The following is a 115,343-nucleotide window of genomic DNA, read 5'->3' as shown; positions in this document are numbered from 1 at the left end:
CGCTTCCAGCATCCGCTTAACATCAAGCACCACGAGGCTTTCGGCGGCCCGCAGGCTTTGCTCGTTCCGGGAATTGATCAAGCCGGACGTCCAGAATCCGAACTTTTCTGCCGCCTCGGAGGGGTTCACGTCGAGCCGGTTCCCGCAGCCTTGCGGCACCGGAAATAGACTTTCGTGCAGCTTTACAATCAGCACGCTCTCCCCCGGCCCCGTCCGGAAATGATGCTCTTCGGCGGGACGCTGGAGCAGCACTTCCCCTTCCGCCAGGCGGTAGTTTTTGCCCGATTGCGTAAACTCGCAGGCCCCGCGGACAGGAATGGTCACCTGAAACCAGTCGGAGTGACGGTGCGGCTCGTTCACATATGCTTCCTCGTATTTGTACAATTCGAGACGGCCGGTGGTCATTTCCAGCTTCAAAAATCTGCACCTCCCCGCAATAGCGAAAATTGCTTGTTTGGATCAATATTCAGCACAATTGGTATCGACAGCGTCCCCAACTCTCTTTATGATGAATAAAAAGCTTACATGGAAGTCCCTTTCCCCCTAATTTTCATGAAATGGAGACGAAAACGTTGGATAATACAATCATTGAACTTAAAGATGTAACGTGGAAAACAGGAAACAAGGAATTGCTCAAAAGGGTCACCTGGACGGTGCGGCCTAAAGAGCATTGGGCTCTTCTCGGCTTGAACGGCTCCGGCAAAACGACGCTGCTTAATCTCATTAACGGCTATATTTGGCCGAGCCGCGGCTCCGTAACCGTGCTCGGGCACAGGTTCGGTGAAATCGATCTGCGGGAATTGCGGCAGTCGATCGGCTGGGTAAGCTCTTCTCTGCAGGACAAATTATACGGTACAGACAAGGCCCAAATCGTTGTCATCAGCGGCAAGTACGCCACAATCGGCTTGTACGAACGGCTTACGGACGAAGATTTGAACCGGGCCGAAGCCCTTATGCGCACAATGGGCTGTCTGCATCTGTGGGACCGCGAATTCCGGACCTGCTCCCAAGGTGAAAAGCAGAAAGTTCTTATCGCCAGAGCGCTGATGGCCGGGCCGAAGCTGCTGATTCTGGACGAGCCTTGCAACGGGCTCGATTTGTTCTCGCGCGAGAAGCTTCTCGAAAGCATCGGCGAACTGACGCGGCAGGAACAGGCGCCGACCCTGATCTACGTCACCCATCACACTGAAGAAATTCTTCCCGTGTTTGGGCATACGCTTCTGCTCAGGCAGGGAGAAGCCGTGCGTCAGGGAGCGACCGGCGAACTGATGAACTCCGCTGTGCTGAGCGAGTTTTTCGAAGCTCCGGTTCAGGTGGACAATCACGACGAGCGTTTTTACGTGCGCGTGACGTGAACGGGTTTTCCGTATCTGTTAAGCAGACGGCCGCGCTATTTCCGCTTTGCTTGGGCCTACTGCCGGCATGACGGCCTCAACACGCGGTGGTCTCAAAGCCAAGCGGACGAAAATACCGCACGGACGCAAGCGGTCAGTCAAAACCAGATGCGGATGCACCTTCTCCTGCCGTTCGGCAGGGACCGCCCTCTTACCCTTGGCTTTCGTCCGTTCCGCGCCAGTACTGGCGCGTTCCCTCGTCCCGGATCACGACGCCGAGTTTGGCGATTTCGCGCCGCAGATCCGCCGCTTCTTCCTTTTCCTTCTTCTGCAGCGCCCGTTCTCGCGCTTTCAGGAGCGCATTGACAGGCGGGCTGACGCCGGGCATATCGGGCACCCACCTGGCGTACCGGTCCCTGTACGGGTCCCCTTCCCCAGACCAAGGATAGCCGAACGGCTCTAACGCGGCGGAAAGGCTCTCCATCGGAGCCTCGTACGTTTCGCGGGCCAATTCGCGGCCGCCGGCTCCCAGAATAACCATTTGTTTGCCGTCCATAAACACGGTCCGGACCGCCTCATGAGGAATTCTCTGCACCTTGCCGTCCTTTCTCAGCTGAATCTCCTGCTCCGACAGGGTGACAAACATGATTTCCTTAAACGCCTGTCCCGTAAACCATAGCCCCGCTCCAGCGCCAAGCAAAGCGGTGAGGAGCGAAACCCAGGGACCGTGGAACGAAGTAATCACTTCGATGGGGCCCTGAAACGGAATCCAGGGAAGTTTAAGCGCCAGCCTCGCAAGGAGCGGGACAAAATAGCCCAGAATACCTCCGAGAAGGGCAGGACCGGCAAGCAGTATAATCCGCGACGGCTTATCGAGCCCGACCGTTATCTGCTGCTGTCGTGCGGGGAAACTTGTCAAACGCAATCACCTGCTTTCCTCAAAATAAGTTTCAGCGGGTACAGCTTTTCTTGCGGACGCAGCGTTTCAGGCGCGAATCAATACGCCTTTGACAGCTTCGCTCCAGACTTCTCTAACGTCCGGCTTAAAGCCCATGAGCATAAAGTTGCTTAAATTGTCGATGACAAGAGCAAGCACGTAAGCTTTGGCCGAAATTTTATCCGGGGCGACGATGCCGAGTTCCACACCTTTTTCCATCAAGGCCGTGAAGCCAAGCAGAAAATCTTCTTCGATCTCATACAGCCGCTGCTTGTAAACGTCCTGGCGGCTTACGGCCAGCAGAAATTCGTTCAACACACGCAGAATGCTGTATTCTTCTTCTTCGCTCGGAAGCATTTTCAATCCGTTCTCGACAAGCAGGGTCTGAAAGTTTTCTTTTGTAAATTCGTCAAGCTTGAAATAATGCGAAAACGTATAGTCCCGGAACGTTTCCTCGAAAATAAAAGAAATCAGCTCCTCTTTCGAAGAAAAATGATAATAGATGGCGGGTTTTGTGATCCCGACTTCGGCCGCAATCATGGAAAGGCTTGTTTTATCGATGCCGTGCTCCGCGAACAACTTGAAGGCGGCTTCGAGAATCTGTTGATGGGTCTGATTGTTGGACATGATTTTTTTCTCCCTCGCGGCTGTTTATTCAAATTTACTTACCGATAGGTAAAATTATAACATATCGCTTTCGTCACTTAAACCCCTCAAATTACCGTGCTGCATAAAAAACAAAAGCCGCCGGATTTCCGGCAGCTTTTTGTCCTCATTCGGCAAGCATTCCTTCTAACGCAGCAGCTCTGACAGTTCGCGTAAATAGCCGGTGGCTGTCTGCTCGCTATTTTTAATGAGCTCCAACAGGGAGATCGCCTTCGCCGAAGCATCGGAATCGTCAGGATGGCCGCCCTGCGGGAACGGGAATAAATCTTTGAGAACGGAGAAATGCCCGAGCATTTCGTTGTACTCGTAAGCCGCTTTTCGGAATAAGTCCGGAATGTCCGGGGAATTCCCGGCGATATCTCCGTCTGCAGCCAACTGCTCCGCCGCTTCATTCAAAAAACGGACGGCATGATTCCGCGCGTCTCTTACGACCGCGATATTGTAGGCATTTCCATTCGGCTCGATTTCTCCCCCGCGGAAAGCCCCGATCCATGCATCATACGCGGCCAGCCCTTTAACCGAGCCGGTGGAATCCTCTTTTTCTTGTCCGTCGTAATGCTCCAAAATCATGGCCAGCGCCCGGCCGAGCCGCTGCTTGAAGGCCGTCTTCCCCCCGCCCGCCAAAGCCAGCACGAAAATCTCCTCCATGACACCGCGTCCGAGCTTTTCGTATTCCAGCGTTTCTGTCTTCCCGCACTCGCAGGCATGCAGCAAACGCCGTTCGTCGTCGTATCCGTAGATAAGTCCGAATTCGGGGAGAAACAAGTCCCAGGCGAGCACAGGGATCCCCTTGTCGAGAGAGCGATGGATCAAGTCAAGCGCCTCGGGGAGCAGCCGGTTGATGCCGCGTCTGTCCATCGCTTCTCGGCTCAACGATGCCGGATCGAGCAGATTCGCATTCGTGCCGAGCTTTCCGCTCATTCCGTCAACAAAGGCGGATTGATAGCCGAGGTTTTCCAATCCCCTGGACAGGACACCGGCAAAGCTGTAGGCCGTCGGGCCCGCAATATGCACGCTGGACGGCACGATGTTAATCCGGAACGCATGCCCGGTCAGTCCCATCGCCATCGAATGGGTCATCGTCTCGCCCGCGGCTTTCAGCATCGCATAGAGGCCGTCCGCCGCCGTCGTCCAGCTCTGAGCCTCCGTCAATTTTTCATGATTCGCCACAATAACCGTCTTCATCTCTCCCATATCCTTTCTCATTCTTATATAGGAGCCAACCGTTATGCGGGTTCTTTCCTGGATCACTTTTTTTCGGGAACGGCTGATAATCTGGTACACATTGGCGGAGGAAAGCTCGAACAGACCGGCGATTTCCTGCGGAGAAAGCTGCTCAAAGAAATGCGACTCGAAAATGCGCCGTTCCCGCGGTTTTAAACAGCCGATGATCCCGCTCAGTATTTCCAGCGTTTCTTTCTGCGTGTACGCTTCTTCCGGGCTAAGGTACGCTTCCGCTTTGTCGCCTGCCGTACGGCCCAGCCGGTCCAGAATGCGGTCGAGATCGCCCCATTCCCGTGACTCGTCCCCCTTACTGCTCAACATCGGGGCAAGCTGCGAAAAAGCGTGTTCCCGGGCGGACGTTTTTTTCAAGCGGGTAAACGCCTGATTGCGTACGATCCGGTGCACCCAGGGCAGAAACTTATCGGCTTCGACCAGCTTGCCCAGATGCAGAAAAGCTTTTACCAGCGCATCCTGGACAATATCCTCCGCCAGAAAAGGTTCCCGGGTTATCGCCCGCGCATACCCGTACATGCGGGACCGGTGCCTCCGCACAAGCTCCCCGAACGCCTCCCGCTCCCCCTCCTGTGCACGCTGCACCAGGGCGTTGTCATCCATCTGTTCCCAGTTTTTCGGAACGGTTGTAGAGTGATTCAAGATAAGCACCTCGCAAAAAAGTTGACCTGTCATACAGACTCGGGAAAGGCGCTTATTCTGACAAAAATGACGGAAGACCCGATTTTTTTATTCGGTCTGAACCTTATCAAACGATGGACAGGGCCGATCCGGCAAGGATAAACTAGTTCAAAGAGCCGCAGCATTTACTGGTTTTGCGCTTACAGACATTAAAATCCGGGTTAAAAAAGAAAGAGAGGCTGGGCCGGTACGTTTGAACGGTACTTTATATAAAGGAGGGGTCTCGTGAAGAAGAAATCGGCTTTGCCGCTAATGCTTCATCCTCTGCTGACCAGTCTCATTCTGTCTTTGCTTACGGCCGCCATCTCGTTCGGTCTGGACGGATTCGAGCCGACGGTCGAGCCCGGCGGTTCATCCGCCACAATTTTCACGGCGACGGTTCTTTTTGTCACGCTTCTTTTCTTGTTTCCTTTATTTCTTGCCGTTTTCGGTCTGCCTTCTGTCCTGTTTCACCTGTTTTCGGTCAGGCTTCCGATTCGGCTTCTTCTGTATCTGGTCATCGGCGGCTTGTGTATGAGTATGGTTCCTTATTCCGCCCGGTATAACAGTCTTTTTCTTGCGGTCGGATTCCTGTATGCCGTTCTCGATGCCGCCTTTTTCTTCCTTCAAAAAAAGCAGCACAGAAACTGAGTTTCCGGCTGCTTATCCGGGTAGCACAGCTTAAAACTTCCGGTTCGTCAGACGGATAACCTCGGCAAGATCCGCGGGCTGTCCCGACTGTTCCTGATAAAAACCGTTCCGGACAACACGGTCCACAAAAAGGATGCCGTTCAAGTGGTCCATCTCGTGCTGAATGCAGCGCGCCAGGTAGCCTGCCCCTTCCAGCTCACTCGTCTTCCCGCTCCGGTCGAGCGTCGTAATCTTCACATATTCCGCTCTCTTCACGATTCCCGCGTAGCCCGGATAAGACAAACACGCCTCGGGCCCGGTCTGTTCTCCGCTCATGTCCACGATTTCGGGATTAATAAGCTCAATCAGGCCCTCCCCGCAGTCCATCACAATGACACGGCGCAGAATGCCCACCTGAGGAGCGGCCAACCCCGCTCTTCCTTCTTCCGCGTACAGCGTATCCGTCATATCATCCAGCAATTTAATCACTCTCGCGTTAACTTCCGTAACGGGCTTCGCTTCTTTCCTTAGAATGGGATCTCCGAAAGGAAGGATCGTTTTCACGGCCATGGGCTTCATCTCCTTCTGAATACTGCCTGCTTATGCGCCTTTTCTGCCGGACGGCTTGTGGACCCACAAATCTCCCGGCGTACAGTCCAGCGCGGTACATAAAGCGTCAAGCGTGTCCGCTTTCATCTGCTTGGGCGATTCGTTCAGCAGAGCGGAGATTGAAGGAGCCGACAAGTCGTAACCGGCCTTTTCTTTCAGAAGGCGCGCAAGCGCGGCACCGGTCCACAGCCCTCTTTCCGCCATGATTTTCCGTAACATCCAGATCAGCAGAACACTCACCCCCAGCATATATTAGGCAATGCCTTAATTATTTAGGTATTACCTAATATATCATATGCAGATTTTCGTGAGAAGACGACGTTTTTCGTCTTTCCGGCTTATAACTTCTACCATTCCAGAATCCGACTTCCAGACCAACCGGGCTGCGTAATCCTCATGGCTTTCTTCTCTCTCGTTTGTGTATAATGAAGTGCAAAAGGAGAAAAAACGGAACGAGGATCTGTGACGTTTTTCACCTTTGTATAAAAGGAGTTCGCCATGAACATAACCGAGCATTTTCTGCGCTTCTATCCGCTGCTGGCCGAAGCGGAGATGTCCGAAGACGGATCGTTTCCCGTTACCATCGGGCGGCTGGCGGACCTGCTGTGCTGTTCTTCGCGCAATGTGAAATTTATTCTCAGAAAGCTGGAGGACGAGCAGTACATACGCTGGCAGCCCGGGAGGGGACGCGGGAACTCTTCACGCCTGACGCTGCTGAAAGAACCGGAAGACGCTGTCTTCCCCCTATTCCGGGAGCTGATGCACAAAGGCAAGCTGAAAGAAGCGATCGACCTTCTGTCGATGGAAGCGCTGCCTGTTTCTCTGAAACACCGGCTGAGAACGATGCTGGATTCGCACCTCGGCTTTCAGGTCGAAGAAAGCGGCGGGGTCCTTCTCGATGTGCTCAGGGTTACGCATAACAAGCGGTTGGAGACCCACGATCCCGCTTATATTTTCACCGCGTTCGAGTCCTATCTGATCAGTCAGGTATGCAGCCGACTGATTTCGTACGACCCCGCCGAAGGCCGGTTCGTCCCCGGCCTGGCCCATGCCTGGCAGAGCAGCGACGACTGCACGCGCTGGACCTTTTTGCTTCGCAAGGGAGTCCGCTTTCATCACGGCCGCCGCCTGACGGTTCAGGACGTGCTGTTCACCGTGCGGAGACTGAAGCGGCTGCCCCATTCGGCGTGGCTGTGCGAAGATATCGGTGAAATCGAGACGGACGGCGAGTATGCGTTGACCTTTAAGCTGAGCCGAAGCAGCCTTTTCTTCCCCCATATCCTGAGCTCCGTTCAGTTTTCGATTCTACCCGGCGATCTCGATCCCGCCTCTCATAGGCTGACGGGGACGGGTCCGTTCCGGATTGCCGAACAAAGCGAACGGCTGATTGTACTGAGTGCGTTCGACGCTTACTACGGGCACCGTCCTCTTCTGGACCGTGTGGAGCTGCTGCTGCTGCCGGAAGATACGTCCAACGAGCGGCGCTATCAGATCAGCGGGAACGAGAACGATTCCGTGACCGCCCTTGGTGCGGAATCCGGGCAGACCGAGCTCAAAGTCAATGTAATCAATCCGGTAGCCGGTTCCCGCTACCTGCTGTTCAATTTCCGCAAGCCCGGCATCCATCATAACGCCGATTTCCGCAAAGCGATGAGGATGATTCTCGACCGGGCCGCGATGGTGGCGGAGCTGAAGGGCAACCGGATCGCTCCGGCGGACAGTTTCCTCCAAAGCGAGAGCGAGGGAGCCTCCTTCGAGGCTGCGCCAATCCAAGAAGCCGTCCGGTTGCTTCGGAAGTCCGGCTACCGGGGCGAGCCGCTCAAGCTCTTTTTTATGAACAAAAAAGAAGAAGCGGAAGAAGCACGCTGGCTTCGGGACCGCTGCGCGCGGGCCGGGCTCCCGATCACCCTGCAGCCGATGAAAAGTTACGAGCGCAGCAGGGTAGTCGCCGAAGCGGACCTGCTTGCGGCAGAAGAAGTGCTGGAGGACGACCTGGAGTGGGGCTTGATCAGCTACTACAAGAACCGCTCCAACTACCTCCATCACTTGCTCACCGAGGAGCAGATCGGCCTGCTGGACCGGATCCTGGACGGTTTCACCGGATTTCCCGAACCTTCCAGGATGAAGCTGCTCCGGGAAGCCGAGCGAACCTTGATAGACAACGACTGGCTGCTCTTCGGCTGCCATGTGATCAAAAAAGTCCATCTTCACGACTCTTTGCAAGGCAGGCAGATGGATTCGTTCGGGCTTATCGACATCTCGAAGGTGTGGATTCAACCATCACCCTCGCAAACCGGTGTCTGGCCGTTATAAGAGGACTCCTGAAATTCATAGCTCTCGACGCTTTATTTTTGTTCAATATACTTTTAACCGGTACGAGACGATTTGGGCCGCCGCCGGCCATCCCAAGGCGGTTTTTCAGCTAACGGCCGATGACCTGGTTTCTTTTACCCAAGGAGAACTTGTTTCCGTGAAATAGCCGTTAACCCGTTTAGATGAACCTCATAAACAAAAGAGAAACCCGCTGTCTCATCGGACAGCGGGTTCCCAGCATTCGGATGAGCCCCTCAGGGCTCATCTTTTTTACGGCTGCGTGCCGTTCTTGTCCTCTTTGCCGCGCCCCCGGTCGGTCCGGGCATCGATTTCTTTAATCAGCCGGCACAGTTTGTTCAGCGAGCTGTCCAGTTTATCCAGCTTTTCGCCCATCGTCTGCAGCACGTAACGGAGCAGAACGAAACAGAGCGTAACCGGAAAGCCGACATTCGTCACCAGAGACACCAGACTTTCGGCAGTCAGATCCATCCTTTTTTTCCTCCTTTCCGTCTCATTTTGTAGGTAAAAAATGTGTCTTTTTTACAACAAATGAGGTATAATAAAGAGAGGAAAACAGGAACATATGTTCTATTTTCGGTTGTAAAAAGCCGACTGGAATTACCCTATTAGATAAAGACGAAGGGGTGATTTTTTATGTCTCAGCAGTCTACTTTGGTGGAGAAATACAGAAAGGAAGTGTATCGGATCGGGTGGCGCATCCAGTATAAAGCCCGGGTGCTCAGCAACCGCGAATATGCGGTGTCGGACAACGGCTGGGCCTTTACGGCCGGGGGCTTCGCCGAAAGTTCGGACAGCAAGCTGGACACGCTCGCCATGATCCAGTCTCTTCCTTCCCGGACGGGAAGGACCGTACTCCACGAGCTTTATATCCTGGATAAAACGGAAGCACAGGTCGCGAAGGACCTCAATATGTCCCAACAGGCGGTGAATAAATGGAAAAGGAAAATGCTCCGCTTCCTATCTCAGACGAAGAATTTCTCCAACTCGTCCGGCTAAGCAAGGACGGAGACCCCGAAGCCATGCTCCGGCTGCTGCAAGTTTTCGAAGACGATATTCTGAAAATCAGCCGTTACATCCGGATGTCGCGCGAAGACGCCGTCCAAAGCATCGTGACGGACTTTATCGCGCTGGTCAAACAAAGCGAGGATCTTCCTCCTTCACCCCCAAATTCGGACAAGTCCTGATGAAATACCGGCGAATGGCAAAGCCACCTGAAAAGTCTCCTTTCCGAAGGAGATTTTTTTAGTTCCGGTTGTTAAAAGCCCCCCTCTTTTACCTACATAGATGAGAAGGGAAAACGAGGCGGCGGAAACGGAAGCGGAGTCCTTCCTTCCCGCTGCGGCTCCATCGGATTCCCGTCTACATTTCATTAGGAGGCTGATCGTATGAGTTACCATATTATTGCCAATTTCCCTGCCAACCGGGACAAAAAGGGAACCCTGAAAATGTACGACGGAAGCGGAGCGCTCGTCTTCGGTCCGGTCGAAGCACTGGGACGCGGCTCGAACGATCCCGCCAACAACAATAACCACGCCAACTGGAAGATGACGAATGCGGATACGCCTACCGGCGAGTACGCCACTTCCGTCATCGGTGCCGGAACGCCGCAGTCTTCGTACGGCCCGTACAGCCGGGTCAATCTCGATCCGACGAGCGGCAACGCGCTTATCGCGGAGAATAACGGCCGTTTCGGCTTTATGATCCACGGCGGCGACGCATCCACGGACTCTTCCGCTTCGTGGTATCCGCTCAGACCCACTTACGGCTGTATCCGTCTGTCCAACAGCAACCAGAATGCGCTGATCAACAAAATCAAATCCGTCGGCGGCAGCGGCAAGCTGACCGTAAACAATATCTGACGGCCAAAAAAGGCGGGGAGCATCCCCCGCCTTTTTGCCCTGTTTTCGTCATGCGCCGCCGCTGACCGCATGATCCGCCCCGACCGCTTCGGACAGGCTGCCGAACCCGTCCCGCTTCAGCAGGTCCAGCAGCTCGCTGCTGCATGCCCGGTTGATGCCGGGTCCTTTATAAATAAAGGACGTATAGATTTCAACGAGGGAGGCGCCCGCACGGATTTTATCGTACACATCACGGGCCGTGAAGATTCCGCCCGAACCGATGATTTTCAGCGTTCCCCCGCTCTGCTTATAAATACGGCGGATAATCTCCGTCGATTTCAGGTGCAGCGGCTTTCCGCTGAGCCCGCCGGTTTCCTCCCTGTGAGGATGAGTGAGCCCGCTCCGCGTCACGGTCGTATTGGCCGCTATGACGCCAGGTATCCCGTGCTTCATGATTTTGCCGATCATGTTTTCGAGCTCATCCACGTCCATATCCGGCGCAATTTTTACAAATATGGGCTTGTCCCCACGATGACGGGCATTCAGTCGCTCCGCCTCCGCCGTAATGCGGATCAGCAGTTCATCGAGCTCGCTCCCGTGCTGAAGCTTACGGAGATCGGGCGTATTGGGCGAGCTGATATTGATGATAAAAAAGTCCGCGTACGGATACAGGGAACGAAGACACTTCGTATAGTCTTCATGCGCTTTCTCGTTGGGCGTCTGTTTGTTTTTGCCGATGTTGATGCCCAACGGAATTTTAAGAACGTGGCAGCTCTCCAGCCGTTCCTTCATGGCGTGGATACCCCCGTTGTTGAAGCCCATCCGGTTAATCAGAGCCTCGTCGTCGGGCAGACGGAACAGACGCGGGCGGTCGTTGCCCGCTTGACCGACGGGCGTGACGCTGCCTACTTCCATAAACCCGAAGCCCATCGAAGAAAGCGCGGGCACCGCCCGGGCATCTTTGTCCAGACCCGCAGCAAGACCGATCGGACTGGGAAAACGGATTCCCAGCATTTCGCTGGTCAGCCGGGGCTCCTCCCTGACTCCGTACAGCTTTTCAAGCAGATACAGAAGTCCAGGCTGCCGCTGAATTCTCTGCAAATTCCGCAAAACGAAGTCATGAGCTTCCTCAGGCTCCATTCTAAAGAGCATGGGCTTCACCAAGGCTTCATAAATCAACTGATTTCCTCCCCTTTTCAGACGAACCGCGAGGCCGGAGGCGACTGTGCAGGCCGGCTCCGCTAATAACGGTCAGGCGGTACCGTGAAGCTGCAGGTACGTGCCGATCCTGTCGAGCAGATCCTCCCTGTCCCCCTCAGTCCTCATGTATGCCACAATATCCCGGATGCCCGCTACCGAATAGATGTTGACATCGTAGGTCAAGGCGGCTTCCTCAAGCGCAGAGAGGCGCCCCTCCTGCCCCTTTTCCTCCCTATCCAGCGCGACCAGGAAAGCCGAGAGCCGCCCGCCCTGGCTTTCGATCAATTCTTTCGTATCTTTGATCGTTCTGCCCGAGGTCAGCACATCGTCTACCGCCAGCACGTTTTTGCCCGCGATTCCGGACCCGATGATATTTCCGCCTTCCCCGTATGCCTTCGGTTCCTTGCGGTTAAAAGCGAAATTCGCGTTAATTCCGTGTCCGCTGAACAAAGCGAGCGCAGTCGCAAGCGAGATCGGGATCCCTTTGTACGCCGGCCCGAAAATCACGTCATACTCGATTTGTTCCCTTACTATCGTCGAGGCGTAAAACGAACCCAGTGCCGTTAATTTCCTGGAATCGTCGAACGAGCCGAAATTAAAGAAATAAGGGCTGACCCGTTTCGATTTTAAAATAAATTCACCGAACCGGATGATGCCTTCGTCCACAACAAATTTGGAAAACGATTCTCTCGTTTGTTCCACACGTTCTCCCTCCGGTTTCTTATAAAGTTGTGCCTGCAGCCCGTGCCCTTCCATCAACCGCTTCATCAGGTCAAGGTTTCCTGCCGGCTTAAATTCGTAAACGCCTTCTGCTGCAGCCTATCTCCCAGTTCACCTCTGCCGAGCAGCTTGATTTCTTTGGCGATCAGCCACTCGTCGTCATAGAACTGGTCGAGGTAGTTCGTTCCCGCGTCGGGTATGATCGCGACAGCGGAAGAATCTTCGCTGTGCCTGAGCCAGGCCAGCGCGGTGAACACGGTAAGTCCGCCCGAGCCGCCTATCAGAATGCCGTGATCGCGTGCCAGCAGGCGGCAGACGGAGATGGCTTCCTGATCGCTCGACAGGCTTACCGCATCGAGCACGGACGTATCCGTGTTCGCGCTTCTCCAGCTGAGGCCGACTCCGTTGATCAGGTAAGGCGAAAACGGCTGGCCGAACACGGCGGATCCCGTCACGTCGCAGGCAACCACGCGCATATGCGGTTTGTGTTCTTTCACAAATCTTCCGATTCCGCAGAGATGGCCGCCCGTACTGACGGCCCCTACGATCGAATCGACCGGAAGGTCCGCAATCTCCTTCGCCGTCGTCTCCGCATGATAGGCCGGATTGGACGGATTGTCGTACTGGTTCGACCAGAAGGCGCCGGGATACTTGTCCAGCAGCTGCTGAACGCGATTGAGCCGGGCTCTCTGAAATCCGCCTTCCGGAGCGGGTGTCGTGACCATGTCGACCTCGGCTCCGTACGCCTGGTACCATTTCAGCAGGCTGGCGCTCACTTTCGGATCGACGACGATAATGACTTTAAATCCGTAAACCGCCCCCAGCATCGCCAGGGATTTGCCGAGATTGCCGGATGTGGATTCGATCAGGACGGAGCCGGGGCGGATTTTGCCTTCCGCCATGGCCGCTTTGACCAGTCCGAGCGCCGTTCTGTCCTTTATGCTGAAGTTCGGATTGAAATAATCGAGCTTGAGATAAAGCTTTTTGCCGGACGGGACAAGTTTGTCGTCCAGCGAGACGACCGGCGTGTTTCCAATACACTCCGTAATATCGGTATGAATCATCATTTCACCCCACGATTTTGATTTGGCTCGTATCTGCCCTGGTAAGGCGTACGCACTCTTCCCGGGTTACGAGAACCGGATCTTCGACGTGCAGCGCACCCAGGTCGAATTCGTAATACGGCGTTTCTATGGAAAGTACCATCCCCTCTTCGATCACATCCTCGCTGCCCGGAGCCAGGATAGGCAGCTCGTAAGGCTCAAGGCCGATACCATGACCGACGTGGTGCCTTCTGTAAGCGGAAAACCCGGCTTCGTGCACCGCATTCATCGTCAGATGAAAAACGTCGCCGCCCGTCATCCCCGGCCTTACCTGCCGGATGGCTTCCTGCTGCCCGGTGTACAAAGCATCATACTTTGTATACTCGGGTTTAAGCGTCTTGTAGGCGACTACCCTCGCGATATCCGCCCAATAACCGTCGCAGACGATATCGCAGTCGAACCAGAGCAGATCCCCCGGCTGCAGCCGGATATCCCGGCTCGGCCTGCGCTGGCCGCCTACCGCATGCCGGCCCGCTTTGATCATGGGCAGAACGGCAAGTCCGCCCCGGGCGGCGACGGCGGTTGAAAAGACGGCCGCGATCTCATGCTCGGTTATGCCTTCGCGAAGCTCATGAATGACCTGACCGATCGCATAGTCGATGCAGTCGGCCGAATACGCGAGGGCATCGGTTTCCGCCTGCGTCTTCACGGCCCTTACCTGCCGGAGAAGGGCGGCGCCTTCGATGAATTCCCCCTGCGGATGCCTGCCGCGAATCGAGCCGAATAAGGAGGCCGTAATCCCGTCTTCGTCCAGCGCAACCCGATCGGCGGTCAGATTCAGACGGGCGAGCAGAACCGCCAGCGCTTCCTCCGGACCGGCCTGGCTCTTCTGCACGTCCGACAAATATTTCAGCCGCTCTTCTTCTACAGGCAATGATCCCCCGCCCGGATGTTCCCGGTAAAATGTGCCGTACGTCACGACCTGCCCGATGTTCGAGCGGGCATCGAGGATTTGGTCGATTTCGCCCACGGAGTGCACGACATGCACCTCTTCGGGCGAATCCGCCGTTACGACCGCGTAGCACTGCCCACGGTACGGATTCAATGTTTTCACAACCGGCTCGAATCCGGTCAAATACCGGATATTTTCTTTGGTCGTCGCTATGACCGCCGCCAAATTATGTTCCTTCAGCTTCGCTTGAAGCCGCTGCGCATTGTACAGCATGGCTCACCTCGTATCGGTTTCGGATTCGGTTTCGTTCTTGATCGCCCGGACCAGGTCCGCTACGGCGGGAGCCAGCAGTTCATGCCGGTCCATCTCGATCCAGCCCGCTTCGCTGATCTCCGAGCACGGGGCGATTTCCCCGTTCCAGTCCGCTTCGTAGCAGAGAAGTTCGACCTGCGCGTCTTCCTTGTAGGCGGCGCCGATCACCGTTCTCACATACACGATGCTATCTGGAAGAAGGTCTATGTCCAGTTCTTCTTTCAGCTCTCTTCTCAGTGCGGTCTCCGGGTCTTCCCCCGCCTCGATTTTACCGCCGGGCAGGTACCACCGCTCATTGTCTCTGACACGGACAAGCAGCAGCCTGGCTGCATCCCTTTTTACGAGGCACGCGCATCTAATCCGCTTTGTTTGCACGAGCCAGTACCCTGTCTACCATCGACAGCATCCCGCTTTTGTCGTAATGAAGATAGTGGCCGGCCGCAATTCTCATGGGGTCCCCCGCATGGAAAAATTCATACACTAGCTGACGCTGCCCGAAGCCGTCGCCGGAGGCGTCCCAAGCCAGATTCAGAAGCTTCGATCGGGCCGCCGCGTCCGTCTCTCCCGTAGACAGCGAGACGGCCAGCCCGCTCAGCTCCTCGGCCAAAAAGTCCTCGTAATGAGGAGTCGACAGCATAGAGCCAGCTGCCAGGGATTGAATCGTTTTCACCATTTTTTCGTACATTTTGGGAAAATTGTAGCGGATCGCCTGTATGGCGTTAATGCTCGGCGTTTGTACACCCTCGTGACTGACAGTAGAGTCGGCTTCGCTCAACAGAATGCTTGCCCGCAGAAGTTCGACGTAGGAGGTCATCTCTCCCAGCTTCTCCTGGATATTTACGAATCCGTCCAGCTTCAGCATCCCGGCAAGTTTGACGGCGATTCCCGTCAGAAGCTCCGCCTTGGACAAGCCGCGCACGATTCCCTGATGCCCCGTATGATTCCGGGCAAAGGTTTTGTCGTAGAACAGGTTCGATTTCGCCACGTCTTTAAACACAAACACTTTATTCCAGGGGATAAAGACCTCGTCCAGAATCAGATAGGCGTCGATTTCGTCAAAGGAGTTGGCCAGCGGGTGGTCGAAAGCGTGGTAAGATGATTTCACAAGCGGTTTCCGGCAAATGATTTTAACCCCGGGATAGTCGACCGGCAGCGCGAACGATACGGCATAGTCCTCATCCCCCGGCTTTAAACCCGGCATGTTAAAAATAAGCAGCTCGTCCGCGATCGGCGCAAGCGTAACAATCATTTTGGCTCCGGTGACGGTAATTCCCTCTTTATCGTGAGCGACCACCTTAACGCCCGCATAATGGTTCGTTTGGGACCCCAGAGACAGCGAGCGGTCGATTTGCGGATTGATTGCGCCGTGTCCGACGAACAGGTTGTTCGTCTTGACGTGACGGTAATACGCCCTCATATTCGCGGAAAAATCGGTGTACGCATGTTCTCCAAGCAGCTCGCTGTGGGCATAAAGCGTGGCCAGAGCCGCGTTGATGAAATCCGGTGTTCTGCCAAGCATGCCGTATGACAAGTCCGCGACTTCCTTGTAAGACTTCGCTTTCTTCCGCAGATCTTCTTCGGTTGCAGGCACAAGCAGGCTGACGGGGGCATCGTGCCCTTCCTCGTCTTTAAAGCAGTGAACGTCCGGTTTCTCCTCCTGCAAATCGTAATAACGCCCGATGCACGCGATAGCTCCGGTAAAAGCGGGCTCTGTGCGGACATCAACTTTTACGCCGTTTACATACACGGTATTCCGGTCCTTCAGTCTCTCCAGATACTGGCCTTCGGCCGATTTTGCGGTAACTACCATGTGGTATGCCTCACTCCTGTCTGTTTGTCATGAAATTACATTTTTTGTTTACTGAAACATATTTGAATATATTATGACAAATTTTACTATATTTAAGGTTACCATGACGCCTTCTTCTTTTTCAATAGAATTTATGCGATTTTTACCAAAAAGAAAAGAAGATGACTTTTTCCGGCTTGGGGTTCGCATGATTGCTTCATATAGTGTACAATGCAAGAAACACCTGTTATCAAAAGTTTGGGTACCATTAGGAGATGTTTACATGGCAGAAGATGAAGTGATCTTAACCCCCGAAGGACTGGCTCAGCTGGAGCAGGAGCTGGAAGAGCTCAAAACCGTGAAGCGCAAAGAGCTGGCCGACCGCCTCAAGACCGCGATCAGCTACGGGGATCTTAAAGAAAACAGCGAATACCACTCCGCAAAAGACGATCAGGCTTTTATGGAAACCCGGATTATCACGATTGAACGGATGCTGAAAAAAGCCCGTGTATCCGACAATACCGATACGTCTACCGTTAAAGTCGGCTCTATTGTCGTGCTGAACGATATCGAATTTTCCGAAAAGGTCGAGTACCGGATCGTCGGTCCGGCCGAAGCGGATGTAGCGGATAACAAAATTTCTTACGAAAGCCCGCTGGGCGTTTCCCTGATGGGGAAATCGGTCGGCAGTGTTATCAGCGTGGATGCTCCCGTCGGAGTCATCAAGTACGAACTTCTTGAAATCAGAGCGAAATAATCGCCTTACCGGCACAAAGGGGCACTCCGCCCAGTCATTCGGATGACTGGACGGAGTGCCCCTTTAATTGTATTTTCTTGCGGTTTTACCCCGAACGAAATGCACCGATTCAGCTTACCTGAACGGTGCCCTTCCTGCACGAACAAAACCCGCCGATTTCCGTATTTCAGTGTAAGCCTCTTACCTTTCGTCCGTTTCAGGATGAGACAGGATTTTTTCGCAAAGTGACAGCGGCAGTATGCGGCATACTCGCCCAGCGAACGGCTTCCGCCGGTCCGCCGCGAAGGAGGAACGTGCGCGCGAAGTCCGCTATACCTGCCGGTCGGCGGGTTCGGGACGAAGCGCGAACCGGACGGCGCGGCTGATCAGCGGCGGCAGCACGGAGACGTGCCCCTCGCCCTCGAAGTCTTTGTACTCGGCCTCCACGCCGCAGGCGGCTAACGCCGAAAGACGCTCGCAAAGCTCGGACGCATTTTCCCCGCCGCCGGTATGATGCGACTTTTCCAGTTCCCCAATGGCGAGGAAGACTTTTATGTCCACAGGCTTACCCGTCGGCTGCCCGGCGGAGGCGGACAGCTTGGACGCGAAAGCCTGCTCTTCTTCAAGCAGCACCCGCTTGTTCCAGTGGATGGAAGGGCTGCCGGCGACGTAGCATTGGAACGCTTCCGGCCTCGCGAACAGCAGGTGAAGCACAAACAATCCGCCCAGCGAATGGCCGAAGATCGTCTGTCTCCGGCGGTCGATGCAGTACGTCTCTTCGATCGCCGGCTTCAGCTCCTCTTCGATGAACGCCATGAAAGCCTCTGCACCCCCGTGCTCCGGCCGCTCGCCGTCCCTGAGCTTGAAGGGCAGTTCATCCACACGGATGTCACGCGTAAAATCATAATGCCGCGCGGGATGAAACGGTCCGTCCGTCGGGTAACCGATGCCGACCACGATTGCGGGGATCACCCCGGTTCTCTGGGGAGCCCGGGACTGGACGCGGACGGCTTCGACCATCGTGCCGAAGACGGAGTTGGCGTCCAGCACGTAGACAACGGGGAAGCCGGACGCAGGGGGTTCTCCCTCGGGCACGGCAATGAATATCCGGTATTCCCGGTTTTCCGCGCGCGAACGCATCGTACGCTGCTCGGACCGCGGCATAGTCACGCGCTCCAGGACTCCGGCTGCCGCTCCGGACTTGTCATTCTCTCGATTGTCTGTTCTCAATCTACCTCACTCCTTCGCCTACCGTTTCTTTTTGCGGTTCCGTTCCGCCTCCCGGCGATGCCGATGCCGCCGCTTTATTGCGCAGATAGCTTTCATACCCGTAACAGACCGGCGCCCCGTTCTCCGGGTCCAGCATAATCCGGGCATCGATATGGAACACCTGGTTGAGCACTTCTCTGGTAATAATTTCGTGCGGATGCCCGGCCGCGATAATCTGTCCGCCCTTCATAGCGACGATCCGGTGGGAGAACCGCGCCGCATGGTTGATGTCGTGGAGCACCATCACGATCGTCTGCTTCCGCTCCATATTCATTTTCTCTACGATCTGGAGCACTTCCAGCTGGTGGGCCATGTCCAGGAAAGTCGTCGGTTCGTCGAGCAGCAGCACTTCGGTATCCTGAGCGAAAGCCATCGCCAGCCACACCTTCTGCCGCTGCCCGCCCGACAGACTCCCGATTTCCCGGTCCCGGAAAGCAGCCACGTTCGTAACTTCGAGCGCCCACTCGATCACTTCTTTGTCCCGGGGAGACAGTCTGTTCAGGTTTTTACGGTGCGGATAGCGTCCGTACGACACGAGCTCTTCGACTTTAAGCTCCGAAGGAGCGATGGGATTCTGCGGCAGCAGCGCGATATGCTGAGCGATCTTCCGGGTCGGAATCGAACTCAAATTTTGGCCGCGGAAAAAAACAGTCCCGTTCTTCTGCTTCAGAATGCGCCCGATCGTTTTGAGCAGCGTCGATTTCCCGCAGCCGTTAGGCCCGATGATCGTCGTGACCTCCCCTTCCTTCACCTCAAAATTGAGATCACGGAACACGGTGTTTTTCTCATAACACGTTTCCAGATTCTCCACACGTATGATACTCAAGGACGAACACTCCCTCTATGCTTTGGCCTTAAACAGCAGATAAATAAAATACGGAACGCCTATGATCGAAATAACGACCCCAACAGGCAGCTCGACCGGATCAAACACCGTTTTGGCGATGAAATCCGATCCGATCACCAGCAGCATGCCGATAACGGCGCTGACCGGCAGAACGCGGTTATGGTGAACGCCGACCAGACGTTTGGCGATATGCGGCGACATCAGCCCGATAAAGCCGATACCTCCGGAGACGGACACGCACGCGCTGACAAGTCCGATACTGCCGAGCAGAAGAATCCCCTTCTGCCTTTCCACACGGACACCCAGACTTTTCACACTGCTCTCTTCAAGCTGGAAAAGGTCCAGGGTGTACGCGCTTCTCCGTATCAACGGAATCAGGATAATGAGCCACGGCAAAATGGAAACGACATATTTCCAGTTGGCGCTGTAAATGCTGCCCGAAGTCCAGACGGCGGCCATTTCGAAATCTTTGGCATCCATCTTGAGCGTCAGGAACAAAGCCAGCGCGCTGAATCCGGCCCCGATCGCGATCCCCGTCAAAATCAGACGCTGGGAATCGATTCGCCCGTTTTTCCAGGAAAACAGGTAAATGAGAACGGCGGATGCAAGCCCTCCGACCAGTCCGAACAAGGGCATCGTCATAATCCCCCACCAGCCTGTTCCATGCAGCTTGCCCTGAAAGAAAAACATGAAGATAACGATGGCAGCCCCGGCTCCGGCGTTAATACCGAGAATACCCGGATCCGCCAGCCCGTTGCGGGTAATTCCCTGAATGACGGTTCCCGCGATGGCGAGTCCCATGCCGACCAGACCCGCGATAACAATACGCGGCAGCCGGAATTCGAGAATGACGAGATCATTTTCCGGACTCGGATTTATGCGCAAGAGCGTATGCAGCACATCCCGGACCGTAATATCGAACGAGCCGTTCGTCAAGCTTGTGTATGCGGCGATCGCGATGAGTCCTATGCCGACAAGGAGTACCAGCGTATATCGGCTGAACGATTGCTTAGGCATGCTTTTCCCCGCCTCTCGTCCTGGCCAGATACAGGAAAAACGGCACGCCGATAATAGCGGTCACGACTCCGATCGGCATTTCATACGGATAATTCAGGAACCGGCTGAGAATGTCCGCCAGAGCGAGGAATATACCGCCCAGCACACCGGCGCACGGAATGACCCATTTGTAGTCGATGCCGATCAGGAAGCGGGTAATATGGGGAATAATGAGCCCCACAAATCCGATTTTGCCGGCCAGAGCTACGGAAATCCCTGTGAGAATAACGACCGCGCCCATGGCGACGATCTTCACCAGAAGTGTCCTTTGCCCCAGATTTATCGCGACTTCTTCTCCGAGCGAGAGAATCGTGATCGATTTCGCAATCCGGAAGGCGGCGATAAGACCGACAATCGCGAAAGGAATGCAAAGCAGAATCAGCTTGGGGTCAAGTTGATGAAGTCTCGCGTTGTACCAGAAGCTTATGTTCTGCGATTTCTGAAAATACATGGAAAAAGCCGCCGAAACGCTGCTGAGGAACGTACCGATAACTGTGCCGACGATCGCCATCCGCACAGGCGTCAATCCGTTCGGGAGCAGCGAGGCAAGCCCGAAGACGATGCCGACCCCGAGCGCGGAGCCGATCAGGGAATAGAAAATCATATCCAATGAAGACGAATTGGGCAGGAAAATCATGCAGAGCGTAATGACAAACGCCGAGCCGTCGGTCACCCCCATGATGGAAGGGGATGCAAGGTAGTTCCTTGTCATCCCCTGCATGAGCGCGCCCGATATGGCAAGGAACGCTCCGATTAGAAGCGCCCCCACTACTCTGGGCAAACGGGAGGTCCGGATAATCTGATGATCGACGTTACCCGGATCGAAATGGAACAAGGCGTCCATGACCGTTTGCAGATGAATTTGTTTGGCTCCGTAAAGAACGGACAGCACGATGGTGAACGCGATGATCACCGGTGAAACCCATAAGATCCATTGGGGCTTTGCCAGACTTCTTTTCATATCGGATTACTCGCTTTGTGTTTGAAATTTAGTTGGTAAGCTTCGGAAGAGCGGCCTCAAGGAACTTGATCTTGCTGTACGACGTTCCTCCCTGAGCCAGCGGGTCTACGACGTTAACGAACACTTTTTTGTTTTTCACGGCGTTGATACTTTGCCAGATCGGATTTTTCTCCAGATCTTCCAGCGCTTTCGGCTGCTCTTTGTTCTCGTCTTCCGAGAATTGGACGAACATATAGTCCGGATTGATCTCGGACAATTTCTCCAGCGAGATCAGCTGCTGCGCCTTGGCTTCTTTCACTTCGCTCGGAACGGCGAGACCCAGATCGGTATAGAGCGAAGGGTTGAAGAACACGCCGGCCGGATAAATGGCGATGCTGCCCGCACGTACACGGAGCACCAGCACTTTTTTGTCTTTCAGGGAATTGCCGAGCTTTTCTTTCGCGGCGGCGGCGTCTTTCTTGTACTTCTCGATGACTTCTTTAGCTTTATCCTGATGACCGGTCAGTTCCGCCAGCACATTAAGGTTCGCTTCCCAATCGGTCGAAACATGGGAGATCGGGAGCGTAACTTTAACCTTGTTCAGCTTTTCCATCATTTCGGCAGGAAATTTAGTGGAACCGAGAATGACATCGGGCTTCAGCTTCAGAATCGTCTCCACATTCGGCTGTGTCTTCTCGCCGACGGGTTCCGCTTTATCCGTAATGCTCTTGAACATATCGGGGAATTTGCCGCCGACCGAAATCGCGCCGACCGGCTTCACGCCCAGCACGAGAGCGTCTTCCATCGATTCCATGGAGCCCGCGATTACGATGCGCTCCGCTTTGGCGGCAACGGTATATTCTTTGCCGAGGTATGTAATTTTGCGGGGTTCGTTATTGCCTGCCGCCGTAGCCGCCGGACTTTTGGTCGCTTCGGCTCCGCCTGTATTGGCCGCTTCTTTTTGCGCTCCGCATGCGGAAGATAGTAGTGTTACCGCAACCAGACCGGCTGCCACCCATGTTTTTTTCATTTTTCTCTAACCCCTCTCCGTATCCGGAAAAATTGTATTTGTTTTTGTATCTCTACCGAAAATCCATATCAATGCTTCTGGAAACTGTTCCACGAATACGGGAACCTGGTGATGGCCGCCTTCTCCGATAACCAGACGCAGTCTGGCTCCGCCAAAACCGGAGTCCGCAAGTTGCGTGTAGGCCTGCCTAGTTCTGGCCATCATGGCACTCTGAATCGTTTTCTTGCCGACGCCTTCCTGATCCCCCACATACATGTAAAACCTCTGTCCCTTGTCGGCCAGCTTGCGCTCCGCCATGTATTCGGTGAACCCTTCATACCAGAAGGAACCTGAAATGCAGCCGATTTTCCCGAAAACACCGGGATGCTCATAAGCCGCAAACATCGAGATCAAACCGCCGAGCGAAGCTCCTATCATTCCCGTATCGAAAGGTCCCGTTCGCGTCTCGTAACGAGCGTCGATATAAGGCTTAAGCTCGTGAACCACTAGGTCCAGATACTTTTTGCCGAATCCCCCGAAATCCGGGACCGTTTCGACCAGCGCCTTCGCGGGCCAAGGCGTATATTCATCCAGTCGTTCATGCGGCTCCAGCCCGACAAGAATCATTTCCGGCAGCTTCTTCTCCCGGAACAGCTCTTCCATACGGGTCACCGCCTCGTTAGAGGCCGTATCCATATAGTCGGACGGATCATTGACATACATGACCGGATAGCGGTGCTTCGTTAAGCCGTAAGACGGTGGTGTGTAAATGCTCAGCGCCCTGCCCTGAAAAACCTGGTGTTCCAGACTTCCTCTCTCTCTGCCGTGTTCCATGCCATTCCCCCAACGCTATCTTTGTAAAAATGAGAATCATTATCACTTAACAACAAAAAAAGAGGGAGGTTCTTTTTTGTTTATTTGTATTGATAACAATTCTCAATTGATATTGTAACCCACGTTCCTTTGACGGGACATGGACAATAACCGGATTTCATGCTGGACTATTTCCGCAAAAACAGTTTTTCCACTTCATCCAGAATACGTTCGTGGCCGGAAGCCGAGTATTCCCTCCACGGATCCGAAGGGATTTCGTAAACCCGGTTCATCCGCACGGCCTTAAGATCCCGCCAAAGAGCCGTCGCCTGCAGGTCGCGCCACCGCCGGAGCGTCTCCGATTCCTGGCAGACGTTGACGAGGAGATGGTCTGCCGCAAGTTCCGCGAGCTGCTCCGGATGGATCGGCACATTGATCCGGTCCCGCACATACTCGAAGGCCGGCTTCATGCCCAGCTCATGAAAAAACACGTCGCCCATGCTGCGGGTTCCGCAAACCCGGATCTCCTGCTTATGCAGGCTGATCAGCAGAAATGTTTCTTCCCCTGCCCGCTTCCGCAACCTGCTACGGAGTGACTCCACACGGCCGTCGAATTTATCGAGCCACGCCTGCGCTTCGGCCGTGCGGTCCAGATAGGCGGCGATAAGGAGCAGCTGCTCCCGCCAGTCCAGCTGCCGCTCCGGAATGTACAGCACTTTGCCCGCCTGCTCCAGGCGCTCTTTTTCACCGGGATTAAGGGTATCCATCGAAATGATAAGATCCGGGCGTGTTTCGCGGAGCTTCTCGATGTTGTGCTCCCAGTCTTCGCTGTACCGGTAGGCACTCAGATGGACGGGAATATCGGAACGATAGCGCTCGTAATAGTGGCCGGTCCACTTGGGATGCAGAGGGGCCGCATACGGAAGATGATGAATGGCCAGCAGCTGGCCGATCAGGTGGGATTGATGGACCGCGATTTTTTTCCTCCGGTTCTTCATATAAACGGTCGGCGAAACGCCCACTTCCTGTTTGAACTTCCGGCTGAAATAAAACTCGTCCTGATAACCCACGACATGAGCGATATCTTTAAGACGGGATTGGGATAACGCCATCAACTGCTTGGCCCGGTTGACCCGCTGCTCGGTCAAATAATCGATCACGCTCAGCCCGTATGTTTTTTTAAACAAATCCCCGTAATACTTCGGCGATACTTCAGCCATACGCGCTAGTTCATCGATCGTGATGTTCGTCTGGTAGTTATTTTCGATATAGTGGCGGGTCCGTTCGAGAGCGCTCCGGGCATCCTGCCGGGATTCGTCCCGCGTATAAGAGCAGATCGCATGGAACAGGTCAAGAAATCCCGCCTCGGCTTTCAGCCGGTCGAGCGGATCGCTGCCGTGCCAGAAGGTGTGAAGCGCTCCGCTCAGTACGGGGAGCTGCGGCAAAGGCTGAACATTAAGTACCTGAGGGCCCCTCCAGGTTCCTTTTTCGAGGCTTTCTCCCGTTTCATCCTCATAGAAAAGATCGAAGCCGGCGAGAGTAAGCTCCAGCCCGCTTCCTTCCGCCTTCATTCCGATTACCTGGCCGGGCAGGCATATATGTACGTTATTATCACCGAGGCGGCTGAGTGCACCGTCCCGTTTGAGCGTTCCTTCGCCGGCTGTAACCGCGATCAGCATGTGCGTATCGATAAGCCGGTAATCCATTTCCCAGCTCTCCCCGGCTTTGATGATTTCCACCTGACGCAATTTATAGGAAGCATTCGCTGCGGATAATGCTAAATCCGGGCGTATGTTTTCGCCGGTAGTCGGAATGTCACTCAATTCTTTCCCCTCCAATGGTGCTGGCTGTCGTTCCGCTCAGGAGTCCGTCATTTATGATAATGATTCTCAATATCATTTGATTATAGCAGATGTCCGCGACGTTGAGAATCGGTTTCTTTTGCCGAGAAAAGAAATTCATCCTTCTTTCCGAAGCGGAAATAGTGGAAAAGCTCCGGCACACTTCCTCAAAGACAAGTGCGGATACCAGCACCAATCGCCCTCCTTCCAGTACAGATGGCCCGGTCTTCCTCTTTATCCGAACAAAAAAAAGACCGCACATCTTTTGTGCGGTCTTTTTTAGTTCTGGCGGTTCAGGCATCTTCGCCGGGTTCGGTATTTATCACCTTGCAATGCCCAAGACTGCGGTGCTAAACAGCAGCGTATTTTCCCGGCAGTGCAGAGGCATGTGGTTAACCACCGCCATAAGACGCCGATCACCACATGCCGGGAGCTTCGCGCGGTGCGGAAAAGCTCGCCCCCGAACGACTGGGTCGCCGGGCCCCATCCTGACACTCACTGCCGCCCAACTTCTCTCGCGAGATCAGGCCGTTTTTCTGTCCAGTGCGAACACCCAGAGGGCAAGCAGCATCCCGATCAGGGACAAAACCGCTCCCGTCCAAGGCAGCGCCGTTAAACCCGCCTGGTTAATGACCATGCCGCCAAGGAAAGCTCCCCCGGCATTTCCGAGATTCAAGGCCGAATGATTAGACGTCGAAGCAAGAGCGGGAGCGTCTTTGGCCAGCGTCATAATTTTGACCTGAAGGCCCGGCAGCACACCGAAAGCGGCTATGCCCCATATAAAAATCGTGACCACGGCCGCTGCCGGCATTTTAACCGTATAAGCGAAAACGGCCAAGATAAGCGACAATACGGCGAAACTGCTGATCATCACCGGCATCAGCTTCCAGTCCGCCAGCTTTCCGCCCAGAATATTGCCGAATGTGACGCCGAAGCCGAACAAAACCAGAATCCACGTCACACTATGCTCCGCATAGCCGGTAACCTGCTCCAGAAGCGGAGCGATATAAGTGAATACCGTAAACAGACTGCTGCAGCCGATGGCTCCCGTAAGGAGAACAAGGAGCAGTCTCGGCTGCGCCAGCGCCCGAATCTGCCGGACAAGGCTTGATGACTCTTCCCGGGGAATGACCGGGATCAAAGCAATGATTCCGGCGAGCGAGATGACCCCCATAACAGCCACGGCTCCGAACGATGCCCGCCAGCCCATATTCTGGCCGATAAACGTGCCGAACGGAACGCCGATTATGTTGGCGATCGTAAGCCCCGCCATCATAATCGAGACCGCCGCAGCCCTCCGGTTGGGCTTCACCAGATTGGCGGCGATAACCGAACCGACGCCGAAGAAAGTGCCGTGTGCCAGCGCAGTGAGCAGCCTTGCCCCCATCAGCAGGCCGTAATTCGGCGCGATGGCCGCAACCGCGTTGCCGAGGATAAAGAGCACCATCAGCAGGCAGAGCAGCATTTTCTGCGGCAGCCTGTGTGTTGCGACAGCCAGCAAAGGAGCGCCGACGGCTACTCCGAGCGCGTATCCCGTAATCAGCTGGCCCGCATGCGGGATGGTGACGTGAAGGTCGCCCGCCACGTTGGGCAGCAGCCCCATGATGACAAATTCCGTCATCCCGATCGCGAAAGCTCCGCACGTTAAGGAAACGAGTGCCAGCGGGAACCGGTCCTTGGCCGTTTCCGTTGTTCCCGCAAGATGTGCATGATTCATGATGTCCGTTTGATCCCCTTTCCGCTGTTCAGTAACACAACGATCTATGTTAGCACGCTTGTGGAACAAACTCCACCCCGCAGGCCGCCGGTTGTTTATGAACCGGAAAGGGGACAGCAGCAGTCGGCCGGTATCCGGTCGGCCAGCCACACCTCGTTTCCGGCGTAATAAAACCGTATGCCGTCCTGCCGGGCCCTAGCCGTATCTACCTCGAGAATGACGAGTTCTCCTCTCCTTTTTCCCGCTAAAGAGGCGAAATGCAGCCCTTCGGAAAGATGGACATATTGGCGCGACATGGGCAGGATTCCTTGAGACAAGATCTGCGGGACTGCTTGGCGGTTTGTCCCGTGATAGAGTACGGGAGGCGGTTCTGCCGCATCGTATGTGATTCTCTCGTGGCTGTGCCCGTATCTGGCCCGGATATGACCGTCCGCAATCTCGAATCTCTGCTTTTCGGATTCACGAACCACTCTCTGTACATCTTCCGTGAGTATACTTTCGAATCCGGACACACGGTTTAAAACGTTCAAAAAGCTTCCCAGCGGGCAAAAACCTTCCCTGTCGAGGATAAGCCCGAAATCTCCGGGCGTATGCCGCAGCATTTTGCTCATCAGCTTGCTTAAGCGCATATCTTCTTTTGACGCTGCCATTGGTATCAAACTCCTTTTACGACCGCCATCGGCTTGCATTTGGCTACGACGGACGCGAGGCCCGCACCGACGACGCTTTCGATAATCTGATCCACGTCTTTATAAGCCTGAGGCGACTCGTCGAGGATCGTTTCGAGGGATCGCTGGTTCACGACGACCTCGTCCTCCTGGCCTACGCGCATACTGGCGGAAAATTCATCCACCGTGACAAGCCTTTTCGTGGCGCTGCGGGATCGTATGCGTCCCGCTCCGTGACAGATGGAATGATAATTGGCTTTTCCCCCGTCCGCGCCCACCATAATATAAGAAGAAGTTCCCATCGAGCCCGGAATTAAAGCGGGATGACCCGTCGTAGCGTACGGCTCGGGATTATCCGGATGATTTGCGGGAAGCGCTCGTGTGGCACCCTTGCGGTGGACGAACACCCGGCGGCCTTCTTCTTCCCTATCTTCCTCCCACGCATAGTTATGCATCAGATCATAGAGGGTGGCCAGCTCGAATTTGGAACCGAACACGTCTTTACCCGCTTCGCGGATCGCATACGCGATTAGATGACGGTTGACGACCGCGTAGTTCAGCGCCGAATACATCAGATCCGTGTACCGCATGGCTAGCGGATGATCCAAGGAGGCGAACAGCAGATTAGGATCGGCCGTCCCAATACCTTCGGCCCGCATCATTCGTTTGATGTCGCTGCCGCAAATCTGGCTCACCGATCCGCCCCATGCGCGCGAACCGGAATGGATCATGACGATCACCTGACCGTCAAACAACCCCCATGCTTCCGCCGTCGCCCGGTTTTCTTCGGCAATTTCCACCGACTGGATTTCGGCGAAATGATTGCCTCCCCCCAGTGTTCCGAGCTGGCGGTGGGAACGGTGCCAGACGTTTTCCGGCAGCCGGTTCAGCGAGTCCTCGTCAAAAAAGAAGCGGCTTGATTCCACGTGAGTCAGCGATTTGGCTTTACGCGGCGTGTAGCCGTCGGGAATGTACTTTTTCGGAAGGCCGTGAAGCCCTTTTTTCACCACGTTCTCCAAACGAATGTCGGAAAAATGTCCGCGTGTATGGGAATCAACCGGCAAATATTTCTCGATCGTCTGCACCAGCTTCTTCCGCAGCTTTAAATCCTTCAACTCGTCCTTGTGCACATTCGTCAGATGAACCCTCATGCCGCAGCCAATATCGCTCCCCACGATGGATGGAGACACATACCCGTCCTCACGGTTCCATACGGCCGTCGTGCCGATGCATGTTCCGACCCCGACGTGAACGTCCGGTGTATAGCTCATGTAAACCCCGTTCGGGATTTGCAAATTGTTGTTCGCCATTTCGAATACTTTATAGTCCAGCGCCTCATACAAGGACGGTCCGGCATACACGTGAACGGTCCCCGAGGGCAGTTTTACCTGGCGGTAATAGTTTTCTTTCATAGATAGACTTCCTTTCCTGGTTGAAAAACTTCATTTTGAAAAAACAAACGCAAAAAAACCATGGACCCGGCGTCCATGGCTGTCTTCTTCAGCTCTGTCATTCAGGTTCGCAAGCGTTAACGCACGCGCCTGACCAACTTTCACATGATCCCGTCGAGACCGGTGAAATGGACTTCTCTGTTCGTTTGATAAGTGAGCGAGATGATAAATGTCATTGGTTCCGGCCTCCTTTCGAATAATTGTACCTATCATACGATCTGCCCCGGTGAATTGTCAATCCGTTCCACTGGGAAAAAATAATTATAATTTTCCATGAAGTTAAGAAATAAGCGCGTATAAAGATTGAATAACCGGATTATTTTCCATAATATAGGTTGAAAGTCCTAACTGTTTGTGAGACGATTGCCAAAAAGACTTCAACTAGTAAAGGGGAACCTCATTTTGAACCGTAAAACAAAAACCGCACTTTTGTCCGCCCTGCTTGCGGCTTCATTCGCAATGCCCGCCAGCGTTTTTGCCAGTGACCCCGTTAAAGTTTTTATACAAAACGAACGGGTGCATTTCGACGTTGAGCCTGCGATTGAATCCGGGGTAACGCTCGTCCAATTCCGTCCTATTTTTGAAGAACTGGGCCTGACCGTGGAATGGAACTCCAAAACCAACACCGTCACGGGCCGCAAAGACGGACTATCTATCGTCTTGCAAATCAACAACAAACATGCGGTCGTTAATGGCGAAACCAAGATTTTAGAGGCGGCGCCGGCGAATGTGGACGGCAACACAGTCGTTCCCTTGAGATTTATCGGCGAAGCGACAGGCAATAGGGTAATTTGGAACGAATCCGCCCGGCAAATCGTGATCCGCAGCAGCGCGGAACACGGATCAAGCGGCAGCTCTACAGTGAGCGATCCTTATTTAAATTGGACCTGGGGAATGAGTCCCGCCGAGGTCCAGGCTACGCTGAATCAAAAGCCGTACATCCAATATACCGACGACAAAGACGGATACGATTACGCAATCTATCACAACCAGTTCGTCGAGGAAAACGACAGCCAGCTTGCTTTTAAATTTGATTCCACCGGGCTGACTGAGGTTACTTATCTTATTGATCCGAATTCTACGTATGACGAGATTTACGATATGTTCAGCGAAATTTCGGGTACGGTGTCCGCCTTTTACGGGCAGAACGAGGATGATTTCTTTATATGGTCCGATGAGCTTGCGGAAGCTTTTTACAAGCAGCTTTTCGGCGGGGACCGGAAGGGCATGATCGAAATGGCCTTTGCATCGAACAATCTGGCGATTTTTAATCAGTTCGAGACAGCCACCTATAAAGCTGCCCTGCTCTTTACTAACAATGGCACTCTGACGGAGCCGGAATATAAAATGGGGCTGATCTACTCGCGCCTCAAGTAATTCAAAGGCATCCGATAACATTGGCCCATACCTACCTTGTCTATAGTAGACAGAAGCGCTTAACGGCATATCCATTGAGCAGCCCTCCTTATTTTTGCTTAAAACGATCAGGAAATTTATAATAACAGGAGGACTCAGCTACAAGAAGGAGAATGGACAATGAAGATTTACGTGGTTCTCTCGTTTAACGGGGAAAGTACGGAAAATGTGTGCGTAACGCCGGACGAGGAGAAAGCGACGGCGCTTAAACCGGAAGATTTCGAAGATTGCGATGCGCTGTTCCTGGAAATCTGGGAAGACGGCGAGAAAATAGACGATTACCGTCTCGTCTGAAAAAAAGAGAGCCGGCAGGCCGTTCTTTCCGAGGAAAGAATGAGCCGTGCCGGTTCTTTTTTACCTGTACGTGTACCTGTATGTGTACCTGCACCGCTATGCGGGCCGCAGCTCCTTAAAACAGGCCGGACTCCGTTACTGTTTTGTAGAATTCCGCGAATTCCTTGAAATTCAGCTGCTGCGCGGCGTCTGAAAGGGCGGTAGCCGGGTCCGGATGGACTTCGACCATGACGCCGTCCGCGCCTGCGGCCAGCGCCGCTTTCGCACAGGGCGCCAAAATATCTTTGCGTCCCGTAGAGTGCGTGACATCGACAAGCACCGGCAGATGGCTCTCCTGCTTGAGGATCGGCACGGCCGAAATGTCGAGCGTGTTGCGGGTCGCTTTCTCATAGGTGCGGATCCCGCGCTCGATCAGCATAACCTGCGTGTTGCCGCGGGAGACGATATATTCCGCCGCATTCAGGAACTCGTCGAGCGTGGCCGCCAGCCCCCGCTTCAGCAGGACGGGAACACGCACGTCGCCGGCTGCTTTAAGCAGCTCGAAGTTCTGCATGTTGCGCGCGCCGATCTGGATCACATCGATGTATTCGCAGGCGATTTCGATATGGGCCGGGTCGACGATTTCACTTATCGTTTTGAGGCCGAATTCGGAGGCCACTTCTTTAAGAATTTTGAGCCCTTCGATGCCGAGCCCCTGGAAATCGTAAGGGGATGTGCGGGGTTTGAACGCCCCTCCGCGCATGACGGTCACACCGGCTCCTTTCAGCACGGCTGCGACTTGCCGGACCTGTTCGTAGCTTTCTACGGAGCACGGTCCGGCAATCATGACAGGCTTGCCGTTACCGACCGCTATCCCGTCTCCCAGTGTGACGATCGTGTCCTCGCTCTTGTTTTTGCGGCTTACGAGCAGATGCTTCTTCTGGCCCTCCTCCTGCAGGTTAAGCGACGCCTTGAAAATTTGCTTGAACAAGTGCCGGACCGTCTCGTGGCTGAACGGGCCTTTATTGAGCGCCACCAGCTCGTCAAGCATCTTCTTCTCACGGACGGGATCGAATTTCGGAACCCCCTGGCGTTCCTTCTCCAGCCCGATTTCCTGAGCAATTTCAGCCCGCTCCGAGAGCAGCTCCAGCAGTTGTCCGTTGATCGTATCCAGCCGTTCGCGCAATGCGTCCAAATTTCCTTGTGCCATTGTGATCTCTCCTTTGTGATGTTCGGAAAATAAAAAAAAGACCTCTCCTCCGCAAGGGACGAGAAGTCGTGGTACCACCCTTATTCGAGAGAACGGACGCATAAAAAAAGCGGGGTTCTCTCACTTTCGGCCCTGTAACGAAGGGAATACGGGTCACCCTAAAGAATGCCGCTTGCGGCAGTCCATCAGGGACCGGCTCCGGAGTGAACTTCGGCGGGGACATTTTCTCGGACGCTCTCAGTCGGTGGCAGTCCGTTCCTGTCATAAACGTCAATCCGCTTACTCTCTCCTTCTCAGCCTGTTCAACAAGTAATTTTAATCATTCTAACCCAATCGGAAAATTAAAAGCAAGCTGCCGGTTTAATGCGAAGTTGCTTTATTGCGATAAAGCAGTCCGGAAGACCCCGCAATCAGCCGCAGCGGACGAGCACGTGCCACAGCTGCTTCAAATATTGAAGCACCTCGGCAGGGGTCCCGAAGTCTCCCCACGCTTCCGGCTGGCGATGCAGGCTGAGCGCGGCTCTGCCGATTGCGGCCGCATCGATCACGCCCGCGGCATCCGTCTCCGCACCGCGGGACACGGCAGCGACACGCCTCGCAAGCGGGGGCATAACGGGACCGCGAAAATCGTCCGGCACCTGTTCGGCGGCAAGCCGGAAGCCGGGGTGCCAGCAGAGCGGGATGCCGTAAGCCTCGCTGAGCGTGCCAAGCTGCGCGCCGGCGGCCGTGCCCCGGAACGACGGGTCGGCGACGAGCGCTTCTACATCGGATTCCAGGCGGAGCGGGCCGTGCACCTGTGCTTCGATGTAGTCGTCGAGGGCACGCCCGACCCCGGAATGCCGCGGCCCGTGCTCGCCGTCATCTTCCGGTGCGGTCAGGAAGCGGGCCGCAAACTGCCCCGCATCGTCCGCTTCCGAAGCGAGCGCGGAGCCCGTGGACCGCACCTCTTCGAGCAGCGCGGCGAGCACGGGCATAAACCTTTTGCGGGTGCCCGCATGTTCCGGCTGCGCATGACTGTCCCCGTAGGTAAACGTGCACCGGTCCAGGACGCCGGCTTTCAGCCGGAAGTAACAGGAGCCGAAACGCGGCGACGCCCCGTCCGCGTAGCGCATCACGTTCAGCGCGCCGTATTTCGGACGGTCGCAGGGCTGCGCATCCTCCGCCTGATAAGCTCCGGCGAACAGACTCCGCTCCCAGCGGTCGCGGTCTCCGCCGGGATACGCGCTAAGGCCGCCGTTTGAGATGCGCGTTTCAAACTGGCTCCGGTACTCCCCGTCCCGCAGCAGCCCTTCCGCGACGGTAAGACCGCCAGCGATGAGCCGGTCCGGATGAAAATTCAGCGTGACGCGGGAGCGGGACAACACCGCTTCACATAGCTCTTCCGCGGTAAGAGCGTCAAAGGAAGCTTCACGCAAAATCCCGGCCGCCTTCTCTTTCGCATGCGGCCGCGCCGCTTCCGCTTTCGTTGCCACAGCCTCCAGAGCCATCCTCTGGCAGCGATTCAGCTCCGTCATCGCAAAATCCTCCCTTCACAACCGAATCCGCCTCGCATGTTTCTCAAGCTGCTGCGCAATTCGGCTTACAAACGTTTTGGCCAAGAGATCCGCCCCGATTCAAGACACGGCACGGAACGATTTTTTAGAAATTATAAGCCCTGCACGAAAAAAGGCCAAGGTAAAATTCCCCCGGCCTTCGCACGATTTTATAGCTGCTGCAAAAACATAAATTGTTTATCGCTCATACCCGGAAGCCCCTCGTGGGCAAAATCGGGGTAGATCTCCAGCTGTACCGGCGCCTTTAGTTTATTCAGCACCGCATACTGCGTAGAAGGCGGACATACGGTGTCCATCAGGCCGATGCCGAACAAAATATCCGCCTTAATACGGGGAGCCAAATGCTGGATGTCGATATAGCCCAGCTTGTAGAATACTTCCTCTTCCCGCTTGTGCTGGGGATCGAAGAAGCGGAAGTACGTGCGCAGCTCCGCGTAAGCGTCCTTGGCCAGATCCATTTCCCAGACGCGTTTGTAATCGCTCAGAAACGGGAAGTTGGCCGCCGTCCTGGCGATCCGCGGTTCCAGTGCCGCGCAAGCTAGCGCCAGCGCGCCGCCCTGCGATCCGCCCATCGTGGCGACACGGCTGCCGTCCACTTCTTCGAAATCCATCACGATTCGTGCCAGACGGACGGTATCGAGGAATACATGGCGGAAAAGCAGCTCATCCGGATGCTCATCCAGTCCGCGGATAATGTGGCCGTGATGCGTGTTGCCCGCGATACCGCCGATATCCTGGGACTTGCCGCCCTGGCCGCGGACGTCCAGCGCCGCTACCGAATAGCCGAGCGCGGCATACGGAAGCCGCTCCAGCCAGTCTCCGGCATGGCCGGTATAGCCGTGAAACTGAAGAACCGCGGGATGCGGCTTGCCGTCCGTTTTCGGCTTCACGTATTTCGCGTGAATCCGGGCTCCTTTTACCCCCGTAAAATAAAGGTCGAAGCACTCGGCGTAAGTGACTTGAAAGTCCGACGGGACGAGCTCCACCTCAGGGTCTACGGAATCCAGTTCGGCCAGCGCACGCTCCCAATACTCGTCAAAGTCAGACGGACGCGGATTTCTTCCCTGATACTCTTTCAGCTTTTCCAGCGGCAGATCGATTAGTGGCATTTTGGACTTTCCTTCCTTGTCTAATATGTATAAATGGAGGTTTATTCCCAAACTACCTTGATCATATCACCGTGCCAAAGCAAAAAACAACTACAATTTTTGTGCCGTCTAAAGCAGTACGAGGTAGATAACGGCCGCCAGCACAAGCCGGTAAATGGCGAACGGAACGAGCTTTATCCGGTTGATCAGCTTCAGGAAGAAACGGATGGAAATCAGGGCGAACACAAAGGCGCTTACAAAACCGACGGCGAAAAAAGGAATGGCGTCCGAAGGGATCGAATCCCAGCTTTTCAGGAGCTTCAGAAAGCTTGCTCCGGCCATGATGGGAACGGCCATAATGAACGTAAAATCGGCCGCCGCCCTGTGGCTCAGACCCAGAAGCACTCCCCCGGAAATGGTAGAACCCGAACGGGAGAAACCCGGCCACATGGCAAGGCACTGGAACAAGCCCATGCCAAGCGCCTGCCTGTAAGTCAGACGGTCCACCGTGTCCGTCCTGGGGACGGCCGGCTTCCGCCATTCCGCAATCAGCATGAGCACAGCGCCGAGTACGAGTCCGATAACGACGGTACGCGTAGAGAACAGATACTCGTCGATATAATCTTCGAAGAGAACACCGAGTACGCCGAAAGGAATAAGTCCCACGATGACTTGAAGAAGATTGAGGCGCGGACCTCCGTCGTCCTGCCCCGGCAGCTTTTTCAGCCCGAGCAGATTCATAAAACGGTCCCACATCAGGACGACTACGGCGAGTATGGAGCCGAGCTGAATGACAACCTTGAATGTGTTGGCCGCCTGCGGAGTAAACAAATCTTTCGTCTGGAACCAGACATCATCGACGATAATCATATGTCCGGTGGATGAAACCGGAGCGAACTCCGTAAACCCTTCGACCAGTCCGAGTATAAACGCGGCAAAAACTTCCCAAAGATTCATAGCGAGTGCTCCTTTTTAATGAATATCCGATTTGTTAAAATAAATGACTGTTGCCGTCAATCCGGCGATAAAAGCGGCCAGAATGACAAGGACGGAATACAGAACCGGGTATTCGGGCACGTACGCTTTGTTGGCGACGACGTGAACCGCCGACCAGGGAAACAGCGCGCTGTACTTCTTATCTACCAGAGCCACGTTCACCATAGTCGCAATCGCGGTGAAAATAATGGTCGGCACATAATTTTTGAACCAGAAAGTCACGAAAACCGCAGGGGTAGACAGCAGAAAGAGCAGGACTGCCCCGATCAGATACCGGCCGAGCGAATAGAGGATCACGTCGATCGTGAGCCCGTCGAATCCGCCGATCAGCCCGAATATGAACGTCAATCCCCACGACACCAGCGTCAAAGCAAGGATCCAGATCAGCAGCATGAGCAATTTGCTGAAAAGCAGGCTCGTCCGCGATACGGGAATTGTGAGCAGATTTTTCAGCGTGTCCTCGACATATTCCCGGTTGAACAGGTAAGCCGTAATGACGCCGTACAGCAACGTCCCGCTGAGCAGCAGCACATACATATTCGTGTTGTAGAAAGAGATCTCGTACGTGACGGAAGTTTCCGGTTTTTCGCTCTTCATGTTGAGAAATCCGATAAACATAAGGACGGGCGCGGCGGAGGCTCCGATGACGCTGACCAGGAACATTTTCGCGCGTTTTAATTTCAGCAGCTCGGTGTACAGCAGATTAACCAATCGTCCCGCCTCCAATCAGCTTGATAAAATAATCCTCCAGCCTGTCTTCACTGATCGTGAGCCGGGAAACGTTGATGCCGTTCTCCACGAACAACCGGTTCAGACCGGCCTGACGGCCGATATGGGAATAAATGCGGATCGTTCCTTCTCCCCGGACTTCGTAATCGTGAATGCCCAGCTCCTTCTCCAGCAGCATGGCCGCTTTATTATCGTCCGACACTTGAAATTCCAAGTGCTTGCGGTTACGCTTCCGCAGTTCTTCGAAGGAAATTTCCTCCAAAAGACGTCCCTGGTGAACAATCCCGATCTGATCGGCCAACTGTTCGATTTCGGGCAAAATGTGGCTGGAAATGAGAATCGTCATTTTCCTTTCCTCGGCGAGCGATTTAATGAGCCTCCGGATTTCCTTGATCCCGATGGGATCGAGACCGTTGGTCGGCTCGTCCAGAATTAGCAGCTCCGGGTGGTGCAGAACGGCTCTCGCTATGCCGAGACGCTGCTTCATGCCCATCGAATACTGTCCGACGAGTTTTTTCGTTTCCTGATGGAGACTAACGATTTCAAGCGCGTCCTGAATCGCCGTCTTTTTGTGGACCCCCATCAGCCTTGCGTTGATAAGAAGATTTTCGGCTCCGGTCAAATTTTCGTAAAAACCCGAATGCTCGACGATCGAACCGATTCTTCTCAATAAATTCCGTTTCTGCTTGAACAAATTTTCACCGAATAGTTCGATTTGTCCTTCCGTCGGTTTAATCAACCCCAGCAGCATCCGGATCGTAGTCGTTTTCCCCGCCCCGTTACGCCCCAGAAAGCCGTAAATCTGCCCCTGTCCGACGGTAAGCTCCAGACGGTCCACCGCTTTTTGATCCCCGTAGGTTTTGGTCAAACCCGTTGTTTTGATAATGGCGCTCATGGTTCCCTCCTGCTCCACATGTTTCTTTTCTCTGTCTGTATTCAGGATAAGCAGCCGATTTTAAATACCTCTTAACAAGTTCTTAATTGTTTCTTAAACCGTCGCCCGCAGGCCGCAGTCCCTTGCCCGGTTCCGGCAGTGTCAGGTAAAAAGCGGTCCGTACGCCCGGATCGCTGTCCGCTTCCAGCGTCCCTCCGTGCTTTTCGGCAAGAGCTTTCGCAATCGCCAGTCCCAGCCCGCTCCCGCCGCCGGTCCTGCTTCTCGAAGCATCCGTCCTGTACATCCGGTCAAAGACAAGGCCGAGCTCCTCGGCCGGGATACCCGCCCCGTTGTCCCAGATGGTGAGGCGGTACTCTCCGGTTCCACGGGACAAGTCCAAGCCGAGCTTATTCCCGTCCGCACCGTGCTTAACGGCGTTTTGAATCAGATTATTCAGCATCCGCAGAAGACTGACACGGTCCGCGACAACGGGACAAGCCTCTTCGGGAAGCTCCAGAACAAGCTCCAGCTCCGCTTTATGCAATTCCGGCAGAAACTCGATGACTGCTTCGCGTACCGTTTCGGCCAGATCCAGCCTGGCGGGCTCCAACCGGACCTCGTCCGCGTCCAGTTTAGCCAGCAGAAATACTTCGTCGATAAGCTTTTTCAAGGCGGCGGATTTCCGGGCCAGCACGTCCAGATACTGCCCTCTTTGCTCCTCGCTTGCCGCCACTCCGTCTTTGAGAGCGTCAATATAGCCGATGATGGAGGTCAGCGGAGTGCGGATGTCGTGAGAAATATTCGACAGGAACCTTTTGCGGCCCGCCTCGGTTTTGATGGTGTTAATCTGCAGCTTGTCCAGCTCCCCGATTAGTTCATTGACCGAGAAAATGACTTCGTTCAGGGCCGGGTCGTCCTTAGCCAAAATCCGGGTGTTCACGTTCCCTCGGAGCGCCCTTGCCAATTGACGGTTCACGTCCCGGAGTCTGGCGGTATAACGGAACCTGGACGCGAGCAGCCCGGCTGCGGAAGCGAAAAGCGCGGCAAAAAGCACCCCGCCCGCCATACCGTCCGGAGTGCCGGCTGCCGTCATCCAGGCCAAAGCCGCCAGTAAAAGCAAATGAATCATGCCGAGAAGCTTAACGGGATCTCTCTTCATATTTCTCTCCTGCGAATTTGTATCCGATCCCCCACACCGTGACGATTCTTTTTGGATTCGACGGATCTTCCTCGATTTTTTTCCGCAGCTTGCGGATGTGAACCATGACCGTATTGTCGTCTTCCAGATAGTCGCTGTTCCATACTTGGCGGAAAATCTGGGTTTTGGTGAAAACTTGTTCGGGGTGCGTCATAAAAAATTTAAGCAGTTCAAACTCTTTTGCCGTTAACGCGATCTCTTCTCCGTCTCTGGACAGCATGAATTTCTTCGGGTCCAGCTTTAAGTCTCCTGACGTCAGAGCCGTATTCGCTTCGGGACTACTCTCGCTGTTTTCGCTGCCCAGCACTTTGTATCTTCGCAAATGCGCCTTGATCCTGGCGATCACCTCGTGAATACTGAAAGGTTTGGTAATGTAATCGTCGGCTCCGATGCTCAGCCCGACTAATTTATCCACCTCCTGGTCTTTGGCCGTCAGCATCAGAATGGGCACGTTCGACGTCTGGCGAAGCCTTCTGCACACTTCGATTCCGTCTATTTTCGGCATCATCAGGTCCAGCACGATCAGGCTGTAGGAGCGTTCCTGCGCAAGCCGGAGCGCTTCTTCCCCGTTATGAGCCGTGTCCGCCGTGTAGGTTTCTCTCTCCAGATAGGTCTTCAGCAGCTCCCTGATTTCTTTCTCGTCATCAGCTATGAGAATATGGATTTCCGTCATCATGATGCACCCGCTTCGCAACAATTTTGCCCTCTACTTGTACACCCAGTTTACCGAAATCTTTTTCAAAAGCCAATAAACGAGCAGGTACGGAGCTTTTACGCGGCTCTTGTATAAAAGCCGAAAAGTTTTCTCGCCGAAATTACGGGAGGCAAACAGGTCAAAACAGCGCTAAAAAGCCTCTCTTCCGGCCAGCGGCGGAAAAAAGGCTTGAAAGGAAAACGTTTATTACGGCTCGGAATCCAGAGCGTCCCGCAGTCCGTCACCGACGAAGTTTATGCTCAGCACGACGAGCAGAATCATGGCACCCGGCGGAATCCAGAGCCAGGGCTGTTCCGTCAGCACGGTCAGGGACTGGGCATCCGTAAGCATGTTGCCCCAACTTGCGGTCGGCGGTTGGACGCCCATGCCCAGGAAGCTGAGTCCGGCTTCGCTCATAATGGCGGAAGCGACCCCGAATGTAGCCTGGACGATAATGGGACCGGCCGCATTCGGAAGAATATGCCCGAACAAGACTCGGGGCGTGCCGTAGCCCATGGCTATACCCGCCCTCACATAGTCCAGCTGCTTGATCGTCAGAACGCTTCCCCTGACCAGGCGGGCGACACCCGGCCACGAAAACAAGGCCAGAACGAGAATGATCGTGCTCATATCCGAACCCAGTACGGCCACAACGACCAGTATGACCATCAGAAACGGAAACGCCATGAACATGTCCGTTATCCGCATGATCGCCATATCCAGCCAGCCTCCGAAGTAACCTGACACCAGACCGGCCAGCGTCCCGAATGTCACGTACAGCAGCACCGAAGCGAAGCCGACGATCAGCGATACGCGCGTCGCATAAATCAGCCGGCTGAATACATCCCGGCCGACCTGATCCGTCCCCAGCCAATGCTCCGCGGAAGGAGCCGCCGTAAATGAGCCGGTCACTTCCTCCGGATCGTACGGTGCGATAACGGGAGCAAGCAGAGCGGCGGCCAGGAGCAGCAGAGTGACGAGTGCCCCGGCCACGGCGAGTCTATGCCGGCTGAACTTCCGCAGCGCTTGCCGCCACGGTCTCGGCGAATCCGTTTCGGAATCCGTCTCTGCCTCTGCCGTGCCTCTGCGGAAATTCGTTTCTCCCAGCTTCCATTCGGTTAACGCCACGGCTTCCACCTCCTGTTCATCTATGCATGGTAACGAATGCGCGGGTCCGCTGCGGAGTACAGAAGATCGGTCAGCAAATTGGTTGCCAGAACGATACAAGCCGCCGCCAAATTCAGCCCCATCAGAGTGGGATAATCCCTGGATAGGATGGATTGAATAGTCAATTGTCCGATCCCCGGCCACTGGAAAATTTGCTCGATCAGAATGCTTCCCCCGAGCAGGAGAGGAATCTCCATCGCGATCACGGTAATCATCGGGATCAGCGCGTTCCGGAGCGCATGCTTATTGATGACGATAAAAGGATGCAGCCCTTTGGCCCGGGCGGTCCGCAAATAATCCTGTTTCAGCACGTCAAGCATGCTCGCCCTCACGTACCGGACCTTCTTGCCGGCGATAAAGACGCCCAGCACAAAGACCGGTAGAATCATATGCCGGATAAGATCCCAGACGCCCTCACCGGCTCCCAGCGTGTACATTCCTCCCGTCGGCAAAACCTTCAGCCGGACGGCAAAAATATAGATCAGGCTGAGTCCGAAAAAAAACTGCGGGATCGACGTCCCGATAAAGGACAGCCCCGTCATCAGGTAGTCGAATCTTGTATTTTGCCGCACCGCGCTTATAATGCCGACGGGAACGGCGATCAGCAGGCCGAGAGCCAGAGAAGCGGCCGCAAGCCCTAAGGTGGGTCCCAGCCTTTCGCCGATCAAGGTGCTCACGGGGGCATAAGAGCTGAACGAATACCCCAGCTCTCCGCGCAGCAGGCCACCGAGCCACTTTGTATACTGGAGCCATAAAGGATCGTTAAGGCCCAGCAGTTCCTTGCGCGCGTCGAGCAGCTCCTTGGGCATCGTCGGATCGATAAGCATGTCGACCGGATTGCCGGGAGCCATGTTGATCAGGAAGAAATTAATGACCGTGATGCCGAATAAGACGGGAACGGCAATGAGAATCCGCCGGATCGCATACGGAAGCATAAGCGGGAGTTCCTCCTTTCCCTTTCGCCGGTTATTTTCCGTTGTTTCTCGGCTTATTTCAGAACGGGAAGGCCGGACGCTTCGTCCAGCGGAAAATGGCAAGCCGCGGCATGAGCTTCGCTGCCCAGCGGCGGTTCGGCGGTTCTGCACAAATCCCGGACATACGGGCAGCGCGTATGAAACCTGCACCCGGAAGGCGGATGCTCCGGACTGGGCACATCCCCGCGGATCAAGATCCGGCCTGCCGAGCGGGCTGCCGGGTCCGGCGGCGGATAAGCATTCAGCAAAATCCGGGTATACGGATGCTTCGGGTTCCGGAACAGCTCTTCCTTGCTTCCGATCTCGACGATTTTGCCCAAATACATGACCGCGATCCGGGTACTGATGTATTTGACCGCTCCTATTCCGTGAGCGATGAACAAATAGGTCAGCTTCAATTCCTTCTGCAGGTCGCCGAGCAGGTTCAGAATCTGGGCCTGGATCGACACATCGAGCGCAGAAACCGGTTCGTCGCATACGATCAGCTCCGGCTCGAACGAAATCGCCCGGGCGATACCGATTCTTTGCCGCTGTCCGCCCGAAAACTCGTGCGGGAACCGGTTTCCCGAACCGCGGGGAAGCCCCACCAATTCGAGAAGACGGGCGACTCGTGCGGGAATGTCCTTTTTGTCCGCCAGCTTGTGGGCGATGAACGGCTCGGACAGCAGCTCGCTCACCCGTTTACGGGGATTCAGGGAAGAATACGGATCTTGAAAAATCATTTGCAGCCGCGTTCTTACCGGTTTTAACTGCCGACGGGTTTTGTCCGTAATATCCTCGCTGCGGAAAAGAATCCGTCCCCCCACCGGATTTTCCAGCCTTACGATGGAACGGCCGATCGTCGATTTGCCGCAGCCGGATTCTCCCACGAGGCCCAGCGTTTCGCCTTTGCGGATGCTCAGGCTCACATCGTCTACTGCACGGATGTAGCCCGTCGTACGGGAGAAAATGCCGCTTTTGACGGGGTAATACGTTTTGAGATGATCGACTTGAAGGAGAGGCGCCTCGTCCGCCGCAGTAAATTCCGGCATGCCGCTCATAAGGCAGCCTCCTTGCGGACCGGCTTTGCGGGCAAGCTTCCCTCTACCTGGGAGACCCAGCACCGGACCCGCCGGCCTCCGTCCAGTGCGGTCAGTTCCGGCTGCTCTCTTGCGCAGACGGCGGAAGCCCATGCGCACCGGGCATAAAAGCGGCAGCCTTTCGGCATCCGGTTCAGGGAAGGCACCGTCCCCGGGATAGCTTCCAGCGGCGCGTTGTCACCGGAAATTTTGGGCATGGAGTTGAGCAGCCCTCTCGTATACGGATGAAGCGGCTCGCGGAACAGTGAGAAAACATCCGCCTCCTCGACGATTTGCCCCGCATACATCACCACGACCCGGTCCGCCATCTCGGCGATAACACCCAAATCATGGGTAATCAGCATGATGGCGGCCCCGCTCTCTTTGCGAAGCTGCTTCATCAGCTCCAGAATTTGAGCCTGAATGGTCACATCCAGCGCGGTGGTCGGCTCGTCGGCGATCAGCAGCTTCGGGCTGCAGGCGAGCGCCATCGCAATCATGACTCTTTGGCGCATGCCGCCAGACAATGCGTGAGGATACGATTTCATCAGGACTTCGGCGCGGGGAAGTCCCACTTTTCCGAGCATTTCAATGGCATAAGCCCGTGCTTCTTTGCGGGAAAAATCCATATGCCGCCGGATGACCTCCAGAAGCTGGTCCCCGATCGTAAAAACCGGATTGAGCGAACTCATCGGCTCCTGGAAAATCATCGACATGTCCCGGCCCCTCAGCCGTCTCAGCTCCGGGTCGGACGATTGCGCCAGGTTGCTTCCCTCGAAAAGGATATCGCCTTTCTCGATGCGGCCGCTTCTGCCCAAGAGTCTCATGACAGACAGCGCCGTTACGCTTTTGCCGCTGCCGGACTCGCCGACAATTCCGACCGTTTCGCCGGGCAGAAGCTGAAAACTGACTTCATCCACGGCTGTCACTTCTTCGCGTCCCGTCTTGAAAACAGTCTGAAGACGGCGGACTTCCAGCACAGGCAGCATACTTGCACCCCTTTTCCGTTAAAATGGCCGTTCCCGCTGCAGCAGCTTCGGGCGGAACCTGCTGCGCCGCAAAACGGCGGTGATCCTTATGCGGCGGAGAAGCCGCATATGCCCTGGCCTTGCGCACCGGCCTGCGGACGATCGCGGCTCAAACAAGCACCGGCGCCCGAACATCGCCGGGAATGGCGGGTACGTACCGGCGCCCGTTTGTGGCGCGCAGGAACTCCGCTCTGGCTTCGGCCAGCAGCACCCCGCCGTCCGTCAGCAGCTCGTAAGCCGCAAGTGCCAGCAGCCTGGAAGCAAGATGCATGCCTTTGAGGCCGATCGGCGAGCCGAAGGATGCCGTCGCCTGCCACGTATGCACCTGCACGCCAAACGGCGCGCACGTGGTGATGATCTGCCCGACCGGCGTAATCCACGAGACGTCGCCGACGTCCGTCGAGCCACCGCCGTAGGTTTTGGGCGCCGGCTTCACGTTCACGAACCCGGCGGGCAGCAGTTCTCCGGCAGGGATCCCCAGCTCTTCCCCGCGCTTCTGCGCCGACTCCCGCAGATCGGGAGGCAGCGTATCCGCGAGGGCGGCGGCCAGACGAATATCCTCGTCCGTGAACGCAAGCGGGCCCGCCTCATCCTTCTGTCGGTAAAGCAGATCGTTGAGCGTATGGTTGACGTTCAAGTCGTAGGCGCCCGCCTTGATCTCCCACGTCACCTCGGTTTCCGTCATCAGGGCGGCTCCGCGGGCGATGTTCTGCAGCCGCCGGAGCAGCTCATCGACATGATCCCGGCTGGAACCGCGCAGGAAATACCAGACACTCGCGTCTTCCGGCACGATATTCGGCGCCTGTCCGCCGTTCGTGATCGTGTACTGAATCCGGGAGCCGTCCGGTACGTGCTCGCGCAAATAGTTGGCTCCGACGTTCGTCAGCTCCACGGCATCCAGCGCGCTGCGGCCCAGATGCGGGAAACTTCCCGCATGGGACGCCCGCCCTTTGAAAGAAAACTCGACGGACGTCAGAGCCGACGTCGGCACGTTCCACGGCATGTTGGTGCTGCCGGGATGCCACGTTAGCGCCGTATCAACATCATCAAACACGCCTTCCCGGGCCATAAACGTCTTGCCGGAGATAACCTCTTCGGCCGGGCATCCGTAATACCGGATCGTACCCGGGAGCTTCTCTTCGCGGATTCGGCGGCTCAGGGCGACGGCAGCGGCCACACCGGCCGTGCCGAGCAGGTTATGTCCGCACCCGTGGCCGGGTCCGCCCGGAACGAGGGCTTCCCGGTCGGCGCTTACCTTCTGCGACAAGCCCGGCAGCGCGTCGTATTCCCCAAGGATGCCGATGACCGGTTTTCCGCTGCCGAACTCGGCGACGAACGCCGTCGCGGCTCCTCCGATACCCGAGGCGACCGTAAATCCCGCTTCCTGAAGCACGGCGGCTTGCAGCCTGGAGGCATACGCCTCCGTATACGCGACTTCAGGCTGTTCCCAGATCCGGAGCGCAAGCTCTTCGAAAGTTTCCGTATGACCGTCCAGCCATTCCACCAAGTGCCGTTTTCCCATCGCCTTCACCCCTTTCTATTTTTTCAAATCCCACTCGTTCGTATTGTTGTACATCCCGATATCGCGGGGTCTTCCGACCAGAACGTCTTTAGATACGGCAAGCAGACGTTTCTCCGAATAAACCGCGAGCGTAGGCACATCCTCGTGAATGACCGCCTGCAGCTCGTTGTAAATCAGACGCCGCTTCGCCGGATCGGACTCCGTCTCACCCTTCGTGATCAGCTCATCCGCCTTCGGATTTTTGTAGCTGTAATAATTGCTCGGGCTGTCGCTTTTGTATAAAGTGAAATACGAGCTCGGTTCAATGTAGAAGTCCCGGTTGAAAATAGTAAGATCATACTCCTTCTTGCGAACCTTCTGGATCAGCGTGGCAAAATCATACTTCTGAACCTGCACCTTCAATCCGACGGCCTGCAGATTTTGGACAAGAATATCCGCTGCCTGCTCCCGGACCTTATTCCCGACCGGAATCAGGAACCGGATAGGCTTGTTCGTGTCCCATTTCGCCTCTTGAAGCAGCTTTTTCGCTTTCTCCGGATCGTAGGGGTAAGGCTGGATGTCTTTATTGAAATTGGGGTGATAGCTCGGAATGCCGCCGTCAATCACTTCCCCTTGGCCTTTCAGAAGCTGATCGACGATAAGCTTGCGGTTGATCGCATATGCGACGGCCTGACGGACGCGGGCATCGCTTATATTCGCCGTATTGAAAAACAGCTCGGGCGGAATCGACGGATTGCTCGTCGTAAGCTCCACGTTCGGCAGCGCCTTGACTTTCTCGTATTCCGTGATCGGAATGAGACCGACGGGCAGCGAATTCATATGAATCTCGCCCGTTTGAAGCTGGGCCACCAGATTGGCGGCCGGAAGAACCTTAATGAAAATTTTGTCGAGCTTGGCAGGAGACAAATAATAATTCGGGTTTTTGACCACCTCGGCATACTGGCCTTTAACGAAGTTGGCGAATTTGAACGGTCCGACCGTCACTTCAGGCTTTTGAAAGTAGGGATGGGTCGCGATCTGTTCGGGGGGAACGTCTTTCAGGATATGCTTCGGCAGGAAAAACACCTTCGTTCCGAACCGTTCTTTGAAAAGAAGCGGATCGACCGGGGTTTTCGTCCGCACTTCGAACGTACGGTCGTCGACGATTTTGAGGCCGCTGATTTCCGTTTTCCCTTCCACCAGCTTGCCCGCATCGTTCAGCCCTTCGATAAAATTCAGCTTGAAGTATGTTTCCACTTTCGGATGCAGAGCCGTCTGGAGCGTAAAAGCGACATCGGCCGTCGTAAAAGGCTTTCCGTCATTCCATTTCGCGGAAGGATTCAGTTTCACGACGAAGGTCTGATTGTCTTTCGTCTCGACGGATTCCGCGAGCTTCGGGGTAAATTCAAATTTGTCGTTCAGATTCAGCAGCGAGTCGTTGAGGAGCGCGATTACGTTATCCGAGGCGGAGTCGCCCTGGTCGTTAATCTGGCTGAGCGTCATCGGCGCGTTCACAATCCCGATATAAAGGGTCTTTCCGCCGGCTTTCGCTCCCTGGCCGGACTCTCCCCCCTGTTCCGGCGACGAGGCCGGAGAGGCGGCAGGCGTTCCGCAGGCCGATAAGCCGGTTATTAAAGCGGCAAGTACAATCAGCCAAGTAAACCGATCTCTTTTTTTCACGTACAATCCCCCCACTTCAATGTTTGCTTAACTCCCCGGAAAAAGAATGCGGCGCCGCTCCCCGCCGGGCGGAATACCAGCGTCCTCCCGGTCCGTGCCTGACCCTTCGCGGAGATTTTTGATCAGGAAAACCAGCTTGTCGTCGGTTCCGAGATCTCTTTCGTAGAAGGGCTGATAGCCTTTGCGCTCGTAAAAAGGAAGCAGCCACGGATGTTTCCGTGAGGTGGCCAGCGTCGACGCGGGCGACAGCAGCGTATCCCGCACGATTTCTTCTTCCACATACCGCAGAAGACGGCTGCCTATCCCCCGCGACTGCTCCGCCGGATGAACGGCGAGCATAAACAAGAACGGATACACGGACACTTCCTCCATGTATTTCAGCGAAAGAGTGGCAAGGATCCGCCCGTCGTGCTCCATAACGTAGCACGCGTTTTCTTCGCTGTTTGTCCGGACGAAGTCGTAATCCGCCCGGGTCGCCCTGAAATCGATATTCAGGTCCCGGATAGACTGATAAGCCGCTCCGATAAGCGTTAAAAGCTGTCCGGTGTCGCTTTCACCCGCCAGCCGGAAAATTTCTCCCATCGTCGTCACCTCGCCTCAAAGAACCTATAAAAATGTTTTACAGCGGATAATGGCAGGCTGCGGCATGTCCCGGACCGACCTCGATCCATTCGGGCGGAACTTCCCGGCACAGCGCAGTCGCCGCCGGGCAGCGCGTATGAAACCGGCAGCCGGACGGCGGGTTGGCCGGGGAAGGAATTTCGACCGCGGGCCGAATGCTCTCCCGTGAGACTGTGCGGCCGCGCCCGGGGACGGAGGCCAGCAGAGCGGCCGTGTAAGGATGGGCCGGATGGCGGAACAGCTCGTCGCTCGGAGCCGTTTCCACAAGCTTGCCGAGATACATCACACCGATCCGGTCGGACATATGCCGGACCGCCTGGAGGCCATGCCCGATAAAGAGGTACGTTAGATTCTCCTTCTGCCGGAGCTCCTGAAGCAGGTTCAGAATCTGTGCCTGTACCGACACGTCCAGCGCCGACACGGCCTCGTCGGCCAGAATAAATCTGGGGCGCAGCGCCATCGCTCTGGCTATGCCGATCCGCTGACGCTGTCCCCCCGAAAATTCATGGGGATACCGCTTCCCTGCCGATGGCGGCAGCCCGACCGAAGCGAGCAGCTCCGCGACTTTATCGGCGCGTTCCTTCCCCCGGTGGGTCCCGTGTACGGCCAGCGGCTCGCCGATGCTCTGTCCGACCGTCCAGCGCGGATTAAGCGAGCCGTACGGGTCCTGGAAAATGACCTGCATCTGCTTCCTCGCCTTCCGCAGCTCTAAGGGAGACATGGCGGAAAGCTCTCTGCCGGCAAAAAGAACTTCTCCTTCCGTAGGCGGCTCCAAATGAAGCAGCGTCCGGCCGAGCGTCGACTTGCCGCTGCCGGATTCGCCGACCAAACCGAACGTCTCGCCTTCCCGTATCGTGAAGGTGACATCGTCGACGGCATAGATCGTGCCTTTGGACGGGCGGAGAAACCCGCCTCCGAGCCGGTACGTCTTCCGCAGGCCGTGTACGGAAAACAGCGGCGCCCGATCGCGGGAGACTTCGCCTGCGGCGTTTGCCTCACGGGGAGCGGGAACGGCGACGGTCCGGACTACGGCGCGCGGGGACTCCGCACGCTCCCGGAAAACGTCCGGCGGGCCTTCCGCCGCCGCCTGCCCGGGCGCCTGCGCGGCCTCCTTCTGCCGGAGTTCACCGGCAAGCCAGCACGCCGCCTCGCGGCCCGCAATTTCTTCCAGAGGCGGCGCGGACTGTGCGCACCTCTGGACGGCATGCGGGCAGCGCGGGTGAAAGCGGCAGCCGGACGGCAGTTCGGCCAGCGAAGGTATGCTCCCTTCAATAGAAGGAAGCCGGGTCCCCCGGGGAGTCTCCATACCCGCGACGGAGCCGATGAGCCCCTTCGTGTAAGGATGGAGCGGCGACCGGAACAACGTCTCTGCTTCGCCGATCTCGACGATTCCGCCCGCGTATAGAACGGCAACCCGGTCGGCGATCTCGGCCGCCACGCCCAGATCGTGAGTGACGAACAGCATCGACATGCCGTATTCCTTCTGGATTTCCTTCAGAAGGTCCAGGATTTGCGACTGGACGGTTACGTCCAGCGCCGTCGTCGGCTCGTCGGCGATGAGCAGGTCGGGCCCGCAGGAAAGCGCCATCGCAATCATCGCCCTTTGGAGCATCCCTCCCGACAGCTCGCCCGGATACTGCTTCATCCGCAGCCCGGGCTCCGGGATGCCGACTTTGCCGAGCAGCCGGACCGCGTGTTCCCGCGCCTTCTTGTAGGAAGTGCGGTTATGCCGAAGATACGCCTCGGCAATTTGCTTCCCGACGGGGAAAAGCGGATCGAACGCCGCCATCGGCTCCTGGAAAACCATCGCGGCCTTCTTTCCGCGGATGGCGCCCATCTGCTTCTGGGGACGCCGGGTCACGTCTTCCTGTCCCAGCCGGATCGTGCCCTGTGTAATGAGCCCTCCTTCGAACTCCACCAGACGGAGGATCGCTTTGGACAAAATCGTTTTGCCGCTGCCGGATTCCCCGACCAGACAGAGCGTCTCGCCGGGCCTGATGTGCAGGCTGACTTCCGACAAGGCCGTCAGGCTTTCGTTTTCTTTGGTAAACTCCACTCTCAGCCGCTCGATTTCCAAAACCGGCTTTGCCAATTTCGTCCCCCCCTCCGGGCCTCTTAAGGATGAATTTTTTTCATTCGGTGCGGCTTTACTATCGGCATCCTGCTTTTACACCCGCGGTCTTTATGCTCAGGTTTTCCCTAGCGAACCTACCCGATTTTCGGCTTTCATTTTACATGCTGTTTGGGGTCCAGCGCGTCTCTCCACCGGTCTCCCAGCAAATTGACGGCCAGCACGAGAATCGTAATCGCCAGTCCCGGGAAAGTCGCATTCCACCAGGCGACGGTCAGATAGCCTCTGCCCTGCGAAAGCAGCGTTCCCCAGTCCGGAATTTCCTTAAGCACGCCAAGCCCCAGGAAACTAAGCGCGGAGCCCACCAGGATCGAAGACCCTATTCCGATCGTCGCCATGACGAGCAGCGGGGACAGAACGTGAGGAAGCACATGCTTCACGAAAATATGACCGCCGCCCGCACCGATCGACCTGGAAGCGGCGATATAGGGACGGCTCTTGATGCTGATCACCTGGCTGCGGACTACCCGTGCGAATTTGGGTATCAGCGACACGCTGACAGCCAGCACGATATTAAGCAGACTCGGCCCCAAAGCGGCCGCAATAGCCAGGGACAGGAGCAAGCCCGGTATGGTCATAAGCACGTCGATGATCCGCATAAGGATACCGTCCGCCAAACCTCCGATATAACCGGCCAGACTGCCGATCAGCATCCCCGCCGCGCCACCGATGACGACGGAGCCTGCGCCGATCAGAAGAGAATCTCTCGCTCCGTATATAAGAAGGCTGAGTACATCCCTTCCGTAATAATCCGTTCCGAACCAATGGTCGGGACCCGGCTTCCGGAGCAGGGCGTCCGCATTCATTTCCGCTGGCGGATAAGGCGCCAGCCAATGCGGCACGACTGCGCTGAGCACAATCGCCGAGACGATCAGAAGCGCCACATAATACGGAAGACCCCCCAGCCGCAAAAAGCCGGGTATCCTCCGTTTCCGTCCCCCTTCCCGGCCCCGTTCGCGGACGAGCCGTTCCGCCACATAGTTCACTTCGGCTGCCGTTTTCATATCGTCCCTCCCTTTTCACGCGTTTCTTAGTCGGCCGCCTGCTCAGACTGCCCTTCTCACTCTCGGATCGATAAGAGCATAAGACAAATCGACCAGCACATTTACAAGGACATACACGATGGCGGTAAAAAAAACGACGCCTTGTACGACCGGAAGATCTTTGGAAAGGATGGCGCCCGCCAGAAGCCTGCCGATTCCCTGTCTGGAAAACACCGTTTCGATCACGACGGCTCCGGCCATGAGTTCCCCGATCTGAATACCGATCATGGTAAGAGCCGGAATCAGGGCGCTGCGCAGCGCGTGCCGGTACATGACTATTTTTTCGCTAAGTCCTTTGGAACGCAGGGTGGTAATAAAAGGTTCATTCATCACCTCTAGCATGGAGCTTCGTACCATTCGCACGATAAACCCCGATCCCACGAGTCCGAGCGCGGCGGCCGGCAGAACAATCGACTTCCATCCTTCCGAGCCTACGGCCGGAAACCAGTTCAGTTGGACGGAGAAGACGAGGATCAGAAGAATACCCGACCAGAAAGTGGGCATCGAAATTCCGAACAGCGACACGATGCGGGCCAGGAAATCGATGAAGCCGTTGCGGTGCACGGCCGAAAGCACGCCGAGCCAGATTCCCGTCACGACCGCCAGGAAAGTACCCGCTGCGGTAAGCATCGCCGTTGCGGGAAACTGCTCCAAAATTTTGGGAAGCACGGGATCATCGTTAACGAGGGATTTCCCGAAATCTCCCCGCAGCAAATTTTCGGCGTAAATGAGAAATTGCCGGATCACAGGCTGATCCAAGCCAAGCTGGTGCCGCAGATTCGCTGCCGTCTCCGGGGAGGCCGACGTCCCCGCCAGCATCATCAGCACCGGATCGCCCGGAAGCAGGTACAGGATAAAGAAGACAAGAACCGAGGCGCCTCCTATGACAAGCAGCGAAGAGACCAGTCTTCTTGCGATTGCATAAATCAATCGGCTCCCCCTCCCGTTACGGTTTTTTCAGGCTTACGTCATAGAACAACGGGTAACCCAGCGAATCGAATTTAAGTCCGCTCACGTTTTTACCGGCTGCGACGGTATACGGAAATACATACACCGGAAATCCGTAAGCATTTTCAATGAGATACGATTGAACCTGCTTGTAAATCTCCGCCCGCTTCTTGGGGTCCTGCTCTCTAAGCCCTTCTTCCAGCCAGGCGTCTACCTTGGGATCGGATTTATGGGTGTGGTTGTGTCCCCATTTCCCGTCTTTCGGAATGGCATTCGAGTGAAAAAAGCTGCGCAATATGTCCGGATCGCCCGAAACGTTGCTGACGCCGACCAGATCATTCGTCCCCTTGACCATCAGAGCTGTCGTCGTGTCGGCCAAAATTTCGATTTCCACGGCGATTCCGGCTTTTTTCAGCTGCTGCTGGATCATCGCCGCAATGTCGTTGCGTTTCTCCCTGTTCGGCGACGCATCGATATAATGAATCGTCAGCTTTTTGCCGTTTTTCTCACGGATTCCGTCTCCTCCTTTCGTCCAGCCCAGCCCGTCAAGCAGACGGCCGGCTTCTTCGGGATCCGGTTTCAGAGCTCCTTCCAGCGAGGCATTATAGCCGAGCACGGAGGGAGTCAGCGGAGACCAGGCTCTCGTATACGCGCCGAGATACAGCGTTTTGACGATGGCGTCGAAGTCGATCGACAGCTGGACGGCCTTGCGGGCCTGCAGCTCATTCCAGGGCGCATGGTCCTGATTCAGCATCAGCGTGTAAGGGATCCCCGAAGACTCCGCCTGGAACAGCTGAACGTTCGGGTCCTTTTTCAACGCGACGAAATTTTGGGGAGGCACCGTTTCTCCGGCCGAAACCTGCCCGCTTTGCACACTGCCGATCCGGGTCGCCTCTTCGGGAATGATTTTGAACACAAGCTTGTCTATGTAAGGCGCGCCTTTGTTGGCCGCCAGCTCCGGCGCCCATTTGTAGTCGGAATTGCGCTGGAGCGTGACGGCAGAATTTTCAGTCCAGCTTACGAATTTGAACGGTCCGGTTCCGACAGGGTTTTTCGTCAACTGATCCTTATGTTTTTCCGCGGCCGCCGGTGAAACGATTCCGAGAAAAGCCTGGCTCAGCGAACTCAGGAACGCGCTGTAAGGAGATTTGAGACGCACCTTTACGGTGTGTTCGTCAACCGCTTCGGACGATTCATAGGGTCCCAGCAGAGTAACCGCGAACCGGGATTTTGTAGCCGGATTCACGATCCTGTCGAAATTCGCTTTCACGGCAACCGCATTAAAAGGAGTTCCGTCATGAAACTTAACGTCCTTGCGCAGCTTGAACGTATACTCCTTGCCGTCCTGTGAAACCGTCCATTCCTCGGCGAGCCACGGTTTGATCGTCCCATCCGGTAGCTGAACGACAAGACTGTCGTAAATGGAGCGCATAACCCGGTAATCCAGCGCGGCCGGCACCACATTGGGGTCAAGTCCCGACGGCGATCCGGCGAGCGCATACGTAAACGTGCCGCCTGGAGCGGCGGACGGCTGTCCGGTTTTTCCGTTTTCATAGGACGGAGAGTCTGCGCCGCCGGTAGCACCCTTGCTTCCCCCGCAGCCGGACACGATCATTAGAAGAAGTGCGATCAAGATTAAGACTGCCTTGTGAGAATTATGTCTGGATGAAATCATAAGTCCTCTCCATTTCGTTGGTTTTATGTCTACTCAGATCCTTTTTCCGGTGCAGACTTACCCTGTCCCGCAAAAAAAGGAGACACAGCTTTTCCCGGGGGAAAGACCGTATCTCCAGTGACCTGGTCGATATCTGATTAAACCGATAATATTAGTATGTTTTGATTATAGCGACACCTTTTGTTTCTGTCAATCCTTGGTAAAGGAGTCATGGAATCAAAAACGGGACACCCCCTCCCGGAAGCGTCCCATTCCTATCGTCTGTTAACCGGCTGCCTGTTCGGCTTCTTCCGCCGGCTTAAATCGTTCTTTGCCGAAGAACACGTGAAACAGAATACAAATCACCGTATAAACGACAGCCGTGATACTGAAAGCATAGGCGTACCCGTAGTAAGAACCGTACGTCGCCACTAGCCCCATGCTGACCGGAGAGGCCAGAAACCAGCCCAGATTGAACATCGCTTCCCCGGAGCTGGAGGCAAGTCCCCGCATCGAGCGGTGGACATACTTCATTTTGATCGTGCTGTAAAAAGGATTTGCCGCATTCATAAGCGCCTGTCTGAACAAGTATCCTACGCTCGCCAGTGTAAAATTGGACGAGTACGCCGTAATCAGCAGAAAAGGAATCGAACTCAGCTGGAGCAGGACGACCGCTCTCGCTTCGCCTATTTTGCGTGCAATGGCGGGACCAAGCAGGAAAGCAAGCGCAGTGGCCCCTTGGCCCAGCGACACGATGAAACCGATCATCGTTTTGGAAGCATCGAACCTGTCCTCGAAATACACGTTCAAATACGGCACGATCATGCCGCCCGCCGTCGAAGACAGAAGGCTCAAAAACGCAAAAAGCGCGATAATCTGCAGCGAAGACTTATGTTTGGCTGCCGTTTGCCGCCAGCCGGCTTTGGGACCGGCCCTTCTATCCTCACTTTCTTCTTTTTCTCCGGAATATTCCGATGTATACATGAGTACGGGAATGAGTCCGAGTGCCATCGTTCCGACGCCGATCAGCAAAGTCGTTCTCAAGCTGAGCACTTCCGAAAGGCCGAGGGCAAACTGGAACATGTCCGTCAAAACGCCGCCCAGCATATTTCCCGCCACACTTGCGAACATACTTAGCGCCATGTTGAAGCTGAACAAGTGAACCCGCTGCCGGGGCGTCGAATTGTTCGCCATAAAAGGGATGATCGTAGCCGATACGACCGCCTGCGACATTCCACCTAGAAACGAAGTAACGAGCAGGGCGTTTTTAAACTCGAAAAGAGAACGGGCCGTAAGCGCCAGCAGCACAAAAAAGAGACCGGCGGATACGATCCGCTTGGGCCCGAATCTGTCGTTCATTATTCCCGCCGGTATTAATATGATTGCGGATGCTATGGCCGTCATCCCGACCAACTGTCCAACCATCGTCTGATCGTAGCCCAAAGCGCGGACGTACAAATTGTACACGAGCCCGAACATGCCGAGACCCGTATTCCACACGAAAATAAACACGAAAAAAAGACGAATGTTCCGGCTGTATTCGAGCAGTTGGGTTTTCCATTCGTTGAGAAAGTTCGTCATACCCTAAGCATAACTCATTTCGCAGGTAAGCGGTATCTTTTTTCATCCGGTGGTGAATAAAAGGGTTTCTTCCAAAACACGGGCCCGCCCGGTTCCTTTCTCCGCCTTTGGATGCTACAATTTTCACTAAATACCGGACGTAATTCGTCCATGGAGCAAGGAGATAGTGAAGCATATGATCCAATATCGCAGCGGGCAGGTAACGGTCTTTCAAAGCTCGATCTATAAAACAACCTCGACCGTGATCGTGACGGATGACCTCGTCTTGATCGCCGATCCGAACTGGCTGCCTCGGGAAATCGAAGAAATCCGGCAGCATGTCGAAGCCGTGCGGGGCGAACGGCCGGTTTATGTCCTGTTTACCCACGGCGATTTCGACCATATCATCGGGTACCGGGCGTTCCCGGGGGCTGTCACGATCGGAAGCGAAGGGCTGCTGAACCACCCGGATAAAGAAAAAAAGCTGGCTCTCATCACTTCGTTCGATGCCGGCCACTATATCGACAGAGACTATCCCGTGGAATTCCCGCATATCGACATCGCTGCGGCCGGTAACGGCGAGGTGTTTCAGCTCGGAGAAACCCGGCTGACGTTCTATCTCGCTCCCGGTCATACGCCGGACGGGCTGATGACGGTAGTCGAGCCGCTGGGTATACTGATCGCCGGGGACTATTTATCGGATTTCGAGCTTCCTTTCATTTATGACAGCGCCAAAGCATATGAGCGGACATTGGATACTGTCCGGCACATTTACGGCGCCCATGCCTTAAAGCTGCTCGTCCCCGGACATGGGCAGGCGACCGGAGACGCCCGCGAAATGGAGCGCCGGCTGGAGCTCGCGGACCGTTACCTGCGAAGCCTGATCGCGGCCGTTCAGACTGACGACGGCGACGCTCTGCTCGCGCTCCGGGACGCGCACGCTTACCGCTCCGCTTTTACGGACGGCTGCCATGACGAGAACGTCCGGATTGTCCGGCGCGAGTACGCCGGCAGGTAGCGCGGTCGGCTGGCGCGGTCGGCTGGCGCGGTCGGCTGGCGCGGTCGGCTGGCGCGGTCGGCTGGCGCGGTCGGCTGGCGCGGTCGGCAAAAAGACCTTTCATGCCGCCAGGCGGCCGAAAGGTCTTTTTGTATCCGCGACGAAGCCTCCGGCTCAGGACTGGATCTTCTCTTCGCGGCCGGTTTTGGCAAAGCCCCGGCCGCGCGAAACGATCCAGATCTGCCCGAGCAGCGCCGCCGCAATCAGCGCTCCGGCCGCGATCGGCAGCTGCCCCGGAGCCAGCCCCGCGAGCAGAACCGCTCCGCCGAGCGCGGAGCCTACCGCGCTGCCGAGATAATTCGCGGAGCTGTTCAGCGCAACGGCGGCCGGTCCGTGTTCGGGCTGAAGGACAAGCAGCACGTGCTGCTGGGGAGCCTGGGAAGCCCAGCCGGTCGCCCCCCACACGACGAATGCCGCGAAAGCGGCGAGCGTGTAGTGAATCCCGGCCGGAAGAACGAAGACAGCCAGCGCCATCAGCGCCAGAATAACGGTCATCAACAGGCCGGGACGTCCCGTACGGTCAATGAGCGTTCCGATGGAAAAGCTGCCGATGACCCCGCCGATCCCCCACGCCCACAAGTACGGAGTGATCGTCTGGATGTCGCCCAGATCCTGTAGAACGGACGCCACGTACGTGTACAGTCCGAGACTGGCAACGCTCGTAATAAACGTGATGCCGACGGTAGCGGCAACCCGCCCGTTCGTCATCATGGCAAGACGCTGACGCAGGGACGGCGGAGCCGCCGCCGGAAAGTTCGGGAACCACGCGGTAATGCCGATTATCGCGATGACGCCGAGAGCCGTTACGGCCCAGAGTGTTCCCCGCCAGCCAATCTGCTCGGCAATGAGCAGCCCTACGGGGACCCCGATGACCGTCCCCATGCTCATTCCGCCCAGCGTCATGCCCAGCGCTCTCCCCCGTTTCTCGCTGGAAACGAGGGCGGCCGCAGCTGCCGCAGCCAAGGGAGAATACAGGCCCGCTCCAATCCCGGCAAGCGCCCTGGAGAGCAGCAGAAGCGTGTAGGTCGGCGCGACAGCGGTAACCGCATTGGCAAGCGTGAACACGACGAGCGCCAGCAGAAGGATACGCCGGACCGGCTTGCCGGCGAGTATGGTGGCGAATATCGGCGCTGCCAGTGCATAGCAGAGCGTAAACACGCTCACGGCCTGGCCGGACTGCGATGCGCTGATGGCAAAATCCGAGCCGATTGCGGGAAGCAGACCCGCCACCACATAGGCGTCAAAGCCCAATGCGAACATGCCGATGGTAAGCAGTAAAACTTTTTGCATGGAAATCTCCCTCGCTTATCTTGTTCGATGGTAAACCCGGAAGCTCAGCCGAGGCGTTCCCAGTTCGTTTCATCATTAAAGAACTCCCGTTCGGAGCCGACCACATACTGCACGGGGCCGATTGTCCTCGCATCCCCGTCGATCGTATTAAGGAGTTTCTGGAGCTTCAGAGAGCTCGGCAGGTCCGCAAATGGCTGAGAAGGCTCCGTGCCCGATGCGGCAAAGGCCGAAGCGTCGGCAACGAGCCGGATTAATTTGCGTATCGTGTTCAGCTCCGGCCGGCTTTCATCGATTTCGGTCTTGAGATCCACGATGACGCGTTCCCCGGTATTCGTTTTTTCCCAGATCCGCAAATAATCGATATCCCAGACCGGCGTATCGAAGATCATCGTCGCGAAAATCAGCTTGTTCGCCGGCGAGGCGAAGACAAGGTCCACTTCCCGCTTGCGCAAAATGTTGACGAAGCTGCTGTAGCCCGTCACGACGGCTCCCGCCAGGCTTGCGGTGATTGCCGCACTGTCCAGCACGGCCGTTCCGGAAATAGAGAAATCCGAGCGGATGCCCTGCAGATCTTTCAGCTCCAGCTCCGCGTTTTCGCCGCTCACCCACTGCACGAGATCGAGCGGATGGATGATTTCGCTGATCACCCCGCTTGTGGGCCGGTGATCGTTGATGCGGTCTTTTCCCCAGTAAAAATTGGCGCGTACGAGACGCAGGTTATGTTCCTGCACGTACTGCCTCAGCGTGAGCGAAGCATCCGAGTACCTTTCCACCAGATCGAGAGCGAAGCCGGAAATATTTTTCAAGCTACTTTCCACCGTTTCCAGATCGTCCTGTGGGTGCACCAGCGGTTTCTCGCAAATCACGAACCCGCGGTAATCCTTCAGCTGTCTGATTACGTCGATATGATATTCATCGTTTACGCTTACGACTACAATGGCAGGCTCAAACTCCTTAAGCGCCTGCTCTATGCCGGAAAAATACCGGTAGCCGTTCGTTTTCGGGCTGCGGTTCACATACGCGATTTCTACGGGCTCATTGCCCGTCACCGCCGGATCCAGATTGGAAAAGGCTTGCGAGAAGCGGGTTCCCGCATAGCCCAGTCCGATAATCAATACGTTCATGAATGTCCTCCCGGGAATCATCAAAATTCTTTAATCAGAAGATCTTCCCCCGATTCCGAAAAACCCAGATTCTCATACAGCCGCTTGGCTGCGGGAGTCGTCTGGAGCGTCACTTTTCCCACTTCGTTCGCACGGAACCAGGACAACACATAATTCATAATTCCTTCGCCCAATCCCTGGCGCCGCTTGTCCGGATGAACGACCACGGTCTGAATCCAGCCGACTTTGCCGTTCAGGCAGCCTTTCATCGGCGCCCGGTCGTCGATAATTCCGATCGCGCAGGCGCTGAGCTTTTCTTCGTCGTCCAGGCTCGCCGCCGCCACAAGGATGCGGTCGTTTCCCTTCAGATTGGCTCGGAGCCAGTTCCGGTACTCCGTCTGCCAGGCGAGGTCTTCTTCGGCGGAGCGGGAAACATAATGTCCCTCGCCCCGGCTGAGCAAAATTTTTCGAAGCTCCACAAGCTCTCCTATATCTTCAAACGAAGCCCTTCTTATCCGCAGTGTCAGACTTGTATTCATGCTGAATCACTCCCGTTCCATCTCTTGGCAGGCTGACGGAACCGACCTTTCGACCGGAAGATCGGGTCAGGCTTTCAAAGCCAGCGTTTTGATATTGAAATATTCGAACACTTCGGTTAACGCGTTAACCAGTTCGTAGATGTGCTCTTCCGTATGATTCGGAGTCACATTCACCCGGAAACGCTCCGTACCGACCGGCACCGTCGGCGAATTGATCGGCTGCAGGTAAACATGATGCTTCTCCAGCAGTCTGCGGGCCGCCAGCTTGCACTTCTTCGCCTCCCCGATCAGCACGGGAAGAATATGCGTTTCGCTGGCTTCCATCACCGGAATGCCGGCATCGGCCAGCGCATCGCGCAGCAGGGCCGTCTTGGCGTGAAGCGCGTCGCGTTCCGCGTTCGAGCGTTTCAAATGCTCCACGCTGGCGTAGCAGGCCGCCACAACGGCCGGAGGCAGGGACGTTGTGAAAATAAAGCCCGAGGCAAAGGAACGCACACTGTCGATCAGCGGTGCCGAGCCCGTTATGTAGCCGCCGATAATCCCGATGCCCTTGGCCATCGTGCCCTGGATAAAATCGATTGAATCCGCTACGCCGAGCTGGGCCGCGATTCCCGCTCCTCTCGGTCCGTACATCCCGATGGCATGTACCTCGTCCAGGAACGTAAGCGCCTTGTATTTTTTCGCCAATTGGACAATTTCACGGATCGGCGCGATATCCCCGTCCATCGAATATACCGATTCGAATACGATGATTTTGGCCCGGTCGCTCGGCTGGGCCGCCAGCAGCTCTTCCAGATGCTGCACGTCGTTATGACGAAAGACGGCTTTTTCCGTTTTCGAACTGACAATTCCGTTAATGATGGAAGCGTGATTTAAAGCGTCCGAGAAGATGATACTGTCGGGGAAAATGCGGGCCAGGCACTGGAGCGTGGCATCGTTGGAGCCGTAGCCCGTCGGAAACACGAGAGCCGCTTCCTTGCCGTGCCATTCCGCCAGAGAAGCTTCCAGCTGCGCATAATAATGATGGGAGCCGCCGATATTTCTGGAACCGCCGGAGCCGGCTCCGTACAATTCAATCGCTTTGTGCATCGCTTCGATAACGACGGGATGCTGAGACATACCGAGATAATCATTGCTGCACCATACGACCACCGGGTGATCTCCCTGGTTATCGACCAGAGCCATAGGATATTTCGTCCGCAGCCGGTTAATGGTGACAAACTCGCGGTATTGACCGTTCTCCTTCAATTGGTTCAATTTGCTTTCAGCAATTTCCGTGTACATCTTTCATCCCTCCAGTTACTTGTTTTTGTATGTTTTTATAGTATGTGGATCTCCTATCCAATTAATAGTATAGGTTAACTCGGATATAACAATCAAGAGGTTTTTTGTAAATTTGTACAATTCTGTCAATTATATTTTCGGTCCGAATAATGCTTTATCCCCTGGCGCGGGAAAAAGAAAAAACACCGCCGGACGGTGTTTAATAGTTTGAGTCTTTTATTTAGCGGACCCCGTTTGGACAGAGTTCATGCTTTTTTGTGAGGTGAATTCCTGCAGGAGAAAATCGTACAGGTTCTTTCCCGCCTGTTTTAACGGCAAATCAGCCGGTCTGTAAATCAGGCCGCAGGTCATGTCGATTCCTCCCTCCTTCACGTGAAGCGCGTGCGTACCGTCCGGTATGGGATGAAGCACCATGCGGGGAACGAGCGCTGCGCCAAGTCCTTCGGCGACATAATATTTGAGCGCGGACATGCTGCCAATCTCCATCGTATCCGGCGGGAAGCTCCCCTTTTCTCTCAGTGCCGTTTCAAGTTTCCTGCGATAAGGACACGTTCGTGCGGTGATAAGCAGACGCGTTTCGCGAAGTTGGGGCAGCGTCACCGATTCTTCCCGTGACAGAGCGTGACCGGCGGGGACGAGCAGCAGAAACTCCTCCGTAAAAAGAGGCTCAAAATCGAGCCCGGCCGCCGTATCGAGGAACGAACCCAATCCGAAGTCCAGCTCGCCGGCCAGAATCTTGTCCGCCAGAACAGTTGTGCCGGCAATTTCGACGGAGACGCGGATGCTCGGATATAGGTCCGCAAAACGCCGGATCAGCCGTGGAAACTGGTGACTGGCGGTCGGCTCGGTAACACCGACTCTCACATGTCCGGCCTCGCCTGACGCGAGATCGGCCAGCGTTTTTTGCAGCTGCTCCATCTTTTGCAGGATCGGGATGCTTTGCTCGTAAAAGAGGCGGCCCGCCTCGGTTAGCGTGATTTTTTTGCCCCGCTCGAACAGCAGCACACCCAAATCGCTTTCCAGCTTCTGAATCTGCATGGTTATTGTCGAAGGCGAGTAAGTCAATTCCTCGGCTGCGCGGGCAAAGTTTCCGTACTCCACAATTTTCCCGAAAGACTTTAACGTTCTGAAATCCATCCGGTGTTCCTCCTTTCCTGGATTCTATTATTTTGAACGACTCCTTCAAAACATTCAAATATATTAAATGCCTTCCATCCTTTAAACTGAATGACAGAAAGCATGATTTCGATTCCCGTGAAGGAGTGAATGTATATGGATTTGCAAAACAAAGTCGCCTGGGTGACGGGCGGAGGCACCGGTATCGGACGGGCTGCCAGTATTGAACTCGCCAGACGGGGAGCTATCGTAGCAATAAGCTACTCGCAATCCCGGGAAGATGCTGAATCCGCCGTGCGAATAATTAACGGCGAAGGCGGACGGGCAGCCGCTTTCCGGGCGGACGTAACCAGGGAAAACGAAGTTGCCGAGCTTGCCGGGCTGATCAGCGAAATGTTCGGGACAATCGACCTGCTCGTCAACAATGCCAGCGTTACCCGGCATATTCCCATGTGCGATCTGGATTCGGCCACAGAAGACGTATGGGACGAATTGTACGCGGTCAATGTCAAAGGCATGTTTGCCTGCGCCAAAGCCGCCGCTTCCCGGATGAAAAAAAACAAAAACGGCGCCATCGTCAATGTCGGCTCCATAGCCGGGCTTACGGGTCTCGGCTCCTCCATCCCTTACGCCGTATCGAAAGCGGCCGTCCATGGACTGACCAAATCTCTGGCCCAGGCGCTCGCGCCGGAGATCCGGGTGAACTGCGTCGCACCGGGAGCGGTAGCCACACGCTGGTGGAAAGGCCGCGAGGCAGCGATGAACGCGCTCATCGGCAAGCTGCCGCTTCAGCGGATCGCCACTCCCGAGGATATTGCCGGGATTATCTGCTCCCTGCTGGAGCAGGAGGCGGTTACGGGGCAGATCTTGACGGCCGATGCCGGGCAGACCTTATAGTTTTTCTTACGAAATCCGCGAACCGGCCGCCCGTAGTTCCAGTCCCGCTCCGTTACCCGGCCCGTCATCATGGAGTTCGGCACGCTAGAAGCGATTCTAGGCGGTGTCGCCGCCGGTCTCGGCATCTCCCTGCTACCGCGCAGTGTCGTAGGCAAGCTCCAGCGGGAAGGTCTGCTTCGGGTGCATGAAATACCGGAAACGTATCGTTACATGACAACGGATTTTATAACCCGAAGAGACTCTTTTATAAGCAGCGCGCTCGGGGCTTTTATGGAAATGATTGCGCCTGCGGAGCAATCGGCTGGAGAGCGTCCTGCTGCGGATGACGGAGCCGGTGCGGATTGCGTGGAAGGCGGCTCTATGCCATAAGAAAAAGCCGCTTATAAGCGGCTTCATTCTTGTTCGTGCGCTAGGTGCCGGAGGCTCGTTTCCGCTCACACTTCCGCCGGATTCTCCTATCCGAATGCACGAATGCAACCGGCCTTACGCCCCTTCACTGCCCGATTGCTGTCTGATCGGAATCCGTTTCATACGGAATTACAAACCAGACCGCTGCCTGGCTTCATCCGGCTTCCGGCCGTTCATATGTGCGGCAAGACAGCTCACTTCAGCCCTAAGCTGCACCTGAGCTACACTCCAAACTGAGCCTTGTGCAGCCCGCTGTAAATGCCTCCGGCCGCGACAAGCTCACCGTGAGAGCCTTCTTCCGCCACTCCCTGCTCGGTTACGACGATGATGCGGTCGGCGTTCTTGATCGTGGCGAGCCGGTGTGCGATAACCAGAGTCGTCCGCCCTTTCGACAGCTCGGTGAGCGACTGCTGAATCGCCAGCTCCGTGGCCGTATCCAGCGCCGAAGTCGCTTCGTCGAGAATGAGAATCGGCGGATTTTTCAGGAAGATTCTCGCGATTGCGAGACGCTGCTTCTGCCCTCCGGACAGTTTGACGCCTCTTTCGCCGATCATCGTTTCCATCCCGTCCGGCTGCTTCTGGATAAATTCCTCCAGCTGGGCCTGGCGGGCCGCTTCCCAAATTTCTTCCTCGCTTGCCCTCAGCTTGCCGTAGGCGATGTTTTGCCGGATCGTTCCTTCAAACAAGTAGACGTCCTGCTGGACGATTCCGATCTGGCTGCGCAGGGACTCCAGCGTCATATCCCGGACATCGGTTCCGTCAATGCGGATAGCGCCGCTTTTGCAGTCGTAGAACCGGGGCAGCAGGCTGCAGATCGTCGTTTTTCCCGCACCGGACGGGCCTACGAAGGCAATCGTTTCTCCGGCACGAATGTTCAGGTCCAGATCTTCCAGAATGTTCTTCTGATCGCCGTATCCGAACGTAACCGAATCGAAGACGATATCGCCTTTGAGCTTATCCACGCTCACCGCGTTCTTGCGGTCCGCCACATCGGGCTCGGTGTCGATGATCGAGATGTATCTTCTAAACCCGGCAATGCCTTTCGGATAGCTTTCCAGCACGGCATTGATTTTCTCGATCGGGCGGAAAAATACGTTGGACAGAAGCAGAAAAGCGACAAACTGGCCGTACGACAATTCGCCCTGGATGACGAAATAGGTTCCGCACAGCATGACAAAAAGCGAAACGAAGCGCATCATCATATAGCTGATCGACATGCTTTTCGCCATCAGCTTATAGGCCATCAGCTTGGTCTGGCGGTACTGCTGGTTGGTTCCCTTGAACAAATTCTTTTCGTATTCTTCGTTAGCGAACGCCTGAACGACACGGATCCCGCTGATATTGTTTTCCACCCGGCTGTTAAATTCGGCCACATTGCCGAACAGCCTTTCGTACGTGCGGGTCATTTTTTTGGTAAAATAAATAGCAAACCAGGCAAGCAGCGGAATGACAATAAACGTCAGCAGCGCCAGTTTAGTATGAATCGAAAGCATAAGCAGGAAAGCTCCGACCAATGTCATAATGGCAATGAAAACATCCTCCGGTCCATGGTGGGCAATCTCCCCGATTTCGTTCAAATCGTTCGTGATGCGGGTCATAAGATGACCGGTCTTATTGTTGTCGAAAAAACGGAACGAAAGCTTCTGGATATGATCAAACAGCTTCTTCCTCATATCCGTTTCGATATTTACCCCGAGCATATGCCCCCAATAAGTGACGACGTAATTCAGGAACATATTCAGTACGTAAATCGCAAGAAGAGCTATGCACGCCCAGGTAATAAGTGACCAGTCACGGCCCGGAAGAAGCTTGTCCAGAAACAAGTTAACCGCAAGCGGAAAGCCGAGCTCAAGCAAACCCGCTATGACGGCACAGCCGAAATCCAGAATAAACAGTCCTTTGTACGGACGATAATACGCGAAAAAACGTTTAAGCAATCCTATCCCTCTTTCTTTTCTCTATACTTTTTGCCGCAAACACACGTCTATCTGTATTGTAGTTCAAACGTGCCGAACAACAAAGATAAAATTCTCTTTTACCTATTTTCTCTTCCCTTTTGTACCCCGAAACTATGAATAAATTTGTTAAATCTACGAAAATAAGGGTTGTCAAAATTTAGCACAGATTGTATGATACGGGTATAAAGCTGCTTTTCGATTGATCCAGTCGCTCACTCCGAATAGAAATTTCACTCCAATTTGTAAGCGCTTAAACCACCTATTTAAGCCGCCCCTCGATAGTTGTCCAGTCATTTGCTAACCGACCCGGAACGCCGATCAACTCTGCCTGCTCCACTTCGTACATTTCGCACGAACATTTCCCAAGTTCCCGGTTTATGCAGTTTCTCTATGTATATAAGCTCCCCGGAGTTTATATAAATCCATCTGTTTTAAGGAGGGATAACCGCAAGCGCTGCCCCGCGAATCTTCCATTCTGCACATTGCGCAAGCTCAGAAAGGAGATGATCCAGGACTACCGCTGCAAGGATAATGACTTTTAAGCCGTTTTCTTCGCATTCCCCATTAAAAGGAGGCCTATTTTATGTCAACTGTTCGTTTGTCCCGCTCTGTCACGACCCGGATTTTGTTCGCAGCCGGATTGTCCCTGATCCTTGCTTTCTGTATGCTTTTACTCGCTCAAAAAGCGTCCGCCCACGGCTATGTCGAATCACCGGGCAGCCGGGCTTATCTCTGTAAGCAGGGAACCAACAAAGACTGCGGAGCTATCGTTTATGAGCCTCAAAGCCTTGAATATCCGAAAGGCTTCCCGGCTGCGGGTCCTGCCGACGGTAAAATCGCGAGCGGGGGCGGAACTTTCCCTAAACTGGACGAGCAGTCCGCAACCCGCTGGAGCAAAGTAAACATCTCTTCCGGCACGAACACGTTCACTTGGAAGCTGACGGCTGCCCATGCGACGACAAGCTGGAAATATTACATTACTAAAGCCAACTGGGATCCGAATTCCGCACTGACCAGAAACTCTTTCGATCTGACGCCTTTCTGCTCCGTGAACTATGGCGGCAAACAGCCTCCGTTCTCTTACTCCGATACTTGTAACGTTCCGGCCAGAACAGGCTATCACGTCATCCTGGCTGTCTGGGAAATCGCCGATACAGCTAACGCTTTCTACAACGTGATCGACGTTAACTTCGGCGGCAGCAACCCTTCCGACACTGTCGCTCCGACGGCACCGGCCGGCGCAGCCGCTTCCAACGTGACCACTACGGGAGCTACCCTGACTTGGGGAGCTTCGACGGATAACGTCGGAGTAACCGGTTATAAGGTGTATAACGGTTCCACGCTCGTTACGACAACAAGCGGATCCGCTACGTCTTACAATGTAACCGGCCTCACTCCGAATACAGCATACACCTTTACTGTGAAAGCCGTAGATGCGGCCGGCAACACTTCTCCGGCCAGCAATTCGGTTACGTTTACGACGGGTTCGGCTCCTGCCGATAACCAGGCGCCGACGGCTCCTGCCGGTCTGACTGCCGGAACGGCCTCGTCTTCGTCGGTCGCGCTAAGCTGGAATGCCGCAACCGATAATGTAGGCGTGACAGGATACCGGATCTACAAGGGCACGGCGCTTGCGGGCACGGTTTCCGGCTCGACGCTTTCGTACACCGTTTCCGGCCTGACGCCAAGCACCGCTTACACGTTTACTGTACGGGCAATTGATGCCGCAGGCAACGAGTCCGCTAACAGCAATGCGGTGTCGGTAACGACAGCTTCAGGCCCGGCGGTTGCCGCCTGGACGGTCAACACGGCTTACACAACCGGCAATCTCGTGACTTACAACGGCTCCACTTACGAGTGCCGTCAGCCGCACACTGCGATCGCAGGCTGGGAGCCTTCCAACGTTCCGGCCCTGTGGCAGCTGAAGTAAGCGGCTCGACAACAAAAACCGATTTCCGGTAAAATCCGGAAATCGGTTTTTTGTTCGTTTACTCGCGCCTTCCGGCACCGCAGGCAGGCGCTGCTGGACCTGTCCTCCGTCATCTTTGCCGGGAGTAAACCGGATCCAGCGCGCGCGAATCCCGGGCGCGTGTTGCGACGCTGTTCTGTAGTCGGTCAAGCCCAGTAGATAGTACTCGCCGCATACCCGTCTGACGCCGGAACGATCCGTTTTGATCGCCCGCAAAGCGTCAGTCCGCTTAGCGGCTTGCATCCGCTCCCGGGGCTGAGTTCTCATTCGCTTCCGGTGCTTCATGCACGGAGGTTTCCTCGCTCCCCGCCCCTTCATTCTGCAAAAAATCCAGAAACCGTTTGAACGCTTCCGTTCTAAACAAATCCTTCCGGTAAATAAACACCACGCTGATTTCACGGAATTCTTCCGGAATGGAATGCAGGTGAACTTCCCTGGCCTGAACGATTCTGCTGATCGAAGAACGCGGAAGCAGCGAGACGCCAAGTCCCGCGGAAACGCCGCCGATAATGGCTTCCAGGGTGCCGAACTCGATCATATGGCGTGCTTCGACACCTTCCTTAGCCAGCAATCGTTCGACTCTGTCGCGGTGAGAGCAGCCGGATCCGAAAAACAGCAGCGGTTTCTTCAGCAGCCCGGCAAGATCCTTTTCTTTCGCCTCCGAAATCAACACGAGTTCTTCCTCGAATGCGGGTCTGCAAACCAGCTCTTCATGTGAAACCGGTCCGTATACAAAGGCCCCGTCCAGCTCGTAATCTTTGATCTTCCGGATCAGTTCATGAGAATCGGATGTAATCAGCGAAAGCTCGACTTCCGGATACAGACCGTGATAACGGGTGAGCAGCTGCGGCAGATGGATAGCGGCCGTCGTTTCGAGAGAGCCCAGCCGGAGCGGGCCTTTCGGAATATCCGTAGCCTGTGCGGACTTCACTGCTTCTTCCAGCAAAATGACAATTTTATCGGCATACACCAGTAAATTTTGTCCGGCCGCCGTCAGCTTCATCCCCTTGCTGGACCTATAGAAAAGCTGCGTTCCAAGTTCCGTTTCCAGCAGCCGGATCCGGTTGGTCACATTGGACTGGACATAATTCAGGCTGTGAGCCGCCTTAGTGATGCTCCCTTCCCGGGCCACCGTACGGAATATTTTCAAATCACCGCTCTCCATCGCGACCTCCTGTGTTCCATTAGTAGAATCGATACCTTTGTTCATTTCTAATGATTTTACTTGATACCTCGCTCTGTGTAAAATTCAACGTGTCAGATCGTAGACGTTTTCACATGATTTTTGGACCGGAGGGATTTGTTATGAAAGCTGTTTTGCATATAGAAAAAAGCGGTATCGACGGGCTCGTTTATTCCACAGCGGAAGACAAGCGTCCCGGGTACGGAGAAGTTAAAGTTAAACTGATCGCAGCGGGCCTCAATCACCGCGATCTGTTCGTTATAAATGAACGGAATGCCGGAGATACGCCGTTAATACCGGGCTCGGACGGAGCGGGAATCGTAACGGAGATCGGCGAAGGCGTCTCATCCGGATTTCTGGACCGGGAGGTCATTCTGAATCCGACCTTAAACTGGGAAAAAGCCGATTCCCTGCCGGAGGATCTTCAAATCATCGGAAGTCCCACCGACGGGACTTTCGCCGATTGTATTATCGTGCCCGTAGAAAATGCCGTTCCTAAACCCGCCCACCTTACCTGGGAGGAAGCGGCCGTTCTCGGCTTATCGGCCTTGACCGCTTACCGGGCGTTATTCACCCGGGGAGGGCTTCGGGCAGGACAGCACGTCGTCATTCCCGGTATCGGGGGAGGTGTCGCAACGATCGCCCTTCAGATGGCCAAAGCGGCCGGTGCCCGGGTTAGTGTCTCGTCCCGGAGCGAACACAAGCTGGAGCTGGCCCGGGGGCTCGGAGCCGATTTCTGCTTTCAAAGCGGTGGAAGCTGGAAAGACCGCTTCGATGGAACGAAGGCGGATTTAATCCTGGACAGCATAGGTCCGGCTACCTTCCCCAACTATTTCGATATTCTGGGACCGGACGGGCGTATCGTCAGTTTCGGAGCCAGCTCGGGAGACACCGTCGAACTTCCGCTGCGCGCCCTCTTTTTCCCCCAGCTCAGTTTGATCGGAACTTCGATGGGAAGCACGGAAGAATTCCATGCCATGGCCGATTTCGTGGCCAAACACAATCTTAAACCTGTCGTGCACAAAGTGTTTCCGATGCGCGATGCGGTGCAGGCTTTTACCACCATGAAGGAAGGCAGGCAGTTCGGCAATCTGGCCCTGTCTAATGAGACGGAAGCGTGAGTTGGAATCAAAATTATGCACAAAAAAAGAACCGCTGAACCGGCGGTTCTTTTTTTGTGCTTTCCCATCCTCTCCTTCTCTCTGCGAGCTTGATATTTTCACATAAACGATATATTGTTAACCTGTTATAATAGTTTTAGGTTAACAATTAAAACGGAAAGGATGCGATTCGATTGCTTACCAATTACGAGCACTTGGCGGAACTGAACAAGGCCCATCTTTGGCACCCTTTTACGCAGATGAAAGATTACTGTGACACTCATCCCGTCATTATCGAACGCGGAGAGGGCGTCCGGCTTTTTGACACGGAAGGCAAAGCTTATTATGACGGCTTTTCGTCCGTCTGGCTCAACGTACACGGCCACGGTGTTCCGGAACTAAATCAAGCGATTGTCCGGCAGCTTGAGCTTGTCGCACACTCCACCCTGCTCGGACTGAGCAATATTCCGGCCATCGAACTCGCTGCAAAACTATCGGATATCGCTCCGGCCGGGCTCCGGAAAGTATTTTTCTCGGATTCGGGCGCGACCGGCGTGGAAATCGCCCTGAAAATGGCATACCAATACTGGCGCAACAAAGGCATGGAACGCAAAGAGACGTTTATCACGATGAAAGAAGCGTATCACGGGGATACGATCGGCGCGGTCAGTGTCGGAGCGATTCCGCTTTATCACGAAGTGTTCCGGCCGCTGCTCTTTTCGGCTCATACAATCCCTTATCCCGATTCTTACCGGCATCCGGGCGGCGCCTCCGGCGCGATGTCCGATACGCTGGAAGCGCTGCGGCTTCTGCTTGAAGCACGAGCCGGTGAAATAGCCGGGCTCATAGTCGAGCCGATTGTGCAGGGCGCCAGCGGCATTATCGTTATGCCCGAAGGATGCCTGCGCGAAATCGCCCGGCTGTGCCGCAAGCACGGCGTTCTGCTGATCGCCGATGAGGTGGCGACCGGATTCGGGCGTACGGGCGCCATGTTCGCCTGCGACCTCGAAGATGTGGAGCCGGATCTGATGGTAGTGGGCAAAGGCTTGACGGGAGGCTATCTTCCCGTGGCGGCTACGCTTGCGACCGACGATGTGTATGAAGCCTTCTATGCAGATTACGAGGAACAGAAAACGTTTTTTCACGGTCATTCGTTTACGGGAAATCCGCTCGGCTGTGCTGTCGCCCTGGAAAATCTCCGCTTGATGCAGGAGCGCCGTGTGGTGGAAGGTGTGGCCGCCAAGGCCGAATTCGTAGCCGAAAGGCTTTCTTCCCTGAAAACTTGCCCCCACGTGGGCGATATCCGGCAGCTGGGCCTTCTCGTCGGAATTGAACTCGTCCGCGACAGGCAGACCAAAGAGCCTTACGCCTGGGAAGAAAGGATCGGCGTTCACGTCTGTGCGAGGGCCCGGGAATTAGGGCTGCTGACACGGCCGCTCGGCAATGTGGTCGTTTTCATTCCCCCTCTGGCGAGCACGCGCGACGAATTGGGGGCCATGACGGACATCATAGCCGCTTCTATCCGTGACGTAACGGAACGGGGGTGGCGGCCATGAGCGGCATCCGGGGAATCTTTGTGACCGGGACGGATACGGGGACCGGCAAGACCGTCGTCACGGCCGCGCTTGCCGCCGCACTCCGCTCGGAAGGCTGGAACGTCGGCGTCTGGAAGCCGGTACAATCCGGCGAACCCCTCGGCAGCGGGCGGAGCGACGCCGAAAGACTTGCGGAGGGAAGCGGCGTTTCCGATCCTCCGGAAGAAGTGGCGTCCTTTACGTTCAGCGCCCCGCTTACGCCTTGGCTTGCGGCAAAAGCGGAAGGCGTTCATCTGACGATGGAGATGCTTTATGCGGGCGGCAAGCGTTTGTGTTCGCGTTACGATGCCATGCTCGTCGAAGGAGCGGGCGGCGCCGCTGTCCCCTTGACGGAAGACGCCCTGTTGGCGGAATGGATCGCTTACCTTCGCATGCCCGTGCTGATCGTAGCCCGCGCGGGACTCGGCACAGTCAACCACACGCTCCTGACAGTCTCGTTCTTGAGACAATTCGGGATAGACATCCTGGGTGTCGTGCTGAATGAAGGCGCATGCGCTGCGGCATCTCCGGAAATTGCCGAAACTGCGGAAGCCGCGGGAACTGCTGGGACTGTGCGAGCTGCGGCAAGTCCGGGTACACCGCGTAATGCGGAAGGTGCGGCGGCGGTACCGGGGGTTACGGATGGCGCCACCGCTACTACCGAAGTGCCGGGTGCTGCGATTGACCCAACTGCAACGGTAGTGCGAAGTGCTGCGATTGATGCAGCAGCGACTTCGGCGGTACCGGGGGTTACGGGAGGTGCAGACGCTTCTACGGAAGTGCCGGGTGCGGCGATTGACGCATCTGCAGCAGTAGTGCGAAGTGCTGCGATTGATGCAGCAGCGACTTCGTCGGTGTCAGCGTCTGTGAAGACTGCAAGTGCCGCGATGCCTCCGGCCGCCTCTCTACAAAACGCTTCGCACGAAGCCGATCCAAGCATCTCCGGAAACGCCGCGTTAATTGAAATGTTCGGCGGCGTAAAGGTTTTGGGCCGTTTTCCGCAAGTCGGCAGCGGGCCGGGGCCGCAGCTGCTTGCGGAGCTCGTGCACACGACACTGGATCTGACCCCTGTCCGTTCCTTTTTATCAAAATCCTTGCAGATCCCGCCGAAACTACGGGATAAAAACGCCGAGGTGCGGACATGAACGCAATGAGCTGGATCGAAAAGGAACTGGATATACTGGCAGGCGAATCTCTGGAGCGGACGCTGACGGATACCGCAGCTTCCCGCTCGCTCCCCGGTCATTTGATACGCGGAGAGGAAACTCTTCTTGATCTGACTTCGAATGATTATCTGGGCTTGAGCCGTCATCCGGATATCGCGGATTCGATGCGCCGTGCGCTGCTGGAGGAATGCGGATCGGGATCGACGGCCTCGCGCCTGCTTTCCGGCAACCGTTCTCCGTACCGTGAACTGGAAGCCGAGCTTGCCGACTGGCAGCGGAAGGAAGCCTCGCTCGTTTTCGCGAACGGCTATATGGCTAACCTCGGTACGGTCAGCGCTCTGGTAGGCCGGGGAGATGCGGTGTTTTCCGACCGTCTCAATCATGCCAGCATAACAGACGGCATCCTTCTGAGCCGAGCCGAGCATATCCGCTACCGGCATAACGATATGGAGCATTTGGAACATATGCTCCGGAGGTCCGGTAAAGCAAGACGCAAGCTGATCGTGACGGATTCCGTTTTTTCCATGGATGGAGACTCGGCGCCCCTGCACAAGCTGGTGGAGCTCAAACATAATTACGGCACAATGTTAATGGTGGACGAGGCTCATGCCGAAGGCGTATACGGCACGGACGGCGAAGGACTTTGCCATGCCATGAATGTACACCGGGAAGTCGACGTGATCATGGGTACGTTCAGTAAAGCTTTCGGTGTGTACGGAGCGCACGTGACAGGGAGCCGTCCTCTTATCTCCCTGCTGGTCAACAAGGCTCGTCCCCTTGTTTATACCACCGCCCTGCCGCCGTCCATAGTAGCGGGCATTTACCGGGCCCTCGGTATCGTGCGGACGTCGCATGACCGGCGAAGGCATCTCCGGGAGCTTTCCGGCCGGTTTCGCCAAAGACTTGCGCAAGCCGGTCTGAACGTAGTGCCGGGAGATTCGCCGATCGTGCCCTTGATTGCCGGAAGCAGCGGCGTAGCTCTTTGTATGAGTGAGGCGCTTCAGCGGCACGGAATCGCGGCTCCCGCCATCCGCCCCCCGACCGTCCCGGCCGGAAGCGCACGCATTCGCTTCTCCCTCTCGGCCGCTCATACCGATGCCGTGCTGACGAAAGCGGCCGAATGTATCGTGAGCGCAGCGGCGGAAGCGGGGGTGCTTGCATGAATCGCGAGGCTTACCAAGCGTCCGCGCGAGGCATTCTGACACGGTTTGAACCTGGAGCAGAATCCGGCAAAAGGTTTACACGGGATCGCGGCATAGATGGCGCAGCCCGTCGTGTAAAGGCGTATAGAGATGTGCCCCCCGCAGAAGACGGGAAAGCGCATGATACGAAGCATAACCCGCAGCATAACGCGGCACTCTGCGCCGAACATGCCGGACTGCGGTCTCCCGCAGAGCATGCTTCTGAACAGCGCATCAATTTCGTAGAGCCAGGCACAGAACCATACGCAAAGCACAAAACCGGCTTTGACAAGATATTTACCTCCAAGCATCACAAAGGTGATGAACAGGCCCTCGCTTACTCTCCGAAAAGCGGTTCGATCCTCTGGCTCGGCGGCTGGAGCATGCCCCCCTCCGTATTCCGCGATGTCCAGCGGGAACTCGCGGAATTCCGGCACTTCGCTGCGGACTACGGCTCGGCGGAATCGCCCCAGGCTATCGCGGATTCGGCCCGCCGCCTCGCTCTGTCGCTCCGCGCCTCCGAGCCCCGGGATGAGCAGCGCGGTCTAGCGCCGTCGCGTCCCCTTCTGATCGCGGGCTGGTCACTCGGCGGATTGCTCGCCATGGTGCTTGCTTCCGAAGGATTGGCGGACGGTCTGGTCCTGCTGGGGACAACCGCCTGCTTTGTACGTCAGCCCGCCGAGTCTCTTTTAGGCTGGCCCCCCGCTTCCGTCCAGGCGATGATCCCCGCACTGCGCGAAGATGCGGACGGGGTGCTCCGGCAGTTCCGCAGGCTGATGTTCACCAAAGAAGAGCGCCGGGACGGACTCCACGGCCTCCTGCCGGAAGAGAGCGGCTGGAGCGTGCCGGGGCTCATCGCCGGACTTGAGCTGCTCGCCGCAGAGGATGTGCGGAGCCGCCTGCCGGACATTCAATGCCCGGTTCTGCTGGTTCACGGCACGCACGACAAAGTGTGCCCCTTAGGCGCGGCACTGGAAATACAATCAGGCGTTCCGCAGGCTCTGCTCATGGAAGCGTCCGGATGCGGCCATGTTCCCTTCCTGCAGAAAGAACGGCAAACCGCCGAAACGATAAGGAGCTGGTGGAATGACTCAGCGGAGCGATAAAATCCGGCGGCAGTTTGACCGGAGCGCATCCGGGCTCTACGACCGGAATGCCGGTGTTCAGCGTTTTATGGCCGAACAGCTCGCCCGGCTGATCCGGGACGAGCTCATAGCCACGCCGGCCGCCTCCCTTGCCCGTATTCCGGCAGGCAATCTGCCTGTGCTGGAAATCGGCTGCGGAACCGGCCTGCTTACGGAGCGCCTGGCGGCTTTGCTTCCGCCCGGCGGCGAACTGACCGCGGCCGATCTTTCGCCCGCCATGCTGGAAGCGGCGAAGAGCCGGCTGTATGCGCGCAGCGGGCGAAACGGCCAAGAATCCGGCGCTTGCCCGGATGCTGCGGAGCCGCCGATTCCTGCGGCCGCTTTAGCGGGCCTTCCGCCGGACGCAGTCCGGTTTGAGCAGGCCGATGCCGAAGAGTGGGCCGCCGGCGCCCCCGCTTCTTCCTACGGGCTGATCGCTTCCAGCGCCTGCTTCCAGTGGTTCGCCCGGCCCGCGCAGACGCTTGTTCATCTCCGCAGGCTCTTGAAGCCTCACGGTAGGCTTGCGGCCGCTACTTTCGGCCCGGCTACGTTTACCGAGATGCACCGCTCTTTCGACAAGGTGTACCGGTCTTTGGAAGTCCCTCCGCAGCGGCACGGGTTAACTTTTCACGACGCGGAAGAATGGACGGATATGCTGCGTAAGGCGGGTTTCGGCGAAATCCGGATAACGCGCCTCGCGTGGACCGAGTATTTTTCTTCCGTCAAGCTCTTCTTAACGAATATCAAATCGCTCGGCGCAAGCACCACTAACGCCGCCCGGCTGCCAGGGCTGAGTACCAGACGGCTGTTCAGCTCCATGTTCCGGCAGTACGAACAAGATTACGGTGCGGAGGGACGCATCCCCGTCACTTACGAAGTGCTGCTGATCCTTGCGGTTTAAACAGGCTTAAACATTCGTACATGCCTATTCTTTTTCTCTCGATAATTTAGAAATAAATGATTGAGTCATGATGGTAAATGATGTATATTTTAGATAGAAAATGCAAGTTTACTTCCTAGGGAGCTTACTATCGTAAGCCTCTCCTTCTTTCCGTTTTGTAAGCGCTTTAAAATCTATACAGCTCCGGTCCGGTATAAGCTCTCGCGAGTTTATATAAATTCACTTATGAAAGGAGGCTGATTGGCAGCTCTGCACCGCAATCGTCTGTTCGTAGTCAGTTTTAAACCGGAAGGAGGTCTTTGACGAATTCGTCCGTGCTCGTGCGCAGCGTCCCTTCGATTGTAATTGTCCTTTGGTTAATCGTTGAATAGAAACTATATCCCCTTTCAAGGAGGCTCTTTTATGACCGCTATTTCGTTCCGCAATCCCGTATTGGCCAAATGTCTCGTCGCAAGCGGATTGGCTCTGGCTTTGGCGTTCTGCCTGCTTCTTATTACCGAAAAAGCGTCGGCCCACGGATACATCGAATCACCGGGAAGCCGCGGTTACCTGTGTGCGACCGGCAAGAATAAGAACTGCGGTGCGATCATTTACGAGCCGCAAAGTCTCGAAGCCTACAAAGGCTTCCCCGCAGCCGGACCGGCGGACGGCAAAATTGCCAGCGCCAGCGGCCTGTTCCCGGAACTTGACCAGCAGTCGGCCACACGCTGGACCAAAGTGAATATGTCTTCGGGTACGAACACGTTCAAATGGACCATCGAAGCGAACCATGCGACCACCAGCTGGAAATATTACATCACGAAGCAAAACTGGGACCCGAACGCTCCGCTGAGCCGCGCTTCCTTCGACCTGCAGCCTTTCTGCTCCGTTAACTTTAAAGGAAAACAGCCGGGCTTCACTTACACGGACACCTGCAGCGTTCCAAGCAGAACGGGATACCAGGTCATTCTGGCCGTTTGGGAAATCGCGGATACGGAAAATGCCTTCTATAACGTGATCGATGCGAACTTCGGCGGCGGAGGCCCGGCAGATACAACGGCACCGACCGCACCGTCAAATGCGGCGGCTTCGGCAGTAACGGCAACCGGCGCCACAATCGGCTGGAGCGCGGCATCGGATAACGTCGGTGTGACGGCCTACAAGATTTATAACGGCTCCACACTCGTCGGAACGACTGCGAACGGAACGGCGCTGAGCTATAACGCGGCCGGGTTGACACCGAATACGTCCTATACGTTCACAGTCCGCGCAACGGACGCGGCCGGGAATGATTCGCCACCCAGCAATGCGGTGACGTTCAAAACGACTGCCGCAGCAGCGGATACGACGGCACCTTCCGCCCCGTCCGGGCTGCAGGTGACAGGTTCGCCGACTTCCGCATCCGTCTCGCTTAAGTGGAATGCTTCCACCGATAATGTCGGTGTAACCGGTTATCGCGTCTACCAGGGATCCACGCTCGCAAAATCCGTTTCCGGCACAACGCTGGATACTGTGGTGAGCGGACTGAGCGCAAGCACCGCTTACACGTTCACCGTGCGCGCTTTCGATGCCGCGGGCAATGAATCCGGGAATAGCAACGCCGTCAGCGCCACGACCTCCGCTCCTTCGGCAGCCGCTCCATGGGCGCCGAACACTGCCTATACGGCAGGCACACTCGTGACCTATGACGGAAGCACATACGAATGCCGGCAGTCGCACACTTCCCTGACCGGCTGGGAGCCTTCCAACGTCCCGACCTTGTGGCTGAAAAAATAATTTCCGGCACGCGGGCGCCGGCACACGGCCCTTTATGATGAAAAAGAGCGGCCCTTCCGTTTAAGACGGAAATCAGCCGCTCTTTTCTATGAAGCTCAACCGGTTCTGGCGAATGCTACCGCACCGCGCTAAGCTATCGGCGTGCGACGCTCCCAGCGTATAGTGCCCGGCGTCACATTACGATGGTAAACAAGCCTTTTATACGGGACGCCTCACGTTACCTTGAATCAAGTCCATCCCATTATTCCCGTCACGTAAAATTTTGCGTCAATTTGTTCCAGTACGTGGACGGATGCAGGGCAGGGTATTTAAAAAAGGTTTCCGGCCCGGAAATTTTCTCCGATACGCTCAGATCGTAATCGATCATTTTTTTCACCTTATCGGCAAACGCTTTGCCTTTGACCAGCACCCCCAGCTCGAAATCGTGGCAGGCGCTTCGTTCATTGATATTGTAGGAGCCGTGAAACACGCAGTCGGACCGCTTGTCATAGGTGATTTTCCAATGCGAAAACCGCTCCGTATGACTGTAGTCATAAAATGCGACACCCTTGAGAAACGGTTCATACATGTTGCTGCGCACCGCCGAGCCGTTGGTCGGATGGTCGTTCACACGAAGGGGATTGCATAACGCGATGCACTTTGCCCTCTGTTCATCCAGACTTTTCAGCTCGTCCCAGAAAGCCTGATCGATCAGATACGGGTTCACGATAACCGTCTCGTCCCCGGCATACGTGAGCAGGGACAAATAGTACTGTTGAATCACGTTTACCGGATTCCCCGGAAAGCTGGCGTACAGTGTGCACTCCTCGTCACCGAAGCGCAGATCCGTCTCCGGCTTGTAAAAGGGATCTTCAGGATCGAACACATCGCCGCCAAGCACCGTCCATTGAAAAGAAAAAATGCGATTCAGCGTCAGCGCCGCGGCTCCCTGTATCCGGAAACATCCGTCGTGCCACTCTTCTTCCCGCGCCGGTACGCCCTGTCCGTGACCCGCTTCCCCATCCGGTTGAGCTTGCCCGGAATCGTGTAATACCGGCGTATCGAACAAATATTGATCCCCGACGTTCACGGAGCCGACGATAGCACTGATCCCGTCCACGATCATAAACTTGCGGTGATTCACCACGTTGACGCCCATCGTCATCTGCTTCTGAACGTAATCCTGGAGAAACAGGCTGCTTTCGGGCACCCCTTGGGAAGCCAGCTCCGCTCTCTTGGCGGGCCATTCTTCTTTGCCGTAGCACGTTTTGAACGTATTGATAACCTGGCCTCCGGCTTCTTTGAGCTTATCGATCACTTCATCGAGATCCCCGACGGCGAGGTTCTTGTTGTAACCGAGAGCCGTAACTCCAAAATCGGCCATCAACCGGACTTTGACGCCCCGCTTCAGCGCGTCCAGCAGCGCTTCGACAATTTTGTTCCCTGACGTATCGTTAAAAAAAAGCATAACGGAAAAATGGATATACCGCTTCGCTTTCCCCATTTCCTCCAGCAGGACGCGCAGGCAGTCCGGACCGTTCACGTAAGCATCGACCTTGTTCCCGGCGGATGTCTGCGGCAGCAGAGCGTTCAGCTTGGCCAGATCCAACCCTTTCACATAAGAGCCCAGCTCTTCGATTACGTCCTCCCCGGTGCCGGGTATGGACCGAAGCTGCTCATAGCTCGTAAAAATGCCCCCGATTTCCTGCCGGTAACGGGCAGCAGCCTCCTGCGGGATGTTCGCGGAAGCGAAATCGACGGCCTGCCGGGCCCCTTCGATCACGTCAGCCACCGGCCCTTTGGAAAGCCAAAAATTAATGAAATTTTTGACACCTTCCTGCACCGCTGTCGCGTCCTCGCAAAAAGTTTGTTCCGCATCTTTATCCGGTTTTTCCATGGTTACCCCTTCTCTCCCTGTGCTTCGGCCAATTCTACTACTCTTTTAAACAAAAAAAAGAGCAGTCACCCGCTCTTTTCCTTCCAAAATCAGGAGATGCTCCTTTCCTATCAAAGAAATCAGCAGGATACCTTGTTGAAATTGTATCTAATAATTCTTGTGCACCTTCATTTGCAGCTAAATAATTAATGTATTGCGCCTCAAACAGAGTAGAAGATTAGTCTTCCCTTTTAAATCCAAATGGAAATGGAGCCATAAATTCATGCTCGCATTTTGGACATCTGGCTGGCCATTCCGGATTCTCACCTTCATTAATTCTATTGTAGAAATCTTTCAAAAATTCAAGATCCAATATAAACAAATTTTCAATTACTTTGGCGTCAATCATTGGAAGATCGCCTAACCTGGTGATGACTCTTGAAAGTAAAATTACAATATGATATTGCGGATTCGCTTGAACGCGCTGATCTCTCATTGGCAGAATCTCATCCGCGGCTGTCGCAAGTCTCATTACGCCTTTTTTATGAATATTCCCGCTGCTGTCTTCAAACCCTCTCGGTAATTCAAACTCGTATTCTGTCTTAAATGCCATAAAAAACACTCCTTCGGAGTTATTTTCTTGCAGTAATCCATTTAGAAATTTTGCGGCAGTATTTCTTCGTTATGTATGTCCACGCAAATGCTTATACGTCTCGGGCGAGCAGACGACGAACAGTTTCGCGTCCGCGGGAATCGGGTCGTACAGCCGTGTATTGATACTCAGATCCTGGCGGTCGGCGAGCAGGGTCGCCCCTTTTTTAAGCAAATCCTGAAAAGCGTCATGATAGGTCGTCCACGCCGGATTGACCGGCACTTCGTAAATTTCTCCCCCGTACTGCCTGCTGATCAGCTGCATATAAAGCTCTACGCTGCCTTCGTTAAGCGCCGACCGGACAGCCAGCATAGACACCGCATCGTGCGAAAGAATGAAGTCATTTACTTTTACATGCCGGAAGTTCTGGATATGCTTCTCCGACATAATTTCCGCAGTCGTATAAACATCCGGGGCGAGTCTTTCGATGCTGGCCGCGATTAGGAGCGTTTTGCCGTCCACCAGGGACGAATCGGTGCTCGTTTCATCCGCGAATATAATGGCCGATCTCGCTTTATCCAGCCCGGCCCGGGTTAACGTCTTGTCCGAAGTGGGATCGCCGCTTACGTAATGGACCTTTTTATGGTCATACGGAATTTTCTCGTTTTCGTCGATAATGACGATTTCCAGCTCGGGATCAGAAGCGATAAGTTCTTCAACGGCGGAATAAGCCTTCTTGTTCCAGGTGATCACGACGATGTGACCGCGGCCATGATAGTTCACTTTTCCGGTTTCCCTCCTAATTTTCAGGGTCGCAAAGGCATCAATGATTTTTCCGATCACAAGACTGAGAAGTCCGATTCCGAACAAATACAGAAAAATCGTGAACAGCTTGCCCAGAGCCGTTTTCATAAAATAATCGCCGTACCCGACGGTCGCCATCGTCGTCATGACCCAGTACAGGCTGTTAAACCAGGTCTCGAACGTGTCCGGCTCCAGCCAGTAAGCGAGCACCGAGGCGAGCAGCACAAACACCAGGGCAAAAACAGCCAGCAGCCCGTTGCTCAAACGTAACATACGGTGGGCATAACGCAGAAAAAAAAGCAAACCCCGACACCTCCCTGCGTTTTATTTTACGGAAAATAACGGAAATTGTCTGCATTTGTCGCAAAGAAAAAAACAAACGGCCGCAGGATCGGTTTCGCACAGCTGCACAATCGTGCAATCCCGTTTTACGCCCTGTTCCGGGGGGTGGGGTTGAAACCTGCGCGAACCTGGTATATACTAAGCAAAATCATTGATATCGGTATCACGCCCGTGAAGAGATTCCAACTCGGAGGCGTTTTCGCCAAGGAGAAGCACGGCGCTTCCCCCTAAGTTAACCGGGTCCGCCCGTTACCGCGGAACTAAAGTGGATTGGACGGCACGAACGTCCGGTCAATTTGGGTGGCACCGCGAGAACATAAAAGCGCTCCTCGTCCCATGAAGACGACGGGCGCTTTTTGTATGTCAAAAAAAAGGAGTGCGGTGCCATGTTAGACGTCAAATGGATACGGGCCCATCAAGCGGAAGTCGAGTACGCTGCCCGGCAGAAAGGAATCGAAGTGTCCGTCACGGAACTTCTGAGAATGGACGAGGAACGGCGGTGCCAACTGGCTGAAATCGAGGAGCTGCGGCAGAGGCGCAATGCGCTTACCGGGGAAATCGGCATGCTTCTTAAACAGGGCGGCCATACGGAGGCAGCCTTGAAGAAACAGGCGGTGAAGGACATTCATCTGCGCCTGAACGAACAGGAGGCGGCTTACCGGATAACCGACCAGGCTTACATGGCGGCTATGCTGCGCGTGCCTAATCCCGTTTCGCCCGATACGCCGGCCGGACAATCCGACAAGGACAATATCGAGCTGTACCGGGCAGGCGCTATTCCCGGATTCACGTTCGAGCCCAGGGATCACGTGGCGCTGGGGAACCTTCACCGCATGATCGACATCCCTCGCGGCGTGAAAACAGCCGGCCCCCGCCAGTACTATTTGACCGGCGCGGGAGTTTTGCTGCACCGGGCGGTTCAGCAGCTTGCCCTGGATCTGCTCATCGAGAAAGGCTTTATGCCGGTGGATGTGCCGCTGATGGCCCGCGGGGAAGCGCTGCTGAACACAGGCTATTTTCCGCTCGGTGAGGATCAGACCTTCAAGCTGGCCGAAGAAGACAAATGGCTGGTCGGCACCTCGGAGGTCCCGCTTGTCTCCTACTACAGCAATGAAATTATAGATCTTGCGGAGCCCGTCAAAATGGCCGCCGTCTCCCTCTGTTTCAGGAGTGAGGTCGGATCGGCCGGCAGAGACGTCCACGGGCTGTACCGCGTCCATCAGTTCGCCAAGGTCGAGCAGGTGATTATTTGCGAAAGCGATCTGGAGAAATCGGATGCTCTTCTGCGGGAAATGACTAAAAACGCGGAAGAATTGATGAGGCTGCTGGAGCTACCCTACCGGGTAGTCGCCGTTTGCGCCGGGGATATGGGCCAAAAAACGTATAAGCAGTACGACATCGAGACATGGATGCCGAGCAGACAGTCCTACGGGGAAACGCATTCGTCGTCGAATCTGCTCGATTTCCAGGCTCGGCGTTCGAATATCCGCTACCGGAACGCCGAGGGACGGCTGACCTACGCGTATACGCTGAACAACACGGCGGTCGCCTCGCCGCGCATTCTGATCCCGCTGCTTGAAAATCACCAGCAGGAGGACGGATCGATCCGCATACCCGAGGCGCTGAGAAAATATATGAACGGCATCGAGGAAATCCGGACCGTTCACGATTAAGAAACGGGCCGGGTAAAACTCCGGCAGTACTGCTCCCTTCACTCAGAAGGGAGTTTTTTAGCGGAGCAGAAGGAGGACCGGTTGTCACGGAATTTCAATCTCAATCAAAGTTGATCCGTACGACCACGGCACACATAAAAAAAGCGCCTTCCGGCACCGTTTCGAAACAATCAGACACGTAAATAGGGACCCCGGTTATCCGTGATAATCGGCAGGCCCCTATGCTTGATTGAACGTATTCAATTGTTTGTTTACACTCCATTCTTCTTCGTTCGATTCCTGGGTTCCCGCATGCCTTGACTTCGATTATTAAGGGCATGCTTCGCTAACTGGGTCCAACGGATTCATCTCCCTTCCTGTAGTCTAAATGAAGATGATTTCGGATGGTTATGGTCCTATAGGGATCACCCCTGGCTGTCATGTTGAGTGTGTTTACGTCCTTGTATCCGTTTAATGTTTGTGTTCCTCCTTGGCTTTATATTACCCCAAATATTAAACTATTGTAAATATTCAGAAAATATCGAAAATAGGCGAAAGAACCGTTTTAGCGGTTTCTTTCACCTGTTTTCTTGCGTTTTCTAACGTTATCTATGATTTTGTAAGCGTTTCATTCATTCTTGTTTTAGCCGGAGTCAGACGTTCGAAAAAAGAATTACGCAGAGGATTATGCGCGATCCGGACACCCAGCACATTCTCCAGATCTTTAAAATGAATATACGCTTTGCGTGATTTTAACAGCAGCGGATGTTTGAGCGGAATCTGCTTCCCTTCGGTTTCGATGGCGCCCGATTCGGCATCCAGCTTATAAGGCTTGCCGTGGAAGTAGAACGCGATCGTTCGGTCTTTATTCCGGGTCATCGTCCCTCCCAAATCTTTCAGCGTATCGCGCAGGGGCACGTAATTGTAATCCCCGTTGAAGTCCATCACGTTGCGCTGGATAGTCCGGTTCAGGACCTGGGGCGTAATATCCGGGCTTCCGGCCGTGATGCGGGAAATCTGCATAGGATCGTCGGCTCTTGTCGTCATCTCGCTGAGAACCGTAAAACCGTATTTATACCCGACACTCTGAAGAAGCGAGGTCGCCCGCTTATCGTAATAGCCGTACGGATACGCGTAGGAATCGACTTCCTCCTCTCCGGCTTTTTTCAGTTTCTTCTTGCAGTCAAGGGCGTCGTCGATCACCCGCTTCTCGTACTGTTCCTCCGTCTCCCGCTTGCCGTCCGTCACAATGTTCGTCGTCAGCAGAGGCTTGCCGTTCTGCTTGTCGTGCATGCTGTCGGAATGACACTGGCAGGAAATACCCGCTTCGCGATCCGTTGCGATCGTTCGCAGCTGCCTTTCGTCAAGAAAATGAAGCTTACGCGAGCGGGGGTCCGCCAGCGTTCCCGTAATTTCGAAATTAACGGCCGGAACCTGGAGCTCCTTCAGAACCGGATAAGCCTGGTCGTAGAGACTTTCGTACCCGTCGTCAAACGTTACCAGGACGGCATTTTCCGGCACATCCCCTCCCGCCATAAAGCTTTTGAACTGCTGGAGCGTAATGAAATGATACTTTTCTTTCTTCAGAAAAGTGAGCTGGCTGCGGAACAACGCCGGTGTAATCGTGACGCTGCTCGTGTCCGTATCACTGATGTGGTGATACAAAAGCACGGCAACCTGGTCTTTGTAGGTAAAACGCGGAGCGCTTTCGCGCACCAGGTAAATCGATCCCGCAACGAGGAGAAGAGAAAGAAAAATTTTGATCGCTTTCTTCATACTGCCGATAACCCCTTTTTTATAATAAAGAAGACTTTATAAGGTTCCATCCCGTTCCGTCCGCTTCCTCCTCCATCCGGCTTCGTAAAACATTAATTTTTTGTAACTTATTCATCCATAATATTCCATAAAATCATTTGACTCTCCACTCCCTATTTCGCTCCGGCTTTTTCCCTTACGGGTCATTCGCACAATCGCCTCCCCTCTTCCCGTCATATGTTGTACGGTAAAGTCAATTAAAACACGAGGAGTTGGATCGATATGGGTTACGTTGGAGGAGTAGGAGCAGGAGTTGGAGTAGGTTACGGCGGCGGTTACGGCGGTTACGGTGGAGGTTTCACCAGCACGGCGGCTATTCTGGTTCTATTCATTCTGCTGGTTATCATCAGCCGTACGTTCCTGTACTAAGCTAAAAAACGCACTATAACCTGCCAGAATAAGCAGTCGAACGGTCAAACAGGCGCCTCTTGCAGGTGCCTGTTTGTTTTTCACGCTCCTTCACAGCCGCACATCTATCGGGATTTTTTTACATACACTGATAAGAACGATTAAAAAGGAAAAAAAGTTACCCGCATCCGCCGTTTGTTTCCATTGTTTATCTGGTGACTGCCGAATCTGCAAGAAAGGGTGTGGAATCGTATGCATGTTATGCGGGAAGTCACTCATGCCATCCGGCACCTTTCCGAATGGCTGCTGGGAAAGCAGGAAAAGGACGGTACGTGGAAATTTTGCTACGACAACGGAATTTCCACATGCGCCTACTTGATTATTGTGCTCCGCACGCTGGAGACGGGGAATTCGGAAGAAGAGGAGATAATCCGCAGGCTGCATGACAGCATCCTCCGCACCCAGCGGCCCGACGGCTCCTGGAAGCTTTACGCCGACGAGAAGGAGGGCAATCTGGCCGCAAGCGTGGAAGCCTATTACGCTCTGCTCTTCTCCGGCTATTCGGACGAAAGCAGCCCGTCTCTGGTGAACGCCCGGACCTTTATCCGCTCCAGGGGAGGAATCGGCGGCGTGACGAATGTCCTGACCCGCGTCATTCTGGCGGCAACGGGCCGAATTCCATGGCCGGAGGAGTATGCGATTCCCCTGGAGTTTATGCTTCTTCCGGAGTCGGCTCCGTTGAGCTTCTTCGATCTGTCCGCTTACGCGCGGGTCCATCTGGTGCCCGTTCTGCTGATGGCGGACCGGAACTTCTCCGTCCGTACGAGCCGGACACCTGACTTGTCCGCGCTGCATGTGCAACGAGACGACGACGGAACGAGCGTCGGCGCTTACGCGTCGGCGCCAGGCTCTTACGCTCAGCCGGGTCGCGGTCCGGGCGGACTGCTTGCGGACATCCAGGAAGGAATCGCGCAGCTCTCGGCGTTTCCCAGCCAGCTTCACGAATGTGCCGTGAAGAAAGCCGAGCGGTTTATGCTCGAGCGCATCGAGCCCGACGGAACGCTGTACAGCTACGCGGGCAGCACGTGCCTGCTCGTCTTCGCTCTGCTCTCACTCGGATGCGAGCGCCGTCATCCGCTTATAACTCAGGCGGTCAAAGGTCTGAAAGCCATGCTGTGGGTATCCGAAGGCAGGCTGCTTGTGCAGAACGCCCCGCCCACCGTATGGGACACGGCTCTCATCACTTACGCGCTGCAGGAAGCGGGCATCGGGCCGCTAACGCCGGAAATCCGGAAGGCCGCTTCCTACCTGCTGGCTAAACAGCAGCGGAAGATCGGCGACTGGGGCCGGAAAGTCTCCCGCTCGGTGCCCGGAGGCTGGGGCTTCTCGCCTTCCAACACGCGCAACCCGGATGTGGACGATACGACGGCCGCCCTTCGCGCGGTTAAATTTCTGCGTACCGGAGGGGCAGACGGCCGGGAAACGTGGAACAGAGGCCTGTACTGGATTATGACCATGCAGAATAAAGACGGCGGCTGGGCCGCTTTCGAGAAGGACACGGACAACCGGCTCCTCGCGTTCCTGCCCCTGGAAGGTGCGGAGCATGCGGCCGTCGATCCTTCCACGGCCGACTTAACCGGCCGCACGCTGGAATTTCTCGGCGGCAAAGCCGGTCTGGACATTAAGCACGACTGGATCCGAAGAGGGGCAGACTGGCTGACCGCCAATCAGGAGAAAGACGGTTCCTGGTATGGACGCTGGGGAATTTGCTACTTGTACGGAACATGGGCGGCGCTGACGGGGCTGGCGGCGGTCGGCTTGAAACCGGATCATCCCGCGGTGGCCAAAGGGATACGCTGGCTGCTCAGCGTTCAAAATCCGGACGGGGGCTGGGGAGAATCGTGCAGCAGCGACGTGGCGGGCCGGTATGTCAGCCTCGGAGCCAGCACCCCATCCCAAACCGCATGGGCTCTCGATGCGCTTATAGCGGTTCATTCCCGGCCGACCGAGGCTATCGACCGGGGCGTGCGAAGACTCGCCGCCACCCTCGGCGAACGGGACTGGACTTCCGTATATCCCACAGGAGCGGGTCTTCCGGGCAGCTTCTACAACACCTATGAAAGCTACCGGTACATCTGGCCGCTCCTTGCACTCAGCCACTACCGGAACAAATACGGTGAGGTATCCGCCAAATTCGAATAACCCGCCTGGGAATGCAGGCGGGTTATTCTCTGTCCTTCAAAACGGGTCTTTGGGCGAATCCGGTCTATTCTCCTTCAGCAAATGCGTATACTTGTCGTAACGTCCGTCAAGCTCTTCGGCCATTTCCCGGTATTTGCGGGTTTCCTCGACCACGGGATCGATTGTTGCCTGAATGCGGATTTCCGTTTTGGCAGGAAGCCGTTTTCTCGCGGATTCTTCTTTGTTTTCTTCCTCCATCTCGCCTTCCGTCAGTTTGCGGATCAGCTGTTCTTCCATTTCTTTGGCATCCATCCGGCACCCTCCTTTCTCAATCGGTTCCCGCAAGGGCGGGAACATCTTCTTCTATATTACCCGGTTAAAAGAGACCCTACACCCCCGCCCAACCGGGCAAGAGGCGCAGGAACAGGCTTGTTAAGGAGAAAAAGACTCTTTTTCTGCCGGTATTTAATTGATTCCGTTGGCATACTGCTGGAAGACGGCTTTTACTCTGGAGGTGATATAGCCGCTTCCTCCTCTTCCTTTGACGTCTTCGATCATCATCGAAACGAGCAGTTGCGGATCGGCCGCATCGAAACCGACAAACCAACCGTTTTCCTGCCCTTCTTCCCCTTTGCTCTTTTTAAGCTCGGCCGTGCCCGTTTTGCCGGCGATGAGCTTGCTTGGGACAGCAGCTCCATGACCCACTCCGCGCGGATCCTTGACCGCTTCGACAAGATCCTTCTTGAGCAGCTCGGCCGTTTCGGGCTTCATCACCGAAGATTTCCAGTACTGCTCCTTGCCTTTGTCTTCCTTCAAAAGCGACGGATAAATGATGTTTCCCTGATTCACAAGCGCCGAATAAGTCAAGGCGATGTGCAGGGAAGTCATCGTCACCTCACCCTGTCCGTAACCGGAGTCGGCCAGCTGGATATCGTTTGCGATCTGCTTGTTGTAAAGCTGGGAGGTATCGAACGCATACGGCAGCGGAAGCTTCTCACCGATGCCGAATTTGGCGGAAGACTCGACAAACTTGTCTTTCCCCAGCTCCAGAGCGGCCTGGGCGAAATAAATGTTGTCCGAGTTCGTGAGCGCACTCTGCAGGTTGACCGGACTGGAGTCATGCACCCGGGTCACGTAGTAGCTGCCCCAGGATGCGTCCTTCGTCCAGCGCAGTCCTTTGATCGTCTTTGCCTCGTCGGGATTCAGCACCCCGCCGTCAATCGCAACCGCAGCCGTGAGCATTTTAAAAGCCGAACCGGGCGAGAAGGTTTTCGTAAAACGGTTCAGGAACGGCTTCTTGGGGTCCTCGCTGAGCTGCTTATACTGCGTGCCGGAGATGCCTTTCACAAAGGCGTTCGGATTGTAAGACGGACTGCTTACGAGAGCGAGTACTTCGCCCGTGAGAGGCTGAATGGCGGCAGCCGAACCCGCATCTTTTTTCATCTGCTCGTAGACCAGCTTCTGGAGATCGGCGTCGATGCTGAGCGTTATAGTCTGACCGGGGACCATTTCCTTCTCGGCCAGTGTTTCTTTCTCGGTGCCGTCGGCCCCCGTAACGAAAATTTTATAACCGTCCTGGCCCTTGAGCTGCTTCTCGTAGATCTGCTCCAGTCCCGCTTTTCCGATAACGTCGCCCGTACGGTAACCTTCGCTTTCAAGCTTTTTCAGCTCCTCCGCACTGATCTGCCCGATATATCCGGTCAAGTGAGCCGCCGCTTCGTTAAACGGATAGGTCCGGATTTCTTTGCTGCTGAACGTGACGCCGGGGAGCTTCGTGTAAGCTTCCGTTTCGCCGTCCTGAATGTACGCGAGCGGCACGAACGACTCCGGCTTCACCCAGGAGGCCGACAGCTTCTGATTGATCTCCTGGACCTTCATCCCGAGCTTCTCCGCCAGCTTTGCTTTGGTCTGCTCCGCCGCATTGCCCAGCTTGCCCGGCACGACCCCGATCTGCTTGGCCGGGCCGTTATAGGCGAGCTTGTTGCCGCGCCTGTCCACGATTTCTCCCCGCACCGCTTCGGTGCTCTGGACTCTTACCTTATCTCCATCCTTCAATTGGGGAAAAAGATAGGAGGGCGACCAGTCCACCTGCCAGACGGTATCTTTCTCTTTCTTGCCCTTCACCAGACGGGCGGTCTGGTCGAATTTCACCGGACCGGCGAGCGTGTTCAGCTCCACATGAAAAGGAACGGAAACTTCGTCCTTATTCTTGACCGTTTTTTGCAGTTCTTCGGAGAAAGCCGGTTTGACGGTCAAATCCGTCATTTCGATTCCTTTATACACGCTTTCGTATTTTTTGACGAAATCGTCTTTGCTGATTTTAGTTTGCGAGGCCGGCGACAGTTTGTCGTACATCGCTGCATAATTGTGATCCTTCCAGCCATTCACATAAGCCTCGAAAGCGTGCTGCGGCGTTTCTTCCTGACTGCAGGCCGACAAAAGCAGAAGAAGGAAAATTCCTCCGATCCCCGCCAGCGTCTTTCCTATTCGTATCATGAATATCGCCCCTCTGATGTTCTATTGCCGGGAATGTTCCGGCTGTTCCTTAAACTGATTCCACAGCGGTTCCTAAAATGATGATTCCCTAACTGAGTTACTAACTGTACACTAACTTCACACTAGCTGCTTCATTTGCCGTTCTGGTTTACTAGCCGACTCCGGATACCCAGGCAGGTTTACAATTCGGGTAATGCTCCGGATTCTCGCTTAAACTTCGGCACCGCTCAATTCCAAAGCTTCATTTTACGAAGGATTTCTACCGCGATTTTGCGGGCCGCACTGCCGTTTGCCTTCATATCCGCCTCTACGTTCAGGGCGAATACATACTCCTGCCCATCCTTCTCCAGGTGTCCGACGAACCAGCCGAGCACATCGTTGCGGGGTTCCTCCGATACGCAGGCTCCCGCGTTGCAGGTACCCGTTTTGCCGGATAAAACGGCAACCCCCTGCTTCTCCAGCACAAGCATTCGTTTGACCAGCCCGCTCGTTTTTGCGGAAAAAGGGAGACGGTCCCCGTACAGCTTCGCGAGAAAATCCACTTGCTCCACGGCGGATATCTGCAGCGAGGAACCGAGCCAGAACGTGTCGATGCCTCCTTGTATATCCTCGTTGCCGTACCCGATCCGGTGCAGATAATCCTGCATGTGTCCGCTTCCGATCCGGACGGCCATTTTCTGGTAAAACCAGGTAACGGAGTTGGCCAGAGCCGATGCAAGCGTATGGTCCTTGTTCCACTCGGGATACCGGTAAGGATGGCCGTCCCACGGAACGACCGTGTTCTCATCTACGGCTCCCGTCTCCAGTCCGATCAGGGAACTGGTAATTTTGAACGTGGAAGCCGGCGAAAGCCTTTTTTCGCACTGCGGCGGATTATACACGTAATACGTTTGATCCTGCAAGCCGTACAGCAGAAAGCAGCCCTCGTACCCGGCGAATTCCCCGGCCAGATCCAGCGTCTGGACGCGGCCGTCGCGGAGAAGATCAACCGGCTTGCTGCCGGCCGGAGAAACGGTTTTTGCGGGCGGGCCGGTTTCCGACGGCTCCGTCTTGACCCCGCTCAGCACGGTGAACACCGCCAGGATGACAACGGCGAGTCCGGCTGTGACCCAGACAAATTTTCGCATAATGGATTCCTTTCTTCGGATGATGCGCGTTTATTTCTTGATAGTCATGCGGTAAGCGACGGTTTTGTTCCGGTTTCCTTCCGCCATGACTTTCGAGGCCAGGAGCTGGCGCCCTGAAGGGCTGAACGCAATCGGATAGCCGGGGAACACGTCCGCCGACAGCTGCACCGTCTCCACTGCGGGATCGGGCGATGAGATGAAAAGACCGCTTTGTCCCGCGTGGTCCGACGCCACCGAGTATGCGAACCGGCTCCCGTCCGCCGACCAGCAGGAGCTGTGAAACGCCGTTCCGACGGCGACCTGACGCTCTTTCCCAGCCTTCACGCTGTAAAAGGAAAGCGATGACCGCCCCGGACCGCCGGCTCTCACAAGGGCGATCCGGCTTCCGTCGGGCGAAGGGACCGCGGTCTGCACATGCTCAGCAACCGCCGACACGCCTCCGCCGTCCAGCCGTGCCTCGTACAACCGGCTGTCTCCGCCGATGTAAAAAACGGCGTTGTCCGTCAGCATCACGCTTTGCGCGCCTGTGGCGGCCGGTACCGGCAGTTTTCGGGTGTGCCCCTCTACATCCCACAAATACAAGCTTCCGTCGAGACCGGCGTACAGGAGATGTCCGTTATCTATCCATCGGCCTTCCTTGACCGGCATGGCGTTCTCTTCGGTAACCCGTACGGGAGACCGGTCCGAAGTCCGGGCCACGTAGCCTGTCGCCGAAGCGTTCACCCCTTCCGATTCTTTATAGAAAACGGCTGAGCCGTCCGGCGAAAGTTCCGCCTCCACCTGGTTATAGACGGAGCCCGGGAAATAATCCTCTTTCCCCGATCCCGGCCGGAAAAGCAAAATTCTCTGCCGGATAAGCGCGTTGAGCGAGGACTGCTCGGACTTGGCCATCAGCAGGATATCTTCGTCCACCCAGCCCAAGCCGATCCTGTCCTCGTAGCGCTCCAAGGAAATCAGCGCCGCCTTATTTACGACAAGCTCGTTCTGATTTTCGATAACGGTGATGCTTTTGCCCGCCAGCCGGATCACTTCGCGGCCTTCCGTGCCGCCCGGTGCGCAGCCGGAAAGCAGCAGGCCGACGGCTGCGGCCGCCAGCACCGCTTTTTTACTGAAAATCGTGTACATCGTTAACCTCTCTCCTCAGGCACAAGCATAACGGGTGATTGTATCGAAAATAAGCGCCGTATATTTCGAAAATGTAAACATTTACACACCGCCCGCTCTATCGGACTTGCCGGCATCCGCTTCACCTGCTGCGGCTGCTGCATCTGTCGCCTCGGCAGGTGCGGCCGCCTCCAGAGTAACTTCGAAAACGGCTCCCGGGCAGCCGGAGAGCAGCTCGATCGTTCCGCCCTGCTTGTCCAGCAGCTGTCTGACGAGAGCGAGGCCGAGCCCCGTCCCTCCCAGTTCGCGGTACAAAGCCTTATGCGCGCTCGAAAAAGGCTCGAAAATCGCCGATTGCCGCTCTTCTGGAATACCGATGCCGGTATCGCTTACGCGGATTTTCACCCTTCCGTCGTCCAGGGAGCCGGTTAACCGGATTTCGCCTCCGGGATGGTTGAATTTAATCGCGTTGTCGAGCAGATTAACGAAAATGATCGTCAAATGCTCCCGGTCCCCCCGGACATAGACGTCGGGAATATCCGTGCGGATATGCAGGCCGAATTTCCGGGCTTTTCCGTGCATGCGGCTCGTCAGCTCCTCCAGAAACGTTCGAAGTCCGACGATCCCCGCATGCTCCTGAAACTCGTACAAATCCAGCGCAGCCAGCCGGAGTATGGTGTCCACCATCTCCTGAAGCCGTGCCGTCTCTTTTGCAAGACTCGTTTTGGCCTGCACGGCCAGTTCCTCATCATCCTTATAAAGGTCAAGGAGATCAAGATAAGCCCGGATGACCGTCAGCGGGGTTTTGAATTCGTGTGAAATCGCCCCGATAAATTCCTTCTGCTGCTTTTCCAGCCGGGTAAGCCTGTCAACGGTTTTTTCCAGCTCTGACTGTTTATTTTTCAGGGTTTCGAAGCTGTTCCGGATCTCCCGGCCCATCTGATAAATGTTTTCGCTCAGCTCGCCGAGCTCGTCACCGGTTTGGAGCCGTTCCGCGCCGTCGTATCGTCCTTCGCGGATTTCCTGGGTCGAGCGCCGCAATTTCAGAATCCCGCCGGACAGCCGGTTGTAATAAATCGTCCCGGCGGCGAAACTTACACTGAGAATCAAAACCCCGATAAGGAGAAACAGGCGCCGGATAGAAGCGTTGAAGGACTGGTTCATCTCCAGCGAATATTGGAAGCCGACGGCTCCGATCTGTGTCACCCCGTCCGACAAAGGAGCCAAATAGACGAGCCTGCTCCCGTTGATCTCGTAAGCGGTTTTTCCTTGGATCGCATAGGGGAGCAGATCCTTCACGTCGAGAGAATCCGACGACGGCATGGAATCCCCGGTCTTCTCCGCGTCCATATCGAACAGCATCGTATGCATGCCGCTCATGAGACCAAGCTGCCTGGCGAGACCGTTCCCGAGCGCGGCCGCTCCCTCTTCTTCCGGCCTGTCCGCCGGATCAAGCAGCGCCTGACGGATAAATACATTGGCCGTCTTCGTCTGCTGCTCCAGATAGTCCTCCACCTGCTTCTGCTGCTCCCTGCGGATTCCGTGCAGAACGGCGAAACCGAGAATCGCGATAGTGAGCAGAAGGTGCAGACCGAGGAACAGCTGCGATTTCCGCTTAACGGACATCTTCAAGATTGTCTGCATGGTCAGCCGCCAGCTCTTCTTCGATGGTATCCAGCGACGCTTTGTACCCCACTCCGTGAATCGTGACCAGCATCTGCTGATAGACGGGCCCCAGCTTCTTGCGCAGCCGCTGCAGGTGGATATCGACCGTACGGGTTCCGCCGGCGAAATCGAATCCCCAAACCGATTCCAGCAGCTCTTCACGGGTATACACCCGGTCGAGATGGCGGAGCAGCAGGGCCAGCAGGTCGAATTCCTTCGGCGTAAAAACGAGGAGTTCCCCATTCAGGCTTACCTTCCGTTGGACCCGGCTTAAAGCAAGCTTGCCGTAAGACAGCTTGTCGGTAGTCTCCGTTTCTTCGCTCTTTTTCCTCATTCTTCTGAGCAGGGAATGAACGCGGGCAATCAGCTCGCGGATGTCGAACGGCTTCGTTATATAATCGTCTGCTCCCAGTTCAAGCCCGACCAGCTTGTCCAGAATGTCGTTCTTCGCCGTCAGGAGAATGATGCCAAGCGAATCGGGGTCTCCGATTTTCCGGCACACCTCGAAGCCGTTCATATCCGGGAGCATCACATCCAAAATGAGAAGCTGCGGTTTCGTCTTTTCTATTTTCCGCAAAGCCTCCCCGCCGGAGGACGCCGTCTCAACGGCAAACCCTTCCCTTTTGCACGCGTAAGAGAGAATATCGACGATCTGTCTTTCGTCATCGACAATTAAAATTTTATTCATGAAAGCTCCTTTGCCCGGACGTATCCGGTGTGAGAAATTCGCTTTTGTTTCTTATCTAACCATATGTAACCTTCATTATATTTCAAAACGGCGCACATTTTGTTTCAAAAATGTTAACAACGACGGAGCAGCTTCGCTTCATTCGGGCTCAATACCGGAAAAAACGGGCACCGTGTTCCTCTGGATGACGTTGCCGCTGATCACGCTGCCCTTAACGGTCAGGGCCGATCAGTTTTGCCCACGATACATGCACCCGGCCGCGGGATTCCGTCGGTTCCGTGAAAAATATAAAAAAACTCACGGCAATAGCCGTGAGTTTATGCCACTAACAAATACGGGGCGATGCACTTAAAGCTTGGGCTTAATCGCCGCTCTGCGCAAGATCCTCCGGCAGGCTCATAGTCTGCTCAGACCTGCGCTGTTCTGGCGGCCCATATGCCGCATTATTCCACTCGCAGCCGGAGCGTGGACTCGCCGAGGGCGACTTGCTCCATGCCTTCCGCGGTCTCGTAACGGATCGTGCTGACCAGCACGTTATCGCGAAGGACCTGTTCGTACAGCTGCAAAGCCTCTTTAAGCTGCGGATCCGCATCCAACACAAGGGTGATGCGGCGGTCGATCGGCAGGTCCAGCTTTTTGCGGTAATCCTGAACGGCGCGTACGACCTCGCGTACGGCCCCTTCCTGCTTGAGCGCTTCCGTCACTTCCGTATTGAGGGCGACGGTAATGCCGTAACCGGATGCGGAAGCGAATCCGGGCTTCGCCGTTTTTTCGACGAGCAGCTCATCCAGTGTCAGGTGCACGCTTTCCCCTTGCACTTCCGTATCCAAGGCGCCTTGGCCGACCGCTGCGGCAGCTGCTTCAGGAGCGAGATTTTTCAAATAACCTTGCAGGGGACCGACCAGTTTGCCGTATTTTTTGCCGGCCGCTTTCAGGTTCAGCTTCAAAGCAAACTGGACGAATCCGGCGTCGCTTCGTTCAAGACGGACCTGCTTCACGTTGATTTCTTCCTGAATGATCGCTTCAAATCGCTCCAAAGCGAACTCGCGGTCAAGCGAAATAAGGAGTTCCGACAACGGCTGGCGGGTCTTGATCGCCGTTTCGTTGCGGACGCTGCGGGCCAGCTCGACAATTTGCCGCGCCGTCTCCATCTCGTTTTCAAGCCCGGTGTCAATGGCGGCTTCGTCCGCTTTCGGATAGTCGGCCAGATGCACGCTTCCTTTGCCGCCAAGATTGCCGTAAACGTCTTCGGCGATCAGCGGAGCGTAAGGGGCGATCATCCGCGCCAAAGTAAGCAGCACCTCGTGCAGGGTCTGGTACGCTTCGACCTTGTCTTCGGACATCCCGCTTCCCCAGAAACGGTCGCGCGAACGCCGGATATACCAGTTGCTCAGCTCATCCACGAACACTTCGATCTGCTTGGCCGGGTTAAGGAAGTCGTTCGCATCCAGTCCTTTGACGACAGTTGCGAGCGTGCTGTTCAGCCGCGACAAAATCCAGCGGTCCAGCTCGTTGCGTTTCGGCTTCCGTTCGAACGAGTCCGGATTAAATCCGTCGATATCGGCATACAGGGCAAAGAACGCATGCGTGTTATGAATCGTATCGACGATCTTCGATTTCGCTTCCGCCACGATTTGCTTGGAGAAACGTTTGCTGTTCCACGGCGCACTGTCCGACAGAAGCGCCCAGCGGAACGCGTCCGTTCCGAATTCTTCGATGATGTTCCACGGGTCGAGGACATTGCCTTTGCTCTTGGACATTTTCAGCCCGTTCTCATCCAGCACGTGGCCCGTTGAAATGACCGCCTTGTACGGCGCCCGGCCGTTATACAGCGTCGAAACCGCCAGCAGGCTGAAAAACCATCCGCGCGTCTGGTCGATGCCTTCGCAGATCATATCCGCGGGATACTGCTCGCCGAACGTTTTCTCGTCTCCGAACGGATGATGATACTGGGCGAACGGCATCGAGCCGCTGTCGAACCAGACGTCGATCACTTCCGGCGTTCTCTCCATCACCCCGCCGCACGAACAGCGGAGCTTGACGTCATCTACGTACGGCTTGTGAAGCTCCAGACTCTCATCCACGGGATCGACGGCACGCTCTCGAAGTTCGCGGTGGCTTCCCGGAGCAAATTCCTCTCCGCAATCCCCGCATACCCATACGTTAAGGGGAGTTCCCCAGTAACGGTTGCGGCTGATATTCCAATCCACCAGCTCTTCCAGAAATTTTCCGAAGCGGCCTTCGCGTAGATGGCCCGGATACCAATTCACTTCGTTGTTGTTCGCGATAAGCTGATCCTTGACCGCCGTCGTCCGGATAAACCAGCTTTCCATGGCGTAATAGAGCAGCGGCGATTTGCAGCGCCAGCAGAACGGATAGCTGTGCTCGTAACGTTCTTTGGCGAAAAGAAGACCGCGTTCCGACAGCTTTTTCACGATATCCACGTCGCAGTCTTTCACAAAACGGCCCGCGAAATCGGTAATTTGGGAAGCGTAGGTGCCGTCCTGCTTCACGACATGGACGAAATCGATCCCATGCTGGCGTGTGGTGCGGTAGTCGTCTTCCCCGTGAGCCGGTGCGATATGCACAATCCCGGTTCCGCTCGCATCGCTGACATAGTCCGCATCTACGACCAGATGGCCTTTGTTCAGGTGCAAATAACCGAATGGCGGCTCATAAGGGGTTCCGACGAACTCGGCCCCTTTATGGACGGAAAGGATTTCCGCTTCGCCTCCGAAAACTTTTTCGGCGAGATTTTGCGCCGTCACGTACACTTCCCCGTTATGCTTCACTTTGACATAATCGAGGTCCTTGTTTACCGCCAGCGCCACGTTGGCCGGAAGCGTCCAGGGAGTCGTCGTCCATGCGAGGAAATACTCGTCCGCCGCTTTGCTCTTGAACTTGACCGTGGCACTCAGGTCTTTCACATCCTCGTAGCCCTGCGCCACTTCGTGCGAGCTAAGCGTCGTCTGGCAATCCGGGCAGTACGGGCTGACACGGTGGCCCTTGTACAGAAGCCCTTTCTTGTGAATGGTTGACAGGATATGCCAGACGCTCTCGATGTAATCGTTCGTCAGCGTCACATACGGATGCTCCATATCGGTCCAATAAGCGATGGCCTCGGTGAGCTCGCGCCACTGCTTTTCATATTCGAACACGCTGTTCTTGCACGTTTCCACAAACTTGGCCACGCCGTATTCCTCGATCTCCTGCTTGCCCGAAATGCCGAGCTGCTTCTCTACGCCCAGCTCAACCGGAAGCCCGTGCGTATCCCAGCCCGCCTTGCGGACGACACGGTAGCCCGACATCGTTTTGTAGCGCCCGATAAAATCTTTGATGACCCGGCCGAGCACATGCCCGATATGCGGCTTGCCGTTCGCCGTAGGCGGCCCTTCATAGAAGACGAAGTTCGGCTTTCCTTCCCGGTTCTCGATCGAACGGCGGAACGTATCGTCAGCCCTCCACTGGTTAAGTACGCGCAGCTCGCGTGTTCTCGCTTTTTCTTTGACATCGACCTTGTTCATGTCCGTCATCCTTTCCGGCTTCATTCTGAAGACAACAAAAAAATCCCGCCCCCTAAGGGACGAGATTGGTTCTCGCGTTACCACCCTTGTTCCGCCAAAGCCTTGTCGTGCAAGCTCTGCGGCACCTCATCTGCGTACGATCATACGCGTCCCTTGTAACGGCGGGATCCCGGGTCAGCTTACTTGCCTGCTTCAGCTTTCCTTCTCGGAGAGGATTTTCTGCTCATTCTTGTACATTGGCTTTCAGCGCGCGGCCAACTCTCTGGGGAACAAGGGATCAGCGTACTCGTTCTCGTCAATGAATTTCTCGGTTTCTTATTTCAGATATTCCATTTTTACAGCATTTCCGGCAAAATGTCAACCTGCATTTCTCTTTCCGTGCCGGGCGTCGAATTCACGGCCTCTTGTTTTCGTCTATTTTTTCCAATCGGCACTTGTATGACTTTACATATGGAGGTAGTCTGGAATAGAAAAATGAATCGGCTTTCTAATATAGGGAGGTGCTCCGCATGAATGTCGAAGCTTATTTGAAAAGAATCGGCGCAAGCCGTCCGGACACGCCGGATCTGGCTGCCCTGAAGGAGCTTCAGCGCCGTCATATGCTTCACGTGCCTTTTGAAAATCTTGACGTAATCCGTCAAGTGCCGATCACGCTGGACACCGCTTCCTTTTACGAAAAGGTGATCGGGCGCCGCCGCGGAGGCTTCTGCTACGAACTTAACGGGCTTTTCAGCACCCTCCTCAAAGAGCTTGGTTTCACGGTGCGCCTCATTGCGGCTACCGTCGCCAAGCCGGACGGAACGTGGGGGATGCCGGAAAGTCATGCGACCATTCTCGCGGAACTTGACCAATCGTACCTGGTCGATGTCGGTTTCGGCGACTCCGCCCGCTCCCCCGTTCCGCTGGACGGAACGCCCGTGGAGGATGTAAGCGGCGTATACCGGGCCGCGAAAGTAACGGATGCGGACGGCTTGTACGATCTCCAGCGGGCCGACGAAGATGAGGGGTGGATCGCGCTGTACCGCTTCTCGACGGCGCCCCGCTCGCTGGAAAGCTTTGCGGAAGCGTGCTCGTTCAACCAGACCTCGCCCGAGTCTCACTTTACGCAGAAGCTGCTGGCGACAAAAGCGACGGCGGCGGGACGCGTAACGATTTCGGGCGACCAGCTGATCGAAACGGCCGGAGACGTCAAAAGCAAGCGCCCGCTGGCTCCGGAGGAGCTGGAGAAAACGCTGAACGGCCGTTTGGGCCTGTTCGTTTGAAAGACGGAAAGCCGGTTCGCTCGCATAGAGCAGACCGGCTTTCCGGCGTTTGCTGCGGCGCTGCATACGTGTGATGCGAGGCGGTCACATAAGCCGACATGCTTTGTGGCGTTTGCCCCACGCAGATTCCGGCTTGCAGCAAACGCCAAGATCGCGAATAGCCGGTCTGTTCGCACAGAACGGACCGGCTAATGAGGCGTATTCGGCTTTATCGTTCTTCAAGCCGTCTTCCTCGCGATGCTCCCGCCTGTGGCATACGGCGGGCCCTGCTCATTGCAGCGCCGCCAGCTTGTTTCTCAGCTGCCCCGCCGCAAACATTCCTTCGGCATCGTCCAGGACATCACCGGGTTTATTCCCTTTGCCGAGAATATAGCCTTCGAAACGAATACCCATAAAGTCGAAAATATATTGAAACTGCTGAATCATCGGCAGTCCCTTTATTTCCGGCAGATCGCCTCCTACTGCGATGACAAAGGCTTTTTTGCCGGCCATCGTTTTCTTGAAATCCGGATAATCCCCGTCCCTCATCATCTGCGACCAGCGGTCCACGAAGTTTTTCATGATTCCGGACATGCTGTACCAGTAAACCGGCGTGGAAAAAATGAGAACATCGGCGGCAAGCACCCGGTCGATCACTTCCTTATAATCGTCGTTCATCTCGGGAAACCCTTCTTCCGCATGTCGCCCGTCTATGATCGGCCGGATCGTATATTCGTTAAGCTGAATCCGGTCTACGTTCAACCCTTTTACGGCTTCCTCCGTCAGCAGCTCCGTGTTTCCGCCGGGACGCGTTCCCCCGTCTATCACTGTGATTGTCATGACTGCGTTCACTCCTTCAATCGATTGTCGGCAGGTTTGTGTCCGTCCGTACTAGAGCGGAAGGTGCCTCATTCACTTCCTCATAAGAATTGCTCCCGCTCCCTGCTTCCGGTCTTGCCGGACTGCACCTTCTCATTTTACAATAAAGAAAACGATCATTTAAGATGATTATTCCGATATTATCAATCGATATTTCCGATGAAAGAGAGGTGCGGCGATGGAAACGAAACAGCTTCTTACGTTTAAAACGGCCGCCGAAAATTTGAATTTTACCCAGACGGCCCGGATGCTTAATTTTGCCCAATCGAGTGTGACCGCCCAGATCAAAGCGCTGGAATCCGAGCTGGGAGCCCCGTTGTTCGAACGTCTCGGAAAACGGCTCGTATTGACGGAAGCGGGGCGCCAGTTTAAATTGTACGCCGATAAAATCATCACCCTGACGGAAGAAGCCAAACAGGCCGTCCGAGGGGACGAAGAGCAGGCCGGAACGCTTGTAATCGGTGCTCAGGAAAGCCAGTGCACCTACCGTCTCCCCGCCCTGCTCAAAGAGTTCAAGGCCCGGTTTCCGAACGTGAAGCTGGTGTTCCGGCCTTCAAATTCCGATGCCCATGCCAGGGAGCAGCTGCTGGAAGGCGTTCTGGATATCGCGTTTATCATGGACAGCTGTAAACCGAGGGAAGCGCTGCATATCGAGACATTGATCCGGGAAGAGCTGAAAATCGTCGCCTCGCCCGATCATCCGCTCGTGGAGATGAAGAAGATCACGCCGAAGGACCTGGAGCACGAAACGCTCCTGCTGACGGAAGCCGGCTGTTCCTACCGGACCATTCTGGAGAGGTCCTTCAGCTCCGTATCCGTCTATCCGCTGAACAAATTCGAGTTCGCGAGCATCGAAGCGATCAAACAGTGCGTCATGTCGGGCCTCGGAATCGCTTTTTTGCCCGGTATGGTCGTAGCGGCGGATCTGCGTGACGGGAAGCTCGCCGAGCTGGCCTGGAAAGCGCCTGAAGACGCGTTGTTCACCCAGATTGCCTGGCACAAGGACAAATGGATGCCGCCGCCGCTGCTGGCCTTTATCGAGCTGACGCGGAAGGTGTTCCTTGCCGGAGACAGCAGCCCCCTGGGGAACCCGCAAGAAGAGCCGCGGCAAGCGATCACTTCCTGACCGCGAAAACGCGAAGTACCTGGGCGGCAGCCCGTTCCAGCAGCTCTGGAGTACGCCGCATCGCCTCATCGAGGGACATCGGGCCGTTCACGAGGCTGAATACGGCCGTTACTCCCTGCCCGTACAGCTCCTCGATCCCATCGCCGACCGACCCGGCCAGCACGACTGCGGGTACGCCATGCTTCGCGGCCAGGCCCGCCACTCCCGCCGGCGTTTTGCCTCCGGCCGTCTGGGCATCGATGCGGCCCTCTCCGGTCAGGACGAGGTCCGCCCCCTTGACGGCTTCCTCCAGTCCCGTCACCGCGGAGACGATCGTAAAGCCCGATTCCGCCCGGGCATTCAGGAAAGCGAGAATGCCCCCGGCCAGACCGCCCGCCGCTCCGGCGCCGGGCAGCCCGTGCACGGACGTGCCGGTCTCCGCCCGGATCACATCCGCGAAGCGGGCGAGGTTGCGCTCCAGCCGGCCGACCATGTCCGGCGCCGCCCCCTTCTGGGGCCCGAAAACGGCCGTTGCGCCGGATGGGCCCAGCAGAGGGTTGGTCACGTCGCAGGCCAGCGTGAACGTGCAGCCGGCCAGCCGCTTGTCGAGGTTTTCCGCGGATATTCCGGCGACTTCACCCAGCGCTCCTCCTCCGGCTCCGGCCGCGAGAACCGCGCCTTTGCTGTCCAGCAGGTCCACGCCCAGGGCCTGGAGCATCCCCGCTCCTCCGTCATTGGTGGCGCTACCCCCCAGGCCGAGTATAAACCGGCGGCAGCCTTCATTCAGCGCCTCCAGAATGAGCTGCCCGAATCCGTAAGTGGACGTCAGCAGAGGGTTCCGCTCGGATTCTTGCAGCAGATACAGCCCCGACGACTTCGCCATCTCGATGACCCCGGTCCGGCCATCGCCGAGTATTCCGAAGACGGAGGGGATGTCCCGGCCCAGCGGGTCTTTCACGACCGTTTGGATAATCCGTCCGTTCGTGCCTTCGACCAGACATTCCAGGGTTCCCTCGCCACCGTCCGCCATCGGAATAACGGAGGTGGCGACGTTCCCGATGCCTGCCAGACGAACGCCCCTTTCCATGGCAAGCCCCGCCGCCTTGGCGGACAGGCTGCCTTTATAGGAATCCGGCGCAATAACGATTTTCATGGAGATTCGCTCCTTTTCTTCTGATTGCCGTTATGGGTACAGGGTCAGCCGGTACGATTTTAGTGGCATTTTGCGCTATCTGCGTTTATCAATACGTTTTTCTGCTGATGTCCCGTATTCCAACGTGTGTGGGCATGACCGATCCGTTTCCAAACGGCGGAGAGCCTCCTACCGGAAATTGTTGCACGCACGGTCCCGCTGCGTCAATGACCCCGACCGCGTGTCGTATTCCCGGGTAAAGGAGTCGTACGGATAAAAGATAGACGCATCAAAGTAGTTTTTCCGGCTCTGTTCGGACCAAGTAGCCTAAGTATGCCGGGCTGTATCTGTAAATCGACATGGCGGAGTTCCCATACATTTTCCTGATAAGGCTTCGACTTATCGTTTCCTCACGTCCGTCTAGACCAAGACCGATCCCCGGACTTTCAGCCTGTCTTCGCCGCTTCCGTAGCGCAAAGCGGCTCCCGGGGTTATTTCCATCCCTTCATTTTCCCGCAGCGGCTTACGATTACACGTGTAATCATGGTCCTCGACACTCCTTCACTCTCCTGTCTGAATAAGGTTGAATGTACGTATACGCGGTGGAGACCTGCACGTTAAGTACAGCATAGAGGCCCCTGCCGCAAAAAAACAGCCCGGCCATAGGCCGGACTGCTTCTTGTGCTGATTTCGTTACGGAAGCATCTTCACATACTCGCCGTAAACGTAAGCGATGCTTCCTTTATAGGAGACTTTCACCCAGCCGTAGCTGCTGCCGAGCACATCCAGAATCGTACCTTTCGGTACGGCGGTAATAATTTTCGCAGTCGCGGAAGCCTTTGTCCGCACATTCAGGAAGTAGGACGTCACTTGCGCCTGCTTTTTGACGACCGGCTGTGGTTTCGGTTCAGGTTTCGGTTCTGGCTTTGGTTCTGGCTTTGGTTCTGGCTTTGGTTCTGGCTTTGGTTCTGGCTTTGGTTCTGGCTTCGGTTCCGGTTTCGGCTGTGGTGCGGTAGGTTCTCCGCCGCCGTTTCCAGCCGCTTTAACCGCCGCGTTCAGCTTGCGGTAAAATTCGCCTTTGGTCTTGGCGCCGTCGAACAGGCTGACGTTTACCTTTGCTTTTCCGGCAAGAGCGGCGATCTCTTCTTTTGTGACGAGGTCCAGAATGTTGACGGACTCCACGTTCGTGTATTTACCGTCTTCCGTCTTCGGTACCGGGAGGATGCCCGAGTTGATCAGCTCCACCACATCGGCACGCTCGGGGGAAGTCGTGTCCACGCCAATAATTTTCCAGTTATCCTGGGTTTTCGGCTCGTATACCCCGTTCTTCACTTCTTTCAGGTAAGCGATCGCGCGGCTGCGGATCGTTCCGCCCATCTCACCGAATGCGGAAGCGTCTTTCGACGACCAGAGCTGCTCGAATTTACGGCCTTCCAGAGCGCCGCCTTTCGCTTTGAGCGCGTCCATCCGGTATGCATTCATGCCCAGCTTCAAGCTGTCTTCGGCAGTGATAGCAGTACCGTCCATTTTACGCAGGTTCGTAATGCGGCTGCCGTACGGTTTGGTCAAATCGATGTCATACTTGACCCCACCGAAGAAATCATTCGTGCTGTACTTGGATGCGCGGCGTTTTTTGTCAAAGCTGACCGTCACATCGCCCGGACGGGTGGAGTTGAAATATCCTACCGCCCATTCCATGTAATCCTTTAAATCTTTGCCCGTGACTTTATATACCGTAATTTCGCCGAGGGCGAACTGGTAATTGTACGCGATATCTTTCTTCTTGATCGGCCCGATATCCAGACGCGCTTTGTCGTTGTCGATCTGGTGCGCGACTACGTCCGCCTTGCTGTAATGCAGCATCACTTCGCTGAAAAAGTCCGACAAAGGCGTCTCCTGGATTTGTACGCTCGGAATGCCTTCAACCTCGTTTTTGGGAACGAGGTTCGTTCCTTTCAGCTGCGCCACTTCGATATTGGCGTCCGCCCGAGCGAAGTCGTGAAACGGCTTCAGCGTTTTTTCCAGCTCGGGATCGGAAACGGCTGTTGCCCCGCTTGCGTCTTTCACCGGGAGTGCGGCCGCCTTCTTGTCCTTAAGGACCATTTTACCGTCCTTCTCCGTGAAGGTAAGATCGATCCGGGAGACATGCGTTCCGTACTTGTCCGGTTCGGCGATAAGAACACCGTTGACGGTCTCCGATTTGACCAGCTTATGCATATGTCCGGCGAAAATCGCGGCGAGCTCCGGATTCGCATTGGCGACGTCCGCGACACCGGTTCCCGGTACGCCGTTCTCGTTCTCGATCCCCATGTGCATGAGGCCGATCATCACGTCGACTTTGCCTTCCAGCTCTTTGACGGCTTTCTTCGTCTCTTCCACCGGGTTTTTGAACTGGATTCCGTCCAGATGGTCGGTTCCCTTCTCAAATTCGGCTGTCATGGGGGTGTCCATTCCGATAATGCCGATTTTCACGCCCGCTTTTTCGATAATGGTATACGCAGGGAGGAATCTGTCCCCGTTGTCTTTGTAAATATTGCCGCCGAGCATCTGCCCTTTGTACTGCGAAGTAATCTTTTTGAATACATCCAGCCCGAAATTGAATTCATGGTTGCCCATGACCCAGGCATCGTAATTCATTTCATTCATGGCGACCATCATAGGAGACTTCGGCTGATCGTTGAACAGCTCCGCGGAGTTGTCTTGAATCATATCTCCGGCATCTACGAGAACCGTGTTTGGATTCTCCTGCCGCACTTTTTTGATCATGGTGAACAGCTGGGTAAGACTTCCGTTCGTGTTGGGCCCGTCCAGTGCATAATCCCACGGCATGAATCTTCCGTGAATGTCCGAGGTCCCCAGAATGGAAATCTCCGTATCGGCCTTAGCGGGTTTAACCGGTTCAGCCGTTTCCGCCGCAGCCCGGCCGCTTGTGAAAACGGTTCCGAATAACAGCATAGCGGATACAGTCAGACTCACTGCTTTCTTTGCCTTCATGATGACTCTCCCCTTCGATGGTGGTAAAGTTGGCGGCCGCTTCCGACTTAAAAACAGCCTCTGCTTCTCCTAAAAGGCTATGCCAAAATTTGCTGCCTTTTTGAAACATAGTTCCGATTTTACAACAGAAGCGGCATTTTGAATATGATTTTATTTACGAAACTTTTACAATTGTTTTTAACGGACCCCAAGATCCCGTAATTTTGCGTCAAAAAAACACAGAGCCCGCCGGCCCTGTGTTTTCTGGTTTGTAAATCAGTCCGGCAAGCAGCTGCCGCTCGGGACTTTAATTTTTTCCTGAACGTCCATGTGACCGTACCGCCGACCGCATATGCCGAACGTTCGAAGCCGGAATGAGACTCACTGCCGACACGGCTTTACAGGGCGTTCGTCTTCCCCCGGGAAAATACGTTTTCCAGCGCCAAAGCTTGCTTGTCCGTGAAGAACAACCCCAGGGACATTCCGAACAGCGCCAGCTCCAGCTCGTAACCTCCCGCGAACCCTAAGCTCAGCTTTGCCGTAAAGATCGCCACAAGCATAATGACGGCGAAAGCCGCCGCAATCCAGCGCGTTCCAAGCCCGATCAGCATAAGGATGCCTCCCGCCAGCTCAACAACCGCCACTACGTACGCCATGAACCCGGGAAGTCCCAGACTGCCGAAAAACCCGGCAACGCCGCTAAGCCCGCCCTCAAACTTCTGATAACCGTGAACGAGAAAGATCAAGCCGAGTACAATCCGTAAAATAAACGCTCCATACTGCCATTTGTTGATTGAATTCATTTTTTAATTTCCTCCTTGGTTTTACACTACAATCTGTAGTGTTTATAATCGCAAGAACACTACGATTCGTAGTGTCTGTGCTTAAAAAATTTCAGAATAAGATCTGGACGAAAAGCCAGGTCAGCATGACCAGAACATACACGGAAATCATGGTCGGCGTAAGCGGCGGCCGGAAAGAAATCGTGGATTCCGGATCGACAATTCTTCGGATTCTGTAATTGATCGAAGTATCGGCGAAAGATGCGTACGCGAACGGCATGGCTACCGTACCGCCTCTTCGGAGCAGCTTCAGCAGGGCGCTGCCGAGATCGCGCGATGAGCCCTGACGCGAAATCGCGTAATTGTCCGCGAGTATCTCCCGTGCGATTTTGTACTGGTGGTGAAACCATTTCAATACGGGAAGATACCACAGCACCGAAGCCAGTAGCGAGAGGAAGAACATGCTGCGCGGATCTGCCGTCTGCTGATGGTGCAGCTCATGATGGATAACGGCCTCGGCCTCGCTCGCCTCCAGCATATTCAGGAGTCCGGTGGACAGGACGACCGCCGGCCTGCCGAACCCCATCGTCAGCGCGATCGGCTCGTCCGACACGACCACGACGATGTTACCCCGCGCTTCGGGGTACATCCGGTTCAGCTCCGCAGACAGCTTCGTATGCCGGTATGTGCCCAGCTTGGCGAAAATTCTCCGGGACAGGACGAACTGCCGGAGGATTTGCCAAAGACTGTACCCGAACGTGCCGATCACAAAGACGTCCAGCAGATGGGCAATAGAGAAAATACCTTTCGAACGCATCCATTCGGTGCAGACATCCAGCACGTTAAACCCGATTCTGAGACCGAACAGGACATGCAGGGCATACATGGTCATCTGAAACAGGACAACGCCCGCAATCAGAACCGACGAACGGAAAATGAATCTGGACCGGGACTGCCACATGTTACTTGTCCTTCTGCAGATCCAGGATTTTCTGTTGCAGCTTCTCAATAAGCATGGGATCCACCTCTTCCAGGGCATCGAGCATATGGTTGACCACCAGTGACGATCCGAATTCTTCCATAAGCTCGTGGGTCAATTCTTTCGACTGGCATTCCAGAAACTCGTCTCTGGATTGGACCGGCCTGAACAGCGACGTTCTTCCGTCCATTCTTTTCGACAAGATTCCTTTATCCAAAAGCCGGTTCATGACCGTCATAACGGTGTTGAAGTTCACAAGCTTCTCGCGTTCCAGCGCGTGCTGGACATCCTTGATCGCCATCTCGGGCCCGTCCCACAAAATATTCATGATCTTGGCTTCCAGAGGTCCGAAGAACCGGTTAAGCCCGCTTTCGTTCGTTTTAAAATTATGAATTTTCACGAGGCTGCCCCCTTCCACTACCCATTGTAGTGTTCGCGGCATAACGGTGTCAAGTGCACATCCGCAGGGACTTGTATACAGGGGTCGAGGCGGTAGAAGCGAAGATGTGCTATAGTAATAAAAAAGGTACCGTGAAAGGAGGCCGTCCCATGGAAATTATCCCCGAGCAGTGTAAAGTGGTTGTGGCTCTGGACATGATTGTCGGCAAATGGAAACCCCTGGTCATTCAACATTTAATCAGCAAAGATACGCTCCGGTTCAACGAGCTCAGAAGGTTGATGCCCGATATTACCCAGCGTATGCTGACCCTGCATCTGCGGGAGCTGGAAGAGCAGGATATCGTACGGCGGGTTGTGTATCCGCAGGTTCCTCCCAAGGTGGAATACTCCATCACGGAGTACGGCCGGACTCTGGAGCCTATCCTCCACTCCATGCACGTCTGGGGCACGGCCCATGTCGAGCATATGAAGCGCCGGAATGCCGAAGCGGCGGACGCGGAAGGCCGCGCGGTTTCGGCCCGGCCTTAACGCCCGGCCTGCGGACGCCTCGGCTCCGCAGGTAGGCGCGCGCCGCCCTGTTTGGCAAGCTCGCGCCTCGCGATGCGGCAAATCAAGCGGCGGGTACGACCCGCCGCGGACTCGGGCTGCCCCATAGCGCGGGCCGCAGAGCCCGCGCAGCAAAAAGAACCTCCGTCCCTGACAGGGGAAGCGGAGGTTCTTTTTGCTGCGCCCGGCCGGAGCATTTCCGGCCGGCGGCTCCGGCACTCGCCGGGAGCGGTTAGAAGCGTTTCGCCGCTTCTTTCGCTTTGGCGATGGCCGCTTCTTTGATAGCCGGAGCTTTATCCGGCATAGCCGCCATGCCTTCTACGAAGATGCCTTCGAAAGAAGGTACGCCGTGGAACTGCATGATTTTGTTCAGGAAGCTGTGTCCGCTCTCGAAGCTCGCGGCAGGACCTTCGGAGTAAATGCCGCCGCTTGCTTGGATATGAACGGCTTTTTTGTCGGTCAGCAGGCCGACCGGGCCGTTTTCGGTGTACTTGAACGTTTTGCCGGCGATGCAGATGGCATCGATGTAGGCTTTAAGCACCGGAGGGAACGAGAAGTTCCACATCGGGGATACGAAAACATACTTGTCGGCCGCAACGTACTGCTCCACGATGTCGTTCAGACGCTGAACTTTCGCCTGCTCGGAAGCGGAAAGCTGGTCGAACGAGGAACCGGAGCGCAGCTTGCCCCAGCCGCTGAATACGTCCGCGTCGATTTGCGGAATATCCGAGTTATAAAGATCGAGGGCGATGACTTCATCGGCCGGATTGGCTTCGCGGTACGCCTCGATAAATTCTTTTCCTACCGCCATGCTGTAAGATGTCTGGTGATCGTGCGGGTGAGCCGTAATGTATAGGACTGTTGCCATAATTGAATTCTTCCCTTCTTTTCGAAAATAATCTTAACTTCAAACTAATTATGACTCAAATTTTCCGTTCTGGGAAGTAGGCACATCCATGTGGGTTAGGATAAAAAAAGGTACTGTAAACCCACGAGTAACAGAATAAGCCCCATTTCCGCGTTGGAAATGGGGCTTATTTTCGGACCGGCCGTATTATTTCGCGACTTTGACCCGTTCATCGACCGGTTTGAATTCTTTGTCGCCCGCAGGCGCCGTCGGCTTGCCGAAAGGCATCTGGGCGATCAGCTTCCACGATTCCGGCAGGTTCCACGTGCTTTTCACCTTTTCATCGATCAAAGGGTTGTAATGCTGAAGCGACGCTCCAAGCCCTTCGCTCTCCAGTGCCGTCCAGATGACATACTGAAGCATCCCGTTAGACTGTTGGGACCAGTTCGGGAAATGATCCTGGTAGCTCGGAAACTGCGCCTGCAGCCCCTCAATGACGGACAGATCTTCGAAAAACACAACCGAACCGTGTCCGCTGCGGAAACTGTCCAGCTTCTGCTCCGTGGCGGCAAACCGGTCTTCCTTGACGATTGCACGAAGAATTTCTTTGGCGATATCCCACAGCTTATGATGCTGCTCTCCGAGAAGCACAAGCACCCGGGCGCTTTGGGAATTAAAGGCGGACGGCGTATGTTTCACCGCTTCCTTCACAATTTCCACAATCCGGTCGTCCGAGACCGGAGATTCCCCGCCGATTGCGTAAATAGAACGTCTTTCCCGGACTGCCTGCAAAAATGAATCCGCTGACATACGTATCCCTCCGTTTTCGTAGAAGTGAAGTAATTGTAATTTGCCGCTTTGTACCCGTTCCTATGCAAAAGCTGAGCCACTGCAGGAGGTAAAAGGACAATCACTTCTTAATTACCCGCCGCGGAACGTCAGGAATCTGTCTGATCTTCCGGCGAGAAAACGACATTCGAGCACAAAAACGTGCGGTTCAAATTCTCGCTCTGCAGGAAGCCGATCCCAGCCACGTGTGGGGGTTTCCCGCCCAGCACCAGCCCAGCTTCGGCTTGCCGCCGCTTATCCACAGCGCGCTGACCCTCCGGTCGCCGCATCTGGAACCGCAGAGAGAAAACCCGTGATTTTTCTGCAGCACGTCCGGAAAATGGGTGATTATGGCAATCCCCTCCTCGATCGTCAGCGGTGAACGGTTCCATTCCGCAAACGACTTCATGGCTTCATTCGGCGTCCGGTTCAGCGTTTCCGAGCCCGTATCCACGTCCAGGATCAGGTAGGCCTCTCCGGCAGGGAGCTCCACGCTTTCGATGGGATGAAAACGCGCGAGATCCTCGGCTTCCATGACGCTGAAGCCGTTTTTGCCGCTTCGCTCGACCCGCTGCATCATCTGATCCGGGGGAACTGTCTCCGGTTTCAAGACAAGGACAAACGGGAGGCTTCCCTCTTCCGTCTTGCGGCTTTCCCGCATCCGCTCGGCCGCTCTTTCTTGTAACGGAGCCAGAAGCTCCCGGAATCCCGATTCCTCCATTCCCGCTAAACCGTGATAGCCTTTGCTTATTAAATTTCCGATTTGTCTCTCGAATTCCGCTTCAAACGTCATTCGTCCGCTCCTCTCCGCCAGTACCGTTTTATAAACTCTTTGTCGCTTCCATTTCATTGTATAACATGCATGCGAATTGCAAGTTTTTTATAACGAAATCCTCTATATTCCTGCTTTATCTGATAAAATACTTACAACCTTACTTGAAGGTTTAGATTGGAGCGGAGGTTAATCTCATGAATTTCAGACCCGTCGATATCGCCCGAAAGCTGAACGTCAGCACCAGCGCTTTAAGAAATTACGAAGCGGCAGGGCTCGTCCCGCCCGCGGAGCGCACTGCTGCCGGACACCGGACCTACACGGAGCTGCATGCGGCTTATTTCGAGTGCATCCAAGCGATGTCGCCCGGCTTCGGCATGGACGTTACCGCAGAAGTGCTGCGCCTGCTCCAAAAAGGAGAACGGAGCCCCGCCCTCTGGTGCATGACCGAAGCGCAGGCCGCTCTCTTCCGGGACAAGCGGTCGGCCGACGAGACGCTCGCCTATCTGGAAAGCGGAGAGGCCGAATCTCCCCCGGAAGAGCCGGAATCCGGCGGAAAAAGCATCGGCCGGGTTTCGGCGGAAACCGGTGTCCCGCGTTCCGCTATCCGCTACTGGGAGAAAGAGGGGCTCGTCTCCGCCGCGCGGAATCCGGTTAACGGCTACCGGACGTTTACCCGGCATCAGGTGCGCAAAATCCGGCTTATCCACACGCTCCGGCAGGCCGTTTATTCACAAGAGCTGGCGGAGCTGAAACGGGCGATCGGGCTTCTCGATCCCGCCAACCTGGAAGCGGCCAAAACCATCGCCCGCGATTCGCTCCGGTATCTTGAGCGGATGAATCTGCATCAGCTTAAGGGCGCTTACTCCGTCTACAAGCTGTGCGAGAAGCTGGATGTGCCGCTTTCCCCCTCTCCTAGGGAATAATGGCAAACCTGTTGGAGCACCTTATGGATAACGAATCCAAGGGTGTGTTCTGCATGAGTCTTTATCGCAAGCTTCTCCGGGCGGCCCGAAGCCCGGGACAGGGGGATCATCTTACGGACCCCGACCCGTTAAAAGCCCCACCTGCCTCCGATTCGATTGCCGTCAATATCGGTTACCTTCAGCATGCTCTCTGCCATACGGAAGATTTAAAGCGGCAGCCCCTGCCTTTCGCGGGTCGGGACGGGACGCTGGTTTACCTCGAATCCCTGGTCGATCAGGATAAAATACAGCTTCACGTGGTCCAGCCTCTGCACGAAAATACAAGCCAAGAGCTGGATAACTTGTTTAACATTCTGGAAACGACCCGCGAAACTCCGCTGGATAACGCCGTCAAAGCCTTAATTCAGGGAAAATGCGTTTATTTTCTGGAGGGCTTGCAGGGGTTCTATATTTTGGCAACGGAAGCCGTTTACAAACGGAGTGTGGAAGAACCCCAGAACGAAGGCGTGATCCGGGGCCCTCATTACGGCTTCATTGAAGTTTTGAACGTAAATTTGTTTCTGATCCGCAAGCTGATCTCAAGCCCTTATTTGACGGTCCGCTATTTCCTGGCCGGCACGCATACGCAAACCCGGATAGCCGTCGTTTATATGAAAAATATCGCCAATGACGAGCTGGTTCGGGAAGTCGAGGAACGAATCCGGGCCATCTCCGCCGATGCCGTTCTGACTACGGGAATTGTTCAGGAGATTACGGAAGATCATCCGTTCTCCATGTTTCCGCAGCATTTGGCCACCGAGCGTCCGGACCGGACCGCTTCCAGTCTAATGGAAGGGCGCGTAGCGATTATTACGGATGGAAGTCCGACCGTCCTTATCGCTCCCGTTACCTTCTTCGCCTTTTATCAATCCCCCGACGATTACAACGGGCGCTGGATCGTCAGCTCTTTTGTCCGGATGATCCGGATGTTCAGCTTTCTGCTGGCGTTTACGCTTCCGGCTCTTTATATCGGGACGGTTTCCTTTCATCCGGACATTTTACCGCTGGAGCTTGTTCATACGATCAAAAGCTCGCTGGAGCGCGTCCCTTTTCCCGCTATCGTCGAAGCCATGCTGCTCGAGCTCATATTCGAGCTGCTCCGTGAGGCGGGTATCCGGCTGCCCAGCCGGGTCGGACAGACGATCGGAATCGTCGGCGGTTTGGTCATCGGGGATGCCATCGTACGGGCCGGACTCGTTTCCTATACGATGATTATCGTCGTTTCGCTGACCGCCATCGCCTCTTTTCTCGTTCCGTCCCATGAAATGAGCTCGGCCGTACGGATTTTGCGCTTTCCGCTGATGATCGCCGCTTCTATTTTCGGATACGTGGGGATCGCTTTCGGCCTGATGCTACTGACGATCCATTTGTGCAAGCTGGAGTCTTTCGGCACTCCCTACTTTTCACCTTTCGCACCGCTGAGAATTAAAGATATGAAGGACGTGCTTGTCCGTTTTCCTTCTTGGCTGCTCAACGCGCGTCCCCATGACGCCGATCCTAAATTTATGAAGCAAGAAGAGGCGACTTCAAGGAGCTGGAAACGGGATGAAGATTGAACCCAAAGACACCATTTCGCAAGGCCAGCTTTTTCTGCTCATCATTAAACTTCAAATCGGTGTCGGAATTTTGTCGCTGCCGTACCGGCTTCATCAGCTAGCCAAAGGCGGAGGCTGGATATCGGTTCTGATCGCCGGCTTCTTCCTGCAGTTGATCCTGATTATGATGTGGATGCTGATGAAACGGTTTCCCTCCTGCAGCGTGTTCCGGATCGCAACCCTCTTAACGGGCCGTTATGCGGGCGCTCTGATCGGAATTGCCTACGTCGCTTACTTTCTGCTGGTCGGCGGCGTCGTCATGATGGGCGCGTTCGATATCATCAACCGCTGGATACTCCAGAACACTCCGCGCTGGGCGGTGTTGTTCCTGTTTATGCTGACGGGCGTGTATTTGATCCGGGGCACGTTCCGTACGATTACCCGTATTTTTATCCTTTTCACGTTTCTCATCGGGCCTATGATTTTCCTGATCGGATACGGCGTGCACCGCGCGAATTTCCTGTATCTGCTTCCGCTCAACGAAGCGGGAATCTGGAATATCATTCTCAGCTCGAAAGAAACGATTACCGCCATGTACGGGTTCGAGCTGATTCTCATCATTTATCCTTATGTAAAAGGAAACCATGCGGGCAAACTGAAAGCCGTCTCGGCCGGCACCTGGTTTGTCGTTTTGTTTTACGCTTTCACGGTATTTACCTGCATGACCGTATTCAGTCCCCCTCAGCTGAACATGATTCCGGAGCCGGTCATGTATCTGCTCCGTTCGCTGCCCTTCGGGGCGATGGACCGGGCGGATCTCTTGTTTCTCCCCATCTGGATGATCTCCATGGTCGCATCCATGACGGGCTACTGCTATGCGGCCGCTTTCGGCATCGGCCATCTGCTGAAGCATAAGGACCACAAAAAAGCCGCTCCCTTCGCGGTCCTTATTTCTTGTGTCATCGCCTATTTGCCGCAGACGAAAGAACAGTTCGAACTGTTTTCCCATGTCGCCGACGCGTCGGCTTATTTTTTCCTGATCGGCTTTCCGCTTCTGCTCCTGCTCCTGTCTTATGTCTTTAAAAAGAAAGAAGGTGATCCCGCATGAAACGGATCGGTCGCATCGGTACCGTACTGCTTCTGCTCGCCGTCCTGCCGGGCTGCTGGGACGAGGACAGCTTGAGAGATGCCCGCCTGGGATACGGATCGGGGTATGATCTTACGCCCGACGGCGAGCTGATGCAGACGATCGAAGTCGTCGATGAGCCCCAACAGACCGAGCAGCAGGGGGCGGCGAAGAACGAAGTGGAGTCCGGATCTGGTTATTCCGTCCGGCAGACAAGCGATATTATCCGGACCAAGGTGACCGGCGATATCCGGTACTTTAAATACGGTTTTATGCTGTTCGGCCGTAGTGTGGCGGAAAAAGATTTGTATCCGTACCTGGATATTTTGTACCGCGACCCGCGCAATCCGACTTCCCGGGTTAAAGTCGCCGTCGTAGACGGGACAGCGAATGAAACGCTCCGGTTGAAGAAGGTCGGCAGCATTCTCATCGGTGAATTTATTACGAGGAAAATCGAAAGCCTGGAGGAGATGAGCGTTTTTCCCGAGTTGTCGCTGGAAACGATGCTCGTGATGCTCCTGGATCCCGGCCAGGATTTCGTGCTTCCCTACCTGAAGCAGGACGGAAAAAACGTCGCGGCCATCGGGAACGCCCTGTTTCACGATCAGCGGATGACCGGCAGCCTGAACGTGGAACAATCCATTCTGTATTCGCTTCTCATGGGCGCACATAAAAAAACCGCAAGATTTGTGCGGAAAATCAAAGAAGGAGACCGGCACAATCTGGAGAATTACATCACATTTGATGCCGGGGGACAAAAAAGCAAGCGAAAAATGAAGGTTCAGGTCCGGGACCGTCATGTGGATGTTTATCTGGACCTGAACCTTCCGGTTAAAGTGACGGAGTTTGCCGAAGATCATCTGCATGAGAAGGATACGGTAAACCGGCTCAACAAAGATTTGTCCGATCTGCTGACCCGGGACGCCGAAGCCGTCCTCCGGAAGCTTCAGGAAAGCGGCTGCGACGCGTTTGGCATCGGCAGACGGATCATCGCCCACCATCCGGCATTATGGAAATCCATGGACTGGGAACAGGAGTATAAAAATGTTCGCTTTCACCCGAAAGTTACCGTCAAAATTGTGGGCTCGGGCGTATTCAACTGAGTCCCTCCGGGGTTCTTGCCCGGGTTGAAGGCTAGCCGCCCCGGTTCCAGGAGGCGCTGCCGTCCTCCGGCATCCCCGGCAGGATCAAACCGTCGTCTATCCGCAGAGAAATGCCCGTCACATACGAAGCCTGACCGGATGCCAGCCATACCGCAGCGCCGCCGATATCGCCGGGCAGACCTATTCTGCCAAGTGGTACCGTCACGGCAAATTTGTCCACCTGCGGTTCCGGCTCCCTTACAAGGACAGCTCCCGGAGCCAGGCAGTTGACGCGGATTCCGTAGGGCGCCAGATCGAGCGCAGCGGCTTCGGAAGCCCTCTTCAGTCCCGCCTTGAGGCCCCCGTATGCGGCGTCACCGGGATACGCCCGTTCGGCCCGCGAGGAAGTAATGTTCAGGATGCATCCCTTGACGCCCTGCCGGATCATTTGTCGGGACGCATCCCGCATCAGCAGCAGAGGCGCGCGAAAATTCAGCCCGTACAAGTTGTCCAGATTTTCGGCGGGCAGCTCCTGTATGCGGCCGTACAGTCCGATACCGGCATTATTCACGAGAACGTCGAGGCGGCCGAGGATTAGCAGCGCCTCCCCTATGGTCGCTTCCGCGGTTTCGAGCTTCCTTAAGTCTCCTTCGATCACTCCGCACGCGTCTCCCGACAAGCGTGAGATCTCATGGGCCGCTGCTGCGGCAGCCTCCCTATCCCCATAATGGGTTATCGCGACCCGGTAACCGGCGGCGGCAAATTCAAGGGCAATGCCCCGTCCGATACCGCTGCTCCCTCCCGTCACGAGCACGGCGGGCTGGGGTCCGTTCTGTTTCTCGGACATATCATCTCCTCCTTCGTCTCTTCAATCGTCCCGGAGTCAGCCGGCAGAGCCGCTGTTCAGCGCCGCTTCCACGGCGCAAAGAATGAGTTCGTGGTCCTCGATCACATGAGGCAGCTCGCCGGGCTCCACCCAGATCCGGGCCGTGCATTCGTTCTCCCGGGTGAACGGGTGGAGGGAGGTAATATCCATCCGGTAAAAAACCTGATAACCGATGAGCGGATATTTGCCCGCCGGATCGAAATTCGGATTATGCTCATGGCTCACTTCAATCATTCCGACCGGACGTATCCGTCCTTCTACGCAGCCTTCCTCCAAGCACTCGCGGCGTAAAGCCTCTTCGGGAGTCTCGTCCGCTTCCACATGCCCGCCAGGGAGATTGAAGCCCCTCGTCTTAACGCGGACCAGCAATATGTTGCCTTCGTAAAAGCAGACAGCGTGTACGCTTGTAACGCCATTGAAGGGGGGCGCAGCCGTCGACATCCAGGTCAGCTTTACAAGATGGCCGCCCCAGTCGGCCTCGATCGTTTTGGAACTCACTGTATGTTCACCTCCGTTCATCCCGGTTCATTTCCGTTCACCTACGTGCCCTTCTATTTAACTCCGGAGGGTCTCCTCGCCTTCGAGGTATATGCGTATGCAGACGCCCGCTCGGAGTCTCGTCTTAGAACAAGCTGTTTATGATTTTGACGCGGCGACAATCCGGCTATTCCGAGCGGGACCAGGCTGACTCCATTCGGTGCCGGTTGCTGCGGGCTTCCTTATTCCGCTTTCCTCCATATGGACAGGCTTCTTCCTTCCGGTTCTTTCCATAGTATGACACCTGTAGGAAGCGCCTTCATTTAGTTCTCTATTAAATATAGCTCTTTTAGATGCAAAAAAGAATCTTCCAGAGATAAGGGTTCCTGCGTGCCGGAATTCAGCGGATTGCCCGGCTGTCCGGCCAGTGCAAACAGCCCCTGTCCCGGTAAATAGGACTGAGGCTGCTTTGTTTACAAACGGAGCAACGAAAGACCGGATGAGTTCCGTTCGATTTTCCGCCCGCCTATTTAATTACGTGCCGCGTTCCGCTTTTCTTCTCATAAAACAACTGGCGGTTCCGGTTAAACACGCAGCGCAGAACGTGAATAGCGAACCAGGCATTAAACAGGAACATGGCGAACGTCGCAGCGACCATAAGGATATCGGGAAGATTTTCGATCCCCGCCCGGATATAGAGCTGGTTCAGTCCCCCGACGAATAGATACAGCAGCCCGTACCGTACGAACAGTTCGTAGAGCGTTATTTTGTCGGATTTGCCTTTGAGACGGATGCGGACGATCCATTTGCCGAGCGTCTGGCCGTTCGTGAAATAAGGCAGCACCATGAAATACAGCACGACGCCTGCCACATAAGGGACCGGAACGTTCAGTACGGCCAGAATGGCAAGTACCGGACTCATCACGAACCAGTCGAACAGAAACGCGAGCCCCCGTCTGGTGTAAGTGACGCGTTTGGCCGCCAGGTC

The 115,343-nt window shown here is 55.4% G+C and carries 101 protein-coding genes, 2 pseudogenes and 1 other annotated feature (2 of these 104 running past the window's edge); of the genes and pseudogenes, 30 read left to right on the top strand and 73 right to left on the bottom strand.

What is annotated here, in order from left to right; all coding sequences use genetic code 11:
- Positions 1-417, bottom strand: partial view of an AraC family transcriptional regulator gene (locus tag C4S74_RS15690; protein ID WP_103996227.1) — the 5' portion only. The gene continues 384 nt to the left of window position 1, outside the view; 417 of the gene's 801 nt are visible here — the first part of the coding sequence; its start codon is at positions 415-417; the stop codon falls past the left edge of the window.
- A 155-nt stretch (positions 418-572) separates the two neighbouring features.
- Here C4S74_RS15690 and C4S74_RS15685 point away from each other — a divergent pair, with 155 nt between their 5' ends.
- Complete coding sequence (locus C4S74_RS15685; RefSeq protein WP_103996226.1) at positions 573-1,355, top strand: ABC transporter ATP-binding protein; 783 nt, start codon at positions 573-575, stop codon at positions 1,353-1,355.
- A gap of 190 nt (positions 1,356-1,545) precedes the next feature.
- On the opposite strand, the gene C4S74_RS15680 is transcribed toward C4S74_RS15685, so the two are convergent.
- The 3 genes from C4S74_RS15680 to C4S74_RS15670 all read right to left on the bottom strand — a co-directional run bounded on the left by C4S74_RS15680 (position 1,546) and on the right by C4S74_RS15670 (position 4,824).
- The gene (locus C4S74_RS15680; RefSeq protein ID WP_258042502.1) at positions 1,546-2,259 is read right to left on the bottom strand and encodes a DUF308 domain-containing protein; all 714 of its coding nucleotides are present in this window, start codon (positions 2,257-2,259) and stop codon (positions 1,546-1,548) included.
- A gap of 60 nt (positions 2,260-2,319) precedes the next feature.
- Entirely contained in the window at positions 2,320-2,898 is a 579-nt protein-coding gene (locus C4S74_RS15675) for a TetR/AcrR family transcriptional regulator (protein WP_103996225.1), read from the bottom strand.
- Positions 2,899-3,063: 165 nt separating this feature from the next.
- Positions 3,064-4,824, bottom strand: coding sequence for an RNA polymerase sigma factor (locus C4S74_RS15670; RefSeq protein ID WP_308458023.1), 1,761 nt, complete (start codon positions 4,822-4,824; stop codon positions 3,064-3,066).
- A 255-nt stretch (positions 4,825-5,079) separates the two neighbouring features.
- On the opposite strand from C4S74_RS15670, the gene C4S74_RS15665 reads away from it, so the two are divergent.
- Positions 5,080-5,484, top strand: coding sequence for a hypothetical protein (locus C4S74_RS15665; protein WP_103996223.1), 405 nt, complete (start codon positions 5,080-5,082; stop codon positions 5,482-5,484).
- A 30-nt stretch (positions 5,485-5,514) separates the two neighbouring features.
- On the opposite strand, the gene def is transcribed toward C4S74_RS15665, so the two are convergent.
- Together def and C4S74_RS15655 are read right to left on the bottom strand one after the other, a co-directional pair.
- The gene (gene def / locus C4S74_RS15660) at positions 5,515-6,033 is read right to left on the bottom strand and encodes a peptide deformylase (protein ID WP_103996222.1); all 519 of its coding nucleotides are present in this window, start codon (positions 6,031-6,033) and stop codon (positions 5,515-5,517) included.
- Between the two features lie 30 nt (positions 6,034-6,063).
- Positions 6,064-6,303, bottom strand: coding sequence for a helix-turn-helix transcriptional regulator (locus C4S74_RS15655; protein ID WP_042226250.1), 240 nt, complete (start codon positions 6,301-6,303; stop codon positions 6,064-6,066).
- Positions 6,304-6,570: 267 nt separating this feature from the next.
- Between C4S74_RS15655 and C4S74_RS15650 the strand changes: the two genes are divergently transcribed.
- Positions 6,571-8,385 carry an ABC transporter substrate-binding protein gene (locus C4S74_RS15650; RefSeq protein ID WP_103996221.1) on the top strand — a complete coding sequence of 605 codons (1,815 nt, stop codon included), beginning with the start codon at positions 6,571-6,573 and terminating at the stop codon, positions 8,383-8,385.
- 270 nt (positions 8,386-8,655) lie between these two features.
- On the opposite strand, the gene C4S74_RS15645 is transcribed toward C4S74_RS15650, so the two are convergent.
- Positions 8,656-8,874 (bottom strand): hypothetical protein, encoded by a 219-nt coding sequence (locus tag C4S74_RS15645; RefSeq protein ID WP_103996220.1) that lies wholly within the window; start codon positions 8,872-8,874, stop codon positions 8,656-8,658.
- A 165-nt stretch (positions 8,875-9,039) separates the two neighbouring features.
- Between C4S74_RS15645 and C4S74_RS15640 the strand changes: the two genes are divergently transcribed.
- From C4S74_RS15640 to C4S74_RS15635, 3 genes are all read left to right on the top strand, one after another.
- Complete coding sequence (locus tag C4S74_RS15640; protein WP_103996219.1) at positions 9,040-9,402, top strand: hypothetical protein; 363 nt, start codon at positions 9,040-9,042, stop codon at positions 9,400-9,402.
- A gap of 23 nt (positions 9,403-9,425) precedes the next feature.
- On the top strand, positions 9,426-9,590 hold the full coding sequence (locus tag C4S74_RS26250; protein ID WP_258042501.1) for a hypothetical protein: 165 nt from the start codon (positions 9,426-9,428) through the stop codon (positions 9,588-9,590).
- Between the two features lie 201 nt (positions 9,591-9,791).
- Positions 9,792-10,265, top strand: a complete 474-nt coding sequence (locus tag C4S74_RS15635) for a L,D-transpeptidase family protein (protein WP_103996218.1) — start codon at positions 9,792-9,794, stop codon at positions 10,263-10,265.
- Between the two features lie 48 nt (positions 10,266-10,313).
- Here C4S74_RS15635 and C4S74_RS15630 read toward each other — a convergent pair whose 3' ends face one another.
- The 6 genes from C4S74_RS15630 to C4S74_RS15605 form a co-directional block, all read right to left on the bottom strand.
- The gene (locus C4S74_RS15630) at positions 10,314-11,423 is read right to left on the bottom strand and encodes a quinone-dependent dihydroorotate dehydrogenase (RefSeq protein ID WP_103996217.1); all 1,110 of its coding nucleotides are present in this window, start codon (positions 11,421-11,423) and stop codon (positions 10,314-10,316) included.
- 72 nt (positions 11,424-11,495) lie between these two features.
- Entirely contained in the window at positions 11,496-12,146 is a 651-nt protein-coding gene (gene pyrE / locus C4S74_RS15625) for an orotate phosphoribosyltransferase (RefSeq protein WP_103996261.1), read from the bottom strand.
- A 65-nt stretch (positions 12,147-12,211) separates the two neighbouring features.
- Positions 12,212-13,228, bottom strand: a complete 1,017-nt coding sequence (locus tag C4S74_RS15620; RefSeq protein ID WP_103996216.1) for a pyridoxal-phosphate dependent enzyme — start codon at positions 13,226-13,228, stop codon at positions 12,212-12,214.
- A gap of 4 nt (positions 13,229-13,232) precedes the next feature.
- On the bottom strand, positions 13,233-14,432 hold the full coding sequence (locus tag C4S74_RS15615) for a Xaa-Pro peptidase family protein (RefSeq protein ID WP_103996215.1): 1,200 nt from the start codon (positions 14,430-14,432) through the stop codon (positions 13,233-13,235).
- 3 nt (positions 14,433-14,435) lie between these two features.
- The gene (locus C4S74_RS15610; protein ID WP_103996214.1) at positions 14,436-14,846 is read right to left on the bottom strand and encodes an NUDIX domain-containing protein; all 411 of its coding nucleotides are present in this window, start codon (positions 14,844-14,846) and stop codon (positions 14,436-14,438) included.
- Positions 14,827-16,281 (bottom strand): 4-hydroxyphenylacetate 3-hydroxylase family protein, encoded by a 1,455-nt coding sequence (locus tag C4S74_RS15605; protein WP_103996213.1) that lies wholly within the window; start codon positions 16,279-16,281, stop codon positions 14,827-14,829. The genes C4S74_RS15610 and C4S74_RS15605 overlap by 20 nt, the downstream gene beginning before the upstream one ends.
- A 262-nt stretch (positions 16,282-16,543) precedes the next feature.
- On the opposite strand from C4S74_RS15605, the gene greA reads away from it, so the two are divergent.
- Positions 16,544-17,017: a transcription elongation factor GreA gene (gene greA, locus C4S74_RS15600; protein WP_103996212.1), complete on the top strand. Its 474-nt coding sequence runs from the start codon at positions 16,544-16,546 to the stop codon at positions 17,015-17,017.
- Between the two features lie 309 nt (positions 17,018-17,326).
- On the opposite strand, the gene C4S74_RS15595 is transcribed toward greA, so the two are convergent.
- From C4S74_RS15595 to C4S74_RS15545, 10 genes are all read right to left on the bottom strand, one after another.
- A complete protein-coding gene (locus tag C4S74_RS15595; protein WP_103996211.1) occupies positions 17,327-18,226 on the bottom strand; it encodes an alpha/beta hydrolase in 900 nt (299 codons plus the stop codon).
- Position 18,227: 1 nt separating this feature from the next.
- Positions 18,228-19,091, bottom strand: a complete 864-nt coding sequence (locus tag C4S74_RS15590) for an ABC transporter ATP-binding protein (protein WP_103996210.1) — start codon at positions 19,089-19,091, stop codon at positions 18,228-18,230.
- Positions 19,092-19,106: 15 nt separating this feature from the next.
- On the bottom strand, positions 19,107-20,129 hold the full coding sequence (locus C4S74_RS15585; RefSeq protein WP_103996209.1) for an iron ABC transporter permease: 1,023 nt from the start codon (positions 20,127-20,129) through the stop codon (positions 19,107-19,109).
- Positions 20,122-21,129, bottom strand: coding sequence for an iron ABC transporter permease (locus C4S74_RS15580; RefSeq protein WP_103996208.1), 1,008 nt, complete (start codon positions 21,127-21,129; stop codon positions 20,122-20,124). The genes C4S74_RS15585 and C4S74_RS15580 overlap by 8 nt, the downstream gene beginning before the upstream one ends.
- A gap of 28 nt (positions 21,130-21,157) precedes the next feature.
- Entirely contained in the window at positions 21,158-22,138 is a 981-nt protein-coding gene (locus C4S74_RS15575; RefSeq protein WP_103996207.1) for an ABC transporter substrate-binding protein, read from the bottom strand.
- Positions 22,139-22,144: 6 nt separating this feature from the next.
- Positions 22,145-22,951, bottom strand: coding sequence for an alpha/beta hydrolase (locus C4S74_RS15570; protein ID WP_103996206.1), 807 nt, complete (start codon positions 22,949-22,951; stop codon positions 22,145-22,147).
- Positions 22,952-23,118: 167 nt separating this feature from the next.
- Positions 23,119-24,753, bottom strand: a complete 1,635-nt coding sequence (locus C4S74_RS15565) for an AraC family transcriptional regulator (RefSeq protein WP_103996205.1) — start codon at positions 24,751-24,753, stop codon at positions 23,119-23,121.
- 541 nt (positions 24,754-25,294) lie between these two features.
- Positions 25,295-26,488, bottom strand: coding sequence for an MFS transporter (locus C4S74_RS15555; RefSeq protein ID WP_103996203.1), 1,194 nt, complete (start codon positions 26,486-26,488; stop codon positions 25,295-25,297).
- 95 nt (positions 26,489-26,583) lie between these two features.
- Positions 26,584-27,138: an RNA 2'-phosphotransferase gene (locus C4S74_RS15550; protein ID WP_103996202.1), complete on the bottom strand. Its 555-nt coding sequence runs from the start codon at positions 27,136-27,138 to the stop codon at positions 26,584-26,586.
- A 5-nt stretch (positions 27,139-27,143) separates the two neighbouring features.
- Entirely contained in the window at positions 27,144-28,568 is a 1,425-nt protein-coding gene (locus C4S74_RS15545) for an RtcB family protein (RefSeq protein WP_103996201.1), read from the bottom strand.
- Positions 28,569-29,009: 441 nt separating this feature from the next.
- On the opposite strand from C4S74_RS15545, the gene C4S74_RS15540 reads away from it, so the two are divergent.
- Both C4S74_RS15540 and C4S74_RS26595 read left to right on the top strand, forming a co-directional pair.
- Positions 29,010-29,984 carry a copper amine oxidase N-terminal domain-containing protein gene (locus C4S74_RS15540; protein ID WP_103996200.1) on the top strand — a complete coding sequence of 325 codons (975 nt, stop codon included), beginning with the start codon at positions 29,010-29,012 and terminating at the stop codon, positions 29,982-29,984.
- 159 nt (positions 29,985-30,143) lie between these two features.
- Positions 30,144-30,317: a hypothetical protein gene (locus C4S74_RS26595; protein WP_181024436.1), complete on the top strand. Its 174-nt coding sequence runs from the start codon at positions 30,144-30,146 to the stop codon at positions 30,315-30,317.
- Between the two features lie 115 nt (positions 30,318-30,432).
- Here the strand turns inward: C4S74_RS26595 and C4S74_RS15535 are convergent, their stop codons facing one another.
- The 20 genes from C4S74_RS15535 to C4S74_RS15440 all read right to left on the bottom strand — a co-directional run bounded on the left by C4S74_RS15535 (position 30,433) and on the right by C4S74_RS15440 (position 54,024).
- The gene (locus C4S74_RS15535) at positions 30,433-31,506 is read right to left on the bottom strand and encodes a bifunctional 3-deoxy-7-phosphoheptulonate synthase/chorismate mutase (protein WP_103996199.1); all 1,074 of its coding nucleotides are present in this window, start codon (positions 31,504-31,506) and stop codon (positions 30,433-30,435) included.
- Positions 31,507-31,916: 410 nt separating this feature from the next.
- Complete coding sequence (locus C4S74_RS15530; protein WP_103996198.1) at positions 31,917-33,020, bottom strand: DUF3626 domain-containing protein; 1,104 nt, start codon at positions 33,018-33,020, stop codon at positions 31,917-31,919.
- Between the two features lie 188 nt (positions 33,021-33,208).
- Positions 33,209-34,168, bottom strand: coding sequence for an alpha/beta fold hydrolase (locus tag C4S74_RS15525; RefSeq protein WP_103996197.1), 960 nt, complete (start codon positions 34,166-34,168; stop codon positions 33,209-33,211).
- A gap of 108 nt (positions 34,169-34,276) precedes the next feature.
- Entirely contained in the window at positions 34,277-35,104 is an 828-nt protein-coding gene (locus C4S74_RS15520) for an undecaprenyl-diphosphate phosphatase (protein ID WP_103996196.1), read from the bottom strand.
- 15 nt (positions 35,105-35,119) lie between these two features.
- Positions 35,120-35,854: an ABC transporter permease gene (locus C4S74_RS15515; RefSeq protein WP_103996195.1), complete on the bottom strand. Its 735-nt coding sequence runs from the start codon at positions 35,852-35,854 to the stop codon at positions 35,120-35,122.
- Positions 35,847-36,767 (bottom strand): ABC transporter ATP-binding protein, encoded by a 921-nt coding sequence (locus tag C4S74_RS15510; RefSeq protein WP_103996194.1) that lies wholly within the window; start codon positions 36,765-36,767, stop codon positions 35,847-35,849. Before C4S74_RS15510 ends, C4S74_RS15515 begins: the two co-directional genes overlap by 8 nt.
- A gap of 82 nt (positions 36,768-36,849) precedes the next feature.
- Positions 36,850-37,905 (bottom strand): cell wall metabolism sensor histidine kinase WalK, encoded by a 1,056-nt coding sequence (locus C4S74_RS15505; protein WP_103996193.1) that lies wholly within the window; start codon positions 37,903-37,905, stop codon positions 36,850-36,852.
- Positions 37,886-38,617, bottom strand: coding sequence for a response regulator transcription factor (locus C4S74_RS15500; RefSeq protein WP_103996260.1), 732 nt, complete (start codon positions 38,615-38,617; stop codon positions 37,886-37,888). The genes C4S74_RS15505 and C4S74_RS15500 overlap by 20 nt, the downstream gene beginning before the upstream one ends.
- 228 nt (positions 38,618-38,845) lie before the next feature.
- The gene (opp4C, locus tag C4S74_RS15495; RefSeq protein ID WP_103996192.1) at positions 38,846-39,766 is read right to left on the bottom strand and encodes an oligopeptide ABC transporter permease; all 921 of its coding nucleotides are present in this window, start codon (positions 39,764-39,766) and stop codon (positions 38,846-38,848) included.
- A 20-nt stretch (positions 39,767-39,786) separates the two neighbouring features.
- Complete coding sequence (locus C4S74_RS15490) at positions 39,787-40,740, bottom strand: ABC transporter permease (RefSeq protein ID WP_103996191.1); 954 nt, start codon at positions 40,738-40,740, stop codon at positions 39,787-39,789.
- A 53-nt stretch (positions 40,741-40,793) separates the two neighbouring features.
- The gene (locus C4S74_RS15485; protein ID WP_103996190.1) at positions 40,794-41,819 is read right to left on the bottom strand and encodes an ABC transporter ATP-binding protein; all 1,026 of its coding nucleotides are present in this window, start codon (positions 41,817-41,819) and stop codon (positions 40,794-40,796) included.
- Positions 41,816-42,826 carry an ABC transporter ATP-binding protein gene (locus C4S74_RS15480; protein ID WP_103996189.1) on the bottom strand — a complete coding sequence of 337 codons (1,011 nt, stop codon included), beginning with the start codon at positions 42,824-42,826 and terminating at the stop codon, positions 41,816-41,818. Before C4S74_RS15480 ends, C4S74_RS15485 begins: the two co-directional genes overlap by 4 nt.
- A 148-nt stretch (positions 42,827-42,974) precedes the next feature.
- On the bottom strand, positions 42,975-44,387 hold the full coding sequence (locus tag C4S74_RS15475) for an amidohydrolase (protein ID WP_103996188.1): 1,413 nt from the start codon (positions 44,385-44,387) through the stop codon (positions 42,975-42,977).
- Between the two features lie 15 nt (positions 44,388-44,402).
- Positions 44,403-46,046, bottom strand: a complete 1,644-nt coding sequence (locus C4S74_RS15470) for an ABC transporter substrate-binding protein (RefSeq protein WP_103996187.1) — start codon at positions 46,044-46,046, stop codon at positions 44,403-44,405.
- 27 nt (positions 46,047-46,073) lie between these two features.
- The gene (locus tag C4S74_RS15465) at positions 46,074-46,628 is read right to left on the bottom strand and encodes a GNAT family N-acetyltransferase (protein ID WP_103996186.1); all 555 of its coding nucleotides are present in this window, start codon (positions 46,626-46,628) and stop codon (positions 46,074-46,076) included.
- Between the two features lie 37 nt (positions 46,629-46,665).
- On the bottom strand, positions 46,666-48,759 hold the full coding sequence (locus C4S74_RS15460) for an ABC transporter ATP-binding protein (RefSeq protein WP_103996185.1): 2,094 nt from the start codon (positions 48,757-48,759) through the stop codon (positions 46,666-46,668).
- A gap of 134 nt (positions 48,760-48,893) precedes the next feature.
- Positions 48,894-49,802, bottom strand: a complete 909-nt coding sequence (locus C4S74_RS15455; RefSeq protein WP_103996184.1) for an ABC transporter permease — start codon at positions 49,800-49,802, stop codon at positions 48,894-48,896.
- A gap of 42 nt (positions 49,803-49,844) precedes the next feature.
- Positions 49,845-50,771 (bottom strand): ABC transporter permease, encoded by a 927-nt coding sequence (locus C4S74_RS15450; RefSeq protein WP_103996183.1) that lies wholly within the window; start codon positions 50,769-50,771, stop codon positions 49,845-49,847.
- A 16-nt stretch (positions 50,772-50,787) separates the two neighbouring features.
- A complete protein-coding gene (locus tag C4S74_RS15445) occupies positions 50,788-52,464 on the bottom strand; it encodes an ABC transporter substrate-binding protein (protein WP_103996182.1) in 1,677 nt (558 codons plus the stop codon).
- Positions 52,465-52,728: 264 nt separating this feature from the next.
- Positions 52,729-54,024, bottom strand: a complete 1,296-nt coding sequence (locus C4S74_RS15440; protein ID WP_103996181.1) for an MFS transporter — start codon at positions 54,022-54,024, stop codon at positions 52,729-52,731.
- Between the two features lie 175 nt (positions 54,025-54,199).
- Here C4S74_RS15440 and C4S74_RS15435 point away from each other — a divergent pair, with 175 nt between their 5' ends.
- Positions 54,200-55,021 carry an MBL fold metallo-hydrolase gene (locus C4S74_RS15435; protein WP_103996180.1) on the top strand — a complete coding sequence of 274 codons (822 nt, stop codon included), beginning with the start codon at positions 54,200-54,202 and terminating at the stop codon, positions 55,019-55,021.
- 153 nt (positions 55,022-55,174) lie between these two features.
- Here the strand turns inward: C4S74_RS15435 and C4S74_RS15430 are convergent, their stop codons facing one another.
- The 5 genes and pseudogenes from C4S74_RS15430 to C4S74_RS15410 all read right to left on the bottom strand — a co-directional run bounded on the left by C4S74_RS15430 (position 55,175) and on the right by C4S74_RS15410 (position 60,413).
- Complete coding sequence (locus tag C4S74_RS15430; RefSeq protein WP_103996179.1) at positions 55,175-56,350, bottom strand: MFS transporter; 1,176 nt, start codon at positions 56,348-56,350, stop codon at positions 55,175-55,177.
- A gap of 830 nt (positions 56,351-57,180) precedes the next feature.
- Positions 57,181-57,474, bottom strand: a pseudogene (locus tag C4S74_RS27255) (Gfo/Idh/MocA family oxidoreductase); the annotation flags it as partial.
- Positions 57,475-57,494: 20 nt separating this feature from the next.
- Complete coding sequence (locus C4S74_RS15420) at positions 57,495-57,992, bottom strand: GNAT family N-acetyltransferase (protein ID WP_103996177.1); 498 nt, start codon at positions 57,990-57,992, stop codon at positions 57,495-57,497.
- A gap of 66 nt (positions 57,993-58,058) precedes the next feature.
- Complete coding sequence (gene hemA / locus C4S74_RS15415) at positions 58,059-59,276, bottom strand: 5-aminolevulinate synthase (RefSeq protein ID WP_103996176.1); 1,218 nt, start codon at positions 59,274-59,276, stop codon at positions 58,059-58,061.
- Positions 59,277-59,492: 216 nt separating this feature from the next.
- Positions 59,493-60,413: a LysR family transcriptional regulator gene (locus C4S74_RS15410; protein ID WP_103996175.1), complete on the bottom strand. Its 921-nt coding sequence runs from the start codon at positions 60,411-60,413 to the stop codon at positions 59,493-59,495.
- Positions 60,414-60,548: 135 nt separating this feature from the next.
- Between C4S74_RS15410 and C4S74_RS15405 the strand changes: the two genes are divergently transcribed.
- Positions 60,549-61,289, top strand: a complete 741-nt coding sequence (locus C4S74_RS15405) for an SDR family NAD(P)-dependent oxidoreductase (protein WP_103996174.1) — start codon at positions 60,549-60,551, stop codon at positions 61,287-61,289.
- Between the two features lie 48 nt (positions 61,290-61,337).
- Positions 61,338-61,658 (top strand): annotated as a pseudogene (locus tag C4S74_RS15400) (LysR substrate-binding domain-containing protein); the annotation flags it as partial.
- Between the two features lie 260 nt (positions 61,659-61,918).
- Here C4S74_RS15400 and C4S74_RS15395 read toward each other — a convergent pair.
- Positions 61,919-63,634 carry an ABC transporter ATP-binding protein gene (locus C4S74_RS15395; RefSeq protein WP_103996172.1) on the bottom strand — a complete coding sequence of 572 codons (1,716 nt, stop codon included), beginning with the start codon at positions 63,632-63,634 and terminating at the stop codon, positions 61,919-61,921.
- Positions 63,635-64,238: 604 nt separating this feature from the next.
- Between C4S74_RS15395 and C4S74_RS15390 the strand changes: the two genes are divergently transcribed.
- Positions 64,239-65,585, top strand: coding sequence for a lytic polysaccharide monooxygenase (locus C4S74_RS15390; protein WP_103996171.1), 1,347 nt, complete (start codon positions 64,239-64,241; stop codon positions 65,583-65,585).
- Positions 65,586-65,853: 268 nt separating this feature from the next.
- Here C4S74_RS15390 and C4S74_RS15385 read toward each other — a convergent pair whose 3' ends face one another.
- Complete coding sequence (locus tag C4S74_RS15385; RefSeq protein ID WP_103996170.1) at positions 65,854-66,789, bottom strand: LysR family transcriptional regulator; 936 nt, start codon at positions 66,787-66,789, stop codon at positions 65,854-65,856.
- A 140-nt stretch (positions 66,790-66,929) separates the two neighbouring features.
- On the opposite strand from C4S74_RS15385, the gene C4S74_RS15380 reads away from it, so the two are divergent.
- The 7 genes from C4S74_RS15380 (at position 66,930) to C4S74_RS15350 (ending at position 75,608) form a co-directional block, all read left to right on the top strand.
- Entirely contained in the window at positions 66,930-67,928 is a 999-nt protein-coding gene (locus C4S74_RS15380) for a zinc-binding dehydrogenase (protein ID WP_103996169.1), read from the top strand.
- Positions 67,929-68,101: 173 nt separating this feature from the next.
- Positions 68,102-69,463 carry an adenosylmethionine--8-amino-7-oxononanoate transaminase gene (gene bioA / locus C4S74_RS15375; RefSeq protein WP_103996168.1) on the top strand — a complete coding sequence of 454 codons (1,362 nt, stop codon included), beginning with the start codon at positions 68,102-68,104 and terminating at the stop codon, positions 69,461-69,463.
- Positions 69,460-70,626 carry a dethiobiotin synthase gene (gene bioD / locus C4S74_RS27040; protein ID WP_258042500.1) on the top strand — a complete coding sequence of 389 codons (1,167 nt, stop codon included), beginning with the start codon at positions 69,460-69,462 and terminating at the stop codon, positions 70,624-70,626. The genes bioA and bioD overlap by 4 nt, the downstream gene beginning before the upstream one ends.
- A complete protein-coding gene (gene bioF / locus C4S74_RS15365; protein ID WP_103996167.1) occupies positions 70,623-71,810 on the top strand; it encodes an 8-amino-7-oxononanoate synthase in 1,188 nt (395 codons plus the stop codon). The genes bioD and bioF overlap by 4 nt, the downstream gene beginning before the upstream one ends.
- Before the next feature lie 131 nt (positions 71,811-71,941).
- Entirely contained in the window at positions 71,942-72,934 is a 993-nt protein-coding gene (locus C4S74_RS15360) for an alpha/beta fold hydrolase (RefSeq protein WP_258042499.1), read from the top strand.
- Complete coding sequence (locus C4S74_RS15355) at positions 72,915-73,853, top strand: methyltransferase domain-containing protein (protein WP_103996166.1); 939 nt, start codon at positions 72,915-72,917, stop codon at positions 73,851-73,853. The genes C4S74_RS15360 and C4S74_RS15355 overlap by 20 nt, the downstream gene beginning before the upstream one ends.
- 402 nt (positions 73,854-74,255) lie before the next feature.
- Positions 74,256-75,608: a lytic polysaccharide monooxygenase gene (locus C4S74_RS15350; protein ID WP_103996165.1), complete on the top strand. Its 1,353-nt coding sequence runs from the start codon at positions 74,256-74,258 to the stop codon at positions 75,606-75,608.
- A gap of 250 nt (positions 75,609-75,858) precedes the next feature.
- On the opposite strand, the gene C4S74_RS15345 is transcribed toward C4S74_RS15350, so the two are convergent.
- The 3 genes from C4S74_RS15345 to C4S74_RS15335 form a co-directional block, all read right to left on the bottom strand.
- A complete protein-coding gene (locus tag C4S74_RS15345; RefSeq protein ID WP_103996164.1) occupies positions 75,859-77,484 on the bottom strand; it encodes a phosphatidylserine/phosphatidylglycerophosphate/cardiolipin synthase family protein in 1,626 nt (541 codons plus the stop codon).
- A gap of 217 nt (positions 77,485-77,701) precedes the next feature.
- On the bottom strand, positions 77,702-78,076 hold the full coding sequence (locus tag C4S74_RS15340) for a hypothetical protein (protein ID WP_103996163.1): 375 nt from the start codon (positions 78,074-78,076) through the stop codon (positions 77,702-77,704).
- Positions 78,077-78,145: 69 nt separating this feature from the next.
- Positions 78,146-79,162 (bottom strand): TrkA family potassium uptake protein, encoded by a 1,017-nt coding sequence (locus C4S74_RS15335; protein WP_103996162.1) that lies wholly within the window; start codon positions 79,160-79,162, stop codon positions 78,146-78,148.
- A 425-nt stretch (positions 79,163-79,587) separates the two neighbouring features.
- Here C4S74_RS15335 and serS point away from each other — a divergent pair, with 425 nt between their 5' ends.
- Positions 79,588-80,874, top strand: coding sequence for a serine--tRNA ligase (serS, locus tag C4S74_RS15325; RefSeq protein WP_103996160.1), 1,287 nt, complete (start codon positions 79,588-79,590; stop codon positions 80,872-80,874).
- A gap of 588 nt (positions 80,875-81,462) precedes the next feature.
- Here serS and C4S74_RS15320 read toward each other — a convergent pair.
- The gene (locus C4S74_RS15320; protein WP_103996159.1) at positions 81,463-82,629 is read right to left on the bottom strand and encodes a polysaccharide deacetylase family protein; all 1,167 of its coding nucleotides are present in this window, start codon (positions 82,627-82,629) and stop codon (positions 81,463-81,465) included.
- Between the two features lie 261 nt (positions 82,630-82,890).
- Between C4S74_RS15320 and C4S74_RS26590 the strand changes: the two genes are divergently transcribed.
- The gene (locus tag C4S74_RS26590; protein ID WP_181024435.1) at positions 82,891-83,037 is read left to right on the top strand and encodes a hypothetical protein; all 147 of its coding nucleotides are present in this window, start codon (positions 82,891-82,893) and stop codon (positions 83,035-83,037) included.
- A 231-nt stretch (positions 83,038-83,268) separates the two neighbouring features.
- Entirely contained in the window at positions 83,269-85,218 is a 1,950-nt protein-coding gene (locus C4S74_RS15315; RefSeq protein ID WP_103996158.1) for a prenyltransferase/squalene oxidase repeat-containing protein, read from the top strand.
- 36 nt (positions 85,219-85,254) lie between these two features.
- On the opposite strand, the gene C4S74_RS15310 is transcribed toward C4S74_RS15315, so the two are convergent.
- The 7 genes from C4S74_RS15310 to ileS form a co-directional block, all read right to left on the bottom strand.
- Complete coding sequence (locus tag C4S74_RS15310) at positions 85,255-85,509, bottom strand: hypothetical protein (RefSeq protein ID WP_103996157.1); 255 nt, start codon at positions 85,507-85,509, stop codon at positions 85,255-85,257.
- Positions 85,510-85,662: 153 nt separating this feature from the next.
- Positions 85,663-87,693: a penicillin-binding transpeptidase domain-containing protein gene (locus C4S74_RS15305; protein WP_103996156.1), complete on the bottom strand. Its 2,031-nt coding sequence runs from the start codon at positions 87,691-87,693 to the stop codon at positions 85,663-85,665.
- 227 nt (positions 87,694-87,920) lie between these two features.
- The gene (locus C4S74_RS15300) at positions 87,921-88,820 is read right to left on the bottom strand and encodes a penicillin-binding transpeptidase domain-containing protein (protein ID WP_103996155.1); all 900 of its coding nucleotides are present in this window, start codon (positions 88,818-88,820) and stop codon (positions 87,921-87,923) included.
- 30 nt (positions 88,821-88,850) lie between these two features.
- Positions 88,851-89,945: a hypothetical protein gene (locus C4S74_RS15295; RefSeq protein WP_103996154.1), complete on the bottom strand. Its 1,095-nt coding sequence runs from the start codon at positions 89,943-89,945 to the stop codon at positions 88,851-88,853.
- An 81-nt stretch (positions 89,946-90,026) separates the two neighbouring features.
- Positions 90,027-91,568 carry a HAMP domain-containing sensor histidine kinase gene (locus C4S74_RS15290; protein ID WP_103996153.1) on the bottom strand — a complete coding sequence of 514 codons (1,542 nt, stop codon included), beginning with the start codon at positions 91,566-91,568 and terminating at the stop codon, positions 90,027-90,029.
- A complete protein-coding gene (locus C4S74_RS15285) occupies positions 91,540-92,277 on the bottom strand; it encodes a response regulator transcription factor (RefSeq protein WP_103996152.1) in 738 nt (245 codons plus the stop codon). The genes C4S74_RS15290 and C4S74_RS15285 overlap by 29 nt, the downstream gene beginning before the upstream one ends.
- 443 nt (positions 92,278-92,720) lie before the next feature.
- On the bottom strand, positions 92,721-95,801 hold the full coding sequence (gene ileS / locus C4S74_RS15280) for an isoleucine--tRNA ligase (protein WP_103996258.1): 3,081 nt from the start codon (positions 95,799-95,801) through the stop codon (positions 92,721-92,723).
- 52 nt (positions 95,802-95,853) lie between these two features.
- Positions 95,854-96,109 (bottom strand) — a binding site (T-box leader).
- Positions 96,110-96,310: 201 nt separating this feature from the next.
- Between ileS and C4S74_RS15275 the strand changes: the two genes are divergently transcribed.
- On the top strand, positions 96,311-97,063 hold the full coding sequence (locus C4S74_RS15275; RefSeq protein WP_103996151.1) for an arylamine N-acetyltransferase: 753 nt from the start codon (positions 96,311-96,313) through the stop codon (positions 97,061-97,063).
- Between the two features lie 270 nt (positions 97,064-97,333).
- On the opposite strand, the gene C4S74_RS15270 is transcribed toward C4S74_RS15275, so the two are convergent.
- Positions 97,334-97,882: a flavodoxin family protein gene (locus tag C4S74_RS15270; protein WP_103996150.1), complete on the bottom strand. Its 549-nt coding sequence runs from the start codon at positions 97,880-97,882 to the stop codon at positions 97,334-97,336.
- Positions 97,883-98,099: 217 nt separating this feature from the next.
- Here C4S74_RS15270 and C4S74_RS15265 point away from each other — a divergent pair, with 217 nt between their 5' ends.
- Entirely contained in the window at positions 98,100-99,047 is a 948-nt protein-coding gene (locus tag C4S74_RS15265) for a LysR family transcriptional regulator (protein WP_103996149.1), read from the top strand.
- On the opposite strand, the gene C4S74_RS15260 is transcribed toward C4S74_RS15265, so the two are convergent.
- From C4S74_RS15260 to C4S74_RS15235, 5 genes are all read right to left on the bottom strand, one after another.
- Positions 99,037-100,179 (bottom strand): glycerate kinase, encoded by a 1,143-nt coding sequence (locus tag C4S74_RS15260; RefSeq protein WP_103996148.1) that lies wholly within the window; start codon positions 100,177-100,179, stop codon positions 99,037-99,039. The genes C4S74_RS15265 and C4S74_RS15260 overlap by 11 nt on opposite strands.
- Before the next feature lie 672 nt (positions 100,180-100,851).
- Positions 100,852-103,152, bottom strand: coding sequence for a 5'-nucleotidase C-terminal domain-containing protein (locus tag C4S74_RS15250; RefSeq protein WP_103996147.1), 2,301 nt, complete (start codon positions 103,150-103,152; stop codon positions 100,852-100,854).
- A 377-nt stretch (positions 103,153-103,529) separates the two neighbouring features.
- Positions 103,530-103,934, bottom strand: a complete 405-nt coding sequence (locus tag C4S74_RS15245; protein ID WP_103996146.1) for a DoxX family protein — start codon at positions 103,932-103,934, stop codon at positions 103,530-103,532.
- 91 nt (positions 103,935-104,025) lie between these two features.
- On the bottom strand, positions 104,026-104,874 hold the full coding sequence (locus tag C4S74_RS15240) for a M56 family metallopeptidase (RefSeq protein ID WP_103996145.1): 849 nt from the start codon (positions 104,872-104,874) through the stop codon (positions 104,026-104,028).
- A 1-nt stretch (position 104,875) separates the two neighbouring features.
- The gene (locus tag C4S74_RS15235) at positions 104,876-105,292 is read right to left on the bottom strand and encodes a BlaI/MecI/CopY family transcriptional regulator (RefSeq protein WP_103996144.1); all 417 of its coding nucleotides are present in this window, start codon (positions 105,290-105,292) and stop codon (positions 104,876-104,878) included.
- Positions 105,293-105,441: 149 nt separating this feature from the next.
- Here C4S74_RS15235 and C4S74_RS15230 point away from each other — a divergent pair, with 149 nt between their 5' ends.
- Positions 105,442-105,819, top strand: a complete 378-nt coding sequence (locus C4S74_RS15230) for a helix-turn-helix domain-containing protein (protein WP_103996143.1) — start codon at positions 105,442-105,444, stop codon at positions 105,817-105,819.
- A gap of 250 nt (positions 105,820-106,069) precedes the next feature.
- Here C4S74_RS15230 and C4S74_RS15225 read toward each other — a convergent pair whose 3' ends face one another.
- The 3 genes from C4S74_RS15225 to C4S74_RS15215 form a co-directional block, all read right to left on the bottom strand.
- Positions 106,070-106,705: an FMN-dependent NADH-azoreductase gene (locus tag C4S74_RS15225; RefSeq protein ID WP_103996142.1), complete on the bottom strand. Its 636-nt coding sequence runs from the start codon at positions 106,703-106,705 to the stop codon at positions 106,070-106,072.
- Positions 106,706-106,891: 186 nt separating this feature from the next.
- A complete protein-coding gene (locus tag C4S74_RS15220; RefSeq protein WP_103996141.1) occupies positions 106,892-107,494 on the bottom strand; it encodes a nitroreductase family protein in 603 nt (200 codons plus the stop codon).
- Positions 107,495-107,681: 187 nt separating this feature from the next.
- On the bottom strand, positions 107,682-108,305 hold the full coding sequence (locus C4S74_RS15215) for a DUF5701 family protein (protein ID WP_103996140.1): 624 nt from the start codon (positions 108,303-108,305) through the stop codon (positions 107,682-107,684).
- Positions 108,306-108,481: 176 nt separating this feature from the next.
- Between C4S74_RS15215 and C4S74_RS15210 the strand changes: the two genes are divergently transcribed.
- From C4S74_RS15210 to C4S74_RS15195, 4 genes are read left to right on the top strand one after another with little or no spacing between them, the layout of a single operon-like run.
- On the top strand, positions 108,482-109,210 hold the full coding sequence (locus tag C4S74_RS15210) for a MerR family DNA-binding transcriptional regulator (protein ID WP_103996139.1): 729 nt from the start codon (positions 108,482-108,484) through the stop codon (positions 109,208-109,210).
- Between the two features lie 53 nt (positions 109,211-109,263).
- Positions 109,264-110,805 (top strand): spore germination protein, encoded by a 1,542-nt coding sequence (locus tag C4S74_RS15205; protein WP_258042498.1) that lies wholly within the window; start codon positions 109,264-109,266, stop codon positions 110,803-110,805.
- Complete coding sequence (locus tag C4S74_RS15200) at positions 110,795-111,892, top strand: GerAB/ArcD/ProY family transporter (RefSeq protein ID WP_103996138.1); 1,098 nt, start codon at positions 110,795-110,797, stop codon at positions 111,890-111,892. The genes C4S74_RS15205 and C4S74_RS15200 overlap by 11 nt, the downstream gene beginning before the upstream one ends.
- A complete protein-coding gene (locus C4S74_RS15195; protein WP_103996137.1) occupies positions 111,889-113,013 on the top strand; it encodes a Ger(x)C family spore germination protein in 1,125 nt (374 codons plus the stop codon). Before C4S74_RS15200 ends, C4S74_RS15195 begins: the two co-directional genes overlap by 4 nt.
- A gap of 31 nt (positions 113,014-113,044) precedes the next feature.
- Here the strand turns inward: C4S74_RS15195 and C4S74_RS15190 are convergent, their stop codons facing one another.
- The 3 genes from C4S74_RS15190 to C4S74_RS15180 form a co-directional block, all read right to left on the bottom strand.
- The gene (locus tag C4S74_RS15190) at positions 113,045-113,839 is read right to left on the bottom strand and encodes an SDR family NAD(P)-dependent oxidoreductase (RefSeq protein ID WP_103996136.1); all 795 of its coding nucleotides are present in this window, start codon (positions 113,837-113,839) and stop codon (positions 113,045-113,047) included.
- Between the two features lie 36 nt (positions 113,840-113,875).
- Entirely contained in the window at positions 113,876-114,376 is a 501-nt protein-coding gene (locus C4S74_RS15185) for an NUDIX hydrolase (RefSeq protein ID WP_258042497.1), read from the bottom strand.
- A gap of 505 nt (positions 114,377-114,881) precedes the next feature.
- A protein-coding gene (locus C4S74_RS15180) for a VanZ family protein (RefSeq protein ID WP_103996134.1) crosses the window boundary here: on the bottom strand, positions 114,882-115,343 show its 3' portion. Its footprint extends 621 nt past the window's final position; only the last 462 of its 1,083 coding nucleotides appear in the window; its start codon lies beyond the right edge, outside the window; it ends in the stop codon at positions 114,882-114,884.

Source organism: Paenibacillus sp. UNC499MF (assembly GCF_900107975.1).
Taxonomy (GTDB): domain Bacteria; phylum Bacillota; class Bacilli; order Paenibacillales; family NBRC-103111; genus Paenibacillus_F.
This window is presented reverse-complemented; position numbering and strand designations above follow the sequence as displayed.

What these genes read in the sequence shown, in the direction of transcription:
- C4S74_RS15675 (WP_103996225.1), bottom strand. Translation starts at nt 2,898, where the DNA reads ATGTCCAACAATCAGACCCATCAACAGATTCTCGAAGCCGCCTTCAAG.
- def (WP_103996222.1), bottom strand. Translation starts at nt 6,033, where the DNA reads ATGGCCGTGAAAACGATCCTTCCTTTCGGAGATCCCATTCTAAGGAAA.
- C4S74_RS15650 (WP_103996221.1), top strand. Translation starts at nt 6,571, where the DNA reads ATGAACATAACCGAGCATTTTCTGCGCTTCTATCCGCTGCTGGCCGAA.
- C4S74_RS15645 (WP_103996220.1), bottom strand. Translation starts at nt 8,874, where the DNA reads ATGGATCTGACTGCCGAAAGTCTGGTGTCTCTGGTGACGAATGTCGGC.
- C4S74_RS15640 (WP_103996219.1), top strand. Translation starts at nt 9,040, where the DNA reads ATGTCTCAGCAGTCTACTTTGGTGGAGAAATACAGAAAGGAAGTGTAT.
- C4S74_RS26250 (WP_258042501.1), top strand. Translation starts at nt 9,426, where the DNA reads ATGCTCCGGCTGCTGCAAGTTTTCGAAGACGATATTCTGAAAATCAGC.
- C4S74_RS15635 (WP_103996218.1), top strand. Translation starts at nt 9,792, where the DNA reads ATGAGTTACCATATTATTGCCAATTTCCCTGCCAACCGGGACAAAAAG.
- C4S74_RS15620 (WP_103996216.1), bottom strand. Translation starts at nt 13,228, where the DNA reads ATGATTCATACCGATATTACGGAGTGTATTGGAAACACGCCGGTCGTC.
- C4S74_RS15615 (WP_103996215.1), bottom strand. Translation starts at nt 14,432, where the DNA reads ATGCTGTACAATGCGCAGCGGCTTCAAGCGAAGCTGAAGGAACATAAT.
- C4S74_RS15605 (WP_103996213.1), bottom strand. Translation starts at nt 16,281, where the DNA reads ATGGTAGTTACCGCAAAATCGGCCGAAGGCCAGTATCTGGAGAGACTG.
- greA (WP_103996212.1), top strand. Translation starts at nt 16,544, where the DNA reads ATGGCAGAAGATGAAGTGATCTTAACCCCCGAAGGACTGGCTCAGCTG.
- C4S74_RS15585 (WP_103996209.1), bottom strand. Translation starts at nt 20,129, where the DNA reads ATGCCTAAGCAATCGTTCAGCCGATATACGCTGGTACTCCTTGTCGGC.
- C4S74_RS15580 (WP_103996208.1), bottom strand. Translation starts at nt 21,129, where the DNA reads ATGAAAAGAAGTCTGGCAAAGCCCCAATGGATCTTATGGGTTTCACCG.
- C4S74_RS15575 (WP_103996207.1), bottom strand. Translation starts at nt 22,138, where the DNA reads ATGAAAAAAACATGGGTGGCAGCCGGTCTGGTTGCGGTAACACTACTA.
- C4S74_RS15570 (WP_103996206.1), bottom strand. Translation starts at nt 22,951, where the DNA reads ATGGAACACGGCAGAGAGAGAGGAAGTCTGGAACACCAGGTTTTTCAG.
- C4S74_RS15555 (WP_103996203.1), bottom strand. Translation starts at nt 26,488, where the DNA reads ATGAATCATGCACATCTTGCGGGAACAACGGAAACGGCCAAGGACCGG.
- C4S74_RS15550 (WP_103996202.1), bottom strand. Translation starts at nt 27,138, where the DNA reads ATGGCAGCGTCAAAAGAAGATATGCGCTTAAGCAAGCTGATGAGCAAA.
- C4S74_RS15545 (WP_103996201.1), bottom strand. Translation starts at nt 28,568, where the DNA reads ATGAAAGAAAACTATTACCGCCAGGTAAAACTGCCCTCGGGGACCGTT.
- C4S74_RS26595 (WP_181024436.1), top strand. Translation starts at nt 30,144, where the DNA reads ATGAAGATTTACGTGGTTCTCTCGTTTAACGGGGAAAGTACGGAAAAT.
- C4S74_RS15535 (WP_103996199.1), bottom strand. Translation starts at nt 31,506, where the DNA reads ATGGCACAAGGAAATTTGGACGCATTGCGCGAACGGCTGGATACGATC.
- C4S74_RS15530 (WP_103996198.1), bottom strand. Translation starts at nt 33,020, where the DNA reads ATGACGGAGCTGAATCGCTGCCAGAGGATGGCTCTGGAGGCTGTGGCA.
- C4S74_RS15525 (WP_103996197.1), bottom strand. Translation starts at nt 34,168, where the DNA reads ATGCCACTAATCGATCTGCCGCTGGAAAAGCTGAAAGAGTATCAGGGA.
- C4S74_RS15520 (WP_103996196.1), bottom strand. Translation starts at nt 35,104, where the DNA reads ATGAATCTTTGGGAAGTTTTTGCCGCGTTTATACTCGGACTGGTCGAA.
- C4S74_RS15510 (WP_103996194.1), bottom strand. Translation starts at nt 36,767, where the DNA reads ATGAGCGCCATTATCAAAACAACGGGTTTGACCAAAACCTACGGGGAT.
- C4S74_RS15505 (WP_103996193.1), bottom strand. Translation starts at nt 37,905, where the DNA reads ATGAAGAGAGATCCCGTTAAGCTTCTCGGCATGATTCATTTGCTTTTA.
- C4S74_RS15500 (WP_103996260.1), bottom strand. Translation starts at nt 38,617, where the DNA reads ATGACGGAAATCCATATTCTCATAGCTGATGACGAGAAAGAAATCAGG.
- C4S74_RS15490 (WP_103996191.1), bottom strand. Translation starts at nt 40,740, where the DNA reads ATGCTTCCGTATGCGATCCGGCGGATTCTCATTGCCGTTCCCGTCTTA.
- C4S74_RS15485 (WP_103996190.1), bottom strand. Translation starts at nt 41,819, where the DNA reads ATGAGCGGCATGCCGGAATTTACTGCGGCGGACGAGGCGCCTCTCCTT.
- C4S74_RS15480 (WP_103996189.1), bottom strand. Translation starts at nt 42,826, where the DNA reads ATGCTGCCTGTGCTGGAAGTCCGCCGTCTTCAGACTGTTTTCAAGACG.
- C4S74_RS15475 (WP_103996188.1), bottom strand. Translation starts at nt 44,387, where the DNA reads ATGGGAAAACGGCACTTGGTGGAATGGCTGGACGGTCATACGGAAACT.
- C4S74_RS15465 (WP_103996186.1), bottom strand. Translation starts at nt 46,628, where the DNA reads ATGGGAGAAATTTTCCGGCTGGCGGGTGAAAGCGACACCGGACAGCTT.
- C4S74_RS15455 (WP_103996184.1), bottom strand. Translation starts at nt 49,802, where the DNA reads ATGAAAACGGCAGCCGAAGTGAACTATGTGGCGGAACGGCTCGTCCGC.
- C4S74_RS15445 (WP_103996182.1), bottom strand. Translation starts at nt 52,464, where the DNA reads ATGATTTCATCCAGACATAATTCTCACAAGGCAGTCTTAATCTTGATC.
- C4S74_RS15440 (WP_103996181.1), bottom strand. Translation starts at nt 54,024, where the DNA reads ATGACGAACTTTCTCAACGAATGGAAAACCCAACTGCTCGAATACAGC.
- C4S74_RS15435 (WP_103996180.1), top strand. Translation starts at nt 54,200, where the DNA reads ATGATCCAATATCGCAGCGGGCAGGTAACGGTCTTTCAAAGCTCGATC.
- C4S74_RS15430 (WP_103996179.1), bottom strand. Translation starts at nt 56,350, where the DNA reads ATGCAAAAAGTTTTACTGCTTACCATCGGCATGTTCGCATTGGGCTTT.
- C4S74_RS15420 (WP_103996177.1), bottom strand. Translation starts at nt 57,992, where the DNA reads ATGAATACAAGTCTGACACTGCGGATAAGAAGGGCTTCGTTTGAAGAT.
- hemA (WP_103996176.1), bottom strand. Translation starts at nt 59,276, where the DNA reads ATGTACACGGAAATTGCTGAAAGCAAATTGAACCAATTGAAGGAGAAC.
- C4S74_RS15410 (WP_103996175.1), bottom strand. Translation starts at nt 60,413, where the DNA reads ATGGATTTCAGAACGTTAAAGTCTTTCGGGAAAATTGTGGAGTACGGA.
- C4S74_RS15405 (WP_103996174.1), top strand. Translation starts at nt 60,549, where the DNA reads ATGGATTTGCAAAACAAAGTCGCCTGGGTGACGGGCGGAGGCACCGGT.
- C4S74_RS15390 (WP_103996171.1), top strand. Translation starts at nt 64,239, where the DNA reads ATGTCAACTGTTCGTTTGTCCCGCTCTGTCACGACCCGGATTTTGTTC.
- C4S74_RS15385 (WP_103996170.1), bottom strand. Translation starts at nt 66,789, where the DNA reads ATGGAGAGCGGTGATTTGAAAATATTCCGTACGGTGGCCCGGGAAGGG.
- C4S74_RS15380 (WP_103996169.1), top strand. Translation starts at nt 66,930, where the DNA reads ATGAAAGCTGTTTTGCATATAGAAAAAAGCGGTATCGACGGGCTCGTT.
- bioD (WP_258042500.1), top strand. Translation starts at nt 69,460, where the DNA reads ATGAGCGGCATCCGGGGAATCTTTGTGACCGGGACGGATACGGGGACC.
- bioF (WP_103996167.1), top strand. Translation starts at nt 70,623, where the DNA reads ATGAACGCAATGAGCTGGATCGAAAAGGAACTGGATATACTGGCAGGC.
- C4S74_RS15355 (WP_103996166.1), top strand. Translation starts at nt 72,915, where the DNA reads ATGACTCAGCGGAGCGATAAAATCCGGCGGCAGTTTGACCGGAGCGCA.
- C4S74_RS15350 (WP_103996165.1), top strand. Translation starts at nt 74,256, where the DNA reads ATGACCGCTATTTCGTTCCGCAATCCCGTATTGGCCAAATGTCTCGTC.
- C4S74_RS15345 (WP_103996164.1), bottom strand. Translation starts at nt 77,484, where the DNA reads ATGGAAAAACCGGATAAAGATGCGGAACAAACTTTTTGCGAGGACGCG.
- C4S74_RS15340 (WP_103996163.1), bottom strand. Translation starts at nt 78,076, where the DNA reads ATGGCATTTAAGACAGAATACGAGTTTGAATTACCGAGAGGGTTTGAA.
- serS (WP_103996160.1), top strand. Translation starts at nt 79,588, where the DNA reads ATGTTAGACGTCAAATGGATACGGGCCCATCAAGCGGAAGTCGAGTAC.
- C4S74_RS15320 (WP_103996159.1), bottom strand. Translation starts at nt 82,629, where the DNA reads ATGAAGAAAGCGATCAAAATTTTTCTTTCTCTTCTCCTCGTTGCGGGA.
- C4S74_RS26590 (WP_181024435.1), top strand. Translation starts at nt 82,891, where the DNA reads ATGGGTTACGTTGGAGGAGTAGGAGCAGGAGTTGGAGTAGGTTACGGC.
- C4S74_RS15315 (WP_103996158.1), top strand. Translation starts at nt 83,269, where the DNA reads ATGCATGTTATGCGGGAAGTCACTCATGCCATCCGGCACCTTTCCGAA.
- C4S74_RS15310 (WP_103996157.1), bottom strand. Translation starts at nt 85,509, where the DNA reads ATGGATGCCAAAGAAATGGAAGAACAGCTGATCCGCAAACTGACGGAA.
- C4S74_RS15305 (WP_103996156.1), bottom strand. Translation starts at nt 87,693, where the DNA reads ATGATACGAATAGGAAAGACGCTGGCGGGGATCGGAGGAATTTTCCTT.
- C4S74_RS15300 (WP_103996155.1), bottom strand. Translation starts at nt 88,820, where the DNA reads ATGCGAAAATTTGTCTGGGTCACAGCCGGACTCGCCGTTGTCATCCTG.
- C4S74_RS15295 (WP_103996154.1), bottom strand. Translation starts at nt 89,945, where the DNA reads ATGTACACGATTTTCAGTAAAAAAGCGGTGCTGGCGGCCGCAGCCGTC.
- C4S74_RS15290 (WP_103996153.1), bottom strand. Translation starts at nt 91,568, where the DNA reads ATGCAGACAATCTTGAAGATGTCCGTTAAGCGGAAATCGCAGCTGTTC.
- C4S74_RS15285 (WP_103996152.1), bottom strand. Translation starts at nt 92,277, where the DNA reads ATGAATAAAATTTTAATTGTCGATGACGAAAGACAGATCGTCGATATT.
- ileS (WP_103996258.1), bottom strand. Translation starts at nt 95,801, where the DNA reads ATGAACAAGGTCGATGTCAAAGAAAAAGCGAGAACACGCGAGCTGCGC.
- C4S74_RS15275 (WP_103996151.1), top strand. Translation starts at nt 96,311, where the DNA reads ATGAATGTCGAAGCTTATTTGAAAAGAATCGGCGCAAGCCGTCCGGAC.
- C4S74_RS15270 (WP_103996150.1), bottom strand. Translation starts at nt 97,882, where the DNA reads ATGACAATCACAGTGATAGACGGGGGAACGCGTCCCGGCGGAAACACG.
- C4S74_RS15265 (WP_103996149.1), top strand. Translation starts at nt 98,100, where the DNA reads ATGGAAACGAAACAGCTTCTTACGTTTAAAACGGCCGCCGAAAATTTG.
- C4S74_RS15260 (WP_103996148.1), bottom strand. Translation starts at nt 100,179, where the DNA reads ATGAAAATCGTTATTGCGCCGGATTCCTATAAAGGCAGCCTGTCCGCC.
- C4S74_RS15250 (WP_103996147.1), bottom strand. Translation starts at nt 103,152, where the DNA reads ATGAAGGCAAAGAAAGCAGTGAGTCTGACTGTATCCGCTATGCTGTTA.
- C4S74_RS15245 (WP_103996146.1), bottom strand. Translation starts at nt 103,934, where the DNA reads ATGAATTCAATCAACAAATGGCAGTATGGAGCGTTTATTTTACGGATT.
- C4S74_RS15240 (WP_103996145.1), bottom strand. Translation starts at nt 104,874, where the DNA reads ATGTGGCAGTCCCGGTCCAGATTCATTTTCCGTTCGTCGGTTCTGATT.
- C4S74_RS15230 (WP_103996143.1), top strand. Translation starts at nt 105,442, where the DNA reads ATGGAAATTATCCCCGAGCAGTGTAAAGTGGTTGTGGCTCTGGACATG.
- C4S74_RS15225 (WP_103996142.1), bottom strand. Translation starts at nt 106,705, where the DNA reads ATGGCAACAGTCCTATACATTACGGCTCACCCGCACGATCACCAGACA.
- C4S74_RS15220 (WP_103996141.1), bottom strand. Translation starts at nt 107,494, where the DNA reads ATGTCAGCGGATTCATTTTTGCAGGCAGTCCGGGAAAGACGTTCTATT.
- C4S74_RS15215 (WP_103996140.1), bottom strand. Translation starts at nt 108,305, where the DNA reads ATGACGTTTGAAGCGGAATTCGAGAGACAAATCGGAAATTTAATAAGC.
- C4S74_RS15210 (WP_103996139.1), top strand. Translation starts at nt 108,482, where the DNA reads ATGAATTTCAGACCCGTCGATATCGCCCGAAAGCTGAACGTCAGCACC.
- C4S74_RS15205 (WP_258042498.1), top strand. Translation starts at nt 109,264, where the DNA reads ATGAGTCTTTATCGCAAGCTTCTCCGGGCGGCCCGAAGCCCGGGACAG.
- C4S74_RS15200 (WP_103996138.1), top strand. Translation starts at nt 110,795, where the DNA reads ATGAAGATTGAACCCAAAGACACCATTTCGCAAGGCCAGCTTTTTCTG.
- C4S74_RS15195 (WP_103996137.1), top strand. Translation starts at nt 111,889, where the DNA reads ATGAAACGGATCGGTCGCATCGGTACCGTACTGCTTCTGCTCGCCGTC.
- C4S74_RS15190 (WP_103996136.1), bottom strand. Translation starts at nt 113,839, where the DNA reads ATGTCCGAGAAACAGAACGGACCCCAGCCCGCCGTGCTCGTGACGGGA.